The following is a 103,653-nucleotide window of genomic DNA, read 5'->3' as shown; positions in this document are numbered from 1 at the left end:
GCGGGCTGATCCAGCCGATCGGCTTCTCGCCCGTGAGGTCGGCAATCAGGCCGGTGGTGCGGCGGATATTCTCGCGCTGACCGGCCTCATCCAGATACACGGGGATGACATCCATGCCGTAGGAATGGGCGACGATCTCGTGCCCGCCCTGATGGATGGCGCGCACGGTTTCGGGCCATTGCTCGGCCAGCACGCCATTGACCATGACCGAGGTCTTCACGCCGTTCTTCGCCGCGATGTCGAGCGCGCGCCAGATTCCCTTCACGGCGCCGTAGAGACCCCAGGAGGCCGCATTGGCATCGTAGAAGCCGGGCTTGAGCGGGTTGCCCATGGGGCCGATGCCCGGCACTTGCCCCGGCGACCAGCCCTCATAGGCGATGTTGAAGATGATGCCGACGCGATGCCCGCCGGGGAAACGGAAGGCAGGGGTGGGGCGCCAGATGGCAGGGGGCGGGGTGGCGGTCATGCGGCGTTTGCTCCCAGGTCTTGGTCTGCAGTTTTATCGACATTATGCCAAGCCGCAACCACTCTCTCGGCAAGCGATTGCCTTCATCGCCCGCATCGATAGAATCTGGGCATGAGCACGCCCCGCCCCCTGCATGTCCTCGCCTTCCAGGGCGCGTCCAACTGGCCGATGTGGGTCGGGCTGGAACGCGGGATCTTCGCCCGTCATGGGCTGGCGGTGGAGCTTTCCATCACGCCCAACTCGGTCGAGCTGGCGCGCGCGCTCCATGAAGGGCGCTGCCAGGTGGCGCTGACGGCGATCGACAACGTCGTCACCTATGTCGAGGGCCAGGGCGAGGCCGGGCTGCCCGGGCCGGCCGATTTCTTCGCCTTCCTCGGCATCGACGACGCGGTGCTGAGCCTGATGGCCGCCCCCGGCGTGACGCGCATCGCGGACCTCGCCGCGCATGGCCCGATCGCGGTGGATGCGCTGACCACCGGCTACGCCTTCGTGCTGCGGGAGATGCTGGTGCGCTCGGGCCTCACCGCCGAACAGACGCCCTTCTTCCGCGTCGGCGGCCATGGGCTGCGGCTGGAGGCGCTGCTGGCCGGGCGCACCGCCGCCACGCTGTTGACCACGCCGCTCGACCTGATCGCGGAGGCCAAGGGCTTCCACCGCCTCGCGCGGGCCACGGACGTCATCGGGCCCTATGCCGGGGTCACGGCCAATGCCTCCCGCGCCTGGGCGGTGGCGAACCGCGACACTCTCATCGCCTTCATCCGCGGCTGGAAGGAAGCGCTGGACTGGCTGACCACCCCCGCGAACCGGAATGAGGCCATCGGCCTCTTCGCCGCACGGCTCGGCGGCAGCCTGACCCCGGCCCAGGCCGAGGCCGCCTGCACCCTGCTGCTGGACCCGGCCCGCGGCCTGCGCCGCGACCTCTCGATCGACCCGGAAGGCCTGGCCACCGTGCTGCGCCTGCGCTCGGCCTATGCCTCCCCGGCAACCGCGCTGACCCAGCCGGAGCGCTACCTGGACCTCAGCTACCTCGCTGCGTGCTGACCGCGCGCCTCGCGGCGGTGGACGTGGCGCCGGTGCCGATCCTGCCGGACAGCACCGGCGTCTTCTTCGACTACGCCTTCCGCCTGCATTCGGAACGGCTCCGCGCGCCCATCCCGCAGGTGATGAAAGCGCTGGCGGCCGAGGGCATTGACGGCTTCGTCGGCTACCCTGGCCCAATACCGCTCTACCGCTACCCGGTGATCCGCGAGCACCGCACCTTCGGCAATTCGGGCTGGCCCTTCACACTGCCCGGCGTGCAGCGCAACTGGAACTTCGACGACCCGATCTGCCCAGTCGCCGAGAAGGCCTGTCGCGAGACGGTCTGCATGTGGTGGAACGAGGGCCTGACGGCTGCACATGCCGAACGCATCGGCGCGGCCATCGAGAAGGTGCTGCGGGCCTACGCCGCGTGAGGTCTGGCGAGGCTGCAAGCGGGTGCGCCGGCCCTGCAAAGGCGGCGCCAGAGGTCGGCCTGCGCGCCCGATCCGACCGCCGCCGACACGACCGCGCCGCGCCGCTCATCCGAGTTCCTCGAGGAATTCCCGCAGCGCCGGTCCCCATTTCGCCGCTTCGGTGCCGCTCGCCAGATGTCCATGCTCGCTGTCGATCTCAAAATAGCGCGCCGTGACGCCCGAAGCCGCGAGGGCCGGCATCACCTCGCCGGCGAGATCCGGTGGAAACAGCCGATCGGTGCGCGAAAGCACGTAAAGCACGCGCGCCCGGATGCGGCCGAGTTCGGTGCGAAGATCGTAGTGATCCAGCGCCCGGCCAAGCACCAGCAGCGCGTGGGCATCGGCGGCCTCGGCCCAGTCCCGCGCGCGGCGCCGAATCTCCGCATCGCGGGCGGCCTTGTCGGGCAGATGGGGGGCGAGTTCCTCATCCAGGCCGTAGCGGCGGAGCGTCTCCTCGCGCACCGCCATCATGGTGGCCTGCACGCCGCCCGGCTGGTCGTAGTAATGCCCGCCATGCCAGTTCGGGTCCGCCGCGAGCCTCGCCGCCAGCGGCGCGGGATCCAGCGAGCGTGGCGCGGTCAGCCCGCTGACGGCGGCCACCAGCCCGCGCAGGAAATCCGGATGCTCCACGCCCCAGGTGAAGGCCTGGAAGCCGCCATAGGAAGGCCCAACCACCGCATGCAGGCCGCGCACGCCCAGCGCGTCCAGCAACCGGCGCTGGGCGGCGACGATGTCGGTCAGGGTGATGGGCGGGAAGTCCGGCCCATAGGGGCGGCCCGTTGCCGGGTTGATGCTGCGCGGCGCGGTCGAGCCGAAGGAGGAGCCGAGCATGTTCGAACTGACCACGAAGTAGCGATCCGTATCGATCGGCAGCCCGGGCCCCACCAGCCCGGACCACCCACCTTCCGAGGCCCCTGAGCCACCCTCGATGAAGCTGTGGGAGGAGGTATAGCCATGCGTCAGCAGCACGGCGTTGCGCCCATCCGGCGCCAGCCTGCCGCGCGTGATGTAGGCCAGCCCCGCGCCACGCAACATGCCCCCAAGACGCAACGGCAGGTCGCCGATCTCCTGGAACGCGGTCATGCCGACTTCGCCCTTTCCTCGATCATGCTGCGCGCTTCCGCCGTCAGCGCGGCCAGGGCGCGCGTCAGCGCCGCGTAATCCGCCTCGCCCAGGCAGGCGCGCAGGCGCCGCTCGCGTTCCAGCGACCCGCCGAGCCCCGCGCGCAGCACCGCGACGCCCGCCGGCGTCAGGGACAGCACTTGGCGCCGCCGATCGGCCGCATCCGCGCTTTGCACCACCAACCCCTTGGTGACGAGTTCGAAGGAGGCGCGGCTGACCTGGCTGTGGTCGAGCGAGGCCATGCGCGCCACCGCACCCGAGGTGGAGGGTCCGATCCGGTTGAGCATCACCAGCACCCGCCATTGCCGGCTCGACAGGCCCAGATCCTGCCCGACGGAAGCGTCCACCAGCCGCGCCAGCACCTGCGACAGCACGGAGACGCGGAAGGTGATCAGCGTCTCGGGCGCGTGCCGCCGCAGCGCCTCGGCAGTGGCGCGCGGGCGTGGTTTCCGTGTTGAGACAATATTTGACATGGCACTGAATACTCCTACGCTCCGGACCAGGAGGAAACCCACCATGCCATTCGTCACAAGACGCCGCATGCTCTTTGGCACGGGCTTTCTGGCTGCGGGCGCGATGGGCCTCGCGGGCACAGCCCGGGCGCAGTCCTTCCCCACGCGGCCCGTCACGCTGGTCGTCTCCCAGGGTCCGGGCTCGGGCAGCGACATCAGCGCGAGGCTGCTCGCGCCCCAGATGGCGGCCGCGCTGCGCCAGCCGGTGGTGGTGGAAAACCGCACGGCCGGTGCCGGCATCGTGGCGCATCAGGCCATCGCGCGCGGACCGGCGGATGGCTACAGCGTGATCTTTTCCTCCACCGCCGCGCTGCTGATCCAGCCGGTGATGAACCCCGCGGCGCGCTTCGGACTGGAGGATTTCGCCCCCGTCGCCTCCGTGGTGCGCGCGGCCTTCGTGGTCCTGGTGGCCAACACGCCGAGCGCCCCGCGCAGCATCGGCGAACTCGTGGCCCGGCTGCGCGCCACGCCCTCGGCCTATGCCTCGGCCGGCGTCGGCACGCTGACGCATCTGGGCAGCGAGGCGCTGCTGCGCCGTGCGGGCGTGCAGGCGAACCACATCCCCTATCGCGGCAGCGGCGCGGCGCTGACCGACCTGATGGGCGGGCAGGTGCTGTTCGCCACCGACAGCCTGACCGCCGCCGCCCCGCATGTCGCGGGCGGGCGCCTGCGCGCGCTGGCGGTCACCGGCGCGCAGCGCGAGAGCACGCTGCCGGATGTGCCGACCCTGGCCGAGGCCGGGCTGCCCGGCCCCTCGATCGGCGTGCTCGCCGGGCTCTTCGCCGCGCGCGACACGCCGCCGGAGGTGCTGGCCGTGCTGGGTGCGGCGGTGAATGACGCGCTGGCGAACCCCGAGGTGGTCAGCCGTTTCGCGGCCTCGCAGACCGAGATCCTGCGGGAACCGCGTGAGGCCTTCGTGCAGCGCCTGCGCGACGAAGCGCCCTTCTGGCGGCAGTTGGTGCAGGATCTGGGCCTGAAGGTCGAATGACGGCAACCCTTCCTGCCACCCTGCCCCGGCTGCGGTATGAGCCGGCGCTGCAGGGGCCGCTCGGTGGCATCCGCGTGGTGGATCTGTCGCGGCTGGTGGCGGGCAACATGTTGTCGCTGCAACTGGCCGATTTCGGCGCCGACGTCATCAAGGTGGAGCCTGCCGGCAGTGGCGACACGCTGCGCGCCTGGCGGGAGGCCCATCCCGACTACCCGGACGGCTTCGATGGCTGGTGGCGCGTCTATGGCCGCAACAAGCGCAGCCTCGCGCTCGACCTGCGTGATGCCGAGGCGATGGGCTGGCTGCGCCAGTTGATCGGCACGGCACAGGTGCTGGTGGAAAGCTTCCGGCCCGGTACGCTGGAGACGATGGGCCTGTCCCCTGCGTCCTTGCATTCTGCGGTGCCGGGGCTGGTGATCGTGCGGCTCTCGGGCTGGGGCCAGACCGGCCCCTATCGCGACCTGCCGGGCTTCGGCAGCCTGATCGAGGGTTTTTCAGGCTTCGCAGACAAGCATCGCCACGCCGATGGCACGCCCGGGCTGCCGAACATGGCGCTGGCCGACATGGTGACCGGCCTGACCGGCGCCTTCGCGGTGATGGCGGCGCTGCGCGCGGTGGAGGTGCAGGGCGGGCGCGGGCAGGTGATCGACCTCTCCCTGCTCGAGCCCATGCTGGCGATCATGGGGCCCGACGTCACCCATGCGGCGGCGACCGGCAGGCCGGCGCAGACGCTCAAGATCGCCTCGCCGCGCGGCGCCTATCGCTGCGCCGACGGGGGCTGGGTGTCGCTGTCGGGCTCCACCGACACCATGGCGCGGCGCGTCTTCGAGGCGATCGGCCGGCCCGAGTTGATCGAGGATCCGCGCTTCGCCACCAACGCCGCACGCCTCGCCCATGATGATGAGGTCGAGGCGCTGCTGCGCGATTTCATGGGCGGCATGGCACGCGAGGAGGCGCTCGAGCTGTTTCGCGCGCGCGGCGTCACCGTCGGGCCGATCCATGATGCGCTCTCCCTGCTGCGCGATCCGCATGTCGCGGCCCGCGGCGTGTATGGGCAGGAGGAGGCCAGCGGCACGGTGATGCATGCCGTGACCCCGCGGCTGAGCGGCACGCCCGGCGGGCTGCGCCGGCCCGCACCGGGGTGCGGCGAACACTCGGCGGCGATCCTCGGGGAGCTTGGCGCCACGCCAGAGCAGGTCGCAGCGATGGTGGCGAAGGGGATGGTGCGATGCGGCTGAAGGCGGCGCGCTCCCTGCTGTTCCTGCCCGCGACCTCACCGCAGTTGCTGGCCAGGGCGACGGAGCGCGGCGCCGATGCGCTGATCGTCGATCTCGAAGATGCCGTGCCGATGGACCGCAAGGCCGAGGCGCGGCCGCTGGCCGCCGCGGCGCTGCGCGACCTTGCCGCGCGCGGCGCCGAGCTGCTGCTGCGCGTCAACGCCGAACCCGCCTTGTGGGCGGACGACATCGCAACGCTCCCGCATGGGCGCGCGGTGACGGTGATGCTGCCGAAGGTGGAATCGGCCCGGCAGGTGGAGGCGCTGGCGACGGCGCTCGCGGCGCGGGGAAGCGACGCCGCCGTCGTCGCGCTCGTCGAAACGCCGCGCGGCGTGCTGGAGGCCCCGCGCATCGCGGCGGCCACCCCGCGGCTCTGCGCACTTGGCTTCGGCGCCGAGGACTACGCGGCGGCGATCGGGCTGGCCCCGGCCCCGGCCTCGCTCGGCGTGCCGGCGCAGATGGTGGGGGTTGCCGCGCACGCGCATGGCCTCGCCTTCTGGGGCCTCGCCGGCAGTGTCGCGGAGACGGTGGACATGGAGGCCTTCAGCGCGCTGGTGCGGCTGTCGCGCCAGTTCGGCTTCACCGGCAGCGTCTGCATCCATCCACGCCAGGTGCCGGTGGTGAATGAGGGCTTCGGCCCGACGCCGGAGGAATTGGCCTGGGCGCGGCGCGTGGTGGCGGCCGCCGAAGCCGCTCGCGCGCAGGGCCAGGGCGCGGTCCTGCTTGATGGCCGCATGATCGATCGCCCGATCGAAGAGCGCGCGCGGCGCTGGCTCGCGCTGTAGGTCAGGCCGAGCGTCTACGGGGCTGCTTCGCCGCCTCGGCCCTGCACGCGATGAGGCGGCAACCCACGACAGTCCGGGGACGAAACGACATGCCTGCCATCCGCCGCCGCGCCCTGCTTGCCGCCGCCGCCCTGTCGGCCCCGGCGCTGGCGCAGGAGGGCTTTCCCAACCGTCCGCTGCGGCTCGTCGTCGGCTTCACGCCGGGCGGTGCCACCGACATCTCGGCCCGGACCATGGCGCCGAAGATGAGCGAGGCGCTGGCGGTGGAACGCGCGAAGTGGGGACCGATCGCGCGTGAGCGGGGGATCACGGTCGATTAGGGCAATCTGCGTTCAGATGGGTCGCGGCGCTGCCGCGACGCTGAACGCATTTCTTGCTCTGAATTCAATGATTTCCAGAGCACGAGCTGCGTTCATGGGAACGCAGCATGCTCTGGGCTGCGATGGTGCCTGCAGAGATCGGCCCCTCTCCTGAAGTCGCCCGTTCCGCTCTCGCATCGCCAGAGTGCAGATGCGGCCGCCGCAGGTCGATCTTTCGTCCGCCAGGAACCGCCGGGGCCTGTTTCCACGCCGATCCGCATATGCGGGCGGACATGCCGATCGTGCACCCCGGCCCGCTGAACCTCGGCGGCGACCGGCATGTCCTGGGTGCATCGGATCGATGAAGGCGCGTGATCAGAATGATGTCACGGCAGTCTTCGCCGGCGACGGATCGCGGATGGTCGCCGTCCCGACCGGAGCGTGCCCCCATGCTGCGCGGCGTGGGCGCGTCCCGTGCACCCGGCGGGTGCGGCGGTTCTTCCTGAGCCGAACGGGGAGAGCGCCGCGCGGGCGGCCCCCCTCCCCGCCGGTCCGGCTTCAGCCCAGCGCGTCGGTGATGGGCAGCTTGCGGATGCGTCGCCCGATCAGGGCAGAGACCGCATTGGCCAGCGCCGGCGTGATCGGCGGCACCGGCGGCTCGCCGACGCCGCCCATCCGCTCGCCGCTTTCGATCACATGCGTCTCGATCAGCGTCGGCGCCTCGTCCGTGCGCAGGACGTGGTAGCGGTCGAAGTTCGCGTTCTGCACGCGGCCCGCCGCGATCTCGAGCTTCTCCCCCATCGCGGTGGAGATGCCCTGGATCACGCCGCCCTCGACCTGGCTGCGCACGCCATCAGGCAGCACCTGGCTGCCGCAGTCCAGCGCGACCACGACGCGATGCACGCGCGGCCGGCCGTTCTGCATCGACACCTCGGCCACCTGCGCGCAGAGCGAGCCGTAGCTCTCCACGAAGGCGAAGCCACGCGCCCGCCCGGCCGGCAGCGGCGTGCCCCAGCCGGCCTTCTCCGCCGCCGTGTTCACCACGCGCAGCGCGCGCGGATCATGCGCCAGCAATTCCCGGCGCAGCGCGACCGGATCCTTGCCCCCCGCCTGCGCGACCTCATCGAGGAAGCTCTCCATGAAGAAGCCGTTCTGCGTCGCGCCGACGGAACGCCAGGGCATGCTGGGCACCGGCGCCTGGCGGCGGACATAGTCCACCCGGTAGGCGCCGGTGCGGTAGCGCGTATCGCCCAGCGTCTGCACCGAGCTTGCGTCGAGGTCGCCCTGGAAGTTGTTGAAGTCCCGGTTCATCGAGGTGCCCGCCGTGCGGACCCACAGACCCGTGACCTTGCCCTGCGCGTCGAGTGCGGCGCGCAGCCGCGCCATCTGCGCCGGGCGGCCCCAGCCCTGGCCGATCTCGTCCTCCCGCGTCCAGAACATCTTCACCGGCCTGCCGACCGCGCGCGCCACGATGACTGCGGCCGAAGGCATGTCCTCGTAGAGTCGCCGGCCGAAGCCGCCACCCTGCAGCATGGTGTGCAGGCGGATCTTCGCCCGGTCCCAGCCGGTCTCGCGCACGACGCGGTTGAGCAGCCGGTCCTGGTTCTGCGTCGGCGCCCAGATCTCCAGCCGGTCACCCTCGATCCGGACGTTGATGTTCCAGGGCTCAAGCGGCGTGTGGCTGAGGAAGGGCACCTCGTAGTCGGCCTCCACCACGCGGGCGGCAGCGCGCAGCACGGCATCGACGTCACCATCGTTGCGCGACACCGCGCCCTGCGGCTGCGCCAGCCCATCCTTCATCGCGGCCGTGATGTCGGCGGAGGTGGTGGTGTCGTGCGGCGTCGGCTTCCACGCGATCTCGAGCGCACGCCCGCCACGGATCGCCGCCCACATGGAGCTCGCGACCACGGCGGCGCCGCCGGGGATGGCCACCACGTCGAGCACGCCCGGCACCGCCTTGGCGCTGGCCGCGTCGAAGCGGTCGAGCTCGGCGCGGAAGACCGGCGACACCCGCGCATAGGCATAGACCATGCCGGGCAGCTTGAGGTCGATCGAGTAGATCGCGCCGCCATGCGTCTTGGCGGGGATGTCGATGCGCGGCAGGCCGCGGCCGATCAGCTTCAGCTCCGAAGCCGGACGCAGCGCGGCGCTTTCGGGCAGCGGGCGCTGGGCGGCCGCGGCGGCCAGTTCCCCGAAGCCCAGGCGCCGGCCCGAGGCGGCGTGCACGACATGGTGGTCCTCCGCCCGCAGCTCCGCCGCCGGCACGCCGAGGCGCTCCGCCGCGACAATCACCAGCGCGGCGCGGGCGCGGGAAGCGGCCTCGCGCAGGGGCTGGTACCAGTAGCGCACGCCCCAGGACCCGCCGGAGCCCATGGCCGGGCCGGCGCCGACGTCGCGCCGGTAGGGCGCGGCCGGGTGCGGGTTCTCCACCGCGATGCGGCCGGGATCGGCGCCGAGTTCGTCGGCCACGATCGCGACATGGCCCGTCCAGGTGCCCTGCCCCATCTCCGTGGTGGGCGAGTAGAGCGTGATCGCGCCGTCGGGGGCGACGGCGAGATAGGCGGTCAGCGTGCCCGCACCGCCGGTCATCGGCGGGCGGACGGGCGGGTTGGCCTGGGCGGCGGCGTGGCGCGCAGCGGGCAGCGGCACGGCAAAGCCGAGCACGAGCGTGCCGGCGGCGCGCAGGAGCGAACGGCGCTCGAGGGCGAGGGTCATGGTCCGATCTCCCTCCCGCTCAGGCGCCGGTGCCGGCCGCGCGCTTGATCGCGGCTCGGATGCGCGGATAGGTGCCGCAGCGGCAGAGGTTGTCGACCATCGCGCTGTCGATGTCGGCGTCGGTCGGCTTCGGAATCACGGTCAGCAGCGCCGCGGCGGCCAGTATCTGGCCGGATTGGCAATAGCCGCATTGCGGCACCTGCTCCTCGATCCAGGCCTGCTGCAGCGCATGGCGGTTCTCGGGGTGAAGCCCCTCGATGGTCGTCACCTCCTGCCCGTCCACGGTCGAAACCGGCGTGACGCAGGCGCGGATGGCGGTCCCGTCCACCAGGACAGTGCAGGCACCGCACTGGGCGATCCCGCAGCCATACTTCGTCCCGGTCAGGTCGAGCGTCTCCCGCAGCGCCCACAGCAGGGGCATTTCGGGATCAATGTCGAGCATGTGCCGCCGCCCGTTCACGGTGAGGTTGACTGGCATGTGCGATCCTGGACGTTGCGTGGATCGGGCCGATCGGCTTCGCGACCTTACCCAATTGTCACGGTAGCGAGCAACGCATCGGGACGGAAGTGCGCTTGCGCCGTCCGAGGCCCGGCGCGATCAGCGCCCCGTGCCGGTCGCTCACCCAGGCATTCCTGCGACACGTCGAGCGCAAGCGTGCCAACATCATCGACGCCCTGGCCGAGGGCATGCGCGCCGCCGGGGTGAAAGACAAGCTGGATGCACTTGAAGCCAAGCGGTCGAGCCTCTCGGAGATGCTGACGGACCTTGGCACGCCGGTCATCCGGCTGCATCCCGACATCGGACGTGTCTATCGGGAGCGCCTGCCGCGCCTGAACCGAGTGCTGGCGGCGGGATCCTCCTCCGAGGGGCTGGAGGCGGCCCGGCCGGGATCGAGCTGATCGGAGAATTGCGGGCGATGTTGGAGACCGCGGGGATCGACCTGCCCGGAGCGGGCCGAACCGATGCCGGGCCAGACGTCATGGCTATCGACGCCATGCCAGGTTCGGTAAAGGCGGGTTCCAAGGGGCCACCGCCCCTTGGCCGGGGGAGTTTGAGGGGGGCAGCGCCCCCCTCAAGGCACATCCCTCACCGCGCCGCGAGATACGCGAAGGCCCGGGTCAGTTCCGTGTAGATGTCGCGCTTGAAGCTGACCGCGAGGCCCGGCAGTTCCTCCAGCCGGGCCCAGCGCCAGGCGTCGAATTCCGGGTGGGGGTCGGCGTCGAGCCGGATGTCGTTGTCCTCGCCCAGGAAGCGCAGCGCGAACCAGCGCTGGCGTTGGCCGCGGTATTTCTGCGCGATGCGCATGGCCTGGAGTTCGGGCGGGAAGTCGTAGCTCAGCCATTCCGGGTGTTCGGCGATGATCTCGGCCCTGTCCGTGCCGATTTCCTCCGCGAGTTCGCGCAGCACGGCGGTGCGGAGGTCCTCGCCCGCGTCGATGCCGCCCTGGGGCAGTTGCCAGCCCCCGGCCGCGCCCTCGGCATTGGGCATGTCGGCGCGGCGCGCGACCAGCACCAGGCCGGAGGCGTTGAACAGCACGGCGCCGACATTGAGACGGTAGGGGAGTGCGCTCATATCCCCCGCATAGCGCGCTTCACAGCCGGCGCGAACCCGGCAATAACGCGCCACCCCGGCCGGAAGGCCTCAACGAACTGGACCGACAATGCGCGCCGACGCCGCCGCCTTGAACGAGCAGATCACCGATTCGGTGGCCCTGCTGAGGAGGCATCTTTGACTGGGATGTCGCCCTACGCCGCCTCGAGGAGCTGAACGCCCTCTCCGAGGACCCCTCGCTGTGGAACAACGCCGACAAGGCGCAGCAATTGATGCGCGAGCGCAATCGCCTCGCCGCGCAGATCGAGGGCGTGCAGCGCCTGACGCGTGACGTGGCCGATGCGATGGAACTCATCGAGATGGCCGAGGCCGAGGGCGATGTCGGCACCGCCGACGCCGCCGTGGCCGACCTCAAGCGTTTCGCCGAGGAAGCCAAGCGCCGCGAGATCGAGAGCCTGCTCTCGGGCGAGGCGGACGCCAACGACGCCTATCTGGAAGTGAATGCCGGGGCCGGTGGCACCGAGGCGCAGGACTGGGCCGAGATGCTGGCGCGCATGTACACGCGCTGGGCGGAGAAGCGCGGCTTCAAGGTGACGATGACCGAGCAGAGCGAGGGCGAGCAGGCCGGCATCAAGTCCTGCACCCTGCAGATCAGCGGCACCGACGCCTTCGGCTGGCTCAAGACCGAGACGGGCGTGCACCGGCTGGTGCGCATCAGCCCCTTCGATGCGGCGGCGCGCCGGCAGACGAGCTTCGCGAGCGTCTATGTCTATCCCGTGATCGATGACCGCATCGAGATCGAGATCAACCCGGCCGATCTACGCACCGACACCTTCCGTGCGTCCGGCGCGGGCGGGCAGCATGTGAACAAGACGGAATCGGGCGTGCGCTTCACGCATATCCCGACCGGCATCGTCGCCGCCTCCACGCAGGATCGCAGCCAGCACAAGAACCGCGCCATCGCGATGGAGATGCTGAAGGCGCGGCTCTATGAGCTGGAACTGCGCAAGCGCGAGGCCATCACCGCGGGGATCGAGGCCGGCAAGACGGATATCGGCTGGGGCCACCAGATCCGCAGCTACGTGTTGCAGCCCTACCAGATGGTGAAGGACCTCCGCACGGGCGTCGAGAAGGGCAATCCGGACGCGGTGCTGGATGGCGAGATCGACGAGTTCATGGCCGCCGCGCTGGCTTCGCGCGTGGGTGCGACGCGCTCGGACGCTTCCGCCAAGGCCGATTGAGTGCCGCGTGATCTCACCACGCCGGCCGGGCGTCGCGGCGCCTGGCTGAACAGCCTGCTGGTGGACCATGCCGCGCTGCGGCTGGGCTGGCGGAACTGGGGCGTGGTGGCGGAAGGCCGGCTCTATCGCTCGAACCACCCGCTGCCCTGGCAGCTCGAGGCCGCGCAGCGCCGCCATGGCCTGCGCAGCGTGATCAACCTGCGCGGCCACCGGCAGGAGTGCGGCAGCGATGCCCTGGGCCGCGCGCGGGCGGGGGCGCTCGGCCTCGTGCATGTGGACGCGCCCTTCGAAAGCCGCGGCGCGCCGCACAAGGACCGCATCCTGCGCCTCGCCGGCCTGTTCGCGGAACTGCCGGAGCCGGTGCTGATCCACTGCAAATCCGGCGCGGACCGCACGGGGCTGGTGGCGGGCATCTGGCTGCTGCTGCAGGAGCGCAGCGTGGCGGAGGCGCTCGGCCAGTTGCATTGGCGCTTCGGCCATGTCGCGGCCAGCCGCACCGGCATCCTCGACGCCTTCTTCCGCGCCTATGGCGCCTTCCTGGCGGCGCAGGGGCCCAAGCCCTTCCTCGACTGGCTGCGCGAGGATTACGACGAGGACGCGCTGCGGGCCTCCTTCACCTCCAGGCCCTGGGCCGACCGGCTGGTGGATGGGGTGCTGCGGCGCGAGTAACCCTCACGCCGCCGCCGGATGCCGTGCGAGCCAACTGGCGTAGTCGGCATAGGCCTCCACCGGGGCGAAGCGCGGCCGCCAGCCGAAATCCGCCGCCCGCGCCACGCTGAGAACGCCGCGCGGCTTCACATCCTGGAACACGATCCCGGCCGCCTCGCCCGGCGCCGCATGGCGCGCGCGGAAGCCCGGGAAGCGCCGGGCCAGCACCTCGCAGCAGGCCAGCATCGCGCCTGACCAATCCTGGCCGGAGGCGAGGTTCACCACGCGATGCGGCGGCGCCGCATGGTCCAGCAGCGCCAGCAGCCCGGCGACGAGGTCGCGCACATAGACCCAGTCATAGGCCGGCAGGGGGGCCGGCGGCAGCACCGCCTCCGCCCCACGCAGCGCCGCCTGGGCGAGGGCGAGGTGCGGGCTGAGCGTGTCGCGCATCCCCGTATCGCGCTCCCACGGCCCGAAGGTGGCGCCGATGCGCGCCGCCACGGCGTCGAGCCCCCACAGCCCGGCCAGCCGCAAGCCGCCGCGCTCGACGCTGAACTTGGTCACGCCGTAGAGCGAGATCGGCGCGCAGGGCGTGCTCACCTCGTCCAGCACCGTGTGGGTGTAGGCGGATTCGCCATAGACCGCGGCGGAGGAGGGCAGCACGACGCGCCGCACGCAGCCCGCCTCGCGCGCGGCCTCCAGCGTGGCGATGACGCCACCGAAATTCGTGTCCACCACCAGCCGCGGCGCAGCGGCCTCGCGCGCCGGGCCGGCCGTGACCGCGGCGAAGGGCAGCACGCCATCGGGGCGGAAGCGGGCGAAGACGGCGCGCAGCGCGGCGGCATCCTGCACATCGCCCTGGATCACCTCGAGCCGGCCGGGCAGGGCGCGAAAAACCGAATCGGCCTCTGGCGGCAGCGCGGCTTCGCGCCCAAACACCACCACATGATCGCCTCGCCCCAGCAGCGCCTCCGTCAGGTTGAGGCCCACGAAGCCCGCCCCGCCGGTCACCAGAATCGTCCGCATGCCCCTCACCACCGTCGCCTGGGCGCGAGTGAAGCCCGATGAGCGCGCCAAGGGAACAGCGCGTGGTCGTCATCGGCGCCGGGCCGGCCGGGCTGATGGCGGCGGAGCACCTGGCGCAGCAGGGCTTCGCCGTCTCGGTGCAGGAGCGCATGACCAGTGTCGGCCGCAAATTCCTCATGGCCGGGCGCGGCGGGCTGAACCTGACCCATGCCGAGCCGCTGCCCGACTTCCTCACCCGCTACCGCCCCGACGCCCCCGTGCTGCGCGCCGCGATCGAGGCCTTCCCGCCGAGCCGGTTGGTCGATTGGTGCCACGGCCTGGGCATCGAGACCTTCGTGGGCAGCAGCCAGCGTGTGTTCCCGCGCGCGCTCAAGGCCTCGCCGCTGCTGCGCACCTGGTTGCAGCGGCTCGATGGGCTCGGCGTGGCGCTGCACACGCGCCGGCGCTGGATCGGCTTCGATGCCGCCGGGCAGCCGCGCTTCGACACGCCGGCCGGCGAGGTGACGCAGCCTGCCGATGCGGTGGTGCTGGCGCTGGGCGGTGCCTCCTGGCCCCGGCTCGGTGCCGATGGCGGCTGGGTCGGGCTGCTGCCCGATGTGGCCATCACGCCCTTCGCGCCCGCGAATATGGGCTTCCGCCTGTCCTGGTCGGCCTTGTTCCGGGATCGGTTCGCGGGCCAGCCGCTGAAGCGCATCGCCCTGACCCATGCCGGCGAAACCCGGCGCGGCGAGGCGATGGTGACCGCGACGGGGCTCGAGGGCGGCGCGCTCTACGCGCTGTCCGCGCCGCTGCGCGAGGCCATCGCGCGCGACGGCCATGCCGAGATCACGCTCGACCTCAAGCCGGACCTCACCCTGGCGGACGTCACGCAACGCCTCGCCCAGCGCGGCCGGGCGGAGACGATCTCCACCGCGCTGCGCAAGGCCCTCATCCTGCCGCCCGTCGCCATCGCGCTGGTGCAGGAGGTGCTGCACGCAAAGACCGCCGCGCGCCCCTTGCCCGAGTTGGTGAAGGCCCTGCCGCTGCGCCTGGAGGCGCCAGAGGGCCTCGCCCGCGCCATCTCCTCGGCCGGGGGCATCGCCTGGCCCGCGCTGGATGAGCACCTCATGCTGCGCGCGCATCCCGGCGTCTTCGCCTGTGGCGAGATGCTGGATTGGGAGGCGCCGACCGGCGGCTACCTGCTGCAGGGCTGCTTCAGCACCGGGCTGCGTGCCGCGCAGGGCGCGGCCGCCTGGCTGCGCCGCGCTACAGGGTGATCTGCCGCGTCGCGGCCAGCAGCGCCGCGACGATCGCCTCGCGCTGCCGCGCGCCGCCGGCCTCCTCGATGGCAATGGAGAGGTTGATGGCCGCCACCACCTGCCCGTCGCGGTCGCGGATCGGCGCGGCGATGCTGGCGATGCCGGCCTCGAAGGTGCCGATATGGGCGACGAAGCCCCGCGCCCTGTCGGCGCCGGCGCGGCGCAGCAGCGCGGCCAGCGAGCCGGGCGCGCCCGGGCCGATCCGCCGCAGCGCGACGTCACGATAGAGGTCCAGCAGCGCGGCATCCGGCAGGCCGGCGAGCAGCACGCGCCCCATCGCCGTGGCCTCGGCCGGCAGGCGCGAGCCCACGCGCACGATGCTCGCCTGGCCACGCCGGCGGGGGATGCGCAGCAGGTAGAGCGCCTCCCGCCCCTCGCGAACGGCCAGATGCGCGGACCATCCAGTGGCATCGCGCAGGCGCTCCAGCACTGGGCGCGCCACTTCCAGCAGGCTGCGCGAGCCCTGCAGCCCCTCGCCCAGACGCAGCACGCCGGGACCGAGCATGTAGTGCCGCGTGGCCGGATCGTGCAGCAGGAAGCCCTGTTGCGTCAGCGTATAGACGATGCGGAAGACGGCCGAGCGCGTCACCCCCAGCGCGGCGGCCATCTCCGCCTGGGTGTGGCGCGGCGCGGCGGCGGTGAAGAGCTGCAGCAGCTCGAGCCCCCGCTGCAGGCCCGGCACGATGTAGCGATCCGCCTGGGGTGTTTTGCCCATGAAACGCAGCATACGCGCCCCCCTGCCCGCAAGCTATGCCTTGCCCCAGCGATCCAACCGCGGAGAAACGCCATGAACGTCATCGCCCCCCGGCCCGCCGATGCCCTGGCCGCCGCCCTGCGCAGCAACATCGTGCGCCACACCGACAAGGTCTTCGACTGGGACGCCTTCCCCTCCAACCGCGGCTGGCCGGAACTGGCGCGCGCGCAGATGCGCTATGTCGGCGCCGGCGGTTCGCCCAAGGTGGGCGAGGCCGGCACGCTGCCGCCGGAGCACTTCACCGTCAGCCTGATCCACAAGCCTGTCGGCAACTACGCGGCCTGCCACGCGCATGAGATCGAGGAGAGCTTCCTCATCATCGAGGGCGTGCTCACCGTGGGCTGGGAGCAGGAGGGCGAGGTGGTGGAAGTGCGCCTCGGCCCGAAGGACATGATCCTGAACGCGCGCGACATCGGCCATGGCTTCCGCAACGATGGCGTGGTGCCGGTGCTGATGTCGATCAGCGTGGATGTCGGCAAGCCGCTGCCGCCGCGCTACCTCTACCACCCCAAGCTCGGCACCGATCCCGCCCTCGCGCGCAGCTTCGGCGCCGCACCCGGCAAGACGATTCCGATGGACCCGGCCGGGTCGCATCCGCTGCAGCCGCTGATGGCGCGCCATGTCATCCGCCATGCCGAGGCGACGAAGGTGCGGGAGAAGGCCGGCTTCACGCGGCGCATCTATGTGGGCCCCGGCGGCGTGGCGAGCGATACCTGCCGCAAGGAAATGCTCGCCATCCCCGTCGGCGTGGGCGTGAAGCCCTATCTGCGCGAGGTGGAGGACGCCTTCATGGTGCTCGAGGGCAGCCTCACCGTGGGGTGGGAGGAGAATGGCCAGCGCGTGGAGGCCGAGCTTGGTCCGCGCGACCTCCTGCTCACCCCCGCGGGGCGGCCGCACTGGTTCCGCAATGAGGGCGCGGGGCCCTGCACGGTGTGGTCCGTCATCGGCGACTGCGCCGAGGAAAGCGTGCGCTACGAAGCCGCCTGATCGACCACCGCGTATTGGAAGTAGTCGCCTCCGTCCGCATAGAGCGTGACGGAGGCGCCCCCGCCGGCACGCCCGGTGAAGCGCGCGCCACTCGCCAGATCCTGCCCGCGGAACAGCACCGCGTCATCGAAGCTGAGCGTCACGCGCGCCGTGCCGACCAGCAGATCGCCTTCCGGCGTGGCCTGCACGACAAGCCCGCTCGTCTCGTCACGCAGCCCCTGCGCCTGCGGCGCCATCCCGAAACTCTCGCCCGTGCCGAGCGCGTGCAGCAGCACCACGCATCGCCCCGTCGCGCGGCGATGCGCCTCGGCGGCGATGAGGCGAAGCAGCGCGGGGCTCACGCGTGGCCGCGGCCGCTATTGTCCTGCGCCACGATCTGGCGCCGCGTCGTGCCGTCGATGCCGCCGGCGATCGCCCATTCGGCGAAGAGTTCCGGCTTGCGCACGAATTGCTGCGGCACCCAGGCCTCGGTGCAGTAGTCGTCGTCGGCGTAGTATTCCAGCGGCGGGCCGAGCGGGTTGTGGAAGTACCAGAAATAGGCGGAGGAGATCGGGTGGCGTCCCGGCCCGATCTCGGTCTTCCAGCCCTTCTGCGCCATGGCGATGCCGCCGCCGATCACCTCATGCACGTCGCTCAGCGTGAAGGCGACATGGTTCGTCCCCGGCTTGCCGGGGCGGTTGAGGATGAAGAGGTTGTGGTGCTCGCCGCGCATGCGGCAGCGCAGGAAGGCGCCGTGGCCCGGATACTCGTCGCTCAGGATGAAGCCCATGGCGTCGAGGTAGAAGGCGCGCATCGCCGCGAAATCCGCCGCGAAGAGCACGATATGGCCGAGCTTGATCGGCTTTGCCTGGGTATGCACGGGCGAGCGCCGGTCGATGCGCCCGTGATGCCCCGGCGCATTGGCGGGCGTGGGCACCACGCTGACCGCGCGGCGCGGCGAGACCTGGAAGGCAAGGCCGAGCCCGTTCGGGTCGCGCGCGCGGGCCAGGCCGTCGCGCATCTCCACGGCCACGCCATGCGCGGCAAGCCGCGCGAGCCCCGCCGCGAGCGCAGCCGCATCCGGGGCACCCCAGATCACCTCGCGCAGCGCGTTGCCCGGCTCGATGGCGGGCGGCAGGTCGGGCGCGTCCTGCGGGCGCACGATCACCTGCCCGCCATCCTGGGTCTCGAAGACCAGACGGTCGGGCGATGCGACGATTTCGCGCAGGCCCCAATCGGTCAGGAAGCGGCGCGCGGCGTCGAGATCCGCCACGCCAAAGACCACCGCATCCACATCGGAAAACGACATCAGGATCTCCTGTTCAATCGGGCGTGATGCGGCGGGTGCGGATGACCTCGGCCCAGATCGCGCTTTCGCGCCGGATCCGCGCGGCGACGACCTCCGGCGGCTCCGCCACCACCACCATGCCCTGGTTCGCGATCAATCGTTCCGTCTCCGGCGTGCGCAGCACGCCCTCCACCACCTCGAACAACGCACGCACCGTGGCGGGCGGCGTGGCCTTGGGCGCGAGCAGCCCGTACCAGGAGGTGACATCGATGTCGGGGAAGCCGCTCTCCGCCAGCGTCGGCACGTCGGGCAGTTGCGGGATGCGCTGTGCCGTCGTCATCGCCAGCGCCTGCAGCCGGCCCTCCCGCACGCCGGGCAGGGCGACGGGCAGGTTGCTGACCAGCAGCTGGATGCGCCCGCCGAGCAGGTCCGTCAGCGCCTGCGTCGTGCCGCGATAGGGCACGTGGATCAGCTCGATATCCGCCTTGGCGCGCAGCAACTCCATCGCGAGGTGCAACTGGCTGCCCACGCCGGGCGAACCGTAGGAGATGCTGCCCGGCCGCGCCCGTGCGGCGGCAATGAGATCCGCCGGCGTGCGCAGGGGCGAGCCGGCCTGCGCGACGATCAGGTTCGGCGCCGTCGCCATCATCGTCACCGGCGCGAAGTCGCGCTCCACGTCATAGCCGATGTTGGGGATGAAGAACGGATTGATGGTGAGGTTGCCGGCCGGGATCACCAGCAGCGTCGCGCCATCCGGCGCGGCGCGCCGCACGAGATCGATGCCGATGGTGCCGGCCCCGCCGCTGCGGTTCTCGACCGAGGCTGCCGGCGCGCCGCGTGCCTGCACACCCTGCGCGAGAATGCGCGCCAGCGAATCCACCGGCCCGCCCGGCGTGAAGGGCGCCATGAAGGTGATGGGGCGCCGCGGGAAGGCCTCCGGCAGGCCCTGCGCGCGCGCCGGCAGCGCCGCGAGGGCCGCCGCACTCGCGAGCATGGCGCGCCGGGTCAGCAGGGCGTGGGTCATAGGTCGCTCCTCATGCGGCCAGCGCGGGCAGGGGCTCGCGCCAGGAATCATAGCCATAGACCCAATCCGCATTGCCCGCGCCGCGCAGCCAGGTATTGGCGCGCGAGCCGAGCTGGATGCGCGCCGTGCGCTCCCGCCGTGCGTCCTCATAGCGCCGCAGCGCGGCCGGCACGGATTCCATCGTCACACCCGTCAGCGCGCGCGCGAGCACGATCGCGTCCTCGATCGCCATGCCCGCACCCTGCGCCATGAAGGGCAGCATGGGGTGGGCCGCATCGCCCATCAGCGTGACGCGGCCGACCGACCATTGCGGCATCGGGTCACGTTCCCACAGCGCGGTCTTCAGCACCTCGTCGCAGGCATCGAGCAGCGCGCGCGCCTCGGGGTGGTAGGCGGCGTAGAAGCCGCGCAACTCCTCGACGCTGCCGGGCTGCGTCCAGGATTCATGGCGCCAGCTTTCCTGCGCCGTGGTCGCGAAGATGAAGATGTCGCGGCCGCGGTTGAGCGGGAAGGTGACGATCTGGCTCTCATGCGTCGGGCCCCACCATTTGGTGAAGCTGTCGAGATTGGGCTGCCCGGCGAGGCGCTCCGCCGGCACCACGGCGCGGAAGGCGACGACGCCGGTGAAGCGCGGGCTCTCCTGCCCGAAGAGCGCGGTGCGCGCGACGGAGTGGATGCCATCCGCGCCGATCAGCGCATCGACCCGCGCCGTGCTGCCATCGGTGAAGCCGATGGTGACACCCGACTCATCCTGCGTGACGCTGCTGGCGCGATGGCCAAGCCGGACGCATTCGGCGGGCAAGGCGCCTTCCAGCGCGCTCATCAGGTCGGCACGATGGAGCGTGAGTTGCGGCGCGCCATACTTCGCTTCCGCCTCATCCGACATGCCGAGGCGCGAGGTCTCCTCCCCCGTGTCCCACATGCGGCTGATGCGGAATTTCGGCCGCGCGGCGCGTTCGCGGAGCGCCTCGCCGACGCCGATTCCGTCCAGCGCGCGCACGGCGTTTGGCGTGAGGTTGATGTCCGCCCCCACCCGCGCGAAGCGCTGCGCCTGTTCGAAGACCACCACCTCATGTCCCGCCCGGCGCAGCGCGATGGCCGCGGTGAGCCCGCCGATTCCGGCCCCCAGGATCCCGATCATGCGCGCCCGGCCTCCCGCAGCGCGATGATCTGCGCCCGCGCCTCGCGCGCCAGGTAGCGGCGCAGGCGCATCAGCCCGGCATCGTGCTGGTAGAGCATCTCATGCCGCTCCAGCCCCAGGCCGAGGCCATCCATCATCTCGCGGTCCTGTTCCAGCACCTGCCAGTGCCGCGGCTCGAGCTTGGTGCGGTAGAGGAAGCGCCAGACATCGCGCTGCCAGCCCTCCACCTTGCGGAACCGCCAGAAGAAGCAGGCGGAGTTGGTGGCATCGATCGGCGTGATGACGGAGACGATGCCGAAATTGCCGCCCGGCCCGCCGGTCTTCGGATAGGGGATCTCCAGCCGCACATAGAGCGCGCCGTCGTCGAGGAATTCGCTCCAGTCGAAATTCACGTCGCGCTGCGTGTCCTTCTCGAAGAAGAAGCCGCGCGGCGTGTCGCGCGTGACGAAATGCGCGCTTGTCTCGCCCTGGTACATCGTGTGGGAGTTCGCGTGCAGGAAGGTCCCGTGCATCGGGTCCATCAGGTTGTCGTAGATGTAGCGCCAGGAGGCGTTCCAGTCGGCGTAGCAGCAGAAGCTGCTGTAGGGACCGCCGGCGAGCTGCTCGGGCGGGACGAAGGGCGGGGCGTCGCGGTGCAGATCGTCGCCGAACCAGACGAAGATCGCCTCCGCGCATTCCACCGCGGGCCAGCTGCGCACGGCCTTCTTGCCCTCGAGCGGGCAGCCCGGCTGGCCGGGGACGGCCAGCACCGTGCCATCGGGCGCGACCTCCACGCCGTGATAGTTGCAGCGCAGCCGGTCGCCCTCGTTCTGCCCGCGGGAAAGGGGCACGCCGCGATGCGGGCAGCGATCGGTCTGGGCGTGCACCACGCCCTTCACGTCGCGCCAGAGCACCAGCTTCTCGCCAAGCCGCGTGAGCCCCACGGGCTTGCCGCCGGCCTCGACGAAGCGCGAGGGCAGGACAGGATACCAGCGGTTGCGCAGGCCCGTGGCGAGGCTCGCCTGCACTTCCTGGGGCGAGGGTGTCGACTCCCCGACGGGGCGTTCGCGTGTCGTGCTGCTCATCGGCTCATGCCCCCAGCTCGCGCATCAGCGCGATGAAGCCGGCCTCGGTCCAGGCGCCACCTTCGCGCGGCCGGACGCGCGAGGCGTTGAGGGCGGCGACCAGCGCGGGCAGGTCGTGATGCCCCTGGCCGAAGGCGGATTCGATCGCGCCGGCCAGCGCCATTTCCCAATCATTGGGCGGGCGCGTGCGGCTCTGGTGCGGATCGAGATGCGGGAAGCTGTAGCTGGCCATGCCGGTCTCCCTTCAGATGTTGCGCGCCCCGCGGGGCTTCACCGCACGCTGCCCGCCGCACCCGCGGGCGGGCCGGCGAAGCTCTCGGCGAAAGGCCCGATGGCCTTCATGTCAACCTCGATCATGCGCGGGCCCGGCGCGGCGAGCGCGGCATCGAACAGGGCGGCGAAATCCTCGATGCGGGTGAGACGCTGGTGCGGCAGGCCGATCGCCTGGCAGACCAGCGCGAAATCCGGCGTGAGGATGTTCGCGTAGTCATGCCGCCCGCCATATTGCGCGTCCTGGATGTTGCGGATCACGCCATAGCCGCGGTCGTTCATCAGCAGGAACACGAGGTCCGCCTGCGTCTCCACCGCCGTGGCGAGTTCGCCGAGCGAGAGCTGCGCCGCGCCGTCGCCCACCAGCACCACCGCCTTGCCCGCCCCCGCCAGCGCCGCGCCGATGCCCATGGCGATGCCCTGGCCGATGCCGCCACCCAGCGCATGCACGCCGAGATGCGGGGCCGCGAGCCGTACGAAGCGATTGCCGAAGGTGCTGTTCGAGATGGTCACGTCGCGCACCCAGGGATGCGCGCCTGCGCCGACGCGCGTGCTGAGATGCTGCGCCAGCGTGGCATAGGGGCCGAGGGTGCGCAGCAGTGCGGCTTCGGACGTCGCGCGCGCCGCGCCGATGGAGTCGAGAAAGGCAGCATCGGTGTCGAGCTTCGCCGGCAGCCGTTCCAGCAAGCCTTCCAGCACCAGGCGCGCATCGCCGGGCACGAAGAGATCCACCGGATAGTTGCGCCCCGCCTGGGTCGCATCCGCATCGACCTGCAGCAGCAGGCGCGGCAGGCGCATGGCGTTGTTGCGCGTCTCATTGCCGCGCAGGCGCGAGCCCACCACCAGCATGAGGTCGGCGGCGTCGTAGATCGCCTGCGCCTCGGGCGTCATGTTGAAGGCGCCGAGCGACCAGGGGTGGCCTTCCGGCACCACGGCGCGGCCATTCGTGCTGGTCGCCACGCCGATGCCACGCGACATGAGCGCCGTCGCCGCCGCCGCAGCGCCGCGCGCACCGCCGCCCAGCCACAGCATCGGGCGCTGCGCCTGCGCGATGCGCGTGGCGAGATCGTCGAGCAGCGCGGGATCGGGCAGGACGGTCTGCGGCGCGGTGCGCGCCGGGCTCGCCCGCCGCTTCGCCTTCAGCCGCTGCACATCGATCGGCAATTCCAGCGAGACGGGGCCACTCGGCGCGCTCAACGCCATCTGCGCCGCGGCAAGCAGCGCATCCACCGCCGCATGCGGCTCCCACGCCCGCACATAGGCCTTGCTGATCGCCTTCAGCATGTCCGGCTGGCGCGGCACGTCATGGATCGGCGCGCGGTCGCGGTCCATGAAAGGCCGATCGATCTGCGTGGTGATGTGCAGCACGGCGGAGCCCGCGGTCAGCGCCTCGACCTGCGCGCCGGCCGCATTGCCGGCCGCCGTGCCGGTGCTCGTGATGCACACGCCGAGATGGCGTGTGACGCGCGCATGGGCATCCGCCATGTTCATCGCGCCCGCCTCGCCGCGCGCCGGGATGAAACGGATGCGCCCTTGCCGCGCGATGGCATCCAGCAGCGGCATGTTGTGGATCGAGATGACGCCGAAGGCGGTCGTCACGCCGATATCCGCCAGGGCACGCGCCAGCAGGTCGCCCACCTGCTCCTCGGTCGCCGTCATCGTCTCGTTCGGCATCGAATCCATGCCGCTTCTCCCTAGATGTGGCGCGACACGCCGCCGGAAACTTCCAGGCTGGCGCCGGTGATGTAGCTCGCGGCCGAAGAGCCGAGGAACAGGATGGCGCGCGCCGGCTCCTCCGCCTCGCCCAGCCGGCCGAGCGGAATGCCCTTGCTGCGCGCCAGCTCGCCATACCAGGTGGCGCGATCCTGCGACTGGTCGGCGCGCGCGGCGAAACGGCGCCGCCACTGGCCGGAATCCACCAGGCCGAGCACGATGGAATTGACGCGGATGCGCGGCGCGAATTCCGCCGCGAGCGACTTCAGCAGGCTCTGCACGCCGGCCCGCGCGGCGGAGGTGCAGAGCATGTGCGGCTCGGGCTGATAGGCCAGCAGCGAATTCACGCCGACGATGGCTGGTGCGGCGCTGGCATCCAGCAGCGGGCGGAAGGCGCGGATCGGCAGGATCTGGCTGAAGAACTTCAGGTCGAGCTCCTGGCGCCACTCCTCGTCGCTGGTCGTGGCGAAGGTGGAGACGCGCCCCTGCCCCGCATTGTTCACCAGCAGGTCGAGCACGCCGCCGCCCCAGGCGCCGACCCGCGCGGCGAAGCGCGCCACGGCTTCCTTGTCGAGCACGTCGCAGCGTTCGGCGAGCACCGCATCGGCACCACGGACCGCCGCGAGGCTCTCCTGCGCCGCGGCCAGCCGCGCGGCATCGCGCCCGCAGATCGCCACGCGCGCGCCTTCCTCCAGCAGCAGCCGTGCGGTGGCGAGGCCGATGCCCGAACTGCCGCCGGTGACGACCGCGACGCGGCCCGCATATCCCAGATCCATGCTCAGCGCTTCCCGTTCATGCGGCGGAGTCCAGCGGCGGCTCCACGCCGTTCCAGCCCAGATGCAGCGAGATCTCCCGCGCCGCCGCGCGCACCGCGGCGCCGATGCGCGCGCGGCGCTCGGCGCCCGCGAAGCTCGCCAGCGGGCCGCTGACATTGATGGCGGCCACGGGCGCGCCCGTCGCGTCGCGCACCACGGCGGCGACCGAGGCGATGGCGGCCTCGAAACGGCCTTCGCTCCAGGCGAGGCCCGCGGCGCGATCCTCGGCGAGCAGCGCGAGAAGCTGCGGCAGGGTGGTGGGCGTCTGCGCCGTCGCGGCCGGAAGCGCCGCCCCCGCGAAGATCCGTTCCACCTGCGCGACGGGCAGGTGCGCCAGGATGATGCGCCCCATATTCGCCGCATGCGCGGGCAGGCGCGAGCCGACACGGATGTTGCTGACGAAGGCGAGGTTCGGCGTGCGGCGGATCAGATACACCACCTCCCGCTCCTCCAGCACGCCCAGATGCGCGGAGAGGCCCAGCGTCTCGGCCAACGGCGTGAGCACCGGCACCGCGACCTGCACCAGATCCTGCGCCGCGAAGGCCTGCGTGGTCAGCGCCAGCAGCCCGCTGCCGATCTGCCAGCCCGCGCCTTCGCCCGGGCGCGGGGCGATGAAGCGCTCGGCCTCCAGCGTGCGCAGCAGGCGCAGCAGCGTGGTGCGGCTGATGTCGAGCGCGCGGGCCGTGCGCGCCATGTTCGTCACCGCGTCCCCCTCGGCGATGCAGCGCAGCAGGCGCGCGGCGCGCTGCACGGGCGGCGAGAGATAGGCGTCCGCTTCATCGTCAGGCATGGGCGCCGACCGGCATCAGCGCGGCGAGGCGCGTGGCGACCAGCGCGGGCGCCTGCTGCGGCAAGGCGTGGCCTGCCTCGGGCACGAGTTCGATGGTGCTGCCGCTCGGCGCGGCCTCGTAGAGCGCCATCGCATTGGCAGGCGGCGTCACGACATCCTCGGCGCCCACAAGGATCGTTGCGGGCATGGCGAGCTGCCGCGCATCGGCCAGCAGATCTCCGGCGCCGAGCGCGCGGCAGGCCTGCGCATAGCCGGGCGGGTTCACCGCCGCCATGGCGCGCCGCACGCCGGCGAGAATCTCGGGGTGACGCTCCGGCGCGTGCAGCAGCCGGGCGGCGCGCTTCGCGGCGAAGGCTTCGGGGCCCAGCGCGGCGAGTTCATCCATCCGCGCCTGCACGCCTTCGGGCAAGGACTCCCCGGGTGCCACGCGATAGCCGAGCGCGGGCGAGAGCAGCGCGAGCGCCGCCACGCGTTCCGGCCAACGGGTGGCGAAAGCGCCCGCGAAGAGCGCGCCGAGCGAATGCCCCGCCAGCACCACGCGCGGCAGGTCCAGCGCGTCGAGCAGCGCGGCAAGGCGCGCGGCATAGGCGGCGGGCGTGGCCTCGGTCGGCGGCGCGGAATCGCCATAGCCCGGCGCCCACCACGCCAGTACGGGCAGGCCGGGCGGCAGCTGCGCGATCATCGGTGCCCAGCTTCGCGCATCGCTGCCGATGCCATGCAGCAGCACGAGCGGCACGCCCGCGCCCGGACGCTGCAGATAGGCGATGCCAGCGGCGCTGCCCGCGATCATGTGAAGACGAAGCCCGCATTCACCGGCAAGACCTGCCCCGTCAGCGCCAGCGCGCCCGGCGTGAGCAGGAAGGCGATGGTCGCGGTGATGTCCTCGGGCAGCATCGGCCCCGGCGCGGCGCGGCCATTCTCATAGAGCGCGTGGCGCTCGGGCGGCACGTATTCCGTGGCCTCGCAGCGCAGGATGCCGGGCGCCACGCAGGTCACGCCCACGCCGCGCGGGCCAAGCTCGCGCGCCAGGGAGCGCGTCATGGAGATCACCGCGCCCTTGGAGGCGACATAGGCGAGCAGCCTTGGCGCGCCCCACAGCGCGGTGTCGGAGGCGATGTTGACGATCCGCCCCTCGCCCGACGCCACCAGCAGCGGCGCCAGCGCGCGGGTGATGAGCCAGGTGCCACGCACATTGACGCGCATCACGCGGTCCCAGGTCTCGATCGCGATGGCGTCGAATTCCGGCCCGCCGATGCCCGTCGCGATGGCGGCGTTGTTCACCAGCCCGTGCAGCGCGCCTTCCTGCTGCGTGACATCACGCGCCAGCGCCTCGATGCTGTCGGGCTCGGCGAGGTCGAGGGCGATGAAGCGCGCCCCGAGCGTGGCGGCCACCGCCTTGCCCTCGGCCTCCAGGATATCGGCCAGCACCAGCCGCGCCCCCGCCGCTGCGCAGGCCTGCGCGATCGCGCGCCCGACGCCGCGCGCGGCGCCGGTGACGACAATGGTGCGGCCTTCGAGGCTGCGGGGCGTGCTCACGCGCGGGCCGTCACTGGGCGCTGATGTTGAACTCACGCACCAGGCGGCCGTAGCGCTCGGAATCGGCGCGCAGCACCTGGGCGAAGCTCGCCGCATCGCCGCCGCGGCGCGGGATGCCGAGCGCGTTCATGCGCTCGTTCACATCGGCCATCTGCAGCACGGCATTCATCTGCGCGTTGAGCGCCTGCACCAGCGGCGCCGCCATGCCGCGCGGGCCGAGCAGCCCGTACCAGGCGGTGACTTCCACGTCGAAGCCGCGCTCGATCATCGTCGGCACCTCGGGCAGCAGCGCCGCACGCTCCCGCGAGGAGACGGCGATGGGCACGATGGTGCCGGCGCGCACATGATCGACGACGACGGCGGGGGTCACGAAGCCCACCGGCACCACGCCGGCCAGCAGGTCCGTCACCAGCGGCGCGGTGCCGCGATAGGCCACCTCGGCCAGCTGGATGCCCGCGGCGCGGTTGAACAACTCGCCTAGGATGTTCATCGGCGAGCCCGAGCCCGGCGAGCCGTAGGAGGCCACGCGCCCGGCGCGGCCCGCGGCCACCAGATCCTCCAGGCTGCGCAGCCCGCTCTGGCGGCTGGCCATCAGGATCAGCGCGTTGGTGCCGGTGAGGATGATCGGGGTGAGGTCGGCCACCGGGTCATAGGTCTGGGTCTGGCGCATCACATGCGGCGCGATGGCGAAGGTGTTGGGCGTGAAGAGCAGCGTGTCGCCCTCCGCCGCGGCGCGGGAGACATAGGCGGCGGCGATGGTGCCGCTCGCGCCGCTGCGGTTCTCGACCACCACGTTGCGGCCGAGCAGCGCGGTGAGCTTCTGCGCGTAGAGCCGGGCGAGCACATCGGCCTCGCCGCCCGGCGGGAAGCCGACGACGATGGTGACCGGCCGCGCCGCCTGCGCCAGCGCCGGGGCGGACAGGGCGGGCGCGGCGAGGGCGCCGGCCAGCCCGAAGGTGAGGGTCCTACGTTGCAGCAGGGTCATCGGTCCGCCTTTCGGATTCATCGGAGGAAGTGTTCACATATGAACACATGATCCAAATATGAAACCGAGCGTGCCGAGCCCCCCACGGGAAGTCAATCGGTTTTTTGCGGAAGCCTACTCGCCCAGCCAGAAGACGAGGCGCGCCGCGCCATGGCTGCGTTCCGCCAGGGGCTCCTGGTCGATTGGGTCCGTCTTGCCCAATTCGGCGGCAATCAGGGCGCCGGGCGTGATCCAGCCGGCGGTTCTCAGCGCGGAGAGGGCCTGCGGCACCAGGTTGAGGCCGTAGGGGGGATCGAGCAGGATGAGGGTGGCGGGGTGTGTGGCGCGGGGCGGGCGCAGCACGTCGCCGGGGATGATGCGGGTGGTGGCGTCCTCGCGCGTGGCGGCGATGTTGGCGCGGAGTGCGGCCAGGGCCGCGCGGTCCTTCTCGAAGAAGGTCACCTGGCCAGCGCCGCGGGAGAGGGCTTCGAGGCCGAGTGCCCCGGTACCGGCGAAGGCGTCGAGCACATGCGCGCCTTCCACCGTGGCGCGCCCGGCCCAGGGCGCGTGCCAGAGCATGTCGAACAGGGCCTGGCGCACGCGTTCGGCGGTGGGGCGGGTGGTCAGCCCCTCGGGCGCGAGGAGCCTACGGCCGCGGTGTCGGCCGGCGAGCAGGCGCAGCACGTTTCGGCTTCCGGGGTTCGGCGTTGCGGGCGCGCGGGATGTTCTCGGGCCGCACGCGCTTGGGCGGGGCGGGCGTGGGTTCGGGCGGCGGGGCGGCGGCCGCGGCGGCGATGGCTTCCTCCACCTCGCGACGGCGCTTCTTGGCCGGGGCCTCGCCGATGCCGAGTTGTTCGCGCATCACCTTCGGGTGCACTTCCTCGACCGCGCCCTTGGGCAGCACGCCGAGCTGGAAGGGGCCGTAGGCGGTGCGGATCAGCCGCGAGACATGCAGGCCGAGATGCTGCATCACGCGCCGGATCTCGCGGTTCTTGCCTTCCTTGAGGCTGACGGTGAGCCAGGCATTGCCGCCGCGGCGGCTGTCGATGCCGGCCTCGATCGGGCCATAGGCGACGCCATCGATGGTGATGCCGCGGGCAAGCTGGGCGAGCATCTTGTCGTCCACCGCGCCGAAGACGCGCACGCGATACCGGCGCAGCCAGCCATTGCTCGGCAGTTCCAGGCGCCGGGCGAGTTCGCCGTCATTGGTGAGCAGCAGCAGGCCTTCGCTGGTCAGGTCGAGCCGGCCGACCGAGACCACGCGCCCGATGGCGGGCGGCAGGCGCTCGAACACCGTGGGGCGGCCCTGCGGGTCCTTGTGGGTGGTGACCACGCCGTCCGGCTTGTGGTGGCGGAACAGCCGCGTCCGCTCGGCCGTCTGCACGGGCTTGCCCTCGACGCTGAGGCGGTCGCCGGGGGCGATGAAGGTGGCGGGGGTGGTCACGAGCTTGCCGTTGTGGCGGACCTTGCCCTCGGCGATCAGCTTCTCGGCGTCGCGGCGCGAGGCGATGCCGGCGCGGGCGAGGACCTTGGCGATGCGCTCGCCCTTGTCGGGCGTTTCCTCGGCGTCGTCGCTCATCGCGCGGCGGCCTCCACGAAGGCGGTGAAGATGGAGGGGTCGCGCGGATCGACCGCGTATTCGGGGTGCCATTGCACGCCGAGCGCGAAGCGGTGGCCGGGGTGCTCGATGCCCTCGATCACGCCATCGGGGGCCAGCGCGTTGACGATGCCGCTGCCCGGCGTGGCGACGGCCTGGTGGTGCGCGCTGTTCACCGCCATGCGGGCGGCGCCGACGATGCCGGCGAGGCGCGTGCCGGGGGTGAGCGTCACCTCATGCCCGGGCTCGGTGCGCGGGTTGGGCTGTTCATGCGCCAGCGCGCCGGGGACCTCATCGGGGATGTGCTGGATCAGCGTGCCGCCGAAGGCCACGGCGAGAAGTTGCTGCCCGCCGCAGATGCCCAGCACCGGCAGATCGCGCGAAAGCGCCGCGCGCACCGCCGCCAGTTCGAAATCCGTCCGGCCCGGCTTGAGCGTGACCTTGGGGTGCGGCGGCCCGCCGCCCCAGAGCGCGGGGTCGACATCGAAGGCGCCCCCTGTCACCAGCAGCCCGTCCAGCGCGGCCAGATACTCGGCGGCGAGGTCGGGATGGTGCGGCAGGGCCACGGGCAGGCCGCCGGCTGCGATGACGGCGGCAAAATAGTTCTGCCGCAGCGCGTACCAGGGCAGCTTGGACCAGCCGCCGGCGGGCTCGGCATCGAGGGTGAGGCCGATCAGGGGTTTTCGGGACATACCGGTTGCTAGACCTTAGTCGCGTGTCGGGGCAAGCATGGCGCATGTCGCCCATGGAAATCGCGCTCGAGGAAGCCCGCGCCGCAGCCGCGCGCGGGGAGGTGCCGGTGGGCGCGGTCGTCACCGATGCGCAGGGAAGCGTGCTGGCGCGCGCCGGCAATGAGGTGGAGGCGCGCGGCGATCCGTCCGCCCATGCCGAGATCCTCGCGCTGCGGGCGGCCGCGGCGGCGACGGGCCGGAAATTCCTCGCCGAGGCGACGCTGCACGTGACACTCGAGCCCTGCCCGATGTGCGCCCAGGCGATCAGCTTCTTCCGCGTGAAGCGGCTGGTGTTCGGTGCCTATGACCCGAAGGGCGGCGGGGTGGAGCACGGGCCGCGCCTCTATGGCAGCACGAGCTGCCATCACGCGCCGGAGGTGGTCGGCGGGGTGCGGGAGAGCGAGGCCGCGGCGCTGCTGCGCGCCTTCTTCCAGGCGCGCAGGTAAGGGCGTTACTGGCTCGAGCTGGCCGGCGCGCCGGCGCGGCCGACATGCGGGCCGGCGCTGGCGAGCGCGCCCGATGCCTCGGCATCCTTCAGCGTGCGGAAGAAGGTGTAGCTGATGGTGATGGTGCGGATGTTGCGGGTGTTGGGGTCTTCCGCGATCTTCGGATCGATCCAGAAGACCAGCGGCATCTGCACTTCCTGGCCGGGGGTGAGCGTCTGCTCCTCGAAGCAGAAGCAGGCGGTCTTGTGGAAGTAGCGGCCCACCACCTCGGGCGTGACGTTGTAGGTGGAAACGCCCGTGGCCGGCGCATTCGACAGGTTGCGCGCGGTGTAGAAGCCCATCCCCTCCTCGCCCAGCTGCAGCTGGACGCTGGGCTGCGCGGGCTCGAAGCGCCAGGGCAGGTTGGGCTGGGTATTGGCGTTGAAGCGGATGGTGATGTGCTGGCCGGTGCCGCCCGGCGCCGCGCGGTCGGTGATCATCGGCGTGCCGCCGAAGCCGGTGACGCGGCAGAAGAGGTCATAGAGCGGGACGGCGGCGAAGCTCAGCCCCACCATGAAGGCGACCATGCCGAAGGCGCCGATCGCGGTGCGGCGGTTGCGCCGGGCGAGCTGGGCGGGATCGGGCTGGCTCATCCGCGCAGCAGCCTTGCGGTGGAGATGAAGTAGAACAGCACGACCATGGCGATCAGCACCGCGAGGATGGCCCAGTTGCGCTGGCTGCGCCGGCGCTGGAATTCCGCCAGTTCCTCGGGGGTCATCCGAGCACCAGGCGGTCGGCCGCCAGCGCGCCGAACAGCGCGAAGAGGTAGAGGATGGAAAAGGCGAAGGTCTTCCGCGCCGCGGCATCCTGGGCAAGGCTGCGCCCCGCCTCGTCCTGCGCTTCCCGCACCACGCGCAGCGCGTGCACCAGGAAGACCAGGCTCAGCGCGACGGCGACCGCGCCGTAGAGCCAGCCGGCATAGCCGAGCAGCCAGGGCGAGACCGCCACCGGGGCGAGCGCGACGGTATAGGCCAGGATCTGCTGTCGCGTGGCGCGCGGGCCGCGGGCGACGGGGAGCATCGGCACGCCGGCCCGCGCATAGTCGCCATGCGTCCACAGGCTCAGCGCCCAGAAATGCGGCGGCGTCCACATGAAGATGATGAGGAACATCAGCCAGGGGAACAGGCTGGTGTCGCCCGTCGCCGCGGCCCAGCCGATGATCGGCGGGAAGGCGCCGGCGGCGCCGCCGATCACGATGTTCTGGCTGGTCCGGCGCTTCAGCCACATCGTGTAGATCACGACGTAGAAGAAGATCGAGAAAGCCAGCCAACCGGCCGCGTGCCAGTTGGTGGCCAGGCCCAGGAGCAGCACGGAAGCGACGGCGAGGAGAATGCCGAAGCCCAGCGCCGCCTCGGGCTGGATGCGCCCGCCCGGGATGGGCCGGCGCGCCGTGCGGCGCATCCGCGCGTCGATGTCGCGGTCATACCACATGTTGATGGCACCGGCCGCGCCGGCGCCGATCATGATGCAGAGGATCGCCGTCAGCATCAGGGCCGGCGGCAGCGATCCCGGGGCGACGATCAACCCGACCAGGCCGGTGAAGACCACCAGGGTCATCACGCGCGGCTTGAGCAGGGCCAGCCAGTCGCCGACCTCGGAGAGGTCGGGCGCCGTGTCGCGGGCGGTGGCCAGTGCGGCCCCGCCTTCTCCCAGGACATTCGCCATCGAGCGTTACCGGATGCGCGGAAGTTCGTCGAAGGTGTGGAAGGGCGGCGGGCTGCTGACCTGCCACTCCAGCGTCGTCGCGCCCTCACCCCACGGGTTGGCCGCCGCCTTGGCGCCGCGCGTGAAGGTGACCCAGATGACGTAGAAGAACATCAGGAAGGCCGCGACCGAGATGTAGGAACCGACCGAGGCGACCATGTTCCAGCCCGAGAAGGCATCGGGGTAGTCCGGGTAGCGGCGCGGCATGCCCTGGTTACCCAGGAAGTGCATCGGGAAGAAGGTCAGGTTCACGCCAACGAAGGTGAGCCAGAAATGGATCTTGCCCAGGTGCTCCGGATACTGGCGGCCGGACATCTTGCCGAGCCAGTAGTAGAAGCCGCAGTAGATGCCGAACACCGCACCCAGCGAGAGCACGTAGTGGAAATGCGCCACCACGTAATAGGTGTTGTGCAGGATCTGCGTGATGCCCGCATTGGCCAGCACCACGCCGGTGACGCCGCCCATGGTGAACAGGAAGATGAAGCCGACGGCGAAGAGCATCGGCGTGTCGAACTTCAGCGACCCGCCCCACATGGTGGCGATCCAGGAGAAGATCTTGATGCCCGTCGGCACGGCGATGATCATCGTCGCGGCCATGAAGTAGGCGCGCGTGTCGACATCCATGCCCGAGGTGTACATGTGGTGCGCCCAGACCACGAAGCCCACCACGCCGATCGCGACCATGGCGTAGGCCATGCCGAGATAGCCGAAGACCGGCTTGCGGCTGAAGGTGGAGATGACGTGGCTGACGATGCCGAAGGCCGGCAGGATCATGATGTAGACTTCGGGGTGGCCGAAGAACCAGAACAGGTGCTGGAACAGCACCGGGTCGCCGCCGCCGGCCGGGTCGAAGAAGGCCGTGCCGAAGTTGCGGTCCGTGATCAGCATGGTGATCGCGCCCGCGAGCACGGGGACCGAGAGCAGCAGCAGGAAGGCGGTGACCAGCATCGACCAGACGAAGAGCGGCATCTTGTGCAGCGTCATGCCCGGCGCGCGCATGTTGAAGATGGTGGTGATGAAGTTGGCCGCGCCCAGGATCGAGCTGGCACCCGCCAGGTGCAGCGCGAAGAGGGCGAGGTCCATCGCCATGCCGGTCTGGTAGGTGTCATCCGACAGCGGCGGGTAGATGGTCCAGCCCGCGCCCGCGCCGCCGCCCACGAACAGGCTCGCCGTCAGCATCAGGAAGGCCGGCACCAGCAGCCAGAAGCTGATGTTGTTCATGCGCGGGAAGGCCATGTCCGGCGCGCCGATCATGATCGGCACGAACCAGTTGCCGAAGCCGCCGATCAGTGCGGGCATGATCACGAAGAACACCATGATCAGGCCATGCGCGGAGACATAGGCGTTCCACATCTGCCCGTCGGCGAAGATCTGCATCCCCGGCGACTGCAGCTCGATGCGCATCAGCAGCGACAGGCCGATGCCCACAATCGCCGCCACCAGCGAGAAGCCGATGTAGAGCGTGCCGATGTCCTTGTGGTTGGTCGAGTACAGCCAGCGATTCACGAAACTCGGCTTGTGGTCGTGATCGTGGTCGGAATGGGCGGCGGTTGCCATCTATCTATGTCCGCTTCTGGGTTTGGACGAGCATCGACGCTCAGTGACCGGGGGCGACGAGCGCGAGCTGGGCCGGCGTCGCCGGGGCGGCGTCGCCCTGCGCCAGCGCCGGCAGCGGCGCCGGGGGCAGGCCCTGCGCGAAGCGCGTGCGCGACTGCGCGACCCAGGCCTCGAACTCGGCCGGCGGCACGGCCCGCACCACGATCGGCATGAACCAGTGGTTCACCCCGCAGATCTGGTTGCACTGGCCGTAATACACGCCCGGGCGATCGGCCTTCATCCAGGTCTCGAGCGTGCGACCGGGGATGGTGTATTTCTGCACGCCCAGGGACGGCACGAAGAAGCTGTGGATCACGTCCTGGCCGGTGGTCAGGATGCGCACGCTGGCACCCACGGGGATGACCAGCGGGTTGTCCACGTCGAGGTTGCGGAACTGGCCGGGCTGAAGGTCGGCGGTCTGCACCGGGTAGCTGTCGAAGCTGAAATTGCCATGCTCGGGATAGGCATAGTGCCAGTACCACTGCCGCCCCTGCACGTTGATGGTCATGTCCGCGTCCACCGCGCGATCCTGGTAGTAGATCAGGCGGAAGGAGGGGATGGCGATGACCACCAGGATCAGCACCGGCACCACAGTCCAGGCGATCTCGAGCGCCGTGTTGTGGCTGGTGCGCGAGGGCGTCGGGTTGGCCTCCGCGCGGAAGCGCCAGACCACATAGGCCAGCAGCAGCGCCACGAAGATGGTGATCGCGACGATGATGAAGAAGACAAGGCTGTTGAAGGAGGAGATCGCGTCCTTGATCGGACCGCCCGATTCCTGCAGCCCCATGCCCCAGGGCACCGGCGCGCCAACCTGCTGCGCCACGGCACCGCCGAGGCCCGCCAGCAGGAAGATCGCGGCCGCGCCCAGGATGCCGATCAGGCGGTGGGTGCCGGCGCGCGCCGCCGCGTGGATATGTGGCTTTCCGCTTTCCTGTCGCACACGCCTCACCAGACAACCCCTCTCAACACGCGATATGATGGGACGGCGCGATCTGCCTAGACCGGATGCCGCTGCCTTGTTCGGCTGATGCGCGGCCAAACGGCGCCTTCCGGCACCGGGACAGCCCGCCTATTCCCCATGCGCGGCAACTTACCCATTGCTGCCGCGCCGCACAAGACGCCGCACCGCCGGCGCGGGCGGGGCTGTGGCCACTAATCGCAGGTAACCATCGCAAGCCAAAGCTCCGGCGGCGAGGAGCCAGGAAGCATCCTTGCACAGGCCTGTCCGCAGCCGCAAAGAAACGCTCAAATATCGAAGCACCGCACCACGCCCGATGCCGTGGTCAGGTCTTGCTGCCGGAAAGGCCGGGGCGGGTCAGCCGCCCCGATTATTGGCTCAGGCCGCGACGGCGAGGCGCGGCACGTCCGCATTCACCACGCGCACGAGGGTGAACAGGCCGGCGGGCTGGCAGGGCTCGATCGCATCGATCTGCGCGACCGTCGGGTCGAGCAGGTCGGACAGCGCGAAATCCGGGTGCCAGCCCAGCAGCCGCGACAGCGGCGCCATGGCGCGCTCCACCCACCAGCGCGGGCCGCGCTCGGCGGCGAAGTGGTTCACGAACAGAAGGTGCCCACCCGGGCGCACCACGCGCGCCATCTCGGCATAGAGCCGCTTGGCGTCGGGCACGACGCTCGCGGTGAACATCGCCACCGCCACGTCGAAGGAATCATCCGCGAAGGCCATGTGCTCCGCGTCCATCTCGGCAAGGCCGATGACGTGGCGCAGCCCCTGCTCGCGCACCCGCTCGGCCGCCTTGTCCAGCATCTCCCGCGACAGGTCGATGCCGATCACCCGCTTGTCGGCGCGGTAGCGCGGCAGGGCGAGGCCGGTGCCCACCCCCACTTCGAGCACGCGGGTGCCGGGCAGGCGGTTCACCTCGGCCACGGCGCGGCGGCGCCCATGGGCCGAGACGCCCCCGAAGACGGCATCATAGACGCCCGCCCAGCGGCGGTAGGCGTCACGCACGCCCTCCGCATCGAGCATGGCGCGCGGATGGTCACGGTCGGGGGTGTCGGTGCGAATGGTCATGCCAATCCAGATCTTCGGGCGCGGTGATGGGCTATCCCCGAACCGGGGAGCAACGCAAGCGCTCTGAAACGTATCACGGCGAAATACCGCTGCGTCGCCGGTTGCCGGGCGGCATGCGGCGGGCCGGCCGCACCCTTAGCCGCGCTGCGGCAGGGCCACAAGGATGCCCCCGAGCGCGATGATGGCGGCGCCGATCACGGTCCAGCCATCGGGCCAGTCGCCGAAGACCAGCACCCCGGCCAGCCCGGCCCAGAGCAGCTGGGTGTAGGACATCGGCGCCAGCACCGAGGCCGGCGCCCGGGCGAAGGCCAGCACCAGCAGGCAATGGCCCAGCCCCCCGAACAGGCCCAGCGCCGCGAAGAGCGGCCAGTCCCACAGCGCCGGCGCCTCCCACACGAAGGGCTGGGCGAGACTCGTGATCATCGCGGCGGCGATCGAGGTGTGCACGAAGGTGGTGCGCGGGTCGTCCACCGTCGCGAGCCGGCGCGTGAGCAGCTGGTAGGCGGTATTGGCTACCGCCGTGACCAGCGGCAGCAGCATCGCCCAGTGCAGCGGCTCGCCGGTCAGGAAGGGCGGGCGCAGGGCGACGATCACGCCCAGGAAGCCGATCGCCACCCCCACCCAGCGGCGCGGCGAGACACGCTCGCCCAGCCACAGCGCCGCGCAGGCCACCGTCATCACCGGCGCGGCGAAAGCCACCGCCGTGGCATCCGCCAGCGGGATATGGATCAGCGCGACCGAGAGTGCGGCATTCGCCACCGCCAGCGTCAGGCTGCGCAGGGTCTGCAGCAGCGGCGCCTTGCTGCGGAAAGGGACCGAGCCGGTCAGCAGCCGCAGCGCCAGCATCACCAGCAAGGTGTGGAAGACGAAGCGGACGAACATCAGCTGCGGAATCGGGTGCGAGGCCACCAGCACCTTCAGCAGCGCATCCATCGCCACGAACAGCGCCAGGGCGCAGAGCTGCAACAGGACGCCTTGGAGGGATCGGGACATGCGCCCGCAAGCATGGCACCGTCGCGGCCCCGGCGGAACTGCCGCCGCGACTCAGGGCAGCATGATCGGGCTCAGCCCATGGCGCTGGGCGGCGCGGGCCAGCGTGCCGTCCACGCGCATGCGCTCAAGGAAGGCATTCACCTCGGCCAGCCAGGCGGGGTCGTTGCGCGGCAGGGCGTAGGCGTAGAGCGTCTCCCCGAAGCGGCCCGGCGGGTCGATCACCCGCGCCCAGTCATGCATCAGCACCATCCGCCGCGTGTAGGGGTAGTCCGACATGAAGACATCCGCCCGGCCGGCGAGGATCTCCCCTTCCCGCGTGCGGGGCGGGCGGACGACCATCAGCTCGGCGTTGCGCAGGGCCTCGCGCATCAGCGGCTCCATCACGGTGCCGGCCGCGACGGCCACCACATTCCCGGCCTGGTCGATGTCCCGCCAGTTGTTGATGCGGATGTTGGTGCGGGTGGTGACGGCATAGACCGAGCTGGCCATGTAGGGCTTGCTGAAGGCCACGCGCTGCGCCCGCGCCGGCGTGACACCCACCGCCATCATCGCGATGTCGCAGCTGCCATCCTCGATCCGGTCCATGAATTCGGCGAAATTGGTCTCGACGAAGGTGAGCCGCACCGAAAGCCGCGTGGCCAGCGCCCGGGCGAGGTCCACGTCCAGCCCTTCCAGCTCCCCGGTGCGGGGGTTGCGGAAGGAGATGGCGAAGTATTCCGGCCAGATGCAGACCAGCACCTCGCCCCGCGCGCGAATCGCGCTCAGCCGGTCCGGCGCCTCGGCCCGGCCCGGGGTGGCCAGGGGGGCGGCCAGGGGGGCGGCGAGCGGCGGCGGGGCAGCGGGCTGGAGCTGGGCGGGCACGGGCCGTGGCGCCGGCTGCGCCTGCCCCTGGGTGGCAAAGAGCAGGGAAGAAATTAAGGCAAGACCTGATAGCATGGCCTGTGCGACAGATCGGTGGTTACCCCTCTCGACCTGAGGCCCGGAAACCGGCTTACACCCGTTCATGCCCAGCATAGATGACCTCCGCCGCGCACTGAGGCGCTCCTTGGGCCTTGGCGCCCCGCGGCCGGCCGAACCGCGGCCATGGCTGCTGTTCTCGGCGGCCGTCGGGCTCGTCGCCCTGTGCCTGGTGGGCATCTACAGCATTCTGATGCATCGCGGCCAGACGGATGCGATCGCCGAGGCCGAGCGCCTGACCCAGGGCGTGGCCTCCGGCCTCGCCGACCAGCTCTCCCGCGCCATGCAGACCGTGGATCTCGTGATGATCGACGCGGTGGAGCGGCTGGCCGATACCGATGTCCAGGCCGTGGCGCGCCAGACCACCACGCGAATCCGCGACGTGCCGCAGATGCGCGCCCTGCTGTTCACCGACGCGCAGGGCTTCATCGTGGCCAGCTCGGTCGAGGGGCTGCGCGAGGCCTCGCTCGCCGACCGGGAGTGGTTCCGCCTGCTGCGCTTCGGCTCGCTCAACGTCCGGCTCGGCGCGCCGGAAGCCGGGCGCTTCCTCGGCGCGCCGGGGCGCAGCGTGAGCCAGGCGGGGGGGATCTACGCCATCCCCCTCGCACGTTCCATCCGCGGCCCGCGGGGCGAGTTCCTGGGCACCGTGGTCGCCATCCTCAACCCCGACTACCTGGTGGGCGTCGCACGGCGCCATGCCGAGAGCTTCGGCGCGGTCATCCGCATCCACTCCTTCCAGGGCCTGCTGCTGGCGCGCAGCGATGGCCGCACCGACGGCGTGGGGGAGTTGAACGCGCTCGCCTGGCCCTTCCGCGACTTCCTGCCGCGGCGTGAGAGCGGCACCTGGGCCGGGCTGGACCAGGATGGGGCGGAGGTCGTGGCAAGCTTCGCCACCACCCGCCAGGGTACCTTCGTGGTCGAGACGGCCCGCTACCGCGCCGATGCGCTGGACACCGCGAACCGCCTGGGTGCCCTTCTGGCCGCCGGCGTCGCGGCCGCGGCCATCGTCACGCTGGTGGCGCTCTGGCTGCTGGTGCGCCAGGCGCAGGCGCTCAAGCTGCAGGGCCAGAAGCTGGCCGAGAGCGAACGCCACGCGGTGGCCGCCAGCCGGGCGAAGGAGGAATTCCTCGCCTCCATGAGCCATGAGATCCGCACGCCCATGAACGGCGTGATCGGCATGACGGGGCTGTTGCTGGACACCAGCCTCGACCCGCTGCAGCGCCGCTATGCCGAGACCATCCAGAGCTCGGCCGAGCACCTGATGATGGTGCTGAACGACATCCTCGATTTCTCCAAGCTCGAGGCCGGAGCGCTCCAGCTCGAGCATGTGCCCTTCAACATCGAGGCCGAGATCGCGACCATCGTCGAGCTCTTCGCCCCGCGCGCCGCCGCCAAGGGGGTGGAGCTGGTCTGCGCCCTGGCGCCCGACCTGCCCAACCGCGTCAGCGGCGACCCCGGGCGCATCCGCCAGATGCTGTTCAACCTGGTCGGCAATGCGGTGAAGTTCACCGAGACGGGCTGGATCCAGGTCGCCATCTCGATCGATGCGGAGCTGGACTACTGGCGGCTGCGCGTCTCGGTCTCCGACACCGGCATCGGCATCGAGCGCGACAAGATCCCGATGCTGTTCGAACGCTTCACCCAGGCCGATGCCTCGATCCGGCGGCGCTATGGCGGCACGGGGCTGGGGCTCGCCATCTGCCGGCGGCTGGCGGAGGAGATGGGCGGCGGCATCGAGGCCGTGCCGCGCCTGGCCGGCGTGCGCAACGGCAATGGCAGCATCTTCCGCTTCACCGTGAAGGTCGGGCGGGTGGAGGGCGACCAAGCGCCCGTGCCCAGCCTGACGGGGCGGCGGATCCTGGTGGTGGACGACCTGCCCCTGAACCGGGAGATCCTGGTCCGCCAGCTCGCCGGCATGGGGGCGGAGGCCGCTGCGGTGGCCGATGGCGGCAATGCGCTGGCCGCGCTGCGGGCCGCGGCGCGCAACGGCAAGCCCTTCGAGGCCGCGGTGCTGGACGGGCAATTGCCCGATGGAGACGGCCTCGCGCTCGCGCGGCGGATCCGCCAGGAGTGGGACGCCTTCGGCCGGCCGCGCCTGCTGCTCTGCGCCTCCGGCTCGGCCGACCCGCGGGAGGCCGCCAGCGGCAATGTGCTGGACGGGCTGCTGCTGAAGCCCGCCTTGCCGAGCCGGCTGCGCGATGCGCTGCTGCAGGCGTTGCGCGTGGCGCAGGCGGCGGCCCCCGCGCTGCCGGCGCAGCCCGTCCCCCCCGCGCCGGCCGGGCCGCAGCTGCGCGTGCTGCTGGTGGAGGACAACGCCACGAACCAGCTGGTGATGAAGACCATCCTGACGCGCGCGGGCGCGGCCGTGGACGTGGCCGGCGATGGCGTGCAGGGCGTGGAGGCGGCGCGGCTCACCGCCTATGACGTGATCCTGATGGATCTGCAGATGCCGCTGATGGATGGGCTGGAAGCCACGCGCAGCATTCGCGCAAGCGCCGGCCCGAACCGCACCGCGCGCATCATCGGCCTCACTGCCGCGGTAGGTCCGGAATTCGAGCGGCAATGCCGCGAAGCCGGCATGAACGACTATCTCGGCAAGCCGGTGCAGCGGGACACGCTGCTCAAGCGGCTCGGCCTCGCCGGCTCGGGCAGCCAGGCCGCCTAGGACCTGTGGACACTTGGGCTGCGGGCGCATCCGCCGGTGCTTTTCCGTGCTGGGCGCGTTGGCCATGCTCGCCGATGGATAGCCATCGGCTCCGCTGTCCGCCTTCCCAGCCCGAAAAATCCCTCGCCGGCTGCATCCCGGCCCCAACTGTCCACAGGCCCTAGAGCAATATGCGTTCAGATGGGTCGCGGCGGCGCCGCGACGCTGAACGCATATTGCTCTGATCACCCCAGGCCGAGCAGCACCAGCAGCGCCACGCCCGCCAGCCAGACCAGCATGGCATCGCGCTGCGCGAGGCCCAGGCGCTCGGCGATCGCGGCCGGCACGGCGGCAAGCAGCAGCGTGGCGGTGGAGACGATCAGGCTCGCCCCGTAGAACACCACCTCGTTGCTCGCGCGCACCATCTCGGGCAGCCAGACCGGGTGCAGGCTCCAGACGATGGGCAGCATCGGGCTGATCAGGCCATTCACCAGGCACAGCCCCATGATGGCGACGAACAGGTTCTGTGAGGTCATGCCACATCCCCTTGGTCAGAACCTGCGCCCGCCGAAGGCGGGTGAGCGGCCGAATGGTCGCCGCGCCAGGTGGCGCGCAGCCAAGCGCGCGGAGGCGCGCGCCGGCGACTGAGGGGTTGGAGCCATGGCTCCAACCGGTCACGATCCGCGAGGTTGAGCGTCATCGCCTCAGCCCCCCCCGGCCGGCACCAGCCGCGGCGCGAGGCCGGCGGCGATCATGAAGATGCCCGAGACCAGCCGCAGGCCGAACAGCCAGCAGGCGGCGACCAGCGGCAGGAAGACCGGCGCGACATAGGAAGGCACGGCGCGGGCGGCCAGCCAGACGGCCCAGTCGGTCAGCAGGCGGAAGCCGCGCCAGATGTAGTTCGGGCTGTCAGCCGGCACGATGGCCTGCATCAGGAAGCGCCCGAGGCAGGCCCAGGCGGTCAGCGCCAGGACGTAGGTGACGCCCCAGAACAGCAGGTGATCGGCGACGAAGGGTTGCACCAGCCAGACTCCGGCAGAAAGCGGAAGGGCGGCCGCGTCACCGCGGCCGCCCCCCTGTATAGCGCCCTGACGGGGCGCCTGGTTACTCCACCGCCTCCTTGCGATCCACCAGGCGCACGCCGCCCTTCGGGATGCGGATGTCGTCGATGAAGTCCTGCATGGCCTGGGAGGGCGCCGTCGTGAACTTCGACACCAGCCAGATCGTCAGGAAGGACAGCGGCACGCCGATGATGCCGCCGGAGATGTTGTTCAGCGTCCACAGCCGCGCCACCGTCCGGCCGCGCAGCACCACGCTGTCGGTCGTCAGGATGAGCTGGCCGAACCAGGACATCGCCCCATCCTGGATCTGCGCGGCATTGGCGACGAGGCTCGCGGCATAGGCCTTCAGCTCCGCCGAAGCCTGCGGCAGGGCGGCGGTCTGGCGCGCGGCGGCCAGGATGGCCTCCTTCGTGCCGAACAGCTCGACGAAGGACAGGCCGTAGAACTCCGTCCAGATCAGGTAGATGAAGGTGAAGGAGAAACCCACGGCCATGCCCCAGCAGGCGGCGGCATTGGTGGTCTTCTTGTACCACACCCCCATCACCAGCGCGCCGAACAGGCCGGCGGCCGCGATCGAGAAGGCCCAGGCCACGAGGAACAGGATGTCCGCCCCCATGCTGCCCGCCGTCCAGGCCGCCAGCAGGGCGACGATGAGCAGCAGGACGCGGGAGATGATCAGGCGCTTCGCGGTCGGCGCATTGCGGTCGATCATCTTGTAGTAGATGTCGTGGCTGAGCGCGTTGGCCAGCGCCAGCAGCAGGCCGTCGGCGGTGGAGAGCGCAGCGGCCAGGCCGCCCGCGGCCACCAGGCCGGCGATCACATAGGGCAGGCCCGCGATTTCCGGCGTGGCGAGCACGACCACGTCAGGATGGATGCGGAAGTCACCCCACTGGACGATGCCGTCGCGGTTCACGTCGACGATGTTGATCCAGGGCGTGCCGTAGGGCGAGATGATCTGCCAGTTCTTGATCCACTCCGGCAGCGCGTTGATCGGCTGGCCGATGACGGTCTGGTAGATCTCGAGCTTGCCGAAGGCGGCGTAGGCCGGCGCCGTGAAGTACAGCAGGAAGATGAAGAACAGCGACCAGGCGACCGAGGCGCGGGCCTCGCGCACCGACGGCGTGGTGAAGTAGCGCATCAGCACGTGCGGCAGGGCCGCGGTGCCGACCATGAGGCAGAACACCAGCGCGAAGAAGTTGAAGGCGGCCGACCAGGAGAAGGCGCCGTTCGGCCCGATGAAGGGCGCGGTGTGCCAGCCCGTCACGCCGGGCGGGGGGGTCATGCCGGCGGCACGGAAGCCCTGCTCCAGCACCTCGATCCGCTCGAGCGCCAGGCCGTACATCAGCTGCGGCACCGGCACGCCGGTGACCTTCACGGACATCAGGATGGCGGGGATCAGGTAGGCGATGATCAGGATGATGTACTGCGCCACCTGGGTCCAGGTGACCGCGCGCATGCCGCCCAGCATCGAGCAGACCAGGATGCCGGCGAGGCCGAGGAAGACCGCGACCGCGAAGGAGACATCCAGGAAGCGCTGGGTGATGATGCCCACGCCCACGATCTGCGCCACGACGTAGACGAAGCTCGCCGTCAGCAGCACGATCACGCCGATGCCACGCGCCCAGTTGCCGCCGAAGCGCGCGCCCAGGAAGTCCGGCACCGTGTACTGGCCGAACTTGCGCAGGTAGGGCGCCAGCAGGATGGCGACGAGCATGTAGCCGCCGGTCCAGCCCAGGATGAAGGCAAGACCGCCATAGCCCAGCGCGTAGAGGCTGCCCGCCATGCCGATGAAGCTCGCGGCACTCATCCAGTCGGAGCCGGTGGCCATGCCGTTGTAGATGGCTGGCACCCTTCGTCCCGCGACGTAGTATTCCGAGACCACCTGGGTGCGGCTGATGATGCCGATATAGGCGTAGACGCCGATGGTCAGGAACACGAAGAGGTAGCCGATCACGCGATCGGGCACGCCCATCTGTTCGAGGATGGCGAGGATGATGACGAAGAAGGCAAAGCCGCCGGTGTAGCCGGCGTAGATCTTGCCAAGCGAGGCGATGAAGGGGTCCTTGCCCCCGGTCGACGCGGACATGGGCTCAGTCCTCCTGCACGCCGAATTCCTCGTCGATCTCGTTCTGGCGCTTGGCGAACCAGAAGAGACCAACGACGAAGACGATCAGGCTGCCCTGCGCGGCCATGTAGAAGCCCATGGGGAAGCCGAAGATATGGATCGGGTTCAGCACCGTGGCGAACATGTGGATGCCGAAGCTCGAGGCGAACCAGATCGCCAGCATCGTCCACATCAGGCCCGTGGTCTTCTTCCAGTAGGCCTCACCATTCGCGCGATCGGTGGCGGCTACTGTCGCCCCCTTCGCTTCCACGACATTCTCGACTAACGGCATCAGGCTCCCCCCCTGTTGGCTTACGCCGACTTGCCAGGCGCAAACGACGACCCCGCCTCACGGTGCGTCGATTAAATCCCGGTAGGTTCGGCGGTTATCATGTATCCCGCACGTCATGCAATAACGTGTCTCAGGCATGTGGAGAGATTTATGTTGGGGCGTATTCTCCGGGCGCTTCGGCCGCCGAAATCGGCCGATCCGGCCGCGTTCGGCAGGTTTCTGGAGCGCCAGACCAGCTTCGTGGTGCGCAAGACGATCGAGGATTATTGCCGCGTGAAGGCCGGGCGAAGCGAAACCAAGATGTTCGCCGACCCCGATTTCCAGGCGGCGCTGCTGCATTCCCGCTGGCAGACCTATGCCGCCGCCGCCCAGGACATGGCCGCCCTGGCCGAGGCCTGGCTGCGCCCGGAAGTCCCGGGCCGGGAGGCCGAGCTGGCCGAGTCGCTGGCCGCCCTGGTCGGCGCCATGCTGCGCGACGCCGAGGCCCCGCTGGGTGAGCGCCCCACACTGGACGACGCCCGGCACGCCCTGCCCCGCCTGCTGGCCGGGCTGCAGGAGAAGCCGCCCCTGCCGGCGGATCGCCGCCCGCTGCTGGCCGAGCAACCCCTGCTGGCGACGATCCCCGTCCATGCCGACCAGCGGGTGGGCGAGACCCCGGCCATCCGCGGGGCGCTGCGCTTCCACATGGTCTCGACCCAGCAGGAGATGGAACGCGCCTTCCTGCCGGGCGCCCTCGCCCTGGGATTGATGGAAGCCGGCAGACCGACAGGTCCGCACATGACCTGAGGGCAATGCGTTACAGTCCAACCTGAATTTCGGCCTCTTCTGGACACGAATTAACCCCCCGGTGCGTTGATCGGTCATCCTCAGCCCGTCCAGAAACACCCCCGCCGGTATGCGCATGGCACCGCTCAGCCATGCGTATGCGTATCGGCGATCAAGTCAAACGCCGGCGAAGCCGGGGAGAGGGGTTGGGGATGGCAATAGCGGCAACAATGGCCACGGACGCGGCACGGCCGATGTCTCCGGAAGAGCGGAAGGTCATTCTGGCCTCCTCGCTCGGTACTGTTTTCGAGTGGTACGACTTCTACCTCTACGGCTCGCTCGCGGCGGTCATCGGCGCGAACTTCTTCTCGATGTACGACGAGACGACGCGCAACGTCTTCGCCCTGCTGGCCTTCGCGGCGGGCTTCCTGGTGCGTCCCTTCGGCGCGCTGGTGTTCGGCCGCCTGGGCGACCTGGTCGGGCGCAAATACACCTTCCTCGTCACCATCCTCATCATGGGTGCCTCGACCTTCGTGGTCGGCATCCTGCCCACCTCCGACCAGATCGGCATCATCGCGCCGATCGTGCTGATCATCCTGCGCATGCTGCAGGGCCTGGCGCTGGGCGGCGAATATGGCGGCGCGGCGACCTATGTGGCGGAGCACGCGCCCAACGGAAGGCGCGGCTTCTACACCAGCTTCATCCAGATCACGGCCACCGCGGGGCTGTTCCTCTCCCTGCTGGTGATCCTGTCCACCCGCTCCATCGTGGGTGAAGCCGCCTTCGCCGCCTGGGGCTGGCGCGTGCCCTTCCTGCTCTCGATCCTGCTGCTCGCCATCTCGGTCTGGATCCGGCTGCAGATGAACGAAAGCCCGGCCTTCAAGAAGATGAAGGAGGAGGGCACGGGCTCCAAGGCGCCGATCGGCGAGGCCTTCGGCCAGTGGAAGAACGCCAAGATCGCGCTCTTCGCCCTGCTCGGCCTCGTCATGGGCCAGGCGGTGGTCTGGTACACTGGTCAGTTCTACGCGCTGTTCTTCCTCGGCCAGGTGCTGAAGGTGGATGGCTTCACCACGAACATGCTGATCGCCTGGTCGCTGGTGCTGGGCTCGGGCGGCTTCGTCTTCTTCGGCTGGCTGTCGGACAAGGTCGGCCGCAAGCCGATCATCCTCGGCGGCTGCCTGATCGCGGCGCTGACCTACTTCCCGCTCTTCCACATGATCTCGGCCCAGGCGAACCCGGCGCTGACCCAGGCCCACAACACCATCACCACGGTGGTGGAAGTGGACACCTCGGCCTGCTCCTTCCAGTTCAACCCGACCGGGACGGCGCGCTTCACCAAGCCTTGCGACATCACCAAGGCCGCGCTTGCCCGCCTGTCGGTGAACTACTCGGTGCGCCACGTGCCCGGCCAGACCGATGCCGTGGTGAAGATCGGCAACCAGACCGTGACCTCCAGCCAGCCCAACTTCGCCACGGCGCTGGCCACGGCGGTGACGGCGGCGGGCTACCCGGCAGCGTCGAACCCGACCGTCGTGAAGATGAGCGGGCCCTTCGACGTCTTCAACAGCCAGGCCTCCACGCTGATCGTGCTGCTGACCGTGCTGGTGATCTACGTCACCATGGTCTACGGCCCGATCGCGGCCGCGCTGGTGGAGCTCTTCCCCACCCGCATCCGCTACACCTCCATGTCGCTGCCCTACCATATCGGCAATGGCTGGTTCGGCGGGCTGATGCCGGCGACGGCCTTCGCGATGATCGCGCAGACCGGCGACGTGTATTACGGCCTCTGGTATCCGGTGGTGATCGCGCTCGCGACCGTGGTGATCGGCCTCTTCATGGTGCCGGAGACCAAGGATCGCGACATCTTCGCGACCAATGCCGATGGGTCCGCGAGCGCGGCGGATTACCGCAAGGGCTGAACGACCCAGGCGGGTTGTTCGTCAGGGCGCCGGGGAGCCATCCCCGGCGCCTTTTTCATGGGTGGCTATCGCTTCACCAACCCATCCCGCTCGCCGATCAGGCGGCGACGGATGCGGGAGGAGAGCAGGTCGATCAGCGCCACGGTCGCGATCATCAGCAGGATGATGAAGGCGACCTCGTCCCAGTGGCGCACCTTGATGCGCTCGGCGATCTGCAGCCCGATGCCGCCCGCCCCCACCACGCCCAGGATGGAGGCCGAGCGCGTGTTGCTCTCGAAGAAGTAGAGCGCCTGCGCCACCATGACCGGCAGCACCTGCGGCAGCAGGCCGAAGCGCGTGCGCAGCACCGGGCTGCCGCCCACCGCGTCGATCCCCTCGGCCTGCTTCTTCTCGGCATTCTCGATCGCCTCGGCATAGAGCTTGGCCAGCACCGCGATATCGGCGGTGGCAATCGCCAGCACGCCCGCCAGCGGGCCGAGTCCCACCGCGCGCACATAGGCCAGCGCCCAGATCAGCTGGTCCACGCCACGGAAGCCGTCGAACAGCCGGCGGAGGGAGAAATGCGCGAGCGTGTTGGTCACCACATTGCCCGCGCCGAGGAAGCCGAGCGGGACGGCGATCAGTGCCGCAACGAAAGTGCCGAGGAAGGCCATGGCCACGCTCTCGGCGATGCCCTTCAGGATCTCCAGCCACAATTCGCCCGGCGAGGGCGGGACCATGAGCACCACGATGGTGCCCAGCCCCGACAGCCCGTTCCACAGCCGCACGGGCGAGAAGCCGAACCACCACAGCAGGAAGCCGATCCAGCCGAGTGCTGCGAGCAGCGCAATCGCCCGGCCCGCCCGCACAGCAGGGGTCGGTCCGAAGGCGCGCGGCATGCGCAGGCGAAGTGATTCAACCTGCGCGGGGGTGGGGCGAGCAAGGGCCATGGCGCTCAACCCGCCGAGGCCCGCACATCGGCGGCCGAGAGCCCCTTGCGCAGGCGTTCCGAGATCAGGTCGATGGAGGCGACGGCGAGGATGATCAGCACGACGATGGCGCTGATCTCCTCGTAATAGTTGAAGGCGATCACGTGGTAGAGCTCCTCGCCGATGCCGCCCGCGCCGACGAAGCCCAGCACGGAAGCGCCGCGCAGATTCACCTCGAAGCGCAGCAGGGTGTAGCTCAGGAAGTTCGGCAGCACCTGCGGCAGCACGCCGTAGCGCATGCGATGGAACCAGTTGCCGCCGGCGGCGCGCACACCCTCCATCGGCCCGGTATCGGCATTCTCCGCCACCTCGGCGAAGAGCTTCCCGTTGGCGCCGGCGGTGTGGATGATGATGGCGAGGATCCCCGCCAGCGGGCCGATGCCGAAGGCCCAGACGAAGATCAGCGCGAAGACGATCTCCGGCACCGTGCGGCAGAATTCCAGGAAGCGCCGCGCGAGCTGATAGGCCCAGGGGCTGGGCGAGAGGTTGCGCGCCGCGACGAAACAAAGCGACAGGCTGATCATCGTGCCGAACAGCGTGCCGAGCAGCGCCATCTGGCTGGTTTCGAAGATCAGCCAGAGCCATTTGTCGGCGCGATACATCCAGGCGGCGAAGCTGCCCTCGGTCTCCCAATCGGCGAAGAAGACCTCGGCCCGGAAGCTCGGCAGCACGCGCCAGAGATATTCGCCGATGCGCGGCAGCCCCTCGGCGAGCCGCGCGGGCGAGGCCTCGCTGACCCAGGCGGCGAGGACCACGCAGGCGAGCAGGATCGCACCAAAGAGCAGGCTCGCGCGGCGGCGGATCCGCCGTGCCTCCTGGAAAGCGGCCTCGCCCCGCGCAACCGCCGGGCTGGGCAGGGCGATGACCGCTGCCGACATCAGGAGCGGCGGCGCCGCTCGGCCGCTTCCTCGCGGCGCAGCTGCACGATCGGCTCGAACATCGCGTGGTTCACCTGGGCATAGCCCTGCCCGCCGCCGCGCTCGATCTGCGCGTAGATCTGCGGATGCGCGGTGGCCAGCGCCAAATGGAAGGCCAGCAGGTCGTCCTTGAAGGCCTGCGGCAGGTCGCGCCGCACGGTGAAGGGGCCGTTCAGGATCGGGCGCGAGGTCCAGATGATGCGCAGGTCGCGCATGTTGAGCATGCCCTTCTGCACCATCGCGCGGAGGTTGCCGCGGGTGAAGCCCTCATTCACGTCGCCCTGGCCGGAGGCCCAGGTCACGGCCGCGTCGTATTGGCGCTGCAGCACCGCCACCACCGCCTGTTCATGCCCGCCGCCGAAGCCGGTGCGCGAGAAGAAGCTGTTGATGTCGAGCCCCTGCCCCCGCAGCTCGCTGCGCGGCACGAGATAGCCGGAGGTGGAGTTGGCATCCGCCCAGGCCAGCGACTTGCCGCGCATCTGCTCCAGGCTGGTGATGCCGCTGTCGGCGCGCACCACCATCACCGCGACATAGGAGATGCCGCCATCGCTCTCCCGCGCCACCCAGAGCGGCTCGACGCCGCCATTGGTGTCGAGCCAGGCGCCGGCATAGGCCGAGGCGCCCATACCCGCGCCCTCGATCTGCCGCGCGCCGAAGGCCTGCATGACGCCGGCATAGTCGGCCGCCGGGAAGAGCCGCACCGGCACGCCGAAGGTCGTCTCCAGCAGCTGGCGATAGGCGTCGAAACGGCCCAGGCGGTCGGATTCATTCTCGCCGCCGAGCAGGCCGATGCGGATCTGCGGCACCTGCGCGGCCCAGGCGCGACGGCCCGGGGCCGGCATGGTGGCGGGGGCGGCACCCTGGGCAAGGGCGGCGAAAGGCGCCAGTGCGGCGCCGGCCGTGAGAAGGCGACGGGTGATCATGGTGTTCGCTCCATCGGTTTTGGGACAACAGCTTCAGGCGAGGGCGAGGCCGCCCTTGGGGATGCCGGCGCCGGCCCTGGGGTTCACGGCCTCCTGCGCCTGGTCCTCGAACTCGTCCTCGGAGACGCCGTAGATCTCGCGCACCCGCGCGCCGGTCAGCTCGCCGGGCGGGCCGTCGAACATCACGCGCCCGGCCTGCATGGCGACGATCCGGTCGCAATAGTGCCGCGCGGTGTCGAGGTGATGCAGGTTGGTCAGCACCGTGATGCCGTCTTCCCGGTTCACCTGGCGCAGCGCGTCCATCACGGTGCGGGCGTTGCGCGGGTCGAGGCTCGCGATCGGCTCATCGGCCAGGATCAGCTTGGGTTCCTGCAGCAAGGCGCGGCAGATCGCGACCCGCTGCTGCTGCCCGCCCGAGAGCGTGTCGGCGCGCTGCAGCGCGGTCTCGGCGAGGTCGAAGCGATCCAGCGCCTGGATCGCCATGGCGCGTTCCTCGGCGGTGAACATCTTGAGCAGGCTGGTGACGGTGCCCAGCACGCCGGGGCGGTGGTTGAGCCGGCCGACCAGCACATTGGTCAGCACGTCCAGCCGCTGCACCAGGTTGAACTGCTGGAAGATCATGGCGCAATCGGTGCGCCAGCGGCGCAGCGCGGCGCCCTTCAGCGCCGTCACATCCTGCCCGGCATGGATGACCCGCCCCTCGGAGGGCTCGGTCAGGCGGTTGATCATGCGCAGCATGGTCGATTTGCCGGCGCCCGAGCGGCCGATCACGCCCACCATCTGGCCGTCCGGCACCAGCAGGCGCACGCCATCCACCGCCGTCACGGCGCCGAAGCGCCGCGTCAAACCCTGAAGTTCCAGCATCTTCGCGCCCCTGCTCCGGGCGGGGCCTATACAGGCGGCGGGTGACCGGGCGATGACGCCTGCGTTGCAATCGGGTTGCCGCTGCGTCGGCGGCCCCGGGCTTTCCAAGCGGGCCCTGGCCTGTGATCCTGCCCGCCCTGCATCCGGGAGGACACCCCATGATCGTCGACCTGCGCATCTACACGACGCTGCCCGGCCGCCTGCCGGAATTCGTCGCCCTCTACGAATCCAAGGCCTGGCCGCTGCAGCTCAAATACCTGGAGAACTGCCTGGGCTGGTACACCACCGTGGAGGGCGAGTTGAACACGGTGGTGCATATGTGGGGCTATGCCGACCAGGGCGACCGCGAGCGCCGGCGCAACGCCATGGCCGCCGACCCCGCCTGGGGCACCTACCTGGCCGAGATGGCGACGCGCGGCGTGCTGCTGAAGATGGAGAACCGCATCATCAAGGCGACCGGCTTCTTCGCCGCCCACCAGGCTGCCAAGAAGGCCTAGAGCACGCTGCGTTCTCATGAACGCAGCGTGCTCTGGAAATCATTGAATCTAGAGCAAGAAATGCGTTCAGCGTCGCGGCAGCGCCGCGACCCATCTGAACGCATATTGCTCTAGTCAGAGGCCCAGCCGGGCTACCGGGTCATCGCGACCAGCCCGTGCTGCTCGCGCACGGGGGCGAAGCGGATGGCGGGGTATTCCTCCTCCGCCCGCTTGCGCCGCCAGTCGGAGCCGAACAGGGCCACCTGCTCGCCATCATGGTCCTCGGCGGTGTCGGAACGGTTGCCCGCCGCCCAGCGGGCGATCTCCGCCGGCTCGCCCGCCAGCCAGCGCAGCTGCGACCAGCGCGTGGCGTCGAAGCCCGCCGGCACGCCGTATTCCACGGCAAGGCGCGACTTCAGCACATCCAGCTGCAGCTCCCCCACCACGCCCACGATCGGCGCCGAGCCATCGAGGGGCCGGAAGATCTGCACCACGCCCTCCTCGGCCAGCTGGTCGAGCGCGGTGCGCAGCTTCTTCGCCAGCATCGGGTCCTCGAGCCGCACATGGCGCAGGATTTCCGGGGCGAAGCTGGGCACACCCCGGAAATTGATGTCCTCGCCCTCGGTCAGCGTGTCGCCGATGCGCAGCGTGCCGTGATTGGCGATGCCCACCACATCGCCGGGCCAGGCCTCCTCGGCCACCTGGCGCTCCTTGGCGAAGAAGAAGAGCGGCGCATTCACCGGCACCTGCTTGCCGGTGCGCACCTGGCGCAGCCGCATGCCCTTGGTGAGCCGGCCGGAGCACAGCCGCACGAAGGCCACGCGGTCGCGGTGGTTGGGGTCCATGTTCGCCTGCACCTTGAAGACGAAGCCGGTGAGCTTGCCCTCCTGCGGCTGGATGGGGCGCGGATCCGCGGCGCGCGCGCCCGGCGGCGGGGCGTAGTCCGAAAGCCCATCCAGCAGGTGTCCGACGCCGAAATCGCGCAACGCCGAGCCGAAATAGACCGGCGTGAGGTGCCCGGCGCGGAAGGCGTCGAGGTCGAAGGCGTTGAGCCCCGCCTCGGCCAGCAGGATGTCCTCCGCCAGTTGGGTCGCGCGGTCGGCGCCCACGAGTTCCGCGATCTTCGGGTCGTCGGCGCCGGTCACGGCGATGCTCTCGGCCTCCGAGGCATCGACCGGCATCAGCCGCTTCGCCAGGATGTCGTAGGTGCCCCAGAAGGTGTTGGCGCGCCCCACCGGCCAGGCCACGGGCGCGGCATCCAGCGCCAGGGTCTGCTGGATCTCGTCGATCAGTTCGAAGGGGTCGCGTGCCTCGCGGTCCATCTTGTTGACGAAGGTGACGATGGGGATGTCGCGCAGGCGGCAGACCTCGAACAGCTTGCGGGTCTGGCTCTCGATGCCCTTGGCGGCGTCGAGCACCATGATGGCGGCATCCACGGCGGTGAGCGTGCGGTAGGTGTCTTCCGAGAAATCCTCGTGGCCCGGCGTGTCGAGCAGGTTGAACACCACGCCCGCGCGCTCGAAGGTCATGACCGAGGTGGCGACCGAGATGCCGCGGTCCTGCTCGATCTTCATCCAGTCCGAGCGCGTGCGCCGCGCATTGCCCTTGGCGCGCACCGCGCCGGCAAGCTGGATGGCCCCGCCCTTCAGCAGCAGCTTCTCCGTCAGCGTCGTCTTGCCGGCGTCGGGATGCGCGATGATGGCGAAGGTGCGCCGCCGTGCGGCTTCGCGCGCCACGGTGTCGAGGAGTTGGGTGTCGCTCATGCCGCGCCCTATAGCGCCTTGCCGGCGCGCGCGCATCCTGTGGCCGCGTCTTGCCCGTTGACCAAGGGCGCCGCGGACGCGATACGCGAGGCATGGCCATCACCGGCCGGGTCGCGATCCTCCATATCGGGGGCGAGAAGACCGGCAGCACCACTCTGCAATCCACCCTCGCCCTCAACCGGGCGGAGCTGGCGAAGCGCGGCATCCTCTACAGCCGCGCCGCCGGGGGGTCGAACCACATCCTGCTGCCGCTGCACGCCACCGGGGGCGAGGGCACGGAGGATCTGCGCGCCGCCTCGGGCCTGACGCGGGCCGGCACCTTCGCCAATTTCATGGCCCGCTTCCCCGAGGTGCTGCGCGCCGAGGCCGAGGCCTCGGGCGCCCATACCCTGGTCTATTCCAGCGAGCACCTCTCCTCGCGCATCCGCGACGCAGAGGGCGTGCGCCGGCTCTGGGCCGTGCTGGGCGACATCGCGGACGAGATCCGGCTGGTCTACTACGCAAGGCCGCAGGAGGAGGTCGTGGTCTCCGCCTGGTCCACCATGCTGAAATCGGGCTCGGCCGAGCCCTTCGACCCGGCCCAGATCCTGACCTTCGAGACGCTGCTCGATCACGCCGCGCTGGTCGAGCGCTGGTCGCCCTTCTTCGCCGATCGCTACTGGATCTTCCGCCCCTTCCAGCGCGCGCAGCTGGCGGGCGGGGACATCGTGGCGGATTTCTGCGACCAGGCGCGCCTGCCGCTGGCCGCGCTGGTCAAGCGGGTGCCGCCGCTCAACCCCTCGCTGGATGCGCCGCGGGCAGAGTTCCTGCGGCTCTACAACCGGGCCATCGGCATCCAGCCCGGCACGCCGCAGCAGGGCGGGCGGGGCGAGGTGGTGCGGTTGCTCGAGCGCCTGTCCAATGGCCCGCCCATCCACCTGCCGCCCGCGGTGCTGGAGGCCATCGCCACGCGCTTCGGCCCGGGCAATGCGGCGGTGGCGCAGCGCTTCCTCGGCCGGGCGGAGCTGTTCGTCGCGCGGCGGCAGAGCGCGCCGGCAGGCGAGACGCAGCTGACGGTGGAGGGCGCGGTGGAGATCGCCGCCGCGCTCTGGCAACTGGCGCGCGGGCGCAAGACGCCGCCATGATGCGGCAACCACCCTGCCGGAGCTGACCCCGATGCGCCGCCGCCCCTTCCTGCTCGCGCCCTTGGCCACTGCCCTGGCCGGGCCCGCCTTCGCCCAGGCCTTTCCCGCCCGCAGCCTGCGCCTCGTGGTCCCCTTCCCGCCCGGCGGGACCACGGATGTGCTCGCCCGCGCCATCGCCGCCAAATGGCAGGAGGCCTGGGGCCAGCAGGTGGTGGTGGATAATCGCGGCGGCGGTGGCGGGGTGATCGGCACCGAGGCCGTGTTCCGCGCGCCCCCGGATGGCTACACGCTGGTGCTCGGCAACAACCAGACCCATGCGACCAATGGCGCGCTGATCCCCGGCCTGCCCTATGACCCGGCCGGCTTCGCCGCCATCACGCTGGTGGCGCGCGCGCCGCATGCGCTGGTGGTCCCGGCCTCCTCCCCCGCGCGCAGCGTGGCGGATCTGGTGGCCCTCGGCCGGCAGCCAGGGCGGGGGCTTTCCTATGCCTCCTCCTCGGCCGGGTCCTCCTCCCACCTGATGAGCGAGACCTTCGCCCGGCGCAACGGCATGAACGCGACGCATGTGCCCTATCGCGGCGCGGCGCCGGCGACGCAGGACCTCGTCGCGGGCGTGGTCGATTTCATGATGGCGACCTGGGCCAGCGTCTCCGCCCTGGCGGCGGATGGGCGAATCCGCGCGCTCGGCGTGGGGGGCGAGGCGCGCTTCCCCGACGTGCCCGAGGTGCCGACCCTGCGCGAACTCGGCTATGACTACATCTCGGGCGATGCCTGGTTCGGCCTCTTCGCCCCGCTCGGCACGCCCGAGCCGGTGCTGGCGCGGATCCATGCGGGCACCGAGGCCGCGCTGGCGGATCCCACGGTGCGCGCGCGGCTGGAGGCGGCGGGCTTCCGCATCGCCACCATGCCGCCCCCCGAATTCGCCCGCTTCCACCAGGCGGAGGTGCAGCGCTGGGCCGTGCTGGTGCGTGAAAGCGGCGTCACCCTCACCAATTGATGCCAGGGTTGCGCCAGACGCGCGGCCCTGCCCCTTGGCCAAAGCCGCCAGGAAGGCTAAACGGCCCTTCATGCAGTCAAAGAAGCTGTTCGACTTCAATGAGCGCCGCAACGCGGCGGAAGAAGCCCGCAAGGCGGCCGCGGAGAAATTCCAGGCGCTGAAGTCGCGGCTCGAAGACCCGGCCGTCCAGCAGAAGCTCGCCGAGCAGAAGGCGATCGCGGAAGCGCGCGAGCGCCGGCAGGCGGAGCGCGCCGCCGCCAAGGCCGCCGAGGCGGCCCGCATCGCCGCCGAGAAGGCCGCCGCCGAGGCCGCCGCCGCCGCGGCGCGGCGCGAGGCCGAGAAGCGCGCCGCCGAGGAAGCCCTGGCCGCGCGCATCGCCGAGATCGACGCCGCGAATCGCGCGCTGATCCTGGATGCCGAGAAGAAGGCCCGCGCCCTGGCCCTGGCCGCCGAGCAGAAGGCCAAGCGCGACGCCCGCTACGCCGCCCGCAAGGCGCGGACGAAGTAGGGCTCAGCCCGGAAGCTTCGCCGCCAGCGCCGGGCAACACTCGGCCATGGCGGCACTCGCCGGCAGGCCGAGCGCGCGCGAGACCGCGAAGGCGCAAGCCAGGTTCGAGGACAGCAACGGCACGCCGATCCGGTCCTGCATCCAGGCCATCGCGTCCAGCGTCGGCATCCCCGTGCCCGACATCAGCACCACGCAATCCGAGGGCGGGCTGAGCTTCGCCAGGCCATCCGCGACCTCTTCCGGCGAAAGCTCATAGGCGCGGAAGGTGTCGGAGACCTTGAAGCTCTCCACCAAATCGAGCCCCGCCGCGCGCCAATAGCGTTCCGCGCGCTCGGTCAGCCAGCCGGGATAGGGCGAGAACAGCAGCAACCGCGGCCGGCCGAGCGCGGCCACCGCCGCCGCGATGGCCCGCGCGGCAAGCAGCACGGGCCGCCCCGCCAGGACGCCGAGTCGCGCCTGCAGCGCCGCATCCTCCGGCGGCGGCAGGGCGTAGCTCGGCCCGGTGATGCCCACGATCGCGGCATCGAGCGGCAGCGCGCCGAAGGCGCCCAGCGCCGTCTCCGCCGCCGCCAGATAGACCGCGTTGCGCTGCTCCAGCGTGGTGTCGGGCATCACCGGCAGGCGCGTGACATGCAGCGCCGCCTGGGGCGCCAGCAATTGCCGCAATTCGGGCTCGACGGCCGGATTCGCCGAAGGGGCCAGCAGCGCGATGCGATGCGTCGGGTGGTAGCGGCGCGCGGGATAGGTCATGCCTGATCCCCTGGATTGAAACCTGCGGCCGGGGAACCCGGCCGAGGCGCCGAATGGCGCCCGCCGCAAGTGCGGCGTAGCCAAGCGCGCGGATGCGCGCGCCGGCGACTGAGGGCGGATCGGTCACGATCCGCAGGATCTGGTATCATGTCGGCATTCCCTGGGTCGCGAGGTCGAGCATGCTGGCCTCCCGCGCCCAGTGGCGCGCGGCCTCGGGGCCGAGGGCGGCCATGCGCGCCACCTCGTCGCCCGGATCGGCGGCGACGCGCGAATCGGTGCGCGGCAGCAGCGCCTCCCGCACCACGCGCAGCCTTGTGGCGGCCCACGCCGCCAGCGCCGCGTCGCTGCCCGTGGCGAAACTCGCGGCGAGGGTCATGGCATCATGGATGCCGGCATTCATGTTCATCCCGCCCCGCGTATTCGTCAGATGCGCGGCGTCGCCCGCCAGCAGCACCCGCCCCGCGCGGTAGGACAACGCCATGGCGCGCTTCACGCCATAGACGTCGCGCCCGCTGATCGGCAGGTCCGCGCAGGCGGGCAGGAAGCGGGCGATGCGCGCGCGCGCATGCGGCTCCGCCATCGCCTCGGCATCGCTCATCTCGGGCGGGATGCGGAAGATCAGGCGCCAGACCGCGGGCATGCGCAGCAGCGAGCAGGAGGCCCCGGCATCGTAGAGATAGCCCAGCCCATCCAGCCCCGGCACGTCGCCGCGCAGGTCGCGCGGGGTCAGCAGGCGCAGCACGCGATGCGCGTAGTCATTCGTCTCGGCGGCGATGCCCGCAAGGCCGCGCAGCGCGCCGGAGGCCCCGTCGCAGCCCACGGCATAGGGCGCCCGGAAGCGCGCGCCGGTCGCCGTGCTCAGCGTCACGCCCGCGCCATCCTGGTCGCAGCCCGTCACGCCTTCATTGAACCGCACCGTGCCCGGCGGCAGGGCGGCGAGCAGGGCTTCGGTCAGCGCGTGCTGCTCGCGATGCCAGCGGAAGGGGAAGCCCGTCTCGCCCGCGAGGATGCCAAGGTCGATGATCGCCGCCGCGCCGGTATCGACGCGCCGCCAGAGGATGCGGTCCACCCGCACGCCGCTCGGCAGCAGCCCCGCCAGCACGCCGAGCGAATCGAGCGCATCGAGCGTCGGCGGGTGGAAGGTCGAGGCGCGGGAGGCGGTGGAAAGCCCCTCGCGCTTCTCCAGCACGATGGCCCGGAGGCCCCGCTGGTGCAGCGCCAGCGCCAGGGTCAGCCCGACGGGGCCGGCGCCGGCGATCAGGATGTCGGCGGTCTCGGTCATGCCAGGAGCCCCTTGGCCGGCGCGTCATCCATCAGCGCGGCGACGGCGCGCGCGACACCCGCCGTGCCGAGCGTCGGGCCGGCAAATCGCGAAAACTTCGCCACCGCCGCGTCCTCCGGCAGGGGCCGGTCCGCATCGCCCAGCATGGAATCGACGAAGGCGCTTGCGGCGCCGATGCTCACCCGCGCGCCGCGCCTGCCGGCGGCGGTCAGCGCCGGGTCCTCGACCAGTTCGACCGCCGCTTCCAGGGCGCGCAGCCTTGGGTCCGCCAGCGCGGCCTCGGTATAGGCGGCGGGCCCGAGATCGCCCTGGGCGAGGGCGGCGGCCACCGCCCAACTCAGGCTGAACTGCGCGCTGATCGCCGCGACCGGGGCGCGGTTGCCGGCATAGCGCAGCGCCTCGGCATAGGTGGCCACCGTGATGCGCGCGGGCAGATCGGTGAGCGGCGGCAGGGCCAGCGCGGCGGCGGCGGCGTAATGCGCGTGCCGCACCCCCGCGAAGGGCTTCAGATAGGCTTCCTCGATCAGCCAGATGCCCGGCGGGGTCATGGCGGCCGGCGTTTCATGGCCGAGCGCGATGCGCCGTGCCTCCGTGAAGCCCGCCTCCGGCGCGTCCATCCCCGCGGCCGCGGCGGCGGCGGCGAGCGAGCCCAGCAGCGCGGCGTGGCTCGCATAGCTGTTGCGCCCATCCATCCCCGCCGCGATGGGCGCGTAGAGGGCGAAGGGGATCTGGCAGGAAGCAAGCCGCACCGCCCGCGCGATGCCCGCCGCATCGAGCCCCATCAGCCGCGCCGCGCAGGCCGCCGCGCCGAGGCTGTGCCAGGAGCCATCGACATGCATCCCGGGCTTGATCCGCCAGGCCTCGCCCGCCCGCGCCGCGACCTCATAGCCGAGCGCGAAGGCGGCAAGCGCGGTGGCCGGATCCGCCCCCTGGTCGCGCGCCACCAAGGCGAGCGCGGCCACGGGCAGCGCCGGGCGGCCATGCGCGCGGGCCAGGCCCTCATTCGCCTCATCCCAGCAGGTGGCGGCGGCGAGCACGGCGGCAGCGGCGCCCGGCGCCAGCCGCGCCCCGGCAAGGGCCACCGGCCCGGCGAAGCCCGCCTGCATCGCCTGCGCGAAGGAAGCGACGCGCGGATGCGCGAGCCCCGCCAGGGCGCAGCCGAGGCTGTCCAGCAGCACCAGCCGCGCCTTGCGGGCCGCCGCGCTGCCCGCCGGCGGGCCCCCGCAGGCCCAGGCGATGACCTCGGAAAAACTCACTCCGCGCGCGCGCCGGAACGTTGCACAGCCTCACGCCAGACGCGGCGCTCGCGCACCATCAACGTGCTCAGCGCGGCGCGGCCCTGCGGCATGGCGTCGGCCTCGCGCCGGGCGAGGACCTCGGCCCAGGCGGGGCTTTCCAGCACCTCGCGGAAGGCGGCCTCCAGCGCGGCGAGGATGGCGGGCGGCAGCGCGCTCTGGGCGAAGACGCCATACCAGGGGCTGGCCGAGAAGCCCGACAGCGTCTCGCCGATCGCCGGCACTTCGGGAAAGGCGCGGAAGCGCTGCGCGCTGGTGACGCCGATGGCGCGCAGCGTGCCCGCGCGCACCAGCGGCGCGGAGGTGGCGAGCCCATCGAAGGCGACGGGGATGGTGCCCGCGACCATGTCGGTCAGCAGCGGCGCGCTGCCGCGATAGGGCACATGCGTCATCGGCACGCCGGCCTCCGCGCGCAGCAATTCCATGGTCAGGTGCGTGAAGGACCCCACGCCGTTCGAGCCATAGGAAAGCCCGCCCGTCGCGCGCCGCGCGGCCTCGACCAGCTGCGCCACGTTCAGCACATCGGGCAGGGCGCGGGGCGAGACGACAAGCAGGTTGGGCTGCTGCGCCAGCATGCCGATCGGCGTGAAATCGGCGTCCGGATCATAGGTCAGGCGCGGGAAGAGCGCGCTGTTGATGGCGATGATGCCCTGGGTCGCCACCAGCAGCGTGTGGCCATCGGGGGCGGCGCGCGCCACCGCCTCGGCGGCGAGGTTGCCGCCGGCGCCGGCGCGGTTCTCGACCACCACCGGCTGGCCGAATTTCGGCGTGAGCAGCTCGGCCACGGCGCGGGCGAGGATGTCGGTCAGCCCGCCCGGGGCGAAGGGCAGCACCAGGCGAATCGGGCGGCTGGGCGCCCAGGCGGTCTGGGCATGGGCAAGAGCGGGGGCCGCGAGGGCGGCACCCAGAAGGCTGCGTCGGGCGATCATGGCGGAAGGACTCCTCTGTCGAGCAGCCTCGCGCCGATGCCCCGTGAGATCAACGCCCCCCGACTTAACGCCCCTTGAACTGCGGCGGGCGCTTCTCGAGGAAGGCCTTGCGGCCCTCATTGTAGTCGTCCGAGGCGAAGCAGGCCTTCACCATCGCGTCGCAGGCGGCTTCGTTCGCCGCACCGCGGTCCTTCAGCGCCTCACCCACAATGAACTTAACGCTCGCCACCGTCAGCGGCGCATTGCCGGCGATGGTCTGCGCGTAGTCGATCACATAGGCCTCGAGCTGGTCGTTGGGCACCACGCGGTTGACGAGGCCCATGATGCGCGCCTCTTCCGTCGTCCACTTCTTCGCGGTGAAGAAGATCTCCTTGGCGAAGGACGGCCCGACGAGGTCCACCAGGCGGCGCAGGCCCGAGAGCGGATAGCCCAGGCCAAGCTTCGCCGCCGGCACGCCGAAGCTCGCCGTCTCGCCGCAGATGCGCATGTCGCAGCACACGGCGAGCGCGGTGCCGCCGCCGATGCAATGGCCCTGGATCATGGCGATGGTGGGCTTCGGGAAATCGGCCAGCGCGTCATAGACCTTGGCGGTCTGCGCCTGATAGGCGGCGACCGCGGCCTCGCCGCTGCGCTCGCTCTCGAACTTCGAGATGTCGGCGCCGGAGACGAAGGCCCGCCCGCCCGCGCCGTTCACGACGACGACGCGCACCGCATCATCGGCCTTGAAATCGGCCAGGATGCGCTCGGCCGCCTGCCACATCTCCATCGAGACGGCGTTGTGCCGCTCGGGGTTGTTGAAGGTCATCCAGCCGATGCCGCCCGCCTTGCGGGCCAGCATCTTCTCGGACCCGGTTACGATCATGCCGTCCATTTTCTACTCCCTCAGGCGCCGGGCGCGGCCTCCGGCCGCTTGGCTACGCGCCTACGCGCTGATGCGCTTGTTGCAATGTCGGTCTGTGCGCGGGCCGCCTATTCGGCGGCCAAGTGTATGTTGCGCGTCAGATCACCTGCCGCGCGCGCAGATCCGCGATGGCGGCGGCATCCATGCCGAGGCCGGCCAGGATCTCATCCGTGTGCTCGCCGATCGCCGGCGGGTGCTGCACGATCGAGGACGGCGTGCGGGAGAGATCGATCGGCTGGCCGACATAGGCGACCTCGCCGCGATTGCCGCCATTGAGCGTCTTCGCGATGCCCAGATGCTGCACCTGCCGGTCGGCGAAGACCTCGTCGATCTTGTAGATCGGGCCGCAGGGCACGCCATTCGCGTTCAGCGTCTCCACCCAATGGGCGGTGGTGTTGGTGCGGGTCACGGCCTCGATCTCGGCGTTGAGCGCGTCGCGGTTCTGGCTGCGCGCCTCGCCGTTCACATAGCGCGCATCGGTGAGCCATTCGGGCCGGCCGAAGGACTGGCAGCAGCGCTCCCAGATCCGCTGGCCGGTGGCGGCGATGTTGATGTGCCCGTCGGAGGTGGTGAAGACGCCCGTGGGGATCGAGGTCGGGTGGTTGTTGCCGGCCTGCTTGGGCACCTCGCCCGACATCAGCCAGCGGCTGGCCTGGAAGTCGAGCATGAAGATCTGCGCCTGCAGCAGCGAGGTCTGCACCCACTGCCCCTTGCCCGAGACCTCGCGCTCCAGCAGCGCCACCATGATGCCCTGCGCGGCGAAGAGTCCGGCGCAGAGATCGGCGATGGGAATGCCCACGCGCACCGGGCCCTGGCCGGGCAGGCCGGTGATGGACATCAGCCCGCCCATGCCCTGCGCGATCTGGTCGAAGCCCGGGCGGTCCGCATAGGGGCCATCCTGCCCGAAGCCGGAAATCGAGGCGTAGACGAGGCGCGGATTCACCGCCGACAGCGCCTCATAATCGATGCCCAGGCGGTGCTTCACGTCGGGGCGGAAATTCTCGACCACCACATCCGCGCTCTCGCAGAGCTTCTTGAGAAGGGCCACGCCTTCCTTGCTCTTGAGGTTCAGCGTCATGCCGCGCTTGTTGCGGTGCAGGTTCTGGAAGTCGCTGCCCAGGCGCGGGCCGCCCATCGGGTCGCCCTGGTCGAGGCCCTCGGGCATCTCGATCTTGATGACGTTCGCCCCCCAATCGGCGAGCTGGCGCACGCAGGTCGGCCCCGAGCGCACGCGGGTCAGGTCGAGCACGGTGAAGCGCGACAGCGCGGTCGAAGCCTGGGGCGCCGAAGCCTGGGGCATGGATCTTTCCTCCTGGAACACGGCAGGCATAGCACCCTGTGCGCCCGGCGCAAACTGTTGACAGCTTGCAGTTGATGCGCCCAATTTCGCCCCGATGGAGGAAAACGTATCGGGAGCCGGGCGCAGGGGCGCCACCATTGCGTCGAGCGCGCCCAAGCCAGGCGCGCCCTCGGCGCTCGAGATCGTGCGCACGCGATCCCTCTCCTCCCTCGTCGCGCAGGAAATCGAGAAGCTGATCCTCAGCGGCGCCCTGCCCGCCGGCGAAAGGCTGAACGAGCAGCACCTCGCCGCGCGCCTCGGCGTCTCCCGCGGGCCGGTGCGTGAGGCGGTGCGCGGGCTGGAACGCTCGGGCCTGGTGGTCGCGGTGCGCAACCAGGGCTCTTATGTCCGCACGATCAGCGCCGAGGAGGCGCTGGAAATCTACGACCTGCGCGCCGCCATCACCGGCATGGCCTGCGCGCGGCTCGCCACCAGCGCCACGGCCGCGCAGCTCGCCGCGCTGAAGGCCATCGTCAAGCGCATGGACGCGGCCTGGCGCGCGGATGACGCGCCCAACTACTACGCCGCCAATCTCGATTTCCACGCCGCGCTCTTCATCCATGGCGGCGGGCCGCGCGCGCAGCGGCTCTACGAGGATCTGGGCAACGAACTGCACCTGTTCCGCCGCCGCGCGCTGGTGGAGCCCGAGAACATGCGCCAGAGCAACGCCGAGCACGCCGCCATCCTGCGCGCCATCGCCGCCGGCGATGTCGAGGCCGCGCGCGCCGCCGGTGAGGCGCATATCGCCGGCGGCAAGCGCCGCTTCCGCGCCACCGACCACACACAGCCGCGCCAAGCGGCAACCGAGGGAGAGAAGAATGACCGACCGAGCGACGTTCCGCCTCAACCGCCGCGGCCTTCTCGGCGCGGCCTCCGCGCTGGGCGCGAGCCTGGCCGCCCCCGCCAGCCTGCGGGCCCAGGGAACCTTCCCTGACCGCACCATCGAGGTCGTGACCCATGCCGGCGTCGGCGGCGGCACGGACATCACCGCGCGCATGATGATGGTGCAGGCGCCGGCCGAGTTCAAAGTCGAGTTCACCGTGGTGAACCGCACCGCGGGCAGCGGCGCGCAGGCGCTGCAATACCTCGCCTCCCGCCCCGCCGATGGGCACACCATCGCGCTGATCACGCAGACCCACCTGCTGACCATGCTGCGCAACCCGAGCCTGCCGCAATTCGCGGACCTCATCCCGCTGGCCCGCGCCACCGACGACCCGCAGCTGCTGCTGGTGCGCCGCGACAGCCCCTTCCGCACCCCGGCCGACCTGATCAATGCCGGCAAGGCGCGCTCGCTGCGCTTCGGCGGCACGCATGTGGGTGGCGTCGATCACGTGGCGATCTTCGCCTTCGGCCGCGCCGCCGGCCTGACGCGCCCCACCCTGGTGCCCTTCCGCGGCGGCGGGGAGATCGTGATCAACCTCGTCGGCGGCAACATCGACACCGCCGTGATCAACCCCGCAGAGGCCGAGGCGCAGCTGCGCGCGGGCGAACTCCGCCCGCTGATCGCGCTGACCAATGCGCGCCTCGCCGCCTTCCCGGACACGCCCACGGGCAAGGAGCTGGGCGTCGACACCACGGCCTCCACGGTGCGCGGCTTCGTCTGCTACAAGGGCACACCCGAGGATCGCGTGGCGCGGCTGGAGCAGGGGCTGATCCGCGCCATGTCGGGCCCGATCTTCCGCGGCTATCTGGAGAATTCCGGCCAGGCGATGGACAGCGTGACAGGCCGCGAGGCCTGGGCCGCGCAGCTTGCCGGCTTCAACAATGAGAGCCGGGAGGCACTGCTCGCCCTCGGCCTGCTGCGCGGATGAAAATTTGTGTCGCGGCGCGTCACCGCGCCGCCCTCAGACGCCGGCGCTTCGCTTGCCTGCGCGCCACTGGGCGCGGCGCCCGTTCGGGCGCCGGTCATGCCACCTGGAGGGTGCCATGACCCGCACCAGAAATCCGAACCACGCGATCGCCGCCACCGTGGCGGCGGTCGCGCTGCTCGCCTTCGCCGGCACCTGGAGCTTCGACGAAGTGCCGCCCGGCCTGCCCGGCCTCGGCGCGGTGGAGTTTCCGCGCCTGATCTGCCTCGTGCTGCTCGGGCTCGCGGGGCTGCTCGCCATGGTCCAGGCCGAGCCCTACAGCGCCGAGGAGGTGCCGCCGATCGGGCCCGGCGCCTGGGCGATCTTCGGCGCCTGCGCGCTGTTCCTGCCGGTGATGGAGCTGGTCGGCATCTTCGGCGCCATCCCGCTGTTTCTCATCGTGGCAGGGCGGATATGGGGCGATACCGACATGAAGCCGCTGGTCCTCAGCGCGCTCGGCCTCACCATCGGGATCTGGCTGGTCTTCGTGGGCATCTTCAAGCTGAAACTGCCGAGCGGGTTGCTCGGCGCCGCCCTGGGCTTCTGACACATGGATGCATTCCTCGGCGGCATGGCGATCCTCATCGATCCCTATGTCATGCTCATGGTGGTGCTCGGCACGGTGCTGGGCATCTTCGTTGGCGCCCTGCCCGGCATCTCGGGCAGCACGACCATCGCGCTGCTGCTGCCCATGACCATCACCATGGGGCCGATTCCCGCCATCTGCTTCCTCGGCGCCATCTATTGCGCGGCGAATTTCGGCGGCTCGATCACCGCGATCCTGGTGAACGCGCCGGGTGATCCTTCGGCCAGCGCGACCGCGCTCGAAGGCTACAAGATGGCCGAGAAGGGCCAGGCCGGCCTCGCCCTGGGCATGTCCGCCATCGCCTCGGCGATCGGAGGCATCTTCTCGGTCGTCGTGCTGATCTTCGCCGCACCCATGCTGGCCAAGGCAGCCTATTCCTTCGGCCCGCCGGAGTATTTCGCGCTCGCCCTCTTCGGCCTGTCCATGTGCGCGGCGATCGGCGGCGACAGCGCGCTCAAGAACCTCATCGCCGCCGCGCTCGGCGTGCTGATCGCCACGGTGGGGATGGACCTGACCACGGGCGTGGAGCGCTTCGCCTTCGGCATCGCCGAACTCTCGGATGGCATCGGCTTCGTGCCCGTGCTGATCGGGCTTTTCGCGATGGGCGAGATGCTGGACCAGGCGGTGCGCCGGGCCGAGAAGGCGAAGATCATCTCCATGGACGCCGCCCGCGTGCCGGGCTGGGCGGAGATGAAAAAGTGCAACCGCTCCATCTGGCTCGGCAGCAGCATCGGCACCTTCATCGGCGCCCTGCCGGCGCTGGGGGCCACCACCGCGGCGCTGATCGGCTACAACGAGACGCGGCGCTGGTCGAAGCACAAGCATGAATTCGGCCATGGCAGCATCGAGGGCGTGGCCGGCCCCGAGGCCGCGAACAACGCCGCCGTCGGCGGTTCCATGGTGCCCACCCTCGCCCTCGGCATCCCCGGCAGCGCCACCACGGCGATCATCCTCGCCGGGCTGATCGTGCAGGGCGTGCGGCCGGGTCCGCACCTGTTCAACGAGCAGCCGACCCTGCTCTACGCCGTCTTCGCCTCCATGCTCGCGGCCAACATCTTCTACCTGGTGATGGGGCTGAGCATGGCGCGGCTCTTCGCGCGCATCTCGCTGATCCCGCCGGCGATCCTGTGGCCCGCGGTCTTCGTGCTGTCGATCATCGGCGCCTATGGGCCGAACCAGTCGATGGGCGATGTGCTGGTGATGCTGGTGGCCGGCGTGGTCGGGCTGATCTTCCGCCGCACGGGCTTCTCACCCGCGCCGCTCATCATGGGCCTGGTGCTGGGGGCGATGGTGGAGGAGACGCTGAAGCAGTCGCTGCTGATCTTCGGCGATGATCTGACGCAGGTGCTCTACCGGCCCATCGCGATGACGCTGCTGGCGATCACGGCACTCGGCCTGCTCTGGCCGCTGGTGGCGCGCTTCCGGCGGATGGCGCGCGCCTGAACGGGCTCAGCCCACCGGCTGGCCGAGGAAGGCGCGCGCCAGGGCGCGCCACATCGGCTTGCGGTTCAGCTCCCAGTCGAAGGGCAGGCCGCGATGCACCTCGCCCGGCGGCATCATCACCGCGGGCTCGCGCTGCAGCCAGCTCCAGCGGTCGGAGATGCCCCAGGTCAGCAGCGTGCGCGCGCCCCCCTCGAAGGCGCTGGAGGCGAAGGCGTGCACGCGCAGCGCCACGGCGAGGTCGCGCTCGGGATAGGTGCCGCTGGGCGGGCGGTTCTCCCGCACATCAAGCTCGGTGATCAGCACCTGCAGGTCGAGCGCGCGGATCCGGCGGACGAAGTCGCGGAACACCGCCGGGTTGAAGGCCTCGCGCATCTGCAGATGCGCCTGGATGCCCACCGCGTCGATCGGCACGTTGCGCTCGCGCAGGCTGGTGAGCAGGCGCAGCAGGCGGCGGCGCTTCTCCTCGGCCGGGGGCGAGTCGGCCTCAACGCCGTAATCGTTCAGCGTCAGGCGCAGCGTGGCGTCGCGCGCGCGGGCCTCGCGGAAGGCGATGGCGATGTAGTCGGGCCCGAGCGCGCGCAGCCAGGGCGTGGCACGCAGGTCGCCGCTGTTGCCGGGCGGCTCCGGCACGTCGGAGCCGGGCGGGTTGGCGATGGGCTCATTCACCACATCCCAGTCGCGCAGCTGGCGCCGCGCATGGCTGAGCGCGAAGTCGAAATGCGCCGCCATCACGGCGCGCGCGCGCACCGGGCCCTCGGCCAGCGCGGCGCGCGCCCATTCGGGCAGGTCCTGGTGCCAGACCAGCGCATGGCCGCGCACCTGCTTGCGGAAGGCCTGCGCCCAGCTCAGCACGGCATCCAGCGGCGCGGGGTCGAAGCGGCCCATCTCGGGCTGCAGCGCCTCGAACTTCGCCTCGTATTCGGGGACGAGCAGGCCGGCCTCGCGCGCCACCAGCGCGGCGAATTCAGGCTCCTCCGCGATCTGGCTGGCCTTGACGGCGACCCCGTAGGTCATGCCGCGGGAGGCCGCGATCTCGAAGAGCGGCCGGTCGGGGGCGCTGGCCGGGCCGAAGGCCTGGGCGCGCGCCTGGCGGGCCAGGAAGGGGCTCGCCAGGGCGGGGATCAGGAGGCTTCGTCGCTGCATCGGTGGCGAAGCTCCCGGGGTGGCACTGGGGCGCGGGGCGGGGCCCGCCGATCAGGCCGCTTCGGCGGCCAGCACCATGGCGCGGGCGGAGAGCAGGCGCTCCATTGCCGCGTCGCGGCGCTCGGGCGTGTCCATCGCCGCGGCGGTGTAGGCGGCTTCCGCCGCCTGCACGCGCGACTCGGCAGCCGCCTTGGAGAGTTGCGCGACGGGAATGGCCTCATCGGCCAGCACCGTGCAGCGCTCGGGCGTCACCTCGGCGAAGCCGCCGGCGACGAAGAGCCGGTCGGTGACCTGCCCGCCCTCGGTCACAGCGATGACGCCGCCGCGCAGCGTGACGATCATGGGCGCATGACCGGGCAGCACGCCCATCTCGCCCTCGGCCGCCGGCAGCACGGCCATTTCGACCGCGCGGCTGAGCAGCAGCTTCTCGGGGCTGACGAGTTCCAGCTTGAAGGTCGCCATGATGCTGTCCTTTTGCGCAGCGACGGCTTACGCCGCCGCCTTCAGGCTCTCGGCCTTCTTCACCGCGTCCTCGATGGTGCCGACCATGTAGAAGGCGGCCTCGGGGAGGTGGTCGTATTCGCCGGCGCAGATCGCGGCGAAGCTGCGCACCGTGTCCTCGAGCTTCACGAAGACGCCCGGCGAGCCGGTGAAGACCTCCGCCACATGGAAGGGCTGGCTGAGGAAGCGCTGGATCTTGCGCGCGCGCGCGACGATCAGCTTGTCCTCTTCCGAGAGCTCATCCATGCCCAGGATCGCGATGATGTCCTGCAGCGACTTGTAGGTCTGCAGGATGCGCTGCACTTCGCGCGCCGTCTTGTAGTGCTCCTCACCCACGATGCGCGGGTCGAGGCCGCGCGAGGTGCTGTCCAGCGGGTCCACGGCCGGGAAGATCGCCATCTCGGCGATCGAGCGGCTGAGCACCGTGGTGGCGTCGAGGTGCGCGAAGGAGGTGGCCGGCGCCGGGTCGGTCAGGTCGTCCGCGGGCACGTAGATGGCCTGCACCGAGGTGATCGAGCCCTTCTTGGTGCTGGTGATGCGCTCCTGCAGCGCGCCCATGTCGGTGGAGAGCGTCGGCTGGTAGCCCACCGCGGAGGGGATGCGGCCGAGCAGCGCCGAGACCTCGGCGCCCGCCTGGGTGAAGCGGAAGATGTTGTCGATGAAGAAGAGCACGTCCTGGCCCTGCTCGTCGCGGAAGTATTCCGCCATCGACAGGCCCGAGAGCGCCACGCGCGCGCGCGCACCCGGCGGCTCGTTCATCTGGCCATAGACCAGCGCCACCTTGGAGCCTTCGGTGTTGCCCTCGTTCAGCTTGATGACGCCGGCATCGACCATCTCGTGGTAGAGGTCGTTGCCCTCACGCGTGCGCTCGCCCACGCCGGCGAAGACCGACACGCCGCCATGCGCCTTGGCGATGTTGTTGATCAGCTCCTGGATGGTCACGGTCTTGCCCACGCCCGCGCCGCCGAACAGGCCGATCTTGCCGCCCTTCAGGTAGGGGGCCAGCAGGTCCACCACCTTGATGCCGGTGACCAGGATCTCCGCGCTCGTCGCCTGCTCCTCGAAGGAGGGGGCGTCGCGGTGGATGGTGTAGGTCTTCTGCGCGCCGACCGGGCCGCGCTCGTCGATCGGCTCGCCGATCACGTTGAGGATGCGGCCCAGCGTCTCATTGCCCACGGGCACGGAGATGCCCGCGCCGGTGTCCACCACCTCGAAGCCGCGGACCAGGCCGTCCGTGGTGTCCATGGCGATGGTGCGCACCGTGCGCTCGCCCAGGTGCTGCGCCACTTCCAGGACCAGCGTGCGATCGCCGATCTTGACCTGCAGCGCGTTCATCATGGCGGGCAGTTCGGCCGGGAACTGCACGTCCACGACGGCGCCCAGAACCTGCGTGACCTTGCCGACGTTGTTCTTCATCGTGCGATTTCCCTGCTCAGACGGCTTCGGCACCGGAGATGATCTCGATCAGCTCCTTGGTGATGTTGGCCTGTCGGGTGCGGTTGTAATTGAGGGTGAGCTTGTTGATCATTTCGCCGGCATTGCGCGTGGCGTTGTCCATCGCGTTCATCTGGCTGCCGAAGAAGCCCGCGGCATTCTCCAGCAACGCGCGATAGACCTGGATCGCCAGGTTCTGCGGCAGCAGCGAGGCCAGGATCTGCTCCTCGCCCGGCTCGTATTCATAGAGCGCCTGCGCGCCGGACGCGGCATCGGCGGCGGCGGCCTCGGGCAGCTGGGTCGGGATCAGCTGCTGGCCGGTCGGCACCTGGCTGATCACGCTGCGGAAGCGGTTGTAGACCAGCGTGCAGACATCGAACTCGCCGGCATCGAGCATGGCGGTGATGCGGTGCGCGATGTCCTGCGCGTCCTCGAAGCCGACGCGCTTCTTGCCCGCGAAGCTGATCTCATCCACCACGCGGCTGCCCAGCTCGCGCTTCAGGAAGGCCGCGCCCTTGCGGCCGACGCAGAGCAGCTTCACCGACTTGCCGGCCTGCTCCAGCTCGCGCACGCGGGCACGGGCGAAACGGCCGACATTGGTGTTGAAGGGGCCGGCCAGGCCGCGGTCGCCGGTGACGACGACCAGCAGGTGCACCTGGTCCTTGCCCGTGCCGACCAGCAGCTTCGGCGCATCCGGGCTGCCGGCGACGGAGGCGCCGAGCGAGGCGAGCATGCGCTCCATCCGCTCGGCATAGGGCCGGGCGGCCTCGGCCTGCGTCTGGGCGCGGCGCAGCTTCGCCGCGGCCACCATCTTCATGGCCTGGGTGATCTTCCGCGTCGACTTCACCGAGGTGATCCGCGCGCGAAGGCTCTTCAGCGAGGGCATGGTCCGGTCCCCGCGGCCTCAGCCGAAATTCTTGGCGAAATCGTCGAGGAAGGCGATCAGCTTGGCCTCGGTGTCCTTCTTGATCTCGCGATCGTTGCGGATCGCGGTCAGGATCTCCGGCGCGCGCGCCTTCAGGTCCGAGAGGAACTGCCGCTCGAACTCGCCGACCTTGCCGACCGGGATGCGGTCGAGATAGCCGCGCGTGCCCGCGAAGATCGAGGCCACCTGCTCCTCGACCGGCACCGGCTTGTACTGCGGCTGCTTCAGCAGCTCGGTCAGGCGCGCGCCGCGCGCCAGCAGCGCCTGGGTGGTGCTGTCGAGGTCCGAGGCGAACTGCGCGAAGGCCGCCATCTCACGGTACTGCGCCAGCTCCAGCTTGATCTTGCCGGCCACCTGCTTCATCGCCTTGATCTGCGCGGCGGAACCGACGCGCGAGACCGAGAGGCCGACGTTCACGGCGGGGCGGATGCCCTTGAAGAACAGTTCCGTCTCCAGGAAGATCTGGCCGTCCGTGATCGAGATGACGTTGGTCGGGATGTAGGCCGAGACGTCGCCCGCCTGCGTCTCGATCACCGGCAGCGCGGTGAGCGAACCGGCGCCGAAATCGTCGTTCATCTTCGCCGCGCGCTCGAGCAGGCGCGAGTGCAGGTAGAACACGTCGCCCGGATAGGCCTCGCGGCCCGGCGGGCGGCGCAGCAGCAGCGACATCTGGCGATAGGCGACGGCCTGCTTGGAAAGGTCGTCATAGAAGATCACGGCGTGCATGCCGTTGTCGCGGAAGTACTCGCCCAGCGTGCAGCCAGTGTAGGGGGCAAGGAACTGCATCGGCGCGGGATCGGACGCCGTGGCGGCGATCACGATGGAGTATTCCATCGCGCCGTTCTCTTCGAGCGTCTTCACCAGCTGCGCCACGGTCGAGCGCTTCTGGCCGATGGCCACGTAGATGCAGAACAGCTTCTTGCTGTCGTCGCTGCCGGCGGCCTGGTTGGCGACCTTCTGGTTGATGATGGTGTCGATGATGACGGCGGTCTTGCCGGTCTGGCGGTCGCCGATGATCAGCTCGCGCTGGCCGCGGCCGATCGGGATCAGCGCGTCGATCGCCTTGATGCCGGTCTGCATCGGCTCGTGCACCGACTTGCGCGGGATGATGCCCGGCGCTTTCACCTCGACCAGCATGCGCTTGTCGGCGTGGATCGGGCCCTTGCCGTCGATCGGGTTGCCCAGCGCGTCCACGACGCGGCCCAGGAAGCCCTTGCCGACGCCGACATCGACGATCTCGCCGGTGCGGCTGACCGTGTCGCCTTCCTTCACGCCCTTGTCGTCGCCGAAGATCACGACGCCGACATTGTCAGTCTCGAGGTTCAGCGCCATGCCCTTGATGCCGGCGGCGGGGAAGTCCACCAGCTCACCGGACATGACGTTCTGCAGGCCATAGACGCGGGCGATGCCGTCACCCACGGTCAGCACGGTGCCGACTTCGGCGACATTGGCCTCGGCATCGAAACCCGAAATCTGGCTCTTCAGGATCTCGGAGATTTCGGCAGGACGGATGTCCATATCAGGCGGCCCCCTTCATGGCGAACTGCAGGCGCTGCAGCTTGGACTTGAGTGAATTGTCGTAGAGGCGCGAGCCGATGCGCACGATGAGCCCGCCCAGGATGGCGGGGTCAACCTGCTCGGCGAGCTGCACGCCGGAGAATCCGGCCTCGGTCAGCCGCGCGGCGATCTGGGCGCGCTGGGTGGCCGAGAGCGGGTGTGCCGTGGTCACCACGGCGGTCTGCAGGCCGCGCCGGGCGGCGAGCTGCTGGCCGAAGGCCTCCGCCACCGCGGGCAGGCTGCCCAGGCGACGGTTCACGATCAGCACGCCCACCAGGTTGCGGACCTCCTTGCCGAGGCCCAGGCGGTCGATGATCGAGAAGGCGCCGCGGCGCTGAGCACCGGCGTCGAGTCGGGGGTCGCCGATGAAGGCGCGGAAGCCTTCATCCTCGCGCCACAGCGCGAAAAGGCGGTCGAGGTCGGCGCCGATCCGGTCGGCCGCGCCCGGATCGGTCGGGCGGAGGTCGTCGGCGATGCCGAGGAGCGCCAGGGCATAGCGCGCGGCGAACCCGGTCGGGTTCGGCGCCTGCTGGGAGGCGGTGGTGGCGGTGGTCGCGGCGGAGGCCAAGGCGGTCCCGGTCCTGATTTCTGGGCGGCGCATAGAACGGCCGCGCTCATGTCAGCGCGCCGGCGCCCCCCGGTTGCGGCGGCGGCGCCATACCATGCGTATTGCGGTGCGGCAACACGTCTGGGGCGGCTGCGGACCCTGGCTGGGCATTTCCGGCGCGATTTTCGCGACCACGGGAGAAAAGCACGAAAAAAGGCGGCGAGGTTGCCCCCGCCGCCCCCTAATCCGGGTCAAGTCAAAAGAAACCGGGCAGGCCTCGCGGCCGGCCTTGGCCGGCCGAGCGCCCGAACGGCCGCCGCCGCAAGTGCGGCGGAGCCGAGCCGCGCGGATGCGCGGCGCCCGGCGTCTGAGGGGCACGAAGGCAAAGCCTTCGTGCGCCCAATTTCAATGCGCCAGGAAGGCCAGCAGCAGCAGTGCCACGATGTTCGTGATCTTGATCATCGGGTTCACCGCCGGGCCGGAGGTGTCCTTGTAGGGGTCGCCCACCGTGTCGCCCGTCACGGCGGCCTTATGGGCATCGCTGCCCTTGCCGCCGAAATGGCCTTCCTCGATGTATTTCTTGGCGTTGTCCCAGGCCCCGCCGCCGGTGGTCATGCTGACCGCGACGAAGAAACCCGTGACGATCACGCCCAGCAGCATCGCGCCCAGCGCGCTGAACGCCGCCGCCTTGCCGCCGATCGCCAGGATCACGAAGAACACGACGAGGGGCGAGAGCACCGGCAGCAGCGAGGGGATGATCATCTCCCGGATCGCCGCCTTGGTGAGCATGTCCACCGCGCGCCCGTAATCGGGCTTGTCCGCGCCGGTCATGATGCCCGGCTTCTCGCGGAACTGCCGGCGGACCTCCTCCACCACCGCGGTCGCCGCACGGCCGACCGCGGTCATGGACATGCCGCCGAACAGGTAGGGCAGCAGGCCGCCGAACAGCAGCCCGACCACCACGAAGGGGTCGGAGAGGCTGAAATTCATCACCCCGAGCCCGGCGAAGTAGGGGTAGGTGGCCGGGTTGGCGATGAAGTAGTTCAGGTCCTGGGTGTAGGCGGCGAACAGCACCAGCGCACCCAGGCCCGCCGAGCCGATGGCGTAGCCCTTGGTGACCGCCTTGGTGGTGTTGCCCACCGCGTCCAGCGCATCGGTCGAGACGCGGACCTCCTTGGGCAGGCCGGCCATCTCGGCGATGCCGCCGGCATTGTCGGTGACGGGGCCGAAGGCGTCGAGCGCCACCACCATGCCGGCCAGGGCCAGCATCGTCGTGGTCGCGATGGCGATGCCGTAGAGACCCGCCAGCCCATAGGCCGAGAGCACGCCCGCGATGATGATGAGCGCCGGCAGGGCGGTGCTCTCCATCGAGACCGCCAGGCCGCGGATCACGTTGGTGCCGTGGCCGGTCTGGCTGGCCTCGGCGATGGAGCGCACCGGGCGGAACTGCGTGCCGGTGTAGTATTCCGTCACCCAGACGATGGCGGCCGTGACCGCCAGGCCCACCACGCCGCAGAGGAACAGCGCGAAGGCGCCGAAGCTGTGCCCGCCCACCGTCACCTTGCCGAAGCCGAAGACGATGAAGGCGAGCGGCAGCAGAACCGCCAGCGACAGGATGCCGGTGACGATGAAGCCGCGGTACATCGCGCCCATGATCGAGTTGTTGGCCGGCAGCTTCACGAAATAGGTGCCGGCGATGGAGGTCACGACGCAGACCGCGCCGATGGCCAGCGGGAAGAGCATGCCCGCCACACGCCACTCATCGCTGAAGCTGATCGCGGCCAGCACCATGGTGGCCACCATGGTCACCGCATAGGTCTCGAAGAGGTCGGCCGCCATGCCGGCGCAGTCGCCGACATTGTCGCCCACATTGTCGGCGATGGTGGCGGGGTTGCGGGGGTCATCCTCGGGGATGCCGGCTTCCACCTTGCCCACCATGTCGCCGCCCACATCCGCACCCTTGGTGAAGATGCCGCCGCCCAGGCGCGCGAAGATCGAGATCAGCGAGGCGCCGAAGCCCAGCGCGACCAGCCCGTCGATCACCATGCGGCTGTTGGGCGCGAGTCCGGCGATCGGTACCAGGATCAGGAAGTATGCCGCCACGCCCAGCAGCGCGAGGCCCGCCACCAGCATGCCGGTGATCGCACCCGACTTGAAGGCGAGGTCGAGGCCCGCCGCGAGGGATTGGGTGGCCGCCTGCGCCGTGCGCACATTGGCCCGCACCGAGACGTTCATGCCGATGAAGCCGGCCGCGCCGGAGAGCACCGCGCCGATGACGAAGCCGATCGCCACCACGAAGGCATGCGCACCGAAGCCGAAGGCCACAAGGATGACCACGAAGAGCGCGGCGCCGACCATGCCGATGGTCAGGTACTGGCGCTTCAGATAGGCCGAAGCGCCTTCCTGGATCGCCTTGGCGATCTCCTGCATGCGCTCATTGCCGGGGTCCCGGCTGAGCACGTCCTTTGCTGTCACCACGCTGTAGGCGATCGCAAGACCACCCAGCGCGAGGATCAGCAATATCGATAACGTCATCAAGGCAACCACCCTCCCCTTGGTTATGCGCGTGCCGGTTGTGGGGTGGGATCAGCGCAGCGGAAACCGCGCGATGTGCCCCCACAAACCGGTGATCGGGGAAGCTTGGCCGCAAGACCCAAGGCTGGCAACCCGCCGCAAAGCAGGCGCCAGCACGATTTTTCAGGCCTTCGAGGCCTCATAGGCCGCCATGGACTTCAGGATGATGTCGGCGGCCTCGCTGGCGGAGCCCCAGCCCTTCACCTTCACCCACTTGTCGCTCTCGAGGTCCTTGTAGGTGGCGAAGAAATGCTCGATCGAGGCGCGGGTGATGTGCGGCAGTTCCTCGGCGCTGCTGATGCCCGAATACATCGGATGCACCTTGTCATGCGGCACGCAGACCAGCTTCTCGTCCGAACCGGCCTCGTCTTCCATGTGCAGCACGCCGATGGGGCGCGCGCGGATGACGCAGCCAGGGACCACCGGGGCGGGGGTCAGCACCAGCACATCGGCCGGGTCGCCGTCATCGGCCAGCGTGCCGGGGATGAAGCCATAGGCGGCCGGATAGGCCATCGGCGTGAACAGGAAGCGGTCCACCACCACCGCGCCGCTGTCCTTGTCGAGTTCGTACTTCACCTGGCTGCCCTGCGGGATCTCCACCACGACGTTGACGTCATGCGGGGGCGCCTTGCCGGTGGGGATGTTCGCCAGATTCATCGCTCGGGACCTTCGGTCGGGGTTTCGGCACCATGGCGCCGTCTGCGGCGGGCAGTTAGCAGGGGGGCGGGGCGCCCGGCAACGCCCGCCACAAATACAGGCCCGATGCGCTTGGCAAGGCGGCCAAAGCCTTGCGATGCTCCCGCCCACCACGGACGGGAGCTTCCCCTCATGCGCGCCTTCGCCACCGCGGCCGGATTGCTGGCCGCCGCCCTCGGCCTCACCGCCCTGCCCGCCCAGGCGCAGCAGACGGGAGGACGCATGACGCTCCAGGCCTATGCCGGGATCTTCCGCGACAACTACACCCAGACCGTCGTCGCCCCCTTCACCGCCGCCTCGGGCACCGCCGTGCAGTATTTCGACGGCGGCACCTCGGCGGCGATGCTCGGCCTGCTGCGCGCCCAGCGCGCCGACCCGCAGACCGATGTGGTGATCATGGACGTCACCACCGCCGCCATCGCCTGCGCCGAGGGGCTGGTGGAGCGCCTCAACCCGGCCGAATTCCCCGTCCTGGCGGAGCTCGACCAGCAGGCGCGGGATTCGGGCGGCGCCTGCGGCCCGGCCGTGACCTATGACCACCTGGTGATGGTCTATGACACGCGCGCCGTGACCCCCGCCCCCACGCGCTGGGCCGCGATGTGGGAGCCGCAGCATCGCGGCCGCATCGCGCTTTCCGCGCCACCCAACATCCAGGGCCTGGCGGTCACGGCCATCCTGGCCCATGCGGCGTCCAACGATTGGCGCAACATCGGTGCGGCCATGCCGCGGCTGCGCGAGATCGCCCCCGCCGTGCAGACCTTCGACCCGAACCCCGATGGCTACACGCTGATCCTGAACGACCAGGTGCGCTTCGCCACGGGCTGGAACGCCCGCGCGCAGCTCTACCGCGACCAGTCGCAGGGCCGCATCGGCGTGGTGCTGCCCGAGGAAGGCACGGTGTTCCAGATCAACACCATCAACATCGTGGCGAATTCGAAGAACCGCGCCCAGGCCGCGGCCTTCCTCCGCCACGCCCTCTCGGCCGACGCCCAGACCGCCTTCACCGAGCGCATGTTCTACGGCCCCACCAACACCACCGCGCGCGTCTCGGCCGCCGCACTCGGCCGCACGGCGCTGGCGCCCGAATTCCGCTCGCGCGTCATCCCGCTCGACTGGACCGAGATGGTGCGGCTGCGCGATGGCTGGAACCAGCGCTGGCGGCGCGAGGTGATCGCGGCCTCCGGCCGTTGAGCCACCTTGTCCTGGAGGCGCTGAGCCGGCGCTTCCCAGGCACGCCTCGCCCCGCGGTGGACGGCATTTCGCTGTCCCTGCCGCAGGGCGCGCTGCTGGCGCTGCTCGGACCTTCCGGCTGTGGCAAGACCACGACGCTGCGCATGGTGGCGGGGCTCGAACCCCCCGATGGCGGGCGCATCATCGTGGGCGGGCGCGACATCACGGCGCTGCCGCCGCACAAGCGCAACATGGGCGTCGTTTTCCAGAGCTACGCCCTGTTCCCGCACCTGACCGCCGCGGCCAATGTCGGCTTCGGGCTCGAGATGCGCGGCATCCCCCGCGCCGAGCGCGCGAGCAGGGTGGCAGAGGCGCTGGCCCTGGTCGGCCTGTCCGACCTTGCTGCCCGCAAACCCGCAAAACTCTCGGGCGGGCAGCAGCAGCGCGTGGCGCTGGCCCGCGCCCTCGCCCCGCGCCCGGACCTGCTGCTGCTGGATGAACCGCTCTCCGCGCTCGACGCCAAGCTGCGGGAGGAGGTGCGCGACGAGATCCGCGCCCTGCAGCAGCGCCTCGGCGCCACGGCGGTCTTCGTCACCCATGACCAGACCGAGGCGCTGGCCATGGCGGACCTCGTCGCCGTGATGAACCAGGGGCGGATCGAGCAGCTCGACACGCCCGAGGCGATCTTCGAGCGCCCCGCCAGCCGCTTCGTCGCCACCTTCGTCGGCCGCGCCGCCTGCCTGCCGGCCGAGATCGCCGGCCCCGGGCTGATCCGCGCCGGCAGCGCGACGCTGCGCGCTGAGACGGGCGCGCTGCAGGGCCGGGTCGAGGCCTTCCTGCGCCCGCACCACCTCCAGCCGCTGGCCGAGGGCGCGCGCGCGGAGAACACGCTGGAAGGCCGCGTGCTGCGCCGGACCTATACGGGTGAGGTGGTGACGCTGGAGCTGGAAACCCCGGCCGGGCGGCTGCTGGCCGACATCCCCGGCGGCGCGCGGGCCGGCGCGGCGAAGCCGGGCGATGTGCTCGCGCTCGGCTTCGGGGCGGCCGATCTGCGGGTCTTTCCAGCATGATCGCCTACCTGCTGCTTGTGCCGGCGGTGGCCATCCTGGCGGCAGGTTTCCTCTATCCGGTGGCGCTGCTGGCGCGCATCAGCCTCAACCGCACCACCGATCTCGGCGCGATGGAGGAGGCGCTGAGCCTCGAGACCTTCACCAAGGTCGCGACCGATGACTTCACCTGGGAGCTGGCGACCAACACCGCCACCCTCGCCGCCAGCTCGGCGCTGGCCGCCACCGCGCTGGCGCTGCCCGTCGCCCTGCTGATCCGGAGCGCGCCGCCGCGCTGGCGGGGCGTGCTCTCGCTGATGGCGATTGCGCCCCTGCTGATCTCGGGCACGGCGCGGGTGGTGGGGTGGATGGCGATCCTGGGGGATCGCGGGATGATCAATGGGGCGCTGCTGGGCCTCGGTCTCACCGACGATCCGGTGCGGCTGATCAACAACTGGACCGGCGTGCGGATCGGCCTGACCGAGAGCCTGATGCCCTATGCCTGCCTGGTGCTGATCGCGGGGCTCGGGCGGCTGGACGCCAGGCTGGAGGAAGCCGCCGCCACGCTGGGCGCGACGCGCAGCCGCATCTTCCTGCGCGTGACGCTGCCGCTGGCCTTCCCGGCGCTGCTCGCCGCCTTCCTGCTGACCTTCGTGCTGGGAGTCTCGGCCTTCGTCACGCCGCGGCTGATGGGCGGCGGGCGTGTGTTCGTCGTCGCCACCGAGATCTTCGACCTCGCCCTGGAGACGGTGGATTGGCCGGCCGCGGCGGCGATGGCGATGCTGCTCCTCGGCGCGCTGATCCTGGCCATGCTGCTGCGCGCGCTGGTGGCAAGGCGCGCGGCATGAAGACTGGGTGGATCCTGAAGGCCTGCGCCATCGCCGGCTACACGCTGCTGCTGGCGCCGGCCGTGGTGGTGGCGGTGATCAGCTTCTCGGCGGGGGATTTCCTCACCTTCCCGCCGCCGGGCCTGTCCACGCGCTGGTATGCGGCGCTGCTCGGCAATGCGGAACTCATGGCCGCGCTGCGCAACTCCGCCACGCTGGCGCTGATCGTCGCCGCCATCGCGCTTCTGGCCGGCGCGCCGGCCGCCTATGCGCTGGTGCGGCTGGAGTTTCCGGGCCGGGGCGCCATCGCGGGCTTCCTGGCCGCGCCTTTGCTGCTGCCCTCGCTGGTGCTGGGGCTCGCGCTGCTGCTGGCGCTACAACCCCTGAAGCTCGCCGCCACCTGGCCCGGGCTGGTGCTGGCCCATTCGATGGTCGCCGTGCCCTTCGCCGTGCGCATCATGGCCACCGCCTTCGGCGCCGTGCCGCGCGACCTGGAGGAAGCGGCCTGGACGCTGGGTGCCACGCGCTGGCGCGCCGCACTGCGCATCACCCTGCCACTTGCCGCGCCGGGCGCGGTAGCTGCGGGGGCGCTGTGCTTCCTGGTGTCCTTCGACGAGACGGTGATCAGCCTGTTCCTGGTGGGCCCGCGCCTGTCCACCCTGCCGGTCGAGATGTTCCGCTATGCCGAGAACCGCACCGACCCGCTGGTCGCGGCCCTCGCCATGGTGCTGATCCTTGTTTCCCTGGCCATCGTTCTGCTCGTGGAGCGGCTGGTCGGATTTTCACGCGCCCTCGGAAGGGAATGACCATGCCGAAATACGTCGTCGAGAAGATGCCCGGCCAGCTCAGTGCCGAGGTGGTGGCGCTGCTGGAGCAGACCGAAACCGCGACCGTCGGCCATTGGCGGCACTGGGGTTTCGTCGATCGGCGCATCCAGGGTCTGCTGCGCCGGCGCGTGGCGGGGACGGCGGTGACGGTGCAGATCCCCGGTGCCGACTCGACCATGCTGCACCACGCGCTGGGGCTGCTGCGGCCGGGCGATGTGCTGGTGGTGGATCGCCTGGGCGATGACCGCCACGCCTGCTGGGGCGGCGGCGTGACCGTGGCGGCCAAGGCGGCGGGCGCCAAGGCGGGCCTCGTCGATGGCCCCTGCACCGATGTGGAGGAGGTCGAGGCGAGCGACTTCCCGCTCTGGTGCCGCGGCCTCGCGCCCATCACCACGCGGATCTACGACCTCGGCGGCCGGATGAACGTGCCGGTTTCCATCGGCGGCGTGGTAGTGATGCCGGGCGACGCCGTGCTGCTGGATGAGAGCGGCGTGCTGGTGCTGCCCCCCGGCGAAGCCGAGGCCGAGGCCCGCGCCGCCATCGCGCGGCAGGAGCGCGGGTTGGGCGTGCAGGCGCGCTGCGCGGCGGGCGAGAAGCTCGGTGAGATCAGCGGCGCGACGGCCAAGGTGCTCGCCGGGCTTGCATGAGGCGCGCGGCCTTGCCATGCATCGATCCCATATGGGCCTGTAGCTCAATGGTTAGAGCGGGCCGCTCATAACGGCTTGGTTGGGGGTTCGAGTCCCTCCGGGCCCATTTTTGATCGACAAGGTCGATCAAAAATGGAGTCTTTTGGTGCCCTCAGGCGCCGGGCGGCCGCATCCGCGGCCTTGGCTCGCCGCACTGGCGGCGGGCGCCATTCGGCGCCTCGGGCCGATTTGCGGCCCGCCCTTCCCGGTTCTCAAGTGATAACCGACGGTTCTTTGCGCCCCGTATGCCGCTCGATCTGCGCGATCGCGCGCGCGGCGGCGACCACGGGGGCGAGCACCTCCGCCACCGGGCGATCGAAGTTCCGGTCGAAGCGCTCCAGATAGACCCGCAGCGTCGCCCCCACCGTGCCGGTGCCCGACAGGCGGAACACCGCGCGCGCATCCTCCGCGAAATGCACCCGCACGCCCTGCTGCGCGCTCACCGAGCCATCGACCGGGTCGGTATAGGTGAAGTCATCGGCGGCCGAGACCGTCAGCCCCGCGAAGCGCTGCCCGACAAGCCCCCCGAGGCTGCCGCGCAGCGCCGCCATCAGCCCCTGCGCGGCCGCCGCATCGACTTCTTCGTAATCATGGCGCGCGTAGTAGTCGCGCCCATACTCGGCCCAATGCGCCCGCACGATGGCGTCCGCCCGCTGGCCGGTGGCGGCGATGATGTCGAGCCAGAGCAGCACGGCCCAGAGCCCGTCCTTCTCCCGCACATGGTTCGAGCCCGTCCCGGCACTCTCCTCGCCGCAGAGCGTGATCCGTCCGGCATCCAGCAGGTTGGCGAAGAATTTCCAGCCCGTCGGCGTCTCGTAGCACGCCAGGCCGCGCGCCTTGGCCACGCGGTCCACGGCGCGTGAGGTCGGCATGGAGCGGGCGACGCCCGCAAGCCCCGCCGCATAGCCCGGCGCGCGATGCGCCTGCGCCGCCAGGATCGCGAGGCTGTCCGAGGGGGTCACGAAGAGCCCCGGGGCGACGATCATGTTGCGGTCGCCATCGCCATCCGAGGCCGCGCCGAAATCGGGCGCGCCGGGGCCCATCATCAGCGCCATCAGCTCGGCGGCGTTGACCGGGTTGGGGTCAGGGTGATGGCCGCCGAAATCGGGCATGGGCTCCGCATTCACCACCGTCCCCGCCGGCGCGCCGAGCTGGCGTTCCAGGATCTCCTTCGCATAGGGGCCGGTCACCGCGCTCATCGCGTCGAAGCGCATGCGGAATCCGCCGGCGAAGAGCGCGCGGATGCGGTCGAAATCGACCAGCTTGCGCATCAGCAGCGCGTAATCCGCCACCGGATCCACCACCTCGACCCGCGCGGCGCCGAGTTGCGTCGCGCCGAGCACCTCCAGATCCAGGTCGGGCGCGTCGAGCGTCACATACTGCGCGATCTCCGTGGTGCGGCGATGGATCGCACTCGTGAAATCCTCCGGCGCCGGGCCGCCATGCGCCATGTTGAACTTGATGCCGAAATCGCCGTCCGGCCCGCCGGGATTGTGGCTCGCCGAGAGCACCACCCCGCCGATCGCCCCCGACGCGCGGATCAGGGCCGAGGCCGCGGGGGTGGAGAGCAGCCCACCCCGCCCCACCAGGATCCGCCCGAAGCCGTTGGCGGCCGCCATGCGCAGCGCCACCTGGATGACCTCGCGGTTCAGGAAGCGGCCGTCGCCGCCGATGACCAGCGTCGCACCCGCGCGCGCCGGGCCGACCGTGTCGAAGATCGCCTGCAGGAAATTCTCGACATAGCGGGGCTGCTGGAACACCGCGACCTTCTTGCGCAGGCCGGAGGTGCCGGGCTTCTGGTCGCCGAAGGGCGTGGTCGGCAGGGTGCGGAGGGACATGCGTTCAGCCCTGCATCTGCGGCCAGGTAATGAAGATGCCCACATCGCCGGGCATGCCGCCCGGATAGTTGATGATGCGCGCGAAGAAGCCGAAGCCGCCGGGCTTCAGCTCGGATTCCCACCATTTGAACACGTCGTGGAAGGCGCCGGGCAGCGTCTCCTGCCAGCCTTCGAGGTGGTTGTTGATGCGCCGCCCGCCATCGGTGCAGATCTCGGAGGGGAAATGCACCAGCATCAGCTCCTTCTCGCCCTCGGCGAAGGCGCGGGCGATGCGCGACATGGCGCGGGCCTTGTCGTCCTCGGTGATCTTGTAGGTCATCACCTTCTCGGCGAAGGCCTCGCGCTCGGCCTTGGCGGCGGTGGCGGCGGCCTCGGCCTCGGCGCGCTTGCGCGCGGCCTCTTCCTCCTTGGCGGCGAAAAGCTGCGCGACGGTCAATGCGGCCATGGAAGCGCCTCCGGACATGTTTCGCGCAAGCCTATCGCAGCAGGGCGAGCGCGGAAATGTCCTGGATCAAGTGCCGTCGAGCTTCAGCACCTCGCCGGCCAGATAGAGGCTGCCGCAGATCAGCACCCGCGCCGGCCCGCCTTCGCGCGGCACCTGCGCCAGGGCCTCGCGCACCGTCCCGCCGCGCCGGGCCTTGCCTTCGCTGGCCGCGATGATGGCCTCGATCGGCATGGCGAGGTGCTGGCCCGGCTCGGCCACCGCCCAGAGGCTTGCCGCATGGGGCAGGATCGGGCGGAGGAAGTCGGGCGCCTGCTTGCCGCCCTTCATGCCGACCAGCACATGTGCCGGCCGGTCCGCGAAGGCCTCGGCCAGATGCGCGCCGACCACAAGGCCCGCCCCGGCATTGTGCCCGCCATCCAGCCAGAGTTCCCAGCCCGGCGGCAGCGTGGCGGCGAGCCGCCCGGTCAGGCGCTGCATCCGCGCCGGCCATTCGGCGCTGGCGACGCCCTGCCGGATCGCGGCCTCGGTGAGCCAAGGCGGGTTCCACGCCCGCAGCGCGGCGATGGCGATGCCGGCGTTGTCCGCCTGGTGCGGCCCGGGCAAGGCGGGCGGCGGCAAGTCGAGGCTATAGGCGCCCTCGCGATAGGTCAGGCGCCGATCCGCCGCGCGCTGCATGGTCCAGGCCGCGTCGCGGGCGAAGAGCGGCGCGCCCTTTGCGGCGGCCTCGGCGGCGATCACCGCCAGCGCCTCCGGCAGTTGCGCGCCGGTGGCGCAGGGCACGCCCGGCTTCAGGATCCCGGCCTTCTCGAAGGCGATCTTGCCCAGCGTGTCGCCTAGGAAATCCATGTGGTCCATGGAGATGGAGGTGATCGCCGTGGCGGCCGGGCGCGCCACCACATTGGTCGCGTCGAACCGCCCGCCGAGCCCGACCTCCAGCACCAGCAGATCGGCCGGCGTCTCGGCGAAGAGATGCAGCGCGACGGCGGTGGTGACCTCGAAGACCGTGATCGGCGCGCCGGCATTCACGCGCTCGACATGCGCCAAGGCCTCGGCCAGCGCCTCTTCCTCCACCAACGCCCCGGCGAGGCGGATGCGTTCATGGAAGCGCACCAGATGCGGCGAGGTATAGACATGCACGCGCAGCCCCGCGGCCTCCGCGATGGCGCGCAGGAAGGCGCAGGTGCTGCCCTTGCCGTTGGTGCCGGCGACATGGATCACCGGCGGCAGGCGCCGCTCGGGATGGCCCAGCGCGGCCAGGCAACGCTCCAGCCGGCCCAGGCTGAGGTCGATCAGCCTGGGGTGCAGCGCGTGCAGGCGCTCGATGATTTCCTCGCTGCGCGAGGGGGGCACAGCCTCACGCAGCGAAAAGGGCTTTTCGCTCAAGCGGGTTTCGCGGCCTCGGGGGCGGCTTCCTCGGGGGCGGGCAGGGACAGCACCTCGGGCTCCACCACCGGGGGCAGCGGCTCGCGCAGCAGGGAAATGAGGCGCGCGAGGGTGGCGCGCATGTCGGCGCGCTTCACCACCATGTCGAGAATGCCATGCGCGAGCAGGTATTCGGCCCGCTGGAAGCCCTCGGGCAGCTTCTCGCGCACCGTCTGCTCGATCACCCGCGCGCCGGCGAAGCCGATCAGGGCGCCCGGCTCGGCGATCTGGATGTCGCCCAGCATGGCGAAGCTGGCGGTCACCCCGCCCGTGGTCGGATCACACAGCACCACGATGAAGGGCAGCCCGGCTTCCTTCACCATGCGGGTCGCGATCACGGTGCGCGGCATCTGCATCAGGCTGATCGTGCCCTCCTGCATCCGCGCCCCACCCGAGGCGGTGAAGACGATCAGCGGCGCATCCTGCAGCACGGCGAGCTTGGCCGCGGTGACCAGCGCCTCACCCACGCCCGCCCCCATGGATCCGCCCATGAAGGCGAATTCGAAGGCGGCGACCACGGCCTTGCGGCCCTCGATGGCGCCCTGCGCGACGACGACGGCGTCATCCATCGCCATCTTCTGCTGGGCGTCCTTCAGGCGTTCGCCATAGCGGCGCTGGTCGCGGAAGCGCAGCGGGTCGGCCGGCGCCTTGGGCAGTTCGATGCGCGACCAGCCCTCATCCAGCGTCGCCTTCACCCGCGCCTGGGCGGAGAGCCGCATGTGATGGCCGCAATGCGTGCAGCAATGCAGGTTCCGCTCAAGGTCGCGGTGGAAGATCATCTGCTCGCAGGACGGGCATTTGTGCCAGAGATTCTCCGGCACCTCCCGCGGCCCGCCAAACAGGGCCTTCACCTTCGGCAGCGCCCAGTCCGAGATCCAGTTCATTGCATTCACGCCCTCAAGCGCCGGGCGCGCGCATCCGCGCGCTTGGCTCGCCGGACTGCCGGCGGCGCCCATTCGGGCGCTCGGCACGCGCGGGGCGCGTGCCGCCAGTCCTGGGCGGAGGTAGGGGCAATCCCCGCTCGGGTGCAAGGGGGGCGCCCGGCGGGTCGGGAGAATTCGCCCCCCCACCATGACACCCCGGCGCCGGCCCGCTATAGAGCCCGCCGATGACCTGGGTCGATGGCGTTGTCCTGGCGGTGCTGCTGGTTTCGGCCGGGCTCGCCTTCTTTCGCGGGCTGGTGCGGGAAGTGCTGGGCGTAGGCGCCTGGGCGGGCGCGGTGGTGCTCGGCATCTATGCCGAACCGCAGGTCCAGCCCCTGATCGCCCCGCATGTCGAGCCCCCCTGGCTGGCCTCCGGCCTCGCGGTCGGCGGCGTGTTCCTGGTCGTGCTGATTTTTCTCAAACTGATCATCGCCTGGCTGTCGGGGCATGTGCGGCGCTCCGTGCTGGGCGGCGTCGATCGCGCACTCGGCATGGTCTTCGGCCTCGCCAGGGGTGCCTTCGTGGTGGTGGCTGCCTATATCGTGGCCGGGCTGGGGCTGCCGGCCGCGGATCGCTGGCCCGAGCCGGTGCGCAATGCCCGCGCCCTGCCCTATGCCGCGGATGGCGCGAAATGGCTGGTTGCCCAACTGCCCGAGGATCTGCGCCCCCGCCTGCCCGAGGGTGCGCAGCGAAGCGAACCGACCATGGACCAGCTCCTGCGCCCCCCCGCGCGCGGCCGGACCTGAAGGATCATCATGAGCCTGAGCACCAACCCCCTGGGCGGCCCGGCCTTCGGCGAGGATGACGACCACCCGCATGAGGAATGCGGCGTCGTCGGCGTCTGGGGCAGCGCGGATGCGGCGGCGCTGACCGCGCTCGGCCTGCACGCCCTGCAGCACCGGGGGCAGGAGGCGGCGGGCATCGTCTCGCTCCAGCGGAACGGCCAGTTCCACGCCCATAAGGGCCGCGGGCTGGTCGGCGACAATTTCGGCGACGCGGCGGTGATCGCGGGCCTGCCCGGCCATGCCGCGGTCGGCCACAACCGCTACGCCACCACGGGCGAGACGGCGCTGCGCAACGTGCAGCCGCTCTATGCCGATTTCGAGTTCGGCGGCTTCGCGGTGGCGCATAACGGCAACCTCACCAACGCGCATGTGCTGAAGCGCGCGCTGGTGCGGCGCGGCTGCCTGTTCCAGTCCACCACGGACAGCGAGGTGTTCATCCACCTCATCGCGATCAGCCTCTATTCCACCGTCACCGACCGGCTGATCGACGCGCTGAAGCAGGTGCAGGGCGCCTACAGCCTGGTCGCCCTGCACAATGGCGCGCTGATCGGCGCGCGCGACCCGCTGGGCGTGCGCCCGCTGGTGCTGGGCAAGCTCGCCACCGGGGGCTTCGTGCTGGCGAGCGAGACCTGCGGGCTCGACATCGTCGGCGCGGATTTCCTGCGCGACGTAGAGCCGGGCGAGATCGTGCTGATCGACGATGCCGGCGTGCACAGCCTCAAGCCCTTCGGCCGCACGCAGAGCCGCTTCTGCATCTTCGAATACATCTACTTCGCCCGCCCCGACAGCGTGGTCGAGGGCACGCCGGTCTATGACACGCGCCGGCGCATCGGCGCGGAGTTGGCGCGCGAGAGCGGCGTGCCGGCCGACGTGATCGTGCCGGTGCCCGATTCCGGCGTGCCCTCCGCCATGGGCTACGCGGCCGAGGCCGGGCTGCCCTATGAGCTCGGCATCATCCGCAATCACTATGTCGGGCGCACCTTCATCGAGCCCACGGACCAGATCCGCAACCTCGGCGTGAAGCTCAAGCACTCCGCCAACCGCTCGGTGCTGGCGGGCAAGCGCGTGGTGCTGGTGGATGACTCCATCGTGCGCGGCACCACCAGCCGCAAGATCGTCGAGATGGTGCGCCAGGCCGGCGCGACCGAGGTGCATATGCGCATCTCCTCGCCGCCGACCACGCATTCCTGCTTCTACGGCATCGACACGCCCGAGCGCTCGAAGCTGCTGGCGGCGAAGCACAATGTCGAGGAGATGGCGCAGATCATCGGCGCCGACAGCCTGGCCTTCATCTCGCTGGATGGGCTGTATCGCGCGCTCGGCCAGTCCGGGCGGGACGCCGCCGCGCCGGCCTATTGCGACGCCTGCTTCACCGGCGACTACGCCATCCCGCTGGTTGACCAGCAGGACAACACCGAACGTCCCCTTCCCCTGCTGCAGGCCGCGAATCGCTGATGGAACTTCCGCTTTCGGGCCGCGTCGCCCTGGTCACCGGCGCCTCGCGCGGCATCGGCGCTGCCCTTGCCGTGGAACTCGGCCGGCTCGGCGCGCAGCTGGTGCTGATCGCGCGCACCCAGGGCGGGCTGGAGGAGACGGATGACGCGATCCGTGCGGCCGGCGGCAAGCCCGCGACGCTGCTGCCGCTCGATCTCGAGAAGGATGCCGAGAAGCAGCTCGACCTGGTGGGTCCTTCCATCATGCAGCGCTTCGGGCGGCTGGACATCCTGGTCCACAATGCCGGCACGCTCGGCAAGCTCACCCCGGTCGCCCACATCGCCCCGCGCGACTGGGCGGAGACGGTGGCGGTGAACATGACCGCCGCCTGGCGGCTGATCCGCACCTGCGACCCGCCGCTGCGGGCCTCGGATGCGGGGCGGGCGGTGTTCGTGACCACCGGGCGCGTGCTGCGGCCGCGCGCCTATTGGGGCCTCTACGGCGCCACCAAGGCAGGCATGGAGCATCTGGTGCAGACCTGGGCGCAGGAGGTTGAGAACACGGCGCTGCGCGTCAACCTCGCCGATCCGGGCGTGGTCGCCACCAACATGCGCGCCATGGCGATGCCCGGCGAGGATCCCGGCACCCTGCCGCAGCCCGCGGACATCGCCCCCGCCCTCGCCGCGCTCTGCCTGCCGGGCGAGACGCGCAACGGCGCGCGGATCGAGGTCTCGCCCGCCGGCTGAGCAGCCGAGCCCGCGGCGGCAGCACGGGCTTCACCCTGACCCCGCCGGGTCAAGACGAGCGCGACCCGAGCTTCCGATCAGATGGACTCATCTGAACGCACTTCTTGCTCTAGATTCAATGGTTTCCAGAGCACGAGCTGCGTTCGTGAGAAAGCAGCGTGCCCTATCGGGCCATCAGCCCTTCCATCAGCCCGCGCAGCATGCCCGCGCCTTCCGTCAGCCCCTGGGTGCGGAGCGGCTGGCCGGCCGGCGTGCCGGTGGCCCGCGCAAAGGCCACCGAATCATGGGCAAGCTCGGCCGCGGAGAGCAGGCCGTCATTGTCGTAGTCCATGCTCTCCATCAGCAACCGCCCGGCCAGGATGCCGCCGAGCGTGCCCGCCCCCACGGCGCCGAGCAGCGCCTCCTGCGTCGCACCCTCCATGGCCGCGATCACCCAGGCGCCGCCACGCACCAGCCGGCCGAGTTCCGCCACGCTGAGCTTGCCGTCACCGTTCACATCGCCCTGCGTCACGATCGCCATGGCGCAGGCACCGGGGGTGACCCCCTGGCCATTGCCCGTGCAGGCCGCTTCGAGGTGTTCGAAGGCGGCGAGGAAGGCCACGCCCTCGCCATGCAGCATGGCGAGCGCCGGCGGCGCCGAGGGGCAGCGGCGCCAGACAGCCGGCCGGGCATCGCCCGGCAGGCGGTCATCGCGCAGCTTCGCGTCGGGTTCCACCGTCTCGAGCCCTTCGGTGGCCGCACGGAACATCAGCCGGGGCGCATCGGCCCCGACGGAGACGCCGAGCGTCCAGCCCGCGACCTCCCGCGTCTCGCGGAAGCGCAGCAGCCGGGCGGGCGCCTCGGCCTCGATGCGGGCGGCGGCGCGGCCGGTCAGCACCAGCATCGCCTGCGGATCCGCGCAGGCGCCGGCATACCAGGCGCCGCGCAGCGGCTCCGGCACGCCCTGGGCCTGCACGGGGGAGGCCAGCGCCAGCAGCGTGGCGCCAAGCAGCGGGAGCAGCTTTCTCATCGGATTTCGACCTCCTGGCCGGTGCACAGATCAACGCCCGGGCGGGCAAATTCGCGACCATCGCGGAAGATGGCGAGCAGATCGGCCGCGCAGGCCTGCGGGCCAGGGGCGTCGATCTCGAAGGTGCCGCCCACCGGCAGCGTATCGGCGCCGAGGCGATCCTCACCCCGCGGCCCGCCCGGGGTGAAGGCGTAGAGTTCGATCACCGGCAGGCTGCCGGCATTGCGCAGGCGCAGCGCATTCGGGCCTGCAGCGGGGCGCCCCGGATCGTCGCCGGGATCGGCCGCCGTCTCGACCACCCAGCCGGGCGCGAAGACGAGGCGCGGCGTGTCGCAGATGTTGACCTCGCGCCGCTCCTCCGCCCCGCCATTCGGGAAGACGATGCGCACATCGACCTCGCAGCCGGTCTCGACGGACAGGGCGAGGTTGGAACCGCGCTCGAGCACATTGGCGCCGAGGCGGTCCGGACCCCACTCGGTCTCGGTGCTGTCGGAGATGTAGAGCTCCTGCACGGTGGTCAGGTGCCGGTTCAGCAACTCCACCGGGCGCGCGGGCGGGCGGGGGATGCCACTGCGGTCGAAGCTCACGGCGCGGTTGGCGCAGAGATCGAGGCGGGCCTTCACCTCCTCGCGGTCATCGCCATAGACGGCGCGCAGGTCGAAAAGGCATTCGCGCGAGCGCAGGCGCAGGGCGAAGTTCCGGCCGGGCTCGATGACGCTGGCGCCGAGACGGTCCGGGCCCCAGGCCTCCGGCCCCCGCGCCGAGGCGTAGAGTTCGCGCAGCATCACGTCGCTGGCATTGGTGATCGCCACGTTCAGCGTCGGCAGGCTCGGGTCGCCGAAGACCAGGCGCTGGTTGCGGCAGATGTCGACGCGGCGGCGCACCTCCTCCGTCCCGTCGGGGTAGATCGCGGCGACGTCGAAGGTGCAGTCGCGCGTGCGGCCCAGACGGACGCGGAAATTCGCCCCGGGCTGGATCACCTCGGCGCCGAGCCGGTCCGCGCCCCGCTCGGTCGCACCGGGGGTGAAGACGTAAAGCTGCTGGACGATCTGGTCGGTTTCGTTCTGGACCGTGAATTCGCGGTTCGGCGGCGGCTGCGGGGCGCTGGGCTGGCCCTGCGCCAGGGCCGCGAGCGGTGCGGCGAGGCACGAGACGAGCAGCGCGAGCGCGCCGAGACCGGTTCTGTTGATTCGAGCCATGCGCGGCCCCCCTGTTCCATGATGCGGCCAGGGATGCCCCGAGCGGCGACCGGCCCCATCACGGCGTCTCGATGCCGCACCTTTCGGGCAACGGCAAGGCCGGCTAGGCTTCCTGGCGCATTTGCCGCAGTCTGGCGGCCCGGCAGCAAGACCGAACCCATTTTGGAGGAAGCATGACAACCCGCCGCACCCTGATCGCCGCCGCCGCCGGCCTGCCCGCCGCCGCGCTGCTCGGCAGCCCTGCCTCGGCGCAGCAGCGCTTCAACAGCCTCTACGTCTTCGTCCCCGCCGGTCCTGGCGGCGGCTGGGATGGCCTGGGCCGCGCCATCGAGCAGGCCTCGCGCGCCGCCGGGCTGGTCGGCAGCTTCCAGTTCGAGAATGTCGGCGGCGCCGGCGGCACGGTGGGCCTGCCGCGCTTCGTCAGCCAGCGCCGCGGCCGCGGCGATGCGATCATGATCGGTGGCGCGGTGATGGTGGGCGCGGTGATCACCAACCGCACCCCCGTCGGCCTGAAGGACGTGACGCCGATCGCGCGCATGACGACCGAGCCGGGTGTCATCGTGGTGCCGGCGAATTCCGAGTTCCGCGACCTCGCCGGCTTCACCGCGGCGCTGCGCGCCAACCCCGGCGCCGTCTCCGTGGGCGGGGGCAGCGCGGGTGGCATCGACCACATCATCCTCGGCCTGATGCTCAAGAGCCTGGGGCGGAATGCGCGCGAGGCGAGCTACGTGGCCTTCGCCGGCGGCGGCCCCGCCCAGGCGGCGATCCTGGGCGCCCAGGTGCGCGCGGGCATCTCCGGCGTGTCGGAATTCGCCGAGCAGATCAGGGCCGGGCGGATGCGCGCCCTGGCAACCACCGGCGAGACCCGGAGCCTGGAAGGCGTGCCGACGCTCAAGGAGAGCGGGATCGACATCGTCATGGGCAATTGGCGCGGCGTCTTCGGCGCGCCCGGCATCTCCGCCGCGCAGCGCACGGCGCTGACCGACTACATCACCGCGCTGCACGGCTCGGCCGGCTGGCGGGAGATCGTGCAGCGCCAGGGCTGGGACGACGCCTTCCTCTCGGGCCAGGCCTTCGTGGATTTCCTGGCGAAGGATGAGGCCGATACCGGCCAGGTCCTGCGCGACATCGGCCTCGCGAGCTGAGTCGGCCAGGATGACGCCAGGACGCGGCAGCGCGGCGCGCGCTGATCTCGGCGCCGCGCTGTTCGTGCTGGCGATGGGCGCGGCCGCGGCCTGGCAGGCCAGCGTGATCCCGACCTCGCCGATCTACGCGCAGGTCGGGCCCAAGGCGGTGCCCTACCTGATCGCGGCGGCGCTGATCGTGCTGGGCGCGGGGCTGCTGGTGGCGGCGTTGCGTGGCGGCTGGTCGCGCGACATCGAGGAATTGCAGGACGGCACGCCCTTCAACCTCTGCTCGCTCGGCCTTCTGCTGGCCGGGCTGCTGGTGAATGTGGCGCTGATCGTGCCCTTCGGCTTCACCGTGGCGGCCACCGCACAGTTCCCGCTGGTGGCGGCGGCCTTCGGGTCGCGCGCCTTCGCGCGCAACATGGCCATCGCCTTCGTGGTCGCACTCGGCGCCTACGCGATCTTCGTGAAGCTGCTGGGCGTGAACATCGGCGCAGGCGTGGTCGAGGGGCTGATCTTCGGAGTACCGGATTGATGGGGGCGATCGAGGGGCTTGCGCTGGGGTTCTCCCACGCGCTGACGCTGCCCAATCTGGGCTGGGCGCTGCTGGGATGTTTCCTGGGCACGGCCATCGGGGTGCTGCCGGGCATCGGCCCGGCGCTGACCATCGCGCTGCTGCTGCCGATCACCTTCTCGGTCAGCGCCACGGGGGCCTTCATCCTGTTCTGCGGCGTCTTCTACGGCGCGATGTATGGTGGTTCCACCACCTCGATCCTGCTGAACACGCCGGGCGAGAGCGGGTCCATCATCACCTCGCTCGAGGGCAGCCGCATGGCCAAGGGCGGGCGCGCGGGGCCGGCGCTCGCGACCGCCGCCATCGGCAGCTTCGTGGCCGGCACGGTGGGCACGCTCGGCATCGCCTTCCTGGGCCCCGTGGTGGTGGATCTGGCGCTGGAGCTGGGCCCGGCCGAGTATTTCTGCCTGATGATCCTGTGCTTCGTCACCGTCTCGGCCGTGCTGGGCGGGTCGGCGCTGCGCGGGCTGACCAGCCTGTTCTTCGGCCTGCTGCTGGGGCTGGTGGGCATCGACCTCCAGACCGGCCAGCCCCGCCTGACCTTCGGCATCCCCGAACTCTATGACGGCGTGAACGTGGTGCTGGTGGCGGTCGCCCTCTTCGCGGTGGGCGAGACGCTCTTCCTCGCCTGGCGCTATGTCGAGGGCAAGCAGGAGGTGCTGCCGGTGGGCAGCATCATGATGTCGAAATCCGACTGGCGCCGCAGCTTCTGGCCCTGGATGCGCGGCGCGGGGCTGGGCTTTCCCTTCGGCGTCATGCCGGCCGGCGGCACCGAGATGCCGACCATGCTGAGCTACTACATGGAAAGGAAGCTGGCGAAGCCCGAACACGCCAAGGAGTTCGGCACCAAGGGCGCGATCGAGGGCGTGGCCGGGCCGGAGGCAGCGAACAACGCCGCCGCGGCGGGTATCCTCGTGCCGATGCTGACGCTGGGCCTGCCGACCTCGGCGACGGCGGCGATCATGCTCTCCGCCTTCCAATCCTATGGCATCCAGCCGGGACCGATGCTGTTCACCAGCCAGGCGGATCTGGTGTGGACGCTCATCGCCTCGCTGTTCATCGCCAATGTGATGCTGGTGGTGCTGAACCTGCCGCTGGTGGGGTTGTGGGCGCGCATCCTGAAGATCCCGCAGCCGCAGCTCTATGCCGGCATCCTGGTCTTCGCGACCATCGGCACCTACGGCATCAGCAATTCCGTGGTGGACCTGCTGCTGCTCTATGGCATCGGCATCATCGCAATGTTCATGCGCCGCTTCGACTTCCCCGTCGCCCCCGTGGTGATCGGGATGATCCTGGGGCCGATGGCGGAGCAGGCGATGCGCCAGGCGCTGACCATCAGCCAGGGCGACTGGTCCACCTTCGTCACGCGGCCGATCAGCCTCGCGATCCTCATCGTGGCGCTCCTGGCGCTGGTCGGACCGCGGCTCTACGGGGCGTGGTTGCGGCGGATGGCGGCGTAGCGCAGCCGCCCAGAGGTGGGGTGCTGGTCAGCCGCAGGCCGCGACCAGCAGCGCGAGCATGTCGGCCGCCACCTCCTCCGCCAGGGTTTCGGGGCGGAGCAGGCCGGTGCTTGCCCCCTCGGCCCGCAGCACGCAGAAGCCATGCACCCCGGCCCAGGCGAGCATCAGCCGCGCCCGCATGGCCCGTGGTTCGGCCTGCGGCACCAGCGCCGCCATCGCCGATTGCAGGGGCTCCCAGCTGGCATTGACCGCCGCGCGCCATGCGGGGTCGGTCGTGTCCACCTGGTCGGTGCGGCTCATCAGACGGAAATGCGCGGGGTTGTCCCGCGCGAAGGCGATGTAGCCCTGGCCGGTGGCGTGGAGCCGCGCCTTCGCATCCGCCCCCGGGGGCAGCGCCGCCACCGCCTCACGCATCGCGGCCGCGAGGCGCAGCGACCGCTCGATGGCGAAGGCCGTCATCAGGCCGCGCTTGTCGCCGAAATGCGGCGCGGCGGCGGAGTGGGAAACGCCCGCCCGGCGCGCGCATTCGCGCAGGGAGACGGCCTCCGGCCCGCCTTCCAGCACGATCTCGGCCACGGCATCGAGCAGCGCGCGGCGCAGATCGCCGTGATGATGCGCGCCGCGCTTCTTGGGGGTGACGGCCATGGCCTGAGTCTGGACCGGCGATTCAAACTTGACAATGGACAGTTACCGCCTTCAATCTGACCACTGGACAGTTAAGGCACAGCCCGCATGGAAACCCTCTTTTCCGCCGCCAACAGCCTCGCCATGGCGGGCTGGCTGGCCTTGCTGGTCGCGCCCCGCGCGCGGCTGGCGACTTGGTGGGTCGGGGGGCTTGGCATCCCGGTCGCCCTTTGCGCCCTCTATGCCGTGCTGCTGGCGCTGCATGCGCCCGGGGCCGAGGGCGGATTCTCCTCGCTGGCGGGCGTGCGCGCGCTCTTCGCCACGCCGGGCGTGCTGCTGGCGGGTTGGGTACACTATCTCGCCTTCGATCTCTTCATCGGCGCCTGGATCTGCCGGCGCGGCGCGACGGAGGGGATGAACCCCTGGGCGGTGCGCGCCTGCCTGCCGCCGACCTTCCTCGCCGGGCCGGTCGGCTTGCTGCTGTTCCTCGCGCTCCGGGCGGTGCGGCAATGAGCGCGCTCTGGCGGGAACTCGACGCGCGCCAGCCCATCCTGGCGCGGCTGGGGACGGCGATGGCGGTGCTGCTGGCGCTCTGCCTGCTCGCCCTGGTGGTGGATGCCCGCCAGATCGGCGGCGTCTCGGTCTGGGTGAAACCGGCGAAATTCGCCGCGAGCCTCGCGCTGTGGTTCTGGACCCTCGCCTGGGCCTGGGGCGCGCTGGCGCCCGCGGCCCGGCGCGGATTCCTGGCCGGGCTCGTCCTCTGGGGCACGGTGGTGGCGGGGCTCTATGAGCAGGTCTGGATCACCTTGCGCGCCGCGTTCGGCCAGCCGAGCCATTTCGCCACCGACACGCTGGGGGCCATCGCCTATGGGCTGATGGGGTTCTTCGCGATGCTGCTGGTGGCGATGGCGGCACTGCTGGGCGCGCTGGTGCTGGGCCGCGGCGACCGGTCGCAGCCGCGTGCCTGGCGCCTGGCGGTGGGCTGCGGCCTGGTCATCGCCGGCGTGGCGGGGGGCGTGACGGGGATGAGCATCTCCGCGCTGGGCTCGCCCCTGGTCGGCGGCGTCGCCGGCACCTGGCCGCCCTTCTTCTGGTCGGCCACGGGGGGCGACCTGCGCGTCGCCCACTTCCTGGGCGTCCATGCGATGCAGGCGCTGCCGGCACTGGCCCTGCTGGGGGCGGGCAGCCTTGGCGTGATGGCGGGGGCGGCGGGCTGGTCGGCGTTGACCGCGGGCGCCTATGCGGCGGCGATGGCGGGCATCGCGCTTTCGCCCTGAGGGTCGCCGCACAGGCGCCACGATGCCAGAGCACGCTGCGTTCCGATGAACGCTGCGTGCTCTGGAAATCATTGAATCTAGAGCAAGAAATGCGTTCAGATGATTCCATCTGAACGCATATTGCTCTAGGCGAGGAGGCGCGATGTCCTCCGAACCCATCCTGTTGCGCCGCGCCGGCTTCGCCGCGCTGGTCGTCCTGATCGCCGCGGCGCTGCTGTGGCTGACGCTGCGCGCGCTGCTGCCGGGCGGGGTGAGCCTCTGGGAGTGGCTGATCCTGCTGGGCGTGCTCGGCACCACGCCCTGGGCAGCGCTCTCGGCGGCGAATTCCCTGGTCGGGCTGGCCATCCTGTTGGGCGCGAAACATCCGCCCGCTTCCGTACTGCCCGCCCTGGCCCGCGCCAGGTCCGGGCGGCCCGAATCCGTCACCGCCATCGCCGTCTGCCTCCGCAACGAGGACATGGCCGCCGTGCTGCCGCCGCTCGGCCGGCTGCTGGATGATCTGGAGGCCGCCGGCGCGGGCGATCGCTTCCGGCTCTGGCTGCTCTCGGACACGCAGGACAGCGCCATCGCTCAGGCCGAGGCCGCCGCCATCGGCGCCTTCACCGTGGCGCGGGCCGGCCGCGCCACGCCGGTGCATTACCGCCGCCGCTTCGAGAACACCGGCTTCAAGGCCGGCAATGTCATGCAGTTCCTCGACGAGCACGTCACGGACGAGACCTTCTTCCTGACGCTGGACGCCGACAGCGTGATGAGTGCGCGGGCCGTGCTGCGGCTGGTCGCGGTGATGGAGGCCTCGCCCAAGCTTGCCATCTGCCAGCAGCTCATCGTCGGCCGGCCCGCCACCGCGGCCTTCCCGCGGCTGTTCCAGTTCGGCATGCGCGCGGGCATGCGCGCCTGGGCGACGGGGCAGGCCTGGTGGCAGCTCGATGCCGGCCCCTATTGGGGGCACAACGCCATCCTCCGCATCGTCCCCTTCCGCGAGCATGCGAAGCTGGAAGCCCTGCCCGATGGCAGCCGGATCCTGAGCCACGACATGGTCGAGAGCGTGCGCCTGCAGGCCGCCGGCTGGGCCGTGCGCTGCCTGCCGGAGGAGGACGGCTCGATGGAGGCGAACCCGCCCGCCATGCCGGAATTCCTCAAGCGCGACGAGCGCTGGGGCGCGGGCAACATGCAGTATTTCCACCTGTTGCGCCTGCCGAACTTCACCACGCTCGGCCGGCTGCAATTGATGCAGGCGATCCTGCTCTTCGCCGGCGCGCCGCTCTACGCGCTGATGCTGCTGGCCGCGCTGCTCAACGGGCTGTCAGGCGGGGGCGCGGACACGCCGATGGGCGCGCTCGCACTCGCCATGCTGGCGCATTGGCTGTGCTACTTCGCGCCCAAGCTCGCCGGCTATGCGCAGGCGCTGATCCAGCACCGGGTCGCCGCGACCTATGGCGGGCGCGGCGCCTTCGCGCGCGGCGCGCTGGCGGAACTCGCCTTCATGCAGGCCTTCGAGCCGCTCTCCACCCTCAACAAGGCGATCTTCCTGCTGCTGCTGCCCTTCGGCGCGCGCACCGGCTGGGCGCCGCAGAATCGCGCCGATCGCGGCGTGGCCTGGGAAGATGCGATGCGGCTGCTCTGGCCGCACACGCTGATCGGGCTGGTGCTGACCTTCGGCTTCGCCCTGGTCTCCTTGCCCGCGCTGCTGCTGGCGCTGCCCTTCACCATCGGCATGATCCTGGCCGTGCCGCTCTGTGTGCTCTCGGCGGACCCTGGCGTTTCCAACTGGTTGCGTCATCGAAAAATCGCCGCCACCCCCGAGGAGCTCGCAGCTTGAGCGCCGCCGGCGACGCCTCCGGGTGCTCGCGCTGCGGCTGCCGGTCGGCTTATCGGGTAAATCCGGAATAACCCTGGCGCAGATCGGCCGCGCGCCCGCCGCGCGTGACCTCCCACAGCGGATTGTCCACCGCGAGCCGCGCCCCGCCATCGCGCGTCACGCCACGGATCGTCGCCTGCGACACGCTGCGGCTTTCCACCCCGAAGAGGTCGAGCGGCAGGCGCACATAGATGCCGCGGTCGAAGCTGCCCTCGCCGAAGGTTGAGAAGGGCACATCGGTGAAGGTGGCGAAGGCGCCGACCTCGATGCCGCTTTCGAAGCGCCGGCCGAGCTCGATCGTCCCCCCCCAATCGCCCGCCAGATACCGCCCGCCACGCAGCACGCCATACATGTTGAACCAGGGCAGGTCGCCATAGAGCGACACATGCCCGGTGGTGACGTTGTAGTCCTGCAGCCCGAAGCGCTGGTCGTAGTCGCGCTGGCGCACCTGCGCGATGTCCACGCCGAGCCCCCAGCTCCGCCCCTGCGGGCGCCACAGCACTTCCGCCGAGACGCCGGCGAACATGGGCTCGAGATACCCTGCCGTCACGCGGCCGAAGACATCCGGGGCGAGGCCGCGGATCACCTCCGTGTAGAGCGCCGGGATCGCGGTGGTGCCTTCCGCCGCATAGCGACCGATATCGCTGCGCACGCGCGGCAATTGGCTGTCGGAGGGCGGCGCGCCATCGAGATTCCCCGCCAGCGTCTGGGAGAGGCTGCCCGCGAGGGCGAAGCCCTGCCCCACCTCCAGGCGCGCCCCCGCCACCGCTGCCACCTGCCAGCGCAGCGTGCGCGTGGGATCGCCCAGCAGCGTGGTGATGCGCGGCTCCACGCCCCAGGTGAAGCCCATGCCCCCATCCTGCCGCCCGAACGCATCCGCCCCGGCCGGGTCGAGCCGCGCGGCGAAGAAGGCTTCCTCCGCACTGCCATCGCCGCGCGCCGCCGCCTCCAGAACGTGGCGCGGGATGGTCAGCCGCGCGATCTCCACCCCCGCCTGGCGCCAGGAGAGCACGATCACCTCCACATCGCGCGGCAGATGCGGCTGCACGGCGCGCACCACCCGCCCCGCCGCCTGGGCGAGTCGCCGCTGCCGCCCCCCCGCCACCGCGATCCAGGCCTGCCGGCCCCGCAACTCCACCGCCACGGGGCGGAACCCGGCCGTGCGCAGCGCCGACTTGGAATCGCCGATCGGATCCGCGCTCGGCGCCAAGGGCCGCGCCACCATGGCCGGTACGGGCGGCCTCTCCGGCTCGGGCGGGCGCTCGGGGTCGAGCCGCGCGGAGAGGCGGAACAGCAGGTCCGTGCCATGCACGAAGCTCACCCCGGCATCGAGCCAGTGATTCGACCATTGCAGCCCCGCATTGACCCGCGCGCCCTGCTGGCCACGCAGGTTGGTGGTGCGCGCGGGGTAGCCGCCACGCTCATCGCGCAGCGTATCGCCCGTCACCTCGATCTTGCCGCGCACATTCTCCAGCGTGCCGAAGGGGGTCCATTGCGGCGGAAAGGAATATTCGAGCCCGCCGAACAGGGCCGCATCCTCGCCCCGGAAGAAGGGCCAGGCGTTGATCGTCCCGCCCTCACCGACCTCGCGCGGGCGATCCTCGAAGCGTGGCGAGATCAGCGTCAGCGGGTTCTGCACATCCGCCGCCGTGGACAGCCGCCCCCAGCCGATGCCGCCCGTGATGTCGAAGGGCCCGAACCGCTTCGAGGCCACGATGTACTCGCCTGAATAGATGCCGGTGCCGATGAAATCCTGCAGCCCGATCGCCACGGCCGGCAGCACATCGCCCTCCTCCACCAGCCGCAGCTTGAGGTCGAAGGCACGGTCATTCGTCATGCCGGCCCCGGTCGTGCCATCCAGGCGCTCGGTCAGCCGGAACGTCGCCTCGAGGAAGGGCAAGGCCTGGAAGGACAGGAAGTAGAAGCGCCGCTGATGCCGCAACGCCACCCCGGCCTCGAGCGTCCCGTCGGGACGAAACCGGGCATTGCGCATCTCGAGCAACCCCACCCCGCCATAATTCGAGCCGGTCGCGGGCACCTCCTGCGCCACGGCAGGTGTCGCCAGGAGATGCGCGAGGAGGAGGGCAAGGGCGCAGGCCAGGGGGCTCTGCCCCCTGGACCCCTGCCGGGGGGCGAGGCGCCCCCCGGACCCCGCCGGGACTTTCAACGCCGAGAGGCAGGGGGGCACTTCGGCCCCCCTGCCTCTCGGCGTTAAGCACCTTAGGTCCAGGAGGCCACTGCCTCCTGGTGGGGGGTTCAGGGGGGCAAAGCCCCCCTGACCTTCGGCCCTTGCCCGCACCCTCAGCGCAGTTCCCGGGCGATCACCGCCAGCGCCGCGGAGGAGATCGTCACCTGGCTCAGCACCTGGGTCAGGTCGCGGATGTAGCCCCAGGTTTCGAAGGGCGAGGGGTCCTGCGGCACCACGACCAGGCTGCCGGGCGGGATGGGCGGGCCGCCAGATTGCCAGCCGGAGAGGCCGGCCGGGGCGGATTGGCCGTTCGGCAGCACCACGAAGGCGCGGCCGCCATCGGCGAAGCGCTGGGGGCCGCCGGCGGCGCGCACATAGTCGGCGGAGCGCCAGCCGGTCTGGAATTGCAGGCTGCCCGGGTTCAGCACGGCGCCGACCACCGTCACTTCGTTGGGCCGCTTGGGGATGACGATCAGGTCGCCCGGTTCCAGCAGCACATCGAGTTCCGGCCGCGCGGCGAGCACAACGGGGTTGGCTTCCACCACCATGCGCCCCGCGGCCTGGGCCTGGCGCAGCGCATTGGCGAGTTCGCGCCCGGCGGCGATGGCGCTGCCCACATCCACGCCGCTGCCGCGCACGCCGGCGGTGGCCTGCCCGGCGGCGACCTGGATGAGCGAGGTTTCGAGGTCGCGGGCCGTGCGCGCGAAGCCCTCCTGCTGGCGGGCGCGCACGCTGTCACGGGTGAAGACCGTGCCATAGGCATAGGCCTGCGGGGTGAGGCCGCCGGCGCGGGCGAGAAGCTCGGAGAGGCGCTCGCCCCGGCGGATGTCGTAGACGCCCGGGCGCAGCGCCTCGCCCACCAGGGTCACCGGCCCGTTCTCGCGGTCCGAGAAGCCGCGCGGGATGCGCACCACGTCGCGGGGCGAGAGCCGCACGGCGCGGAAGTTGCGGCTGCGCAGGTCGAGCAGGGTGCGCGACAGCGGGATGGCGCCCGACATCTCCGTGGGCTCGCGCGCCAGCTCGATGGCGGCGAGGTCCGCGCCATCGGTCACGCCCCCGCCCGCGGCGAGCAGCTGGTCCAGGCCGGTATCGTCCTGGATCGGGTAGAGGCCCGGCTGGCGCACCTCGCCCGAGAGCAGGACGGAGGTATCGAGCAGGAAGGCAAGCAGCGGCGGGTAGTCGCGGAACACCTCGGGGCAGCCGGGCGCGCCGATATCGGGGAAGCCCGCGCCGCGCGCATGGGCGAAGCGCGCGGGGGCGCTGCGGGCGGCGATGGCGAGCTGGGTCAGCGCCGGGCAGGCCTCGGCCGCCGGCGCCTCGCCACGCAGCGCGCGCTGCACGGGCGGGCTGGCGAGCCAGGCGATGTCGGCGTTGCTGAGGATGATCACCTCATCGCCCTCGGCCAGCGGCACCGAGCCCTGGTTCTGCAACGCGCGGGAGAGGTCGAAGGGGACGAAGCTGCGGATGCGCGTGTCCCGGTTCAGCCGCAGGATCACGCCCATGCGCGGATAGGGATCGGCGCGCACGAGGCGGGGATCCGAGAGCAGGCTGCGCAGCGTCGCCCCCTGCCGGCCCAGCGCGCGGGTGACCGGCGCGGTGACATGCCCGGCAAGCCGCAACTGGTTGGTGGCGACATCGGCGCCGGGCTGCACCAGGATGGAATCGCCGCGCCGCACGGCGTCGCCGGGCCGGAGTTCGGTGAAGCTGCGCCGCCCGCCGCCATCCGTGCCCTGCACGAGAAAGCGGTTGCCGGCCGGCCGCAGCGGCTCGCCGGCGAGGCGCAGCAGGGAGGCAAGCGGCAGGCTCGGCGTGCCAGCGGGCAGTTCGTAGATGCCCGGCCGCGTCACCTCGCCCGCCACGGCGATGACCCCACCCAGGGGCGGCACCAGGATTCGCTCGCCCTCGCGGAGCGAGAGATCCACCTCGCCCCCGGTGCCGGAGATGACGGCGTAGAGATCCACGAGGCGCGACCCGCGCGGGCCCTCCACGCGAATGGCCCGCAGGCTGCCCGTCTTGCGGACGCCGCCGGCGATCTGCAGCGCATCCAGCACGGAGGCGAGCGCGGTCATGGCCTGCGTTCCGGGGCGCTGCACCTCGCCGCCGATGAACACGGCGATCTGGCGGACCTGACCGATGGAGAGGAAGGCCTCGGTACCAGGCATGTCGCGGGCGATGCGCGCCTCGAGATCGGCGCGGAGTTCGCGCAGCGTGCGCCCCGCGGCAGGGATGGGCGGCAGGTCGGGGGTGACGATGGTGCCGTCGCGCAGCACGCGCAGGTTCAGCGTGGTGCGGGTGCGCCCGCGCAGCGCCAGCACCAGCTCGTCGTCGCGGCCAACCAGGTAGTCATCGGGCAACGCGCCGATGGTTTGCGCCGCGCTGGGGCTGGCGCGGAAGCTGTCATAGCCGAATTGCCGCAGCGTCAGGCCGAGCCTCTCGGCGAAGAAGGCCTCGGTGTGGGAGAGCGGCTCGTCAGGTGTCGGCGCTGGCGCGGCGGGGGGCGGCAGAACGCCAGCGGCAGCCGGTGCCGGCAAGGGGCCGGGCGGGCTCGCGGGCGGGCGCCCCCCGGCAGCGTCGAGGATGCGCTGCATGATCTCCTGCTGCGCCCCGGCATTGAGGCCGGGCAGCGGGATGCCGCCGGGCAGCGTGCCGGGCAGGGCGGGCGGGGCAAGGGGGGACCCCTGCGTCAGGCCCGGGCTGGGCAGGCCCGCCTGCTGCGCGCCAAGACCGGGCGCAAGGGCGACACTGGCCGCCGCGAGGCCAAGGGCCGGGAAAAAGCGCAACCGCAGGGTGAAAAATGGAAGCATTCTTTACGACCTGATGTAGCATACACAGTATGTTTACATCCATGCGCGCCCCGCAACGCCTTCCGCGCCATCTGCCGGTTGCGTCGGGCCTGCGTGACATGCTGCTGCGTGTGGGACTGGCCGCGAATGCGGCCTGGCGCCTGGGACCTCGCCCCGTGGGGCACTACCTCCTGCACCGCGCGTCCTTGGCGTTGTCCCTGCCGCAGCGGGAGCTGGCGGGCGCCACGCCCGCGCAGGGGCCATTCCTGCCGGGCCTTGCACCACCCGCCCCGCGACTCGGCCCGGAGCCGCTGGCCCGCCTGCGGCAGGCGGTCGCTGCCCTGCCCGCACGGCCGGACTGGCACGGCCCCTTTCCCGCCGCGGCACCCGCCATCGGGCTCGACCTGTTCGGCCCTGGCGATGTGCGTCCGGTCTGGGAGGCAAACCGTCTTGCCGCGCTGCCCCTGCTGGCCCAGGCGGCACGGCTTGACCCCCGGGGCGGGCATCTGGCCCGGGCCGAGGCGCTGCTCACGTCGTGGTGCGCCGCCAACCCGCCCTTCCGCGGCCCGGCCTGGGCCTGCGGGCAGGAAGCCGCGCTGCGGGCCCTGCACCTCGCCCTGGCGCTGGCGCTGCTCGAGGCCGATCGCGATCCGCCAGAGGGGGCGCGGCACTTGCTGCGGCTCTGCGCCGCGCGGATCGCCGCCACGCCGCACTACGCCGCCGCGCAGGACAACAACCACGCGATCTCGGAACCGGCCGGCGCCTTCGCCTGCGCCCTGCTGCTGGGTGAGCGCGAGGCCGCCCTGCGCCACGGCCAGCGGATCGCCGCACGCCTGGCCCGGCTGGTCGGCCCGGAGGGCGGCTTCGCCCAGGTCTCGCCCGGCTATACGCGGCTGCTGCTGGACAGCCTCGCCGTGGTGGAGTGGCTACGCCGGCGCCATGGCCTGCCCCCCTTCCCCGCCCCCTTCGCCGCGCGCGCCGCCGCGGCCACGGCCTGGCTGCACCGAATGACCGATCCGGACACCGGCGCCACGCCCCGGCTCGGGGTGGCGGATGGCTCCGCCCTTGCCGATCTCTCCGGCGCCGGTCCGGAGGATGCGCGGCCGGGCGTGGAGCGCGCGGCGCGGCTTTTCGCGGGGCGGGGCGCGGACCGGCCCGAGGATCCCGGCTGCGCCTGGCTCGGCCTGCCCTGCCCGGAGGCGCGACTCGACCGGCCGGCGCGCTGGCGGGCGGAGGGTCTCCAGGGCTGGCGGCAGGGCCGGGACCTCGCGATCCTGCGCGGGGGGCGGCTGCGCTTCCGCCCCGCCCAGGCGGATCTGCTGCATGTGACGCTGCTGCGCGACGGCGTGGAGATCCTGCGCGACGGCGGGACCGGCGCCTACAACCCGCCCGCCCCCTGGTGGGGGCAGGCCCTGTCCGGGGCGGCGGCGCATAACGGCCCGGTCTTCGACGCCGCCGAGCCGATGCCCCGCGCCGGCCGCTTCCTGCTTGCCCACTGGCCCCGGATGCGCGCGCTGCCCGATGGAGCCGCCCTGGTCGATTCCCGCGGCAACCGGGTGACGCGGCGGGTTGCCGTCGCCGGCATGGGCTGGACCATCGCCGACACCCTCGCCGGCCCCTTCCGCCGCGTCGCCTGGCATTGGCGGCTGCCGGACGCGACCTGGACGCTCAGCCCCGAGGGCGCGGCGAGCCCGCTGGCAAGCCTGCGCTTCACCGCCGACGGGCCCTTCACCCTGCGCCTCGCCCCGGGTTTCGAAAGCCCCCGCTACGGCGCCATCGCCCCCGCGACGCTGCTGGTGCTGGAGGCCGCCGCCCCCCTCAGCCACCTGCGCACCACCGTCACCCTGCCCGAGCGGGAGGCCACCGCGTGATGCCGCTCGAAGCGCTGCTCGCCGCCTTGTGGCGCCGGCGCCTCGCCACGGTCCTGCTGGCTGCCTTGCTTTTCACCGGCGGGGCCACCGCCGTCCTGCTCTGGCCGCGCCAGTACCTGGCGGAGGCCGTGGTGGCGCCCGCCGAGACCACGGGCATCGCCACCTCCACCCTGCTCGCCGCCGCGCCGGCCATTTCGGGCCTGTTCGATCCCCGGCCCACGGGCAATTTCGCCATCTATCTCGGCGCGCTGCGCTCGCCCGAGGCGGCGGCGCTGCTCGCCGAAAGCACCGAGTTGCAATCCTGGCTCGAGGCGCGGCGGCGCGAGGGGCCGATGGCGGTGCTGCGCGCCCTGCTCGGGCTGGAGCGCCCGGCCGATCTCGACGATGTCCGCACCTGGCTCGAGCGCAACCTGGCCGTGACGCAGACGCTCGGCGCCGTCACCTGGACGCTCGGCATCGCGCATCCGGACCGCGACCTGGCGCTGGACATGCTCAACCGGCTGCACGCCTTCGCGGAGGGCAAGGTACGGGCGGACCTGGAGCAGATGGCGCGGCGGCGGATCACGGCGCTGGAACACCGGCTGGCGCGCGAATCCGACCTCTATATCCGCCAGTCCCTCT

General features: G+C 71.0%; 101 protein-coding genes, 1 tRNA gene and 1 pseudogene (1 of these 103 only partly in view). 40 read left to right on the top strand and 63 right to left on the bottom strand.

Annotated elements, in window-relative coordinates; all coding sequences use genetic code 11:
* Positions 1-466: polysaccharide deacetylase family protein (locus tag AC2D9U_RS16865; RefSeq protein WP_484751186.1), on the bottom strand; the 466-nt coding region annotated here is incomplete at its 3' end.
* Between the two features lie 111 nt (positions 467-577).
* Between AC2D9U_RS16865 and AC2D9U_RS16860 the strand changes: the two genes are divergently transcribed.
* A complete protein-coding gene (locus tag AC2D9U_RS16860; protein ID WP_484751184.1) occupies positions 578-1,507 on the top strand; it encodes an ABC transporter substrate-binding protein in 930 nt (309 codons plus the stop codon).
* Entirely contained in the window at positions 1,501-1,920 is a 420-nt protein-coding gene (locus AC2D9U_RS16855) for a hypothetical protein (protein WP_484751182.1), read from the top strand. Before AC2D9U_RS16860 ends, AC2D9U_RS16855 begins: the two co-directional genes overlap by 7 nt.
* A gap of 105 nt (positions 1,921-2,025) precedes the next feature.
* Here the strand turns inward: AC2D9U_RS16855 and AC2D9U_RS16850 are convergent, their stop codons facing one another.
* Positions 2,026-3,042: an alpha/beta fold hydrolase gene (locus tag AC2D9U_RS16850; protein WP_484751180.1), complete on the bottom strand. Its 1,017-nt coding sequence runs from the start codon at positions 3,040-3,042 to the stop codon at positions 2,026-2,028.
* Positions 3,039-3,554 (bottom strand): MarR family winged helix-turn-helix transcriptional regulator, encoded by a 516-nt coding sequence (locus AC2D9U_RS16845; protein ID WP_484751178.1) that lies wholly within the window; start codon positions 3,552-3,554, stop codon positions 3,039-3,041. The genes AC2D9U_RS16850 and AC2D9U_RS16845 overlap by 4 nt, the downstream gene beginning before the upstream one ends.
* 43 nt (positions 3,555-3,597) lie before the next feature.
* On the opposite strand from AC2D9U_RS16845, the gene AC2D9U_RS16840 reads away from it, so the two are divergent.
* The 4 genes from AC2D9U_RS16840 (at position 3,598) to AC2D9U_RS16825 (ending at position 6,963) form a co-directional block, all read left to right on the top strand.
* Complete coding sequence (locus AC2D9U_RS16840; RefSeq protein ID WP_484751176.1) at positions 3,598-4,581, top strand: Bug family tripartite tricarboxylate transporter substrate binding protein; 984 nt, start codon at positions 3,598-3,600, stop codon at positions 4,579-4,581.
* The gene (locus AC2D9U_RS16835) at positions 4,578-5,819 is read left to right on the top strand and encodes a CaiB/BaiF CoA transferase family protein (RefSeq protein WP_484751173.1); all 1,242 of its coding nucleotides are present in this window, start codon (positions 4,578-4,580) and stop codon (positions 5,817-5,819) included. The genes AC2D9U_RS16840 and AC2D9U_RS16835 overlap by 4 nt, the downstream gene beginning before the upstream one ends.
* Positions 5,810-6,643, top strand: a complete 834-nt coding sequence (locus AC2D9U_RS16830; protein ID WP_484751171.1) for an HpcH/HpaI aldolase/citrate lyase family protein — start codon at positions 5,810-5,812, stop codon at positions 6,641-6,643. Before AC2D9U_RS16835 ends, AC2D9U_RS16830 begins: the two co-directional genes overlap by 10 nt.
* Positions 6,644-6,732: 89 nt before the next feature.
* Positions 6,733-6,963 carry a hypothetical protein gene (locus AC2D9U_RS16825; protein ID WP_484751170.1) on the top strand — a complete coding sequence of 77 codons (231 nt, stop codon included), beginning with the start codon at positions 6,733-6,735 and terminating at the stop codon, positions 6,961-6,963.
* Positions 6,964-7,500: 537 nt separating this feature from the next.
* Here AC2D9U_RS16825 and AC2D9U_RS16820 read toward each other — a convergent pair.
* Both AC2D9U_RS16820 and AC2D9U_RS16815 read right to left on the bottom strand, forming a co-directional pair.
* Positions 7,501-9,657 carry a xanthine dehydrogenase family protein molybdopterin-binding subunit gene (locus AC2D9U_RS16820; RefSeq protein WP_484751169.1) on the bottom strand — a complete coding sequence of 719 codons (2,157 nt, stop codon included), beginning with the start codon at positions 9,655-9,657 and terminating at the stop codon, positions 7,501-7,503.
* 19 nt (positions 9,658-9,676) lie between these two features.
* Positions 9,677-10,135 carry a (2Fe-2S)-binding protein gene (locus AC2D9U_RS16815; RefSeq protein WP_484751168.1) on the bottom strand — a complete coding sequence of 153 codons (459 nt, stop codon included), beginning with the start codon at positions 10,133-10,135 and terminating at the stop codon, positions 9,677-9,679.
* Positions 10,136-10,230: 95 nt separating this feature from the next.
* Here AC2D9U_RS16815 and AC2D9U_RS16810 point away from each other — a divergent pair, with 95 nt between their 5' ends.
* Positions 10,231-10,557 carry a hypothetical protein gene (locus AC2D9U_RS16810; protein ID WP_484751166.1) on the top strand — a complete coding sequence of 109 codons (327 nt, stop codon included), beginning with the start codon at positions 10,231-10,233 and terminating at the stop codon, positions 10,555-10,557.
* Positions 10,558-10,744: 187 nt separating this feature from the next.
* Here the strand turns inward: AC2D9U_RS16810 and AC2D9U_RS16805 are convergent, their stop codons facing one another.
* The gene (locus AC2D9U_RS16805; protein ID WP_484751165.1) at positions 10,745-11,230 is read right to left on the bottom strand and encodes an RNA pyrophosphohydrolase; all 486 of its coding nucleotides are present in this window, start codon (positions 11,228-11,230) and stop codon (positions 10,745-10,747) included.
* An 88-nt stretch (positions 11,231-11,318) separates the two neighbouring features.
* On the opposite strand from AC2D9U_RS16805, the gene prfB reads away from it, so the two are divergent.
* Both prfB and AC2D9U_RS16795 read left to right on the top strand, forming a co-directional pair.
* Positions 11,319-12,450 (top strand): peptide chain release factor 2 gene (gene prfB, locus AC2D9U_RS16800; RefSeq protein ID WP_484751164.1). Its coding sequence is split into 2 segments (ribosomal slippage): positions 11,319-11,387 and positions 11,389-12,450, totalling 1,131 coding nucleotides; the frame shifts between segments, so codons are not numbered across the junction.
* A complete protein-coding gene (locus AC2D9U_RS16795; protein WP_484751162.1) occupies positions 12,451-13,119 on the top strand; it encodes a fused DSP-PTPase phosphatase/NAD kinase-like protein in 669 nt (222 codons plus the stop codon).
* A 3-nt stretch (positions 13,120-13,122) separates the two neighbouring features.
* On the opposite strand, the gene AC2D9U_RS16790 is transcribed toward AC2D9U_RS16795, so the two are convergent.
* Complete coding sequence (locus AC2D9U_RS16790; protein ID WP_484751161.1) at positions 13,123-14,124, bottom strand: NAD-dependent epimerase/dehydratase family protein; 1,002 nt, start codon at positions 14,122-14,124, stop codon at positions 13,123-13,125.
* Positions 14,125-14,162: 38 nt separating this feature from the next.
* Between AC2D9U_RS16790 and AC2D9U_RS16785 the strand changes: the two genes are divergently transcribed.
* Positions 14,163-15,380, top strand: a complete 1,218-nt coding sequence (locus tag AC2D9U_RS16785) for a BaiN/RdsA family NAD(P)/FAD-dependent oxidoreductase (protein ID WP_484751160.1) — start codon at positions 14,163-14,165, stop codon at positions 15,378-15,380.
* Here the strand turns inward: AC2D9U_RS16785 and AC2D9U_RS16780 are convergent.
* A complete protein-coding gene (locus AC2D9U_RS16780; protein ID WP_484751159.1) occupies positions 15,370-16,137 on the bottom strand; it encodes an IclR family transcriptional regulator in 768 nt (255 codons plus the stop codon). The two genes, AC2D9U_RS16785 and AC2D9U_RS16780, sit on opposite strands and share 11 nt — an antisense overlap.
* 72 nt (positions 16,138-16,209) lie before the next feature.
* On the opposite strand from AC2D9U_RS16780, the gene AC2D9U_RS16775 reads away from it, so the two are divergent.
* Entirely contained in the window at positions 16,210-17,163 is a 954-nt protein-coding gene (locus AC2D9U_RS16775; protein ID WP_484751157.1) for a cupin domain-containing protein, read from the top strand.
* On the opposite strand, the gene AC2D9U_RS16770 is transcribed toward AC2D9U_RS16775, so the two are convergent.
* The 15 genes and pseudogenes from AC2D9U_RS16770 to AC2D9U_RS16700 form a co-directional block, all read right to left on the bottom strand.
* Positions 17,148-17,504 carry a hypothetical protein gene (locus AC2D9U_RS16770; RefSeq protein WP_484751156.1) on the bottom strand — a complete coding sequence of 119 codons (357 nt, stop codon included), beginning with the start codon at positions 17,502-17,504 and terminating at the stop codon, positions 17,148-17,150. The genes AC2D9U_RS16775 and AC2D9U_RS16770 overlap by 16 nt on opposite strands.
* Complete coding sequence (locus AC2D9U_RS16765; RefSeq protein WP_484751154.1) at positions 17,501-18,451, bottom strand: VOC family protein; 951 nt, start codon at positions 18,449-18,451, stop codon at positions 17,501-17,503. Before AC2D9U_RS16765 ends, AC2D9U_RS16770 begins: the two co-directional genes overlap by 4 nt.
* A 13-nt stretch (positions 18,452-18,464) precedes the next feature.
* Complete coding sequence (locus AC2D9U_RS16760) at positions 18,465-19,454, bottom strand: tripartite tricarboxylate transporter substrate binding protein (protein WP_484751153.1); 990 nt, start codon at positions 19,452-19,454, stop codon at positions 18,465-18,467.
* A 10-nt stretch (positions 19,455-19,464) separates the two neighbouring features.
* Positions 19,465-20,595 (bottom strand): FAD-dependent monooxygenase, encoded by a 1,131-nt coding sequence (locus AC2D9U_RS16755; protein ID WP_484751151.1) that lies wholly within the window; start codon positions 20,593-20,595, stop codon positions 19,465-19,467.
* Positions 20,592-21,659: a Rieske 2Fe-2S domain-containing protein gene (locus AC2D9U_RS16750; RefSeq protein ID WP_484751149.1), complete on the bottom strand. Its 1,068-nt coding sequence runs from the start codon at positions 21,657-21,659 to the stop codon at positions 20,592-20,594. The genes AC2D9U_RS16755 and AC2D9U_RS16750 overlap by 4 nt, the downstream gene beginning before the upstream one ends.
* A 4-nt stretch (positions 21,660-21,663) precedes the next feature.
* Positions 21,664-21,891 (bottom strand): recombinase-like helix-turn-helix domain-containing protein, encoded by a 228-nt coding sequence (locus AC2D9U_RS16745; RefSeq protein ID WP_484751148.1) that lies wholly within the window; start codon positions 21,889-21,891, stop codon positions 21,664-21,666.
* Between the two features lie 38 nt (positions 21,892-21,929).
* Entirely contained in the window at positions 21,930-23,612 is a 1,683-nt protein-coding gene (locus tag AC2D9U_RS16740) for a thiamine pyrophosphate-binding protein (protein ID WP_484751146.1), read from the bottom strand.
* 11 nt (positions 23,613-23,623) lie between these two features.
* A complete protein-coding gene (locus AC2D9U_RS16735) occupies positions 23,624-24,418 on the bottom strand; it encodes an SDR family oxidoreductase (protein ID WP_484751145.1) in 795 nt (264 codons plus the stop codon).
* A gap of 16 nt (positions 24,419-24,434) precedes the next feature.
* Positions 24,435-25,247, bottom strand: coding sequence for an IclR family transcriptional regulator (locus tag AC2D9U_RS16730; RefSeq protein ID WP_484751144.1), 813 nt, complete (start codon positions 25,245-25,247; stop codon positions 24,435-24,437).
* Positions 25,240-26,037 carry an alpha/beta fold hydrolase gene (locus AC2D9U_RS16725; protein WP_484751143.1) on the bottom strand — a complete coding sequence of 266 codons (798 nt, stop codon included), beginning with the start codon at positions 26,035-26,037 and terminating at the stop codon, positions 25,240-25,242. Before AC2D9U_RS16725 ends, AC2D9U_RS16730 begins: the two co-directional genes overlap by 8 nt.
* Positions 26,034-26,783 (bottom strand): SDR family oxidoreductase, encoded by a 750-nt coding sequence (locus tag AC2D9U_RS16720; RefSeq protein WP_484751142.1) that lies wholly within the window; start codon positions 26,781-26,783, stop codon positions 26,034-26,036. Before AC2D9U_RS16720 ends, AC2D9U_RS16725 begins: the two co-directional genes overlap by 4 nt.
* 10 nt (positions 26,784-26,793) lie before the next feature.
* Complete coding sequence (locus AC2D9U_RS16715) at positions 26,794-27,768, bottom strand: tripartite tricarboxylate transporter substrate-binding protein (protein ID WP_484751140.1); 975 nt, start codon at positions 27,766-27,768, stop codon at positions 26,794-26,796.
* Between the two features lie 114 nt (positions 27,769-27,882).
* Entirely contained in the window at positions 27,883-28,431 is a 549-nt protein-coding gene (gene rsmD, locus AC2D9U_RS16710; protein ID WP_484751139.1) for a 16S rRNA (guanine(966)-N(2))-methyltransferase RsmD, read from the bottom strand.
* A gap of 127 nt (positions 28,432-28,558) precedes the next feature.
* Positions 28,559-29,326: pseudogene (locus AC2D9U_RS16705) on the bottom strand (pseudouridine synthase); the annotation flags it as partial.
* The gene (locus AC2D9U_RS16700) at positions 29,323-30,036 is read right to left on the bottom strand and encodes a gamma-glutamyl-gamma-aminobutyrate hydrolase family protein (protein ID WP_484751137.1); all 714 of its coding nucleotides are present in this window, start codon (positions 30,034-30,036) and stop codon (positions 29,323-29,325) included. The pseudogene AC2D9U_RS16705 and the gene AC2D9U_RS16700, both read right to left, overlap by 4 nt.
* Positions 30,037-30,089: 53 nt before the next feature.
* Here AC2D9U_RS16700 and AC2D9U_RS16695 point away from each other — a divergent pair, with 53 nt between their 5' ends.
* Positions 30,090-30,521, top strand: a complete 432-nt coding sequence (locus AC2D9U_RS16695; protein ID WP_484751205.1) for a nucleoside deaminase — start codon at positions 30,090-30,092, stop codon at positions 30,519-30,521.
* 5 nt (positions 30,522-30,526) lie between these two features.
* Here AC2D9U_RS16695 and AC2D9U_RS16690 read toward each other — a convergent pair whose 3' ends face one another.
* From AC2D9U_RS16690 to AC2D9U_RS16655, 8 genes are all read right to left on the bottom strand, one after another.
* Complete coding sequence (locus tag AC2D9U_RS16690) at positions 30,527-31,153, bottom strand: cytochrome c oxidase assembly protein (protein WP_484751136.1); 627 nt, start codon at positions 31,151-31,153, stop codon at positions 30,527-30,529.
* Entirely contained in the window at positions 31,150-31,278 is a 129-nt protein-coding gene (locus AC2D9U_RS16685) for a hypothetical protein (RefSeq protein WP_484751135.1), read from the bottom strand. The genes AC2D9U_RS16690 and AC2D9U_RS16685 overlap by 4 nt, the downstream gene beginning before the upstream one ends.
* A complete protein-coding gene (locus AC2D9U_RS16680) occupies positions 31,275-32,225 on the bottom strand; it encodes a heme o synthase (protein WP_484751134.1) in 951 nt (316 codons plus the stop codon). Before AC2D9U_RS16680 ends, AC2D9U_RS16685 begins: the two co-directional genes overlap by 4 nt.
* A 6-nt stretch (positions 32,226-32,231) precedes the next feature.
* Positions 32,232-33,821 carry a cytochrome c oxidase subunit I gene (gene ctaD, locus AC2D9U_RS16675; protein WP_484751133.1) on the bottom strand — a complete coding sequence of 530 codons (1,590 nt, stop codon included), beginning with the start codon at positions 33,819-33,821 and terminating at the stop codon, positions 32,232-32,234.
* Between the two features lie 40 nt (positions 33,822-33,861).
* Entirely contained in the window at positions 33,862-34,809 is a 948-nt protein-coding gene (gene coxB / locus AC2D9U_RS16670) for a cytochrome c oxidase subunit II (RefSeq protein WP_484751132.1), read from the bottom strand.
* A 387-nt stretch (positions 34,810-35,196) separates the two neighbouring features.
* Positions 35,197-35,889 carry a class I SAM-dependent methyltransferase gene (locus AC2D9U_RS16665; RefSeq protein WP_484751130.1) on the bottom strand — a complete coding sequence of 231 codons (693 nt, stop codon included), beginning with the start codon at positions 35,887-35,889 and terminating at the stop codon, positions 35,197-35,199.
* A gap of 135 nt (positions 35,890-36,024) precedes the next feature.
* Positions 36,025-36,882, bottom strand: coding sequence for a DMT family transporter (locus AC2D9U_RS16660; protein ID WP_484751129.1), 858 nt, complete (start codon positions 36,880-36,882; stop codon positions 36,025-36,027).
* Positions 36,883-36,933: 51 nt separating this feature from the next.
* On the bottom strand, positions 36,934-37,743 hold the full coding sequence (locus tag AC2D9U_RS16655; RefSeq protein WP_484751127.1) for a substrate-binding periplasmic protein: 810 nt from the start codon (positions 37,741-37,743) through the stop codon (positions 36,934-36,936).
* Positions 37,744-37,927: 184 nt separating this feature from the next.
* Here AC2D9U_RS16655 and AC2D9U_RS16650 point away from each other — a divergent pair, with 184 nt between their 5' ends.
* A complete protein-coding gene (locus AC2D9U_RS16650; RefSeq protein ID WP_484751125.1) occupies positions 37,928-40,504 on the top strand; it encodes a hybrid sensor histidine kinase/response regulator in 2,577 nt (858 codons plus the stop codon).
* Between the two features lie 224 nt (positions 40,505-40,728).
* Here the strand turns inward: AC2D9U_RS16650 and AC2D9U_RS16645 are convergent, their stop codons facing one another.
* The 4 genes from AC2D9U_RS16645 to AC2D9U_RS16630 all read right to left on the bottom strand — a co-directional run bounded on the left by AC2D9U_RS16645 (position 40,729) and on the right by AC2D9U_RS16630 (position 43,940).
* Positions 40,729-41,019: a hypothetical protein gene (locus tag AC2D9U_RS16645; RefSeq protein ID WP_484751124.1), complete on the bottom strand. Its 291-nt coding sequence runs from the start codon at positions 41,017-41,019 to the stop codon at positions 40,729-40,731.
* 168 nt (positions 41,020-41,187) lie between these two features.
* On the bottom strand, positions 41,188-41,505 hold the full coding sequence (locus AC2D9U_RS16640; protein ID WP_484751122.1) for a hypothetical protein: 318 nt from the start codon (positions 41,503-41,505) through the stop codon (positions 41,188-41,190).
* An 82-nt stretch (positions 41,506-41,587) separates the two neighbouring features.
* Positions 41,588-43,630 (bottom strand): sodium:solute symporter family protein, encoded by a 2,043-nt coding sequence (locus AC2D9U_RS16635; protein ID WP_484751120.1) that lies wholly within the window; start codon positions 43,628-43,630, stop codon positions 41,588-41,590.
* A gap of 4 nt (positions 43,631-43,634) precedes the next feature.
* Entirely contained in the window at positions 43,635-43,940 is a 306-nt protein-coding gene (locus AC2D9U_RS16630) for a DUF4212 domain-containing protein (protein ID WP_484751118.1), read from the bottom strand.
* A 150-nt stretch (positions 43,941-44,090) separates the two neighbouring features.
* Between AC2D9U_RS16630 and AC2D9U_RS16625 the strand changes: the two genes are divergently transcribed.
* A complete protein-coding gene (locus AC2D9U_RS16625; protein ID WP_484751115.1) occupies positions 44,091-44,726 on the top strand; it encodes a hypothetical protein in 636 nt (211 codons plus the stop codon).
* 233 nt (positions 44,727-44,959) lie between these two features.
* Positions 44,960-46,624 carry an MFS transporter gene (locus AC2D9U_RS16620; protein WP_484751112.1) on the top strand — a complete coding sequence of 555 codons (1,665 nt, stop codon included), beginning with the start codon at positions 44,960-44,962 and terminating at the stop codon, positions 46,622-46,624.
* Between the two features lie 65 nt (positions 46,625-46,689).
* On the opposite strand, the gene phnE (AC2D9U_RS16615) is transcribed toward AC2D9U_RS16620, so the two are convergent.
* Genes phnE (AC2D9U_RS16615) through phnC form a run of 4 tightly spaced genes read right to left on the bottom strand, consistent with a single transcriptional unit; the run spans position 46,690 to position 50,296 of the window.
* The gene (gene phnE, locus AC2D9U_RS16615; protein WP_484751108.1) at positions 46,690-47,502 is read right to left on the bottom strand and encodes a phosphonate ABC transporter, permease protein PhnE; all 813 of its coding nucleotides are present in this window, start codon (positions 47,500-47,502) and stop codon (positions 46,690-46,692) included.
* A gap of 56 nt (positions 47,503-47,558) precedes the next feature.
* Complete coding sequence (phnE, locus tag AC2D9U_RS16610; RefSeq protein WP_484751105.1) at positions 47,559-48,470, bottom strand: phosphonate ABC transporter, permease protein PhnE; 912 nt, start codon at positions 48,468-48,470, stop codon at positions 47,559-47,561.
* Positions 48,470-49,432: a phosphate/phosphite/phosphonate ABC transporter substrate-binding protein gene (gene phnD, locus AC2D9U_RS16605; protein WP_484751103.1), complete on the bottom strand. Its 963-nt coding sequence runs from the start codon at positions 49,430-49,432 to the stop codon at positions 48,470-48,472. The genes phnE (AC2D9U_RS16610) and phnD overlap by 1 nt, the downstream gene beginning before the upstream one ends.
* A 33-nt stretch (positions 49,433-49,465) precedes the next feature.
* Entirely contained in the window at positions 49,466-50,296 is an 831-nt protein-coding gene (phnC, locus tag AC2D9U_RS16600) for a phosphonate ABC transporter ATP-binding protein (protein ID WP_484751102.1), read from the bottom strand.
* A 158-nt stretch (positions 50,297-50,454) separates the two neighbouring features.
* Between phnC and AC2D9U_RS16595 the strand changes: the two genes are divergently transcribed.
* The gene (locus AC2D9U_RS16595) at positions 50,455-50,793 is read left to right on the top strand and encodes an NIPSNAP family protein (RefSeq protein ID WP_484751098.1); all 339 of its coding nucleotides are present in this window, start codon (positions 50,455-50,457) and stop codon (positions 50,791-50,793) included.
* Positions 50,794-50,924: 131 nt separating this feature from the next.
* Here AC2D9U_RS16595 and AC2D9U_RS16590 read toward each other — a convergent pair whose 3' ends face one another.
* On the bottom strand, positions 50,925-52,535 hold the full coding sequence (locus tag AC2D9U_RS16590) for a peptide chain release factor 3 (protein WP_484751093.1): 1,611 nt from the start codon (positions 52,533-52,535) through the stop codon (positions 50,925-50,927).
* Positions 52,536-52,627: 92 nt separating this feature from the next.
* Between AC2D9U_RS16590 and AC2D9U_RS16585 the strand changes: the two genes are divergently transcribed.
* The 3 genes from AC2D9U_RS16585 to AC2D9U_RS16575 all read left to right on the top strand — a co-directional run bounded on the left by AC2D9U_RS16585 (position 52,628) and on the right by AC2D9U_RS16575 (position 55,164).
* A complete protein-coding gene (locus AC2D9U_RS16585; protein ID WP_484751090.1) occupies positions 52,628-53,659 on the top strand; it encodes a hypothetical protein in 1,032 nt (343 codons plus the stop codon).
* 31 nt (positions 53,660-53,690) lie between these two features.
* Entirely contained in the window at positions 53,691-54,656 is a 966-nt protein-coding gene (locus AC2D9U_RS16580; protein ID WP_484751086.1) for a Bug family tripartite tricarboxylate transporter substrate binding protein, read from the top strand.
* Between the two features lie 70 nt (positions 54,657-54,726).
* Positions 54,727-55,164 (top strand): DUF6481 family protein, encoded by a 438-nt coding sequence (locus AC2D9U_RS16575; RefSeq protein WP_484751083.1) that lies wholly within the window; start codon positions 54,727-54,729, stop codon positions 55,162-55,164.
* Positions 55,165-55,167: 3 nt separating this feature from the next.
* Here the strand turns inward: AC2D9U_RS16575 and AC2D9U_RS16570 are convergent, their stop codons facing one another.
* The 6 genes from AC2D9U_RS16570 to AC2D9U_RS16545 form a co-directional block, all read right to left on the bottom strand.
* Positions 55,168-55,914 (bottom strand): aspartate racemase/maleate isomerase family protein, encoded by a 747-nt coding sequence (locus tag AC2D9U_RS16570; protein ID WP_484751080.1) that lies wholly within the window; start codon positions 55,912-55,914, stop codon positions 55,168-55,170.
* Positions 55,915-56,059: 145 nt separating this feature from the next.
* Positions 56,060-57,196: an FAD-dependent oxidoreductase gene (locus AC2D9U_RS16565; protein WP_484751076.1), complete on the bottom strand. Its 1,137-nt coding sequence runs from the start codon at positions 57,194-57,196 to the stop codon at positions 56,060-56,062.
* Complete coding sequence (locus AC2D9U_RS16560; RefSeq protein WP_484751073.1) at positions 57,193-58,452, bottom strand: MmgE/PrpD family protein; 1,260 nt, start codon at positions 58,450-58,452, stop codon at positions 57,193-57,195. Before AC2D9U_RS16560 ends, AC2D9U_RS16565 begins: the two co-directional genes overlap by 4 nt.
* Positions 58,449-59,420, bottom strand: coding sequence for a Bug family tripartite tricarboxylate transporter substrate binding protein (locus AC2D9U_RS16555; RefSeq protein WP_484751072.1), 972 nt, complete (start codon positions 59,418-59,420; stop codon positions 58,449-58,451). The genes AC2D9U_RS16560 and AC2D9U_RS16555 overlap by 4 nt, the downstream gene beginning before the upstream one ends.
* Before the next feature lie 64 nt (positions 59,421-59,484).
* Positions 59,485-60,282, bottom strand: coding sequence for an enoyl-CoA hydratase (locus tag AC2D9U_RS16550; RefSeq protein ID WP_484751068.1), 798 nt, complete (start codon positions 60,280-60,282; stop codon positions 59,485-59,487).
* Between the two features lie 136 nt (positions 60,283-60,418).
* A complete protein-coding gene (locus AC2D9U_RS16545; protein WP_484751065.1) occupies positions 60,419-61,621 on the bottom strand; it encodes a CaiB/BaiF CoA transferase family protein in 1,203 nt (400 codons plus the stop codon).
* A 184-nt stretch (positions 61,622-61,805) separates the two neighbouring features.
* Here AC2D9U_RS16545 and AC2D9U_RS16540 point away from each other — a divergent pair, with 184 nt between their 5' ends.
* The 4 genes from AC2D9U_RS16540 (at position 61,806) to AC2D9U_RS16525 (ending at position 65,536) form a co-directional block, all read left to right on the top strand.
* Complete coding sequence (locus AC2D9U_RS16540; protein WP_484751063.1) at positions 61,806-62,594, top strand: FCD domain-containing protein; 789 nt, start codon at positions 61,806-61,808, stop codon at positions 62,592-62,594.
* Positions 62,479-63,471 (top strand): Bug family tripartite tricarboxylate transporter substrate binding protein, encoded by a 993-nt coding sequence (locus AC2D9U_RS16535; RefSeq protein WP_484751059.1) that lies wholly within the window; start codon positions 62,479-62,481, stop codon positions 63,469-63,471. Before AC2D9U_RS16540 ends, AC2D9U_RS16535 begins: the two co-directional genes overlap by 116 nt.
* A gap of 115 nt (positions 63,472-63,586) precedes the next feature.
* Complete coding sequence (locus tag AC2D9U_RS16530) at positions 63,587-64,054, top strand: tripartite tricarboxylate transporter TctB family protein (protein ID WP_484751057.1); 468 nt, start codon at positions 63,587-63,589, stop codon at positions 64,052-64,054.
* Positions 64,055-64,057: 3 nt separating this feature from the next.
* Positions 64,058-65,536: a tripartite tricarboxylate transporter permease gene (locus AC2D9U_RS16525; protein ID WP_484751054.1), complete on the top strand. Its 1,479-nt coding sequence runs from the start codon at positions 64,058-64,060 to the stop codon at positions 65,534-65,536.
* Positions 65,537-65,542: 6 nt separating this feature from the next.
* On the opposite strand, the gene AC2D9U_RS16520 is transcribed toward AC2D9U_RS16525, so the two are convergent.
* The 8 genes from AC2D9U_RS16520 to ppa all read right to left on the bottom strand — a co-directional run bounded on the left by AC2D9U_RS16520 (position 65,543) and on the right by ppa (position 74,874).
* Positions 65,543-66,679, bottom strand: a complete 1,137-nt coding sequence (locus AC2D9U_RS16520; RefSeq protein WP_484751052.1) for an endo-1,4-beta-xylanase — start codon at positions 66,677-66,679, stop codon at positions 65,543-65,545.
* 51 nt (positions 66,680-66,730) lie between these two features.
* On the bottom strand, positions 66,731-67,141 hold the full coding sequence (gene atpC / locus AC2D9U_RS16515; RefSeq protein WP_484751050.1) for an ATP synthase F1 subunit epsilon: 411 nt from the start codon (positions 67,139-67,141) through the stop codon (positions 66,731-66,733).
* A gap of 27 nt (positions 67,142-67,168) precedes the next feature.
* Positions 67,169-68,596 (bottom strand): F0F1 ATP synthase subunit beta, encoded by a 1,428-nt coding sequence (gene atpD, locus AC2D9U_RS16510; protein ID WP_484751048.1) that lies wholly within the window; start codon positions 68,594-68,596, stop codon positions 67,169-67,171.
* 16 nt (positions 68,597-68,612) lie between these two features.
* Positions 68,613-69,500 carry a F0F1 ATP synthase subunit gamma gene (locus AC2D9U_RS16505; RefSeq protein ID WP_484751046.1) on the bottom strand — a complete coding sequence of 296 codons (888 nt, stop codon included), beginning with the start codon at positions 69,498-69,500 and terminating at the stop codon, positions 68,613-68,615.
* Positions 69,501-69,518: 18 nt separating this feature from the next.
* Positions 69,519-71,057 (bottom strand): F0F1 ATP synthase subunit alpha, encoded by a 1,539-nt coding sequence (gene atpA / locus AC2D9U_RS16500; protein ID WP_484751045.1) that lies wholly within the window; start codon positions 71,055-71,057, stop codon positions 69,519-69,521.
* A 1-nt stretch (position 71,058) separates the two neighbouring features.
* Positions 71,059-71,664, bottom strand: a complete 606-nt coding sequence (atpH, locus tag AC2D9U_RS16495) for an ATP synthase F1 subunit delta (RefSeq protein ID WP_484751043.1) — start codon at positions 71,662-71,664, stop codon at positions 71,059-71,061.
* 384 nt (positions 71,665-72,048) lie between these two features.
* On the bottom strand, positions 72,049-74,178 hold the full coding sequence (locus AC2D9U_RS16490; protein WP_484751040.1) for a sodium-translocating pyrophosphatase: 2,130 nt from the start codon (positions 74,176-74,178) through the stop codon (positions 72,049-72,051).
* A 162-nt stretch (positions 74,179-74,340) separates the two neighbouring features.
* The gene (gene ppa, locus AC2D9U_RS16485) at positions 74,341-74,874 is read right to left on the bottom strand and encodes an inorganic diphosphatase (protein WP_484751037.1); all 534 of its coding nucleotides are present in this window, start codon (positions 74,872-74,874) and stop codon (positions 74,341-74,343) included.
* 171 nt (positions 74,875-75,045) lie between these two features.
* On the opposite strand from ppa, the gene AC2D9U_RS16480 reads away from it, so the two are divergent.
* The 6 genes from AC2D9U_RS16480 to AC2D9U_RS16455 all read left to right on the top strand — a co-directional run bounded on the left by AC2D9U_RS16480 (position 75,046) and on the right by AC2D9U_RS16455 (position 79,536).
* On the top strand, positions 75,046-76,104 hold the full coding sequence (locus AC2D9U_RS16480) for an ABC transporter substrate-binding protein (protein WP_484751036.1): 1,059 nt from the start codon (positions 75,046-75,048) through the stop codon (positions 76,102-76,104).
* Positions 76,101-77,153, top strand: a complete 1,053-nt coding sequence (locus tag AC2D9U_RS16475; RefSeq protein ID WP_484751034.1) for an ABC transporter ATP-binding protein — start codon at positions 76,101-76,103, stop codon at positions 77,151-77,153. Before AC2D9U_RS16480 ends, AC2D9U_RS16475 begins: the two co-directional genes overlap by 4 nt.
* The gene (locus AC2D9U_RS16470) at positions 77,150-77,977 is read left to right on the top strand and encodes an ABC transporter permease (RefSeq protein WP_484751032.1); all 828 of its coding nucleotides are present in this window, start codon (positions 77,150-77,152) and stop codon (positions 77,975-77,977) included. The genes AC2D9U_RS16475 and AC2D9U_RS16470 overlap by 4 nt, the downstream gene beginning before the upstream one ends.
* Positions 77,974-78,762 carry an ABC transporter permease gene (locus AC2D9U_RS16465; protein ID WP_484751029.1) on the top strand — a complete coding sequence of 263 codons (789 nt, stop codon included), beginning with the start codon at positions 77,974-77,976 and terminating at the stop codon, positions 78,760-78,762. The genes AC2D9U_RS16470 and AC2D9U_RS16465 overlap by 4 nt, the downstream gene beginning before the upstream one ends.
* The gene (locus AC2D9U_RS16460; protein WP_484751027.1) at positions 78,759-79,430 is read left to right on the top strand and encodes an RraA family protein; all 672 of its coding nucleotides are present in this window, start codon (positions 78,759-78,761) and stop codon (positions 79,428-79,430) included. Before AC2D9U_RS16465 ends, AC2D9U_RS16460 begins: the two co-directional genes overlap by 4 nt.
* Before the next feature lie 33 nt (positions 79,431-79,463).
* Positions 79,464-79,536 (top strand) — tRNA-Ile (locus tag AC2D9U_RS16455).
* 145 nt (positions 79,537-79,681) lie between these two features.
* Here the strand turns inward: AC2D9U_RS16455 and AC2D9U_RS16450 are convergent.
* The 4 genes from AC2D9U_RS16450 to accD all read right to left on the bottom strand — a co-directional run bounded on the left by AC2D9U_RS16450 (position 79,682) and on the right by accD (position 84,058).
* The gene (locus AC2D9U_RS16450) at positions 79,682-81,307 is read right to left on the bottom strand and encodes an alpha-D-glucose phosphate-specific phosphoglucomutase (RefSeq protein WP_484751025.1); all 1,626 of its coding nucleotides are present in this window, start codon (positions 81,305-81,307) and stop codon (positions 79,682-79,684) included.
* A gap of 4 nt (positions 81,308-81,311) precedes the next feature.
* On the bottom strand, positions 81,312-81,752 hold the full coding sequence (locus AC2D9U_RS16445; RefSeq protein ID WP_484751023.1) for a hypothetical protein: 441 nt from the start codon (positions 81,750-81,752) through the stop codon (positions 81,312-81,314).
* A 66-nt stretch (positions 81,753-81,818) separates the two neighbouring features.
* A complete protein-coding gene (locus AC2D9U_RS16440) occupies positions 81,819-83,135 on the bottom strand; it encodes a bifunctional folylpolyglutamate synthase/dihydrofolate synthase (RefSeq protein ID WP_484751021.1) in 1,317 nt (438 codons plus the stop codon).
* On the bottom strand, positions 83,132-84,058 hold the full coding sequence (gene accD, locus AC2D9U_RS16435; RefSeq protein ID WP_484751019.1) for an acetyl-CoA carboxylase, carboxyltransferase subunit beta: 927 nt from the start codon (positions 84,056-84,058) through the stop codon (positions 83,132-83,134). The genes AC2D9U_RS16440 and accD overlap by 4 nt, the downstream gene beginning before the upstream one ends.
* 224 nt (positions 84,059-84,282) lie before the next feature.
* On the opposite strand from accD, the gene AC2D9U_RS16430 reads away from it, so the two are divergent.
* From AC2D9U_RS16430 to AC2D9U_RS16420, 3 genes are read left to right on the top strand one after another with little or no spacing between them, the layout of a single operon-like run.
* A complete protein-coding gene (locus AC2D9U_RS16430; RefSeq protein ID WP_484751017.1) occupies positions 84,283-84,843 on the top strand; it encodes a CvpA family protein in 561 nt (186 codons plus the stop codon).
* Positions 84,844-84,852: 9 nt separating this feature from the next.
* Positions 84,853-86,337, top strand: a complete 1,485-nt coding sequence (gene purF / locus AC2D9U_RS16425; protein ID WP_484751015.1) for an amidophosphoribosyltransferase — start codon at positions 84,853-84,855, stop codon at positions 86,335-86,337.
* Positions 86,337-87,062 (top strand): SDR family NAD(P)-dependent oxidoreductase, encoded by a 726-nt coding sequence (locus tag AC2D9U_RS16420; protein ID WP_484751012.1) that lies wholly within the window; start codon positions 86,337-86,339, stop codon positions 87,060-87,062. Before purF ends, AC2D9U_RS16420 begins: the two co-directional genes overlap by 1 nt.
* 163 nt (positions 87,063-87,225) lie before the next feature.
* On the opposite strand, the gene AC2D9U_RS16415 is transcribed toward AC2D9U_RS16420, so the two are convergent.
* Together AC2D9U_RS16415 and AC2D9U_RS16410 are read right to left on the bottom strand one after the other, a co-directional pair.
* A complete protein-coding gene (locus AC2D9U_RS16415) occupies positions 87,226-88,071 on the bottom strand; it encodes an EF-hand domain-containing protein (protein WP_484751010.1) in 846 nt (281 codons plus the stop codon).
* Positions 88,068-89,270, bottom strand: coding sequence for a hypothetical protein (locus tag AC2D9U_RS16410; protein WP_484751008.1), 1,203 nt, complete (start codon positions 89,268-89,270; stop codon positions 88,068-88,070). Before AC2D9U_RS16410 ends, AC2D9U_RS16415 begins: the two co-directional genes overlap by 4 nt.
* 173 nt (positions 89,271-89,443) lie before the next feature.
* On the opposite strand from AC2D9U_RS16410, the gene AC2D9U_RS16405 reads away from it, so the two are divergent.
* The 3 genes from AC2D9U_RS16405 to AC2D9U_RS16395 are packed head-to-tail and all read left to right on the top strand — an operon-like array spanning position 89,444 to position 92,431.
* The gene (locus tag AC2D9U_RS16405) at positions 89,444-90,415 is read left to right on the top strand and encodes a tripartite tricarboxylate transporter substrate binding protein (RefSeq protein WP_484751006.1); all 972 of its coding nucleotides are present in this window, start codon (positions 89,444-89,446) and stop codon (positions 90,413-90,415) included.
* A gap of 10 nt (positions 90,416-90,425) precedes the next feature.
* Entirely contained in the window at positions 90,426-90,932 is a 507-nt protein-coding gene (locus AC2D9U_RS16400; RefSeq protein WP_484751004.1) for a tripartite tricarboxylate transporter TctB family protein, read from the top strand.
* Positions 90,932-92,431 (top strand): tripartite tricarboxylate transporter permease, encoded by a 1,500-nt coding sequence (locus AC2D9U_RS16395; RefSeq protein WP_484751002.1) that lies wholly within the window; start codon positions 90,932-90,934, stop codon positions 92,429-92,431. Before AC2D9U_RS16400 ends, AC2D9U_RS16395 begins: the two co-directional genes overlap by 1 nt.
* Positions 92,432-92,458: 27 nt before the next feature.
* On the opposite strand, the gene AC2D9U_RS16390 is transcribed toward AC2D9U_RS16395, so the two are convergent.
* Entirely contained in the window at positions 92,459-93,076 is a 618-nt protein-coding gene (locus AC2D9U_RS16390) for a TetR/AcrR family transcriptional regulator (RefSeq protein WP_484751000.1), read from the bottom strand.
* Positions 93,077-93,163: 87 nt separating this feature from the next.
* Here AC2D9U_RS16390 and AC2D9U_RS16385 point away from each other — a divergent pair, with 87 nt between their 5' ends.
* From AC2D9U_RS16385 to mdoH, 3 genes are all read left to right on the top strand, one after another.
* Positions 93,164-93,568 carry an ABA4-like family protein gene (locus AC2D9U_RS16385; RefSeq protein ID WP_484750998.1) on the top strand — a complete coding sequence of 135 codons (405 nt, stop codon included), beginning with the start codon at positions 93,164-93,166 and terminating at the stop codon, positions 93,566-93,568.
* Positions 93,565-94,332 (top strand): hypothetical protein, encoded by a 768-nt coding sequence (locus AC2D9U_RS16380; RefSeq protein WP_484750996.1) that lies wholly within the window; start codon positions 93,565-93,567, stop codon positions 94,330-94,332. The genes AC2D9U_RS16385 and AC2D9U_RS16380 overlap by 4 nt, the downstream gene beginning before the upstream one ends.
* 142 nt (positions 94,333-94,474) lie before the next feature.
* Positions 94,475-96,151 carry a glucans biosynthesis glucosyltransferase MdoH gene (mdoH, locus tag AC2D9U_RS16375; protein ID WP_484750994.1) on the top strand — a complete coding sequence of 559 codons (1,677 nt, stop codon included), beginning with the start codon at positions 94,475-94,477 and terminating at the stop codon, positions 96,149-96,151.
* A gap of 49 nt (positions 96,152-96,200) precedes the next feature.
* Here mdoH and AC2D9U_RS16370 read toward each other — a convergent pair whose 3' ends face one another.
* Together AC2D9U_RS16370 and AC2D9U_RS16365 are read right to left on the bottom strand one after the other, a co-directional pair.
* Positions 96,201-98,240 (bottom strand): YjbH domain-containing protein, encoded by a 2,040-nt coding sequence (locus AC2D9U_RS16370; RefSeq protein ID WP_484750992.1) that lies wholly within the window; start codon positions 98,238-98,240, stop codon positions 96,201-96,203.
* 251 nt (positions 98,241-98,491) lie between these two features.
* Positions 98,492-101,158 carry an SLBB domain-containing protein gene (locus tag AC2D9U_RS16365; RefSeq protein ID WP_484750990.1) on the bottom strand — a complete coding sequence of 889 codons (2,667 nt, stop codon included), beginning with the start codon at positions 101,156-101,158 and terminating at the stop codon, positions 98,492-98,494.
* A gap of 122 nt (positions 101,159-101,280) precedes the next feature.
* Between AC2D9U_RS16365 and AC2D9U_RS16360 the strand changes: the two genes are divergently transcribed.
* On the top strand, positions 101,281-103,032 hold the full coding sequence (locus tag AC2D9U_RS16360) for a heparinase II/III domain-containing protein (RefSeq protein WP_484750988.1): 1,752 nt from the start codon (positions 101,281-101,283) through the stop codon (positions 103,030-103,032).
* Positions 103,029-103,653: the 5' portion of a hypothetical protein gene (locus AC2D9U_RS16355; protein WP_484750986.1), read on the top strand. 242 nt of this gene lie beyond the right edge of the window; the window shows 625 of its 867 coding nt (coding positions 1-625); the start codon lies at positions 103,029-103,031; the stop codon falls past the right edge of the window. Before AC2D9U_RS16360 ends, AC2D9U_RS16355 begins: the two co-directional genes overlap by 4 nt.

It is taken from the genome of Roseomonas sp. TF40, from assembly GCF_057219975.1.
The sequence above is the reverse complement of the archived record's forward strand: the minus strand, read 5'-3'. Positions and strand labels throughout refer to the sequence as shown.

Coding starts and splice junctions, on each gene's coding strand:
- AC2D9U_RS16395 (WP_484751002.1), top strand. CDS start 90,932: ATGGGGGCGATCGAGGGGCTTGCGCTGGGGTTCTCCCACGCGCTGACG.
- AC2D9U_RS16445 (WP_484751023.1), bottom strand. CDS start 81,752: ATGGCCGCATTGACCGTCGCGCAGCTTTTCGCCGCCAAGGAGGAAGAG.
- phnD (WP_484751103.1), bottom strand. CDS start 49,432: ATGATCACCCGTCGCCTTCTCACGGCCGGCGCCGCACTGGCGCCTTTC.
- ppa (WP_484751037.1), bottom strand. CDS start 74,874: ATGAATCTGGCGAACATCCCCACCGGCAAGGCGCCCCCGCATGACGTC.
- AC2D9U_RS16405 (WP_484751006.1), top strand. CDS start 89,444: ATGACAACCCGCCGCACCCTGATCGCCGCCGCCGCCGGCCTGCCCGCC.
- AC2D9U_RS16815 (WP_484751168.1), bottom strand. CDS start 10,135: ATGCCAGTCAACCTCACCGTGAACGGGCGGCGGCACATGCTCGACATT.
- AC2D9U_RS16575 (WP_484751083.1), top strand. CDS start 54,727: ATGCAGTCAAAGAAGCTGTTCGACTTCAATGAGCGCCGCAACGCGGCG.
- AC2D9U_RS16755 (WP_484751151.1), bottom strand. CDS start 20,595: ATGATCGGGATCCTGGGGGCCGGAATCGGCGGGCTCACCGCGGCCATC.
- AC2D9U_RS16715 (WP_484751140.1), bottom strand. CDS start 27,768: ATGACCCTGCTGCAACGTAGGACCCTCACCTTCGGGCTGGCCGGCGCC.
- AC2D9U_RS16760 (WP_484751153.1), bottom strand. CDS start 19,454: ATGACCCACGCCCTGCTGACCCGGCGCGCCATGCTCGCGAGTGCGGCG.
- AC2D9U_RS16505 (WP_484751046.1), bottom strand. CDS start 69,500: ATGCCCTCGCTGAAGAGCCTTCGCGCGCGGATCACCTCGGTGAAGTCG.
- AC2D9U_RS16775 (WP_484751157.1), top strand. CDS start 16,210: ATGAACGTCATCGCCCCCCGGCCCGCCGATGCCCTGGCCGCCGCCCTG.
- AC2D9U_RS16860 (WP_484751184.1), top strand. CDS start 578: ATGAGCACGCCCCGCCCCCTGCATGTCCTCGCCTTCCAGGGCGCGTCC.
- AC2D9U_RS16695 (WP_484751205.1), top strand. CDS start 30,090: ATGGAAATCGCGCTCGAGGAAGCCCGCGCCGCAGCCGCGCGCGGGGAG.
- AC2D9U_RS16390 (WP_484751000.1), bottom strand. CDS start 93,076: ATGGCCGTCACCCCCAAGAAGCGCGGCGCGCATCATCACGGCGATCTG.
- AC2D9U_RS16550 (WP_484751068.1), bottom strand. CDS start 60,282: ATGATCGTAACCGGGTCCGAGAAGATGCTGGCCCGCAAGGCGGGCGGC.
- AC2D9U_RS16850 (WP_484751180.1), bottom strand. CDS start 3,042: ATGACCGCGTTCCAGGAGATCGGCGACCTGCCGTTGCGTCTTGGGGGC.
- AC2D9U_RS16410 (WP_484751008.1), bottom strand. CDS start 89,270: ATGGCTCGAATCAACAGAACCGGTCTCGGCGCGCTCGCGCTGCTCGTC.
- atpA (WP_484751045.1), bottom strand. CDS start 71,057: ATGGACATCCGTCCTGCCGAAATCTCCGAGATCCTGAAGAGCCAGATT.
- AC2D9U_RS16490 (WP_484751040.1), bottom strand. CDS start 74,178: ATGACGTTATCGATATTGCTGATCCTCGCGCTGGGTGGTCTTGCGATC.
- AC2D9U_RS16565 (WP_484751076.1), bottom strand. CDS start 57,196: ATGACCGAGACCGCCGACATCCTGATCGCCGGCGCCGGCCCCGTCGGG.
- AC2D9U_RS16840 (WP_484751176.1), top strand. CDS start 3,598: ATGCCATTCGTCACAAGACGCCGCATGCTCTTTGGCACGGGCTTTCTG.
- AC2D9U_RS16580 (WP_484751086.1), top strand. CDS start 53,691: ATGCGCCGCCGCCCCTTCCTGCTCGCGCCCTTGGCCACTGCCCTGGCC.
- AC2D9U_RS16820 (WP_484751169.1), bottom strand. CDS start 9,657: ATGACCCTCGCCCTCGAGCGCCGTTCGCTCCTGCGCGCCGCCGGCACG.
- AC2D9U_RS16740 (WP_484751146.1), bottom strand. CDS start 23,612: ATGGATTCGATGCCGAACGAGACGATGACGGCGACCGAGGAGCAGGTG.
- AC2D9U_RS16805 (WP_484751165.1), bottom strand. CDS start 11,230: ATGAGCGCACTCCCCTACCGTCTCAATGTCGGCGCCGTGCTGTTCAAC.
- AC2D9U_RS16585 (WP_484751090.1), top strand. CDS start 52,628: ATGGCCATCACCGGCCGGGTCGCGATCCTCCATATCGGGGGCGAGAAG.
- AC2D9U_RS16595 (WP_484751098.1), top strand. CDS start 50,455: ATGATCGTCGACCTGCGCATCTACACGACGCTGCCCGGCCGCCTGCCG.
- atpC (WP_484751050.1), bottom strand. CDS start 67,141: ATGGCGACCTTCAAGCTGGAACTCGTCAGCCCCGAGAAGCTGCTGCTC.
- AC2D9U_RS16730 (WP_484751144.1), bottom strand. CDS start 25,247: ATGCCTGACGATGAAGCGGACGCCTATCTCTCGCCGCCCGTGCAGCGC.
- AC2D9U_RS16750 (WP_484751149.1), bottom strand. CDS start 21,659: ATGAGCAGCACGACACGCGAACGCCCCGTCGGGGAGTCGACACCCTCG.
- AC2D9U_RS16690 (WP_484751136.1), bottom strand. CDS start 31,153: ATGAGCCAGCCCGATCCCGCCCAGCTCGCCCGGCGCAACCGCCGCACC.
- phnC (WP_484751102.1), bottom strand. CDS start 50,296: ATGCTGGAACTTCAGGGTTTGACGCGGCGCTTCGGCGCCGTGACGGCG.
- AC2D9U_RS16845 (WP_484751178.1), bottom strand. CDS start 3,554: ATGTCAAATATTGTCTCAACACGGAAACCACGCCCGCGCGCCACTGCC.
- AC2D9U_RS16735 (WP_484751145.1), bottom strand. CDS start 24,418: ATGGATCTGGGATATGCGGGCCGCGTCGCGGTCGTCACCGGCGGCAGT.
- AC2D9U_RS16635 (WP_484751120.1), bottom strand. CDS start 43,630: ATGTCCGCGTCGACCGGGGGCAAGGACCCCTTCATCGCCTCGCTTGGC.
- AC2D9U_RS16630 (WP_484751118.1), bottom strand. CDS start 43,940: ATGCCGTTAGTCGAGAATGTCGTGGAAGCGAAGGGGGCGACAGTAGCC.
- AC2D9U_RS16360 (WP_484750988.1), top strand. CDS start 101,281: ATGCTGCTGCGTGTGGGACTGGCCGCGAATGCGGCCTGGCGCCTGGGA.
- AC2D9U_RS16830 (WP_484751171.1), top strand. CDS start 5,810: ATGCGGCTGAAGGCGGCGCGCTCCCTGCTGTTCCTGCCCGCGACCTCA.
- phnE (WP_484751105.1), bottom strand. CDS start 48,470: ATGTCGGCAGCGGTCATCGCCCTGCCCAGCCCGGCGGTTGCGCGGGGC.
- AC2D9U_RS16420 (WP_484751012.1), top strand. CDS start 86,337: ATGGAACTTCCGCTTTCGGGCCGCGTCGCCCTGGTCACCGGCGCCTCG.
- AC2D9U_RS16620 (WP_484751112.1), top strand. CDS start 44,960: ATGTCTCCGGAAGAGCGGAAGGTCATTCTGGCCTCCTCGCTCGGTACT.
- accD (WP_484751019.1), bottom strand. CDS start 84,058: ATGAACTGGATCTCGGACTGGGCGCTGCCGAAGGTGAAGGCCCTGTTT.
- mdoH (WP_484750994.1), top strand. CDS start 94,475: ATGTCCTCCGAACCCATCCTGTTGCGCCGCGCCGGCTTCGCCGCGCTG.
- AC2D9U_RS16725 (WP_484751143.1), bottom strand. CDS start 26,037: ATGATCGCGGGCAGCGCCGCTGGCATCGCCTATCTGCAGCGTCCGGGC.
- AC2D9U_RS16520 (WP_484751052.1), bottom strand. CDS start 66,679: ATGCAGCGACGAAGCCTCCTGATCCCCGCCCTGGCGAGCCCCTTCCTG.
- AC2D9U_RS16415 (WP_484751010.1), bottom strand. CDS start 88,071: ATGAGAAAGCTGCTCCCGCTGCTTGGCGCCACGCTGCTGGCGCTGGCC.
- AC2D9U_RS16530 (WP_484751057.1), top strand. CDS start 63,587: ATGACCCGCACCAGAAATCCGAACCACGCGATCGCCGCCACCGTGGCG.
- AC2D9U_RS16780 (WP_484751159.1), bottom strand. CDS start 16,137: ATGGGCAAAACACCCCAGGCGGATCGCTACATCGTGCCGGGCCTGCAG.
- AC2D9U_RS16645 (WP_484751124.1), bottom strand. CDS start 41,019: ATGACCTCACAGAACCTGTTCGTCGCCATCATGGGGCTGTGCCTGGTG.
- AC2D9U_RS16665 (WP_484751130.1), bottom strand. CDS start 35,889: ATGACCATTCGCACCGACACCCCCGACCGTGACCATCCGCGCGCCATG.
- AC2D9U_RS16535 (WP_484751059.1), top strand. CDS start 62,479: ATGACCGACCGAGCGACGTTCCGCCTCAACCGCCGCGGCCTTCTCGGC.
- AC2D9U_RS16400 (WP_484751004.1), top strand. CDS start 90,426: ATGACGCCAGGACGCGGCAGCGCGGCGCGCGCTGATCTCGGCGCCGCG.
- AC2D9U_RS16555 (WP_484751072.1), bottom strand. CDS start 59,420: ATGATCGCCCGACGCAGCCTTCTGGGTGCCGCCCTCGCGGCCCCCGCT.
- AC2D9U_RS16835 (WP_484751173.1), top strand. CDS start 4,578: ATGACGGCAACCCTTCCTGCCACCCTGCCCCGGCTGCGGTATGAGCCG.
- AC2D9U_RS16785 (WP_484751160.1), top strand. CDS start 14,163: ATGAGCGCGCCAAGGGAACAGCGCGTGGTCGTCATCGGCGCCGGGCCG.
- AC2D9U_RS16465 (WP_484751029.1), top strand. CDS start 77,974: ATGAAGACTGGGTGGATCCTGAAGGCCTGCGCCATCGCCGGCTACACG.
- AC2D9U_RS16570 (WP_484751080.1), bottom strand. CDS start 55,914: ATGACCTATCCCGCGCGCCGCTACCACCCGACGCATCGCATCGCGCTG.
- AC2D9U_RS16680 (WP_484751134.1), bottom strand. CDS start 32,225: ATGGCGAATGTCCTGGGAGAAGGCGGGGCCGCACTGGCCACCGCCCGC.
- AC2D9U_RS16470 (WP_484751032.1), top strand. CDS start 77,150: ATGATCGCCTACCTGCTGCTTGTGCCGGCGGTGGCCATCCTGGCGGCA.
- AC2D9U_RS16700 (WP_484751137.1), bottom strand. CDS start 30,036: ATGTCCCGAAAACCCCTGATCGGCCTCACCCTCGATGCCGAGCCCGCC.
- AC2D9U_RS16430 (WP_484751017.1), top strand. CDS start 84,283: ATGACCTGGGTCGATGGCGTTGTCCTGGCGGTGCTGCTGGTTTCGGCC.
- AC2D9U_RS16460 (WP_484751027.1), top strand. CDS start 78,759: ATGACCATGCCGAAATACGTCGTCGAGAAGATGCCCGGCCAGCTCAGT.
- AC2D9U_RS16480 (WP_484751036.1), top strand. CDS start 75,046: ATGCGCGCCTTCGCCACCGCGGCCGGATTGCTGGCCGCCGCCCTCGGC.
- AC2D9U_RS16765 (WP_484751154.1), bottom strand. CDS start 18,451: ATGTCGTTTTCCGATGTGGATGCGGTGGTCTTTGGCGTGGCGGATCTC.
- ctaD (WP_484751133.1), bottom strand. CDS start 33,821: ATGGCAACCGCCGCCCATTCCGACCACGATCACGACCACAAGCCGAGT.
- purF (WP_484751015.1), top strand. CDS start 84,853: ATGAGCCTGAGCACCAACCCCCTGGGCGGCCCGGCCTTCGGCGAGGAT.
- AC2D9U_RS16545 (WP_484751065.1), bottom strand. CDS start 61,621: ATGCCCCAGGCTTCGGCGCCCCAGGCTTCGACCGCGCTGTCGCGCTTC.
- AC2D9U_RS16625 (WP_484751115.1), top strand. CDS start 44,091: ATGTTGGGGCGTATTCTCCGGGCGCTTCGGCCGCCGAAATCGGCCGAT.
- AC2D9U_RS16790 (WP_484751161.1), bottom strand. CDS start 14,124: ATGCGGACGATTCTGGTGACCGGCGGGGCGGGCTTCGTGGGCCTCAAC.
- AC2D9U_RS16385 (WP_484750998.1), top strand. CDS start 93,164: ATGGAAACCCTCTTTTCCGCCGCCAACAGCCTCGCCATGGCGGGCTGG.
- AC2D9U_RS16450 (WP_484751025.1), bottom strand. CDS start 81,307: ATGTCCCTCCGCACCCTGCCGACCACGCCCTTCGGCGACCAGAAGCCC.
- AC2D9U_RS16380 (WP_484750996.1), top strand. CDS start 93,565: ATGAGCGCGCTCTGGCGGGAACTCGACGCGCGCCAGCCCATCCTGGCG.
- AC2D9U_RS16590 (WP_484751093.1), bottom strand. CDS start 52,535: ATGAGCGACACCCAACTCCTCGACACCGTGGCGCGCGAAGCCGCACGG.
- atpD (WP_484751048.1), bottom strand. CDS start 68,596: ATGAAGAACAACGTCGGCAAGGTCACGCAGGTTCTGGGCGCCGTCGTG.
- phnE (WP_484751108.1), bottom strand. CDS start 47,502: ATGCCGCGCGCCTTCGGACCGACCCCTGCTGTGCGGGCGGGCCGGGCG.
- AC2D9U_RS16685 (WP_484751135.1), bottom strand. CDS start 31,278: ATGACCCCCGAGGAACTGGCGGAATTCCAGCGCCGGCGCAGCCAGCGC.
- AC2D9U_RS16745 (WP_484751148.1), bottom strand. CDS start 21,891: ATGGCCAGCTACAGCTTCCCGCATCTCGATCCGCACCAGAGCCGCACG.
- AC2D9U_RS16660 (WP_484751129.1), bottom strand. CDS start 36,882: ATGTCCCGATCCCTCCAAGGCGTCCTGTTGCAGCTCTGCGCCCTGGCG.
- AC2D9U_RS16525 (WP_484751054.1), top strand. CDS start 64,058: ATGGATGCATTCCTCGGCGGCATGGCGATCCTCATCGATCCCTATGTC.
- AC2D9U_RS16825 (WP_484751170.1), top strand. CDS start 6,733: ATGCCTGCCATCCGCCGCCGCGCCCTGCTTGCCGCCGCCGCCCTGTCG.